We start from the raw sequence: 99,200 nt of genomic DNA on the forward strand, positions 1-99,200 counted from the left end.
AAGCCGGCTCCTACAGGGGTGAGAATTGCCTGCGCAAATTCAGAGCCCGGCCAATTCCCGCAGATCCGCCATCGTCTGTTCATCCAGCGCAATACCATTGGTTTGCGACTTGGCGCGCTGATGATGGCGACGATCACCCGGCAAGCGCTTGAGCCCCACGCCGTGCATCTGCCGGACCAGTTCCTGACTACGCTCGGCAAAACTCTGGCCAGCGGCTTTGCTCGGATCAATCACAATCAGTAGCTGACCGGTCCACGGTGTCTTCGCGCCGGGATGGTTTTTCCAGTCGAACTCGAACGAAAAATTCCCGCCAGTCAACGCCGCCGCCAGTAGCTCGACCATCATCGACAACGCCGAGCCCTTGTGACCGCCGAATGGCAACAACGCGCCACCTTCGAGAATCGCTTTCGGGTCCTGAGTCGGCTGACCGAGGCCATCCACCCCCATGCCCGGTGACAGACGTTCGCCCTTGCGCGCGGCGATCTGCACGTCGCCATGGGCGATGGCGCTGGTAGCCAGGTCGAAAACAATCGGCTCACCGTCGGCCCGAGGCGCGGCGAAAGCAATCGGATTAGTGCCGAACAGCGGTCGATCCGCACCATGGGGCACCACGCACGTCATGCTGTTGACCACGCTGAGCGCCACCAATCCTTCATAGGCGAAAGGCTCCACGTCCGGCCACAACGCCGCGAAATGGTGCGAGTTTCGAATCGCCAGTACCGCGATGCCCGCACTGCGGGCCTTTTCTACCAGCAACGACCGTGCAGCAGAGAGGGCCGGTTGCGCAAAACCGTTCTGGGCATCGACCCGGACAAACCCCGAAGCCACATCCTCGACCACCGGCACAGCCTGGCCATTGACCCAGCCGCTCTTGAGCGTCGACACATAACCGGGGATACGGAACACACCGTGGCTGTGGGCGCCGTCGCGCTCGGCGCCGGCGCAGTTTTCGGCCAGCACCCGAGCGACGTCGGCCGAGGTGCCGTGACGCAGGAATATCTTCTCAAGCAATGCCGTCAACTCAGCGAGGGACAGGTTTTGCGAGACAACAGTAGACACAGAATCGCGTGGCGCAGACATCTGAAGCTCCAGACTAATTATTGGAGGGGGCAACAGCGTATGTAGAGCGCCGATTAACAACGCGCGGCGAGCAGCCTGTCAACTTTTAGATGAGCCAAAACGCGGACCAATGCGCTGCAGCTTTCACAAACGCTCATCGAATGGGTAGTAACTATCTACCACCTTCACCCGTCCGGGGCTTTTTAGTCTTGAGGATCCATTCACCGGCGCAGTTATCGGCGCCCCCGATAGAGACTCGACGATGCCCACACCTCCCCTGTTTTTCCTCGAGGCCTTGCAGTCTCCCGGACTCTGGAACGACCTCGGCAAAACCCACGGGCTGACGCAAAAGGATTTCGAATGGCTCGCTCATGTGGAACTGGTCACCCAGACTTTGCGCGGCCAACAGACGCCACCGATGCTCGCTGAAAAAATCCTGCTCAATGCGCAGGGGCTGCAAGCGACTCCCCTCGCTGGCAGCTTTGTATTGAGCCCCACCCCGGAAACCGACGGGATCATCGTCTACACCCCGTACGGTGGCATTCAGAAGTACCACAGTCGCGCAGCCTTGACTGAACAGCTGGGGCAGAGGCTGAACGAGGCGGACGAAGACAACGCTCTACTGGCGCTCATGTCGCTGGCCGAGCGCAAAGCCCTGGCAGCCAGCCACAACATCCGGGTGACCTATCAGGACATCGAGGGCGACGTATTCGAGGACCAGAGCGCTGCGATCGCACACAACCAGCAACTGAATGATCAAGCCATGCTGGTGGAGTTGCTGAAACTGCCCACCCTCGCCTCGTTGCTCAACGCCCTGCTGGACGAGTTGCTGCAGTCGTCCTTTCCAGGACTGGATCAAAGCAAGACTCAAGTCAATTTCTACACCGTGGCAGTCGCGAAGAATGCCAGCCAGGAAGGTGCTTCGATACGGCATTGGCACAGTTCCCTGACACTGAGCGAAGCGGTGCTGCGTTACTACCGTCATCAACGCTGGCTAACCGGGCAGACTCATGAGTTCTCCCATCCTAAAAGAAAGCCCGACAACAGCGACCAGCAAAAGTGGGAAAGCGCGGTCCAGACGGCTTCCCGCACACTGATCAGCCTGCTTTTCAAAGCACTGGAGAACTACTGGGACACAGCCGCCGTAGATGGCGCATCGCGCCGTGCGTTTTTCAGCCGGGCGATCCGTGAAAAGGCACGCGCCGATCTCCTGCTCAAACGCGAGGCTGGCATCATCAGCCCCGATCAAAGCATGGCCTTGCACGCAATGATTCAGCCGATCACCACGGGTACCAGACGCCCGACGCTGGAAACCGTGCGCCTGTGGCAACGCGAGGCTGATTATGTCGAGCTGGCGGGTTCACTGATGATCAGCCACACCAATGCTTACCTTTACACCCCAAGCCAAGGGCTTCAGGTGCTGAAGGACTATCAAGACCTTAAAGCCACGTTGCTGAGCAAGTTCAGCGCGGCCGGCCACGAGGATGAACTGTACGGTTTGCTGACACTGGAAGAACGTAACCGCTTTCTTGGCTTCCAACAGCCGCATGTCTCAGGGGAAGCCATTTCCGGCTCCATTTTCGAATCCCTGTTCGAGGCGATCATTAACAAACAACGACAAAACATCGAATATGCCCTGCAGGTTTTTCGACACAGCGATGGCAACGTGAACATCCACGCTCTGTTCGACAAGGCACTGGACATACGCAGCATGATCAGCGAGCGCCTACTGACGTTCGATACCCTTGGGCGCTGGACGACGCGGCCGGTACTGGAGGGAAACCAACAACCCTCAATTGTGCGGGCTGACATCGCCGCCGCCTACGCAAAGACCTTCAGCGATATCGAAACCCTGCTCGGCGAAGAATTCTCGGCCCAACCCTTCTCCTCGCTGGCGTTGCAACAAAACTACCTGGAGCAGATAAAGCCCAAACTGGCCCACTCCCTTTCCGTCGGGATCCGTGGGGAAGCCAGCCTGCGGGTGCTCGATGGTACTTTGGGAGAATCCGACCAGGCGATAATCGATACGGTATTGGATCCCGACCACCAGGATCGCAACAACCGCCGCGCCTATAAAGGGTTTAGGCCTGATGCCTATTCACTGGTCCTTGAAAGTGCCGGGCAGCGAGAGTTGCTGCCCTTGGCCAACTGCGTACTGCTAACCGAACGTGGCGGGCTCGATCCCCAGCATTCGGGACGGGCCATCTTGTGGACCGGCGCAGCAGGGTTTGAGGTCTTTGGTTCGGTCAGCAGCGTAACCAAGGCACTGAATCACCGTTTGCTCGATTCTCGCCGGCGCCTGGAGATGCTGGAAAATCTCAGCCCCGCCCGGCGGAACCTCCACACGCGTTATTCCCTTGGGCCCCTTCGATTGATAGAAGGCAATATCCTGCAGCGACTTGCGCAGTTGTCAATTGAGCACTTTCTGGCCGCCTGCGAACTCATTCGTTCTGGCAAGCTTGAGGAAGCCAAACAAAAAAAAGCGCTCAGCGACCTGGTGAAGATGGGTATCGACACCAACTTGCGCAGAGCCAGGCAAATATCCAAGGCAATATCCCGCCAACAGTCCCTGCCCGCCTGGCTCGGCATGGCCCCGATTAAAGAACAGCAAATGCACATCGAACTGCTGGAGCAATACCGCAACAGCGTGACCGATGACAAAGACTACCTGCACGGCATACAAACGCTATCGGAGTATACCCACGACCGATTGAAGTCATTGCTCGCCAGCCGATTCCCCGACGAGTCACTCGCCCCCGACGAGATCGAAATCACCCCCGACCTGGCGTTGGCCGGGCCATCTCGGACCCTGACTGAATTTGCACTGAATCACTTCAACATTGGTCAAGGTACTGGCTTCAAGATTACCTCGACCACCGCGAAAACCCTGCCTGAGCGGCTGAACGAGGAGAGCGTCCGACAACTTTTGCAGTCTCTGAACATCCATGACGATTATGCAAAGTCAGTGGCAAGTAAATTGACGGGTGCAGGAACAGACGTCGACAGCCGAAAACTGCGTTTTTTTCGACAGCTACCCTGGCAATTGTTACAACATGCCCACACGCTGAAATTGCAGCAACAACTTTCCCCCAGCGCCTTCGACCTGATCTGCCAAGTGCTGGATATGCCTGATGCCTTCGCCCGTGCGGCGGTAAAAGGCGCCCACGCCATCGTCAGGCCGCTTGAGTTGCTCAAGACTGCGGGTGCCGCAGCCATTAAAGCCCTCGGGCTTTATTTGATAAGCCCCGGCGCCGGACATTCCGGGTCCCACGTCCTGTATTCGCCTTACCACAGCGGTTCGATTTTCAGCGAGTTCGAGAACGAGGCCGGTGTTGTTGCCGCGATAAATACGCCTGGGCCACTCCAGGATCTGGTTATTCGGCGCCTCCCCGAAAATCAACAATCGGTATTCACAAACCTGTTCAAGACGACTGTCGGAGAAGTGAGCGAACTCACCCTCGCGTCTTCGCCCATTGGCGGTAATCTGCTGAGCCAGTTGTACACTGACAATGCCAGCGTTCTGGAGCAGTTACTCGGCAGTCGCACCAAAACGGCCGGACAGTCTGACTGGGAAGCGGCCAAACATCTGTTCAGCTCCGGCATCAAGCTGTTTTCCCATCTGCTCCCGGGCAAACTCGCTTATGTGCAGTTTTTGTGGCAAAGCTTCAAAGACTACGAAGACTCCGCCGAAGCATTGCAGGATCACCATTGGACACGGGCCTTGGAAAGTTTTATTACCGGGACGGTGCAGATGGTTTCGCTGGGGCGCTTGTCGCTGGAGGAAGAGCTCGTTCCATCTGCGGAAACGACCGACACAGCGCCGGTCGCAACCAAGGTAACAGAACCACAATGGTCTCAACTCAAGCCAACTTCACCGGTGCGCACGTCATTACAGTCTTTTGAAACACCGACCATCGCCTTGAAAGACCTGAGTAAGGACAAGGACGATGAAACTTACCTCGATCCGGTCAGCAAACAGCGCTATGCCCCAATCGCAGGAAAGGTTTATCCCGTGGATAAACCCGGTGCGGTGTGGCAAATCCGCAACGCCAAACTGAACGGCCCCTCTCTCGTGACCACGCCCACCCGAAAACTGGTGATCGACCCCGACGTGCATACCGTGCATTACGGAAAAGCCCTGTCAAAAATGCAGAACCGCTATGTGACCAGCCACGAGGTCAATCAGGTTCTGAACATCGAAGCGCGGGGCATGCAGGAAATTCGCGCCAACCACCCGGAAAAGGCGCGCATGATCGTGCAGGCCATCGACATGGCACGCTATTACGCGTTCAACAGCCTGCACAATCTGGCGCAACAAAGTCGCCTGACCCCCGGTACGCGCCTGGACACCTTCCTCAAGCGTTTTTTTGATGTCGGTAGCGTTGACGCTGGTTTGATCGAAAAAATCAAACAAGCCATCCTGCCTGTCTGTAACGCGCTGGTGGACCCCGACGAAGACTTGATGAACACCGAGCGGTTTGTCGTCGGTTCAAACAAATATGCAACCTCCCCTATGATCGCTTTCGTCGTGGAGCGGGACTTAGGGAAGAATGTGCATTTCACCGAAAAATTCTTCGATCAACAGCTCGATTGGTACAAATCGTGTTTAACCGAACCGTTCAACGTCGACGGCCACAGCCAGGCCTCCACGCTTATTCATGAGTTTTCCCACCTTTTTTCAAAGACCGTGGACATTGCCACACTGGAGGCTCGTCGGCCATTCAGCGATCTCATCACGCCAATCACCGGATTCGGCCAAGCGATGAAGCGAACTCAGGTGGAATTCCAGCGAGAGGCACTGTCCCTGGCGACACCACGGGAAGAACTGTTCGCTCGCTGGAATGACTCATTGCAAAAATGGGTCAGCCTGGATTCGATTCCAGGTTCGTACCACGTGGGCGAGGAAATTCTCAATGTCACTGGCGCCATGACAATGGCAGCGGCACGCGACGCCTTTTTGAGTTCGGAAAACCCTGACAAGCGAATCGACATCATTCTGCGCAATGCCGACTCTATTGCGTTTCTGATCTGCGAAATGGGCCGGCAACTGGACCCGGTGCCTGCCTCTTCCACTTGAACTTCATAATAAGTGCGCAGATCCGGGGATCTGCGCATGACTCTCAATTCACGCACGTCATGAACTCTGCCCGGGTCTGTGTTTTCACCGTTTAAAATTAAAAAAATACACTTTGATGGGTAATTGCCATGACCGATGTTCTCCCCGCCTTCTCCCAAAGGTTAGAATGCGCAAAACCAGGATGAGTCAATGACCGACAATTCTCTCTCGCAAGCCGAATATGACGCTATCACCGATGCCGCCGCGCACTGGTGCATGCGTCTGCACGCCGAAGATTGCACCGAGCAGGAGCGCCTGGCGTTCGAACAGTGGCTGGATGCTCACCCGCTTCATGCGTTCGAATACAAGGCCATGCTGGAAATCTGGGAGGTCGCGGGGGATTTGCCACGCCCGGAAACAACGGGCGTGCCGATGGTCCGCGCCAAACCCCAGACGCCTTGGCGCACCTTCGGCATGGCCGCCGCGGTGTGTGCATTGGCGTTGCCCTTGGCAGCCTACAGCGGCTGGAACCTGGGTTGGTTACCCGACTCGTACCAGCACTTCGAAGCGACCAACAATGTCCGTCAGGTCACCCTCAAGGACGGCACTCAAGTCGAACTGAACCTGGGCAGCGAGCTGACGTACAGCAACTACAAGGATCGGCGTCAGGTCAGCCTGAAAAAGGGTGAGGCGTTTTTCAGCGTCACTCACGACACCAGCCATCCATTCGTCGTCAAGGCGGCCGAAGGCAAAATCCGCGTTACCGGGACCCAATTCAACGTCTGGATGTATGAAGACCAGGTGAAAGTGAACCTGATTGAAGGCTCGGTGCTGGTCAGCAGCAATGATGATTTGCCGGGAGACGGCTTGCGACTCGGTCCTGCGATGCAGGCAAGTTATCGTCATGGCGATTACATTCCGCGCATCAGCCAGACCTACGACAACGACAATTCGCTGGCCTGGCTCAACGGCAAACTGGTGCTCGATGATCTGGCGTTGCACGACGCGCTGCCATTGATCAACCGCTATCTGGAAACCCCGTTGCTGGTTGCCGACAACAGCACCGGCGCGATCCGTATCGGCGGGATCTACAACATCAAGGAACTCAACACCCTGGTAGCGACCCTGCCCAAGGTGCTGCCGGTCTATTTGACCCGCAACAAAGAGGGCAACCCGGTCCTTAACTCCATTCCGGTGCAACCCCCGAAAAGCTGAAGGCCGCGACCCTGACGGGGGCGGCCTTCATTCTTTGTTCAAACACAATCGCTCTTACTGTGCGGCCACGGTCCCGGCCTTCTCATCCTGCTCGCGTATTGTTTGCGCCTGATACTGCGGATCGGACGTGATCTGCTGTTCAGTGAAAGGCAACACACTCAGCTGCTTCTTCGAAAATGCCAGCGTCTGATCCCGGGAATACTTCGAGGACGGGTCACTGGACAGCGAGAACGCCAGCAACCCTTTAGCCTGCGGGCCTTTCTCATCGAACGTCACCACTTGCAAATAGCTTGTTCCGCTGACGACTTCGCGCTTGCCGTCGGATCGAGGCACGCTCTGAATCGCGTTGTAGACGCCCAGCGCACCCGGACCACCATGAATCGGGGTTTGCTGACCACCACTGCTGACCACCTGAATATCACCCCAGCGGCTGCTCTTCTTCAGCCCTGATGCATTGACCCGCTCTACCGAGGCCAGCATCGCCTGACGAAGCGCGGTCGCCACTTCCGGACGATCTACCGCGAGGCCACGCGGGGTATGCTGCGGGTCTTGCGGATCAAACGGGACGCGCCAGACGTCGGGCGCCTGTTCCAATGGTTCCATCACATTCTGGAAGTGCACAAAGCCCAGACCGCTGTCCAGATTCGCCTTGCGATCCCAGGCCTTGAGGCTGGCACACAACGGCGCCAGGGTTTTTCCATCGCCCCCCAGGCCATCCGCGCAGAATTGCAGCAGATCCGGCATGACTTGCGCCGCCTGATACACCTGATCGTCCATCACCATGTGTTGCAGATCCACCGCCGCGATCGCGCCAGCCTTGGTCAGCGAGCTCAAACGATCCAGGGCAAAACGCGAGCGCAGGCCCAACGGCTGGCTGTCCTGACTGATCAGCGGCGAGAAACCGGTGAGTGGCTGCGCCGGGTTGGCCATCCACGCCGAATCGTTGGAGTGCTGCACAAAATCCTTGCGCAACAGCTGTGGCAACTTGTCCGCTGCATAAATGCCTTTCTGCGCGGCTTGAGGGTCGATGTCCCAGGCGCAGGCGCTGTTCGAGCCGTCGAGGACGATCAACTGCAAGCCAATTCGCGGATCGCTGCACTGCGCGAGCTTCTCGGCACTGACGTTCGGCACCACCGAAAGGTTCATGTACAGCGTTTGCCCCTGATCGTCCGCCGCCAGGGTGTTCACCCACGGGATACCCTGGATTTTGTGCACCGAATCCTGGAATGCCTTGAGGCTGCCGGCTCGATTCATGGCGTACCACTGCTGCAAGACCCGGTCATTGTCCAGATTGGCGTCGCGCAAGCTGTAGGCAAACTGGTTATCCCAATCCAGTTTTCCGGGCCACTGCACGATCGGGCCGAATTGAGAGCTGTAGACCACATGGGAAACGGCTTTGACCGAACCATCGGGCTGCTTCATATCAACCGTCAGGGTTTGCTTCTGCAGGGGCAAAGACTTGCCATCGAGCACGTAACGGGTCGGATCCTTGGGGTCCAGTTGCAGGCGATAGAGGGTGAAATGCTTGGACGAATCCACGGTGTGGGTCCAGGCCAGGTGCTGGTTGAAGCCAATATTGATCACCGGCAGGCCAGGCAATGCGGCGCCCATCACGTCCAGTTTGCCGGGAATGGTCAGGTGCATCTGATAGAAGCGCATCCCGCCCAGCCACGGAAAATGCGGGTTGGCCAGCAACATGCCACGTCCGTTGAAAGAACGGTCGCTGCCCACCGCCACCGCGTTGCTGCCGCGATCAAGGGCGAAACGTTGCATGCGCGAAGCGGCTACCTGGAACGTTGATGGCTCGCCAGTGATGCGAGCAACCGCAGCCGGCGGTGTGGCACCCGCCAAGGCTTCGGCGAACTGCCCAACCCCGCCTTCGACCAACAGACGACGAGTCAGCTTGACCAGATCCGTCGCAGTGATTTCACGCACCCAGTCGCCCTGGCACTGCTGCGGCAAACCCTCGGCCCGACGCTCTGTCAGCAAGCGGTTATAGCCAGCCACGTAGCCTTCAACCAGCTCACGCACTTCGGGGGTTTGCGCTTGCCAGAATGCGTCAACGGCCTGCGGGGTGTTCAACCAATTGAAAAACAGATCGCTGACGCGGTTTTCGCGCTCCTCGACAGTGAACTGGTCCGGGCCGAAAAACCGTGAGCGCTGACCGTTCACCGTAACAATCTCGTTAGCCAACAAACACAGGTTATCCTGAGCGTAGGCATAGCCGATTCCGTAACCGAGCCCGCGTTCGTTTTCGGCACGAATATGCGGCACGCCGAAACTGGTCCGGCGGATATCGGCACTCGCCTGCTCCGGCTGATTGCGCGCATTCGCCGCAAGACTCAGCCCCAGAAACAGACCCGCCAGGCTCATCCTGGTCAATTGGCTGGAAATAATCACACTCGCTCCTGATCGAAAAACGATGGTCACAGTTCTGCGTACTGACACGCACTGCGCATCCTTTTAGGGACGAAGCACACGGAAAAAATTTAGGAGACAGGAGCGCCATTCTGCGGCGTCTGACAGGTTGGTCACGCAATGATGACGAAATTTCTACATTTAAATCTTCATGATTTGCGTGGCTCATACGTCTTGTTACGTAAGAGCGCCCAATTTTTTCTGATCAGGCTCGGAAAAGGAGTTTTGCCATGTACAACTCGCAACTGCCAACGGACGGTAGCAACGCGCCAAAGAGCCCTTCCATTGGGGTCGGTGTTTTTGACCAGCGTACCGAGCGCCACGGTAACGAGCGGATCCGCTTCCTGCTCAAAAGCTTTGGCCTGCGAACCAGCCTGATTCGTCTTAAAGTCATCGACGCCTTGCTGACGGCCGCTGAAAGCGACCGCAGCCTGGGCGTGCGCGGCGTGCACACTCAGTTGCTGGAGCTGGATATTCCCCTGTCCTTCCTGAGTGTGCGCGAAGTGTTGAAACGCCTGTGCAGCGAAGGCGTGATTGTCCTCAATCCGGACAAAAGCTACAGCCTCGACCCACGGGCCGCTGCCATGCTGCAACATCACTGATCAAGCCCTGGCTATTGCTCAGGGCTTGACCTTGCGGCGCATCACGCCATTGACGACGACCACGACCACCGCCACGCCAATGGCGATGTACTGGAACAGTTTTTCGCTGATGACGCCGGCGTTCTGCAAATACGACAGGCCAAACATGATCCCCAGCACCACGAGGGAGATCAGAATCGAGTATTTCAAACGTTGCGACTGGGTCATTAGCATTTCCTGAATGTAAGCCTGAACCTGAATAAATGTACCCGATTGAATGCCAAACACTGTGGCGAGGGAGCACGCTCCCTCGCCACAGGTTGATCAGCGATGCAATCGGAGGCTCATGTTACAGCCGATGAAGCTTTTTGGCTTCACTACGGCAATAGCCCCGCCAAGCTGACAATCTTGTCATGTCCCCCTCATCTGCCTGACAGCTTTGATCTACGATGATAGAGCTGCACGGTTCTGTATCACTTCGAAACACTCCTTGAATGTCTGGCTGGCAAAACCGGTCAGAATGCTTTTTTTCGCCCGCAATCCGAGACCCATTCCGACATGCGAACCTCTCTGCGTCTAACCGTCCTGAGCGCCCTGTTCATTTCATCCCTGGCCCAGGCCGCCGACCTGATCCCCATCGAAGTCCACCGCGACGCCAATTGCGGTTGCTGCAAAAAGTGGATCAGCCACCTGGAAGCCAATGGTTTCAAGGTCGAAGACCACGTCGAAACCAACATGAGCGAATTCAAGCAACAACACGGCGTGCCACCGCGCCTGGCGTCCTGCCATACCGGTTTGATCAACGGTAAATTCGTCGAAGGCCATGTTCCGGCCGATCAGGTATTGGCGCTGAGCAAGCGCAATGACCTGTTGGGCGTCGCCGCTCCAGGCATGCCAATGGGTTCGCCCGGCATGGAAATGGACGGCATGAGCGACGCCTATCAAGTGATCGGCCTGAAAAAGGACGGCACGGATGTCGTGGTGGCGGACTACCCCGCCCATTGATTTTTGGCGCTTACCTCGGCTTGTTTCTGGCGGCTTTCGGGGCCGCGACCTTGCTGCCTCTGCAATCCGAAGCGGTGCTGGTGGGGTTGTTGCTCAGCGGCAAGTATTGGCTGTGGTCGCTGCTGGCGGTGGCGACGCTGGGCAATGTGCTCGGCTCGCTGGTGAACTGGTGGCTGGGGCGCGCCATCGAGCGCTTTCAGGACCGACGCTGGTTCCCGGTGAGCCCCAAGCATCTTGAAAAAGCCCGGGGTCACTATCAACGCTATGGGCACTGGTCTTTGCTGCTGAGTTGGCTGCCGGTGATCGGCGATCCGCTGACCCTGGTGGCCGGTGTCATGCGTGAGCCGCTGGGTCGTTTCCTGCTGATCGTGACCCTTGCCAAAGGCGCCCGCTATGGCGTGCTCGCAGCGGCTACATTGGGCTGGATGGGTTGAACCAACCGTCATTGCGCTTGCCTGTTTAATGTCGCCCTAATCATGCCGATCCAGCATCGACGGATTTTCAACGGAGTTCACCTATGCACCCTACCCTTTCCCGCTGGCTGCCTGGATTGCTGCTGACCGCTGCGCTGCCAGCCATCGCCGCCGAAGGCCCGGCCTATGGTCCGGAGCTGCAAGGCTTCGAATATCCCTACACGGTCAAGCATTTCGCCTTTGAGTCCCAGGGCAAATCCCTGCAAATGGGTTACATGGACGTTGCCGCCCATGGCAAGGCGAACGGGCGCAGCGTGGTGCTGATGCACGGCAAGAACTTCTGCGGTGCTACCTGGGAAACCTCGATCAAAGCCTTGAGCGACGCCGGTTACCGGGTCATTGCTCCGGACCAGATCGGTTTCTGCACCTCCAGCAAACCGGACCACTATCAGTACACCTTCCAGCAACTGGCGAGTAACACCCAGCAACTGCTCAAAGCCCTGGGCATCCAGAAGGCCAGCCTTCTCGGGCACTCAACCGGCGGCATGCTCGCCACCCGTTATGCGCTGCAATACCCCGATCAGGTCGAGCAACTGGCCTTGGTCAACCCCATCGGCCTGGAAGACTGGAAAGCCCTCGGCGTGCCCTACCGCAGCGTCGATCAATGGTACGAACGTGAACTCAAGCTCAGCGCCGACGGCATTCGTACCTATGAACGCAACACTTATTACGGCGGCCGCTGGAAGCCCGAGTTCGATCGCTGGGTAGACATGCTCGCGGGTCTGAACAAAGGCCCGGGGCATACCCAAGTCGCGTGGAACTCGGCACTGATCTACGACATGATTTTCACCCAACCGGTTTTTTACGAATTCCAGAACCTGAAAATGCCAACGCTGTTGCTGATCGGCACGTCCGACACTACCGCTATCGGCAGTGATATCGCATCGCCCGAGGTCAAGGCGAAAATCGGTCATTACGACGTGCTCGGCAAACAAGTGGCGAAACTCATTCCCCAGTCGACACTGGTCGAATTCCCCGGCATGGGCCACGCGCCGCAGATGGAAGAGCCGGCAGAGTTTCACAAGGCGTTGCTTGACTGGCTGAACAAAACCAATCCCGTGCATTAATGAGGTAAGGCTGATGGCGGTGCAGATCGCAGTAATTGACGATTGGCAGGATGTGGCGCGTAACGTGGTCGACTGGTCGTTGCTGGACGACATCGGCCAGGTGAGTTTCGTCCATGACTACCCCGCCGACAACGAAACCCTGGCCCAGCGCCTCGGGGCCTTCGAAGTGATCTGCGTAATGCGCGAGCGCACCCGGTTCGATGCGGACCTGCTGGGGCGACTGCCGAACCTCAAGCTGCTGGTGACCGGCGGCATGCGCAACGCTGCACTGGACTTCAAAGCCGCCGCCGCGCTGGGCATTCAAGTGTGTGGCACCGACAGCTATAAACACGCCGCCCCGGAACTGACCTGGGCGCTGATCATGGCCGCCACCCGCAATCTTGTGGCGGAGGCCAACGCCTTGCGGTCAGGTGTCTGGCAACAAGGGCTGGGGGGCGACTTGCATGGCAAGACCCTGGCGATCCTCGGCCTGGGCAGCATCGGCCAGCGTGTTGCACAGTTCGGCCAGGTGTTCGGCATGCGCGTGATCGCCTGGAGCGAAAACCTCACGGCTGAACGGGCGGCCGAGTTCGGTGTGACCTATGTCAGCAAGCAGGAACTGTTCGAACAGGCCGATGTGTTGTCGGTGCACCTGGTGCTCAGCGACCGCTCCCGCGGGCTGGTTGATGCCGAGGCACTGGGCTGGATGAAGCCCACGGCGCTGCTGGTCAACACCGCGCGCGGGCCGATTGTCGATGAAGCGGCATTGATCAAGGCATTGCAGAAACGACGCTTGGCGGGCGCGGCGCTGGATGTGTTCGATGTCGAGCCGTTACCGCCCCAACATCCATTCCGCACGCTGGAGAACGTGCTGGCCACGCCGCACGTCGGGTATGTCAGCCAGCAGAACTATCACTTGTTCTTCTCTCAAATGATTGAGGACATTCAGGCCTGGGCCGCCGGGCAGCCGATCCGTCTGCTGACCTGACGACCCCTTCCCTTGTAGGAGCTGTCGAGTGAAACGAGGCTGCGATCTTTTGATCTTGCTCTTAAACATCAAAGTCAAAAGATCGCAGCCTCGTTTCACTCGACAGATCCTACAGGTTCCACAGGCTCCCACATTTGCACCAGCCCGATTAATGCACCGCAACGGTGCATTACAACTGTTCACCCACGCACACTGATGTGACAGTTCCGCCTCTTTTTCAGCCATTTTCATAAAAAAAACTGCACTTCGTCGGTGCGATTGCCCTCCAATCCGGCACGCCCGTACCTCGTTAAACCGATTGTCGAACAATTTTGCCATCCGAGCTTTACCGCTCTAACTTCTGGCCTAGACTCAGTTTCGCGGGGTAAAACCGGCTGGTCACAAAGTGGAAAAATAATCGAAACTTTTGCTCCGCGTGATCGGTCGACTGAAAGGCAGGTGTGTTGCGACTGGTGCAATCTTTGCAATGGCTCATCCACCCAATCTGCTTCAGCGCATTTGGGCAGCGCTTTGCTCACCGATGCGTAGCGCTTTTGCGCCCGGCCACAGGAATTGGCCACGAAACACCGTTTGCCAGACCTAAAGAATTAGATCAACAACACGGGAGATTCATATGACCAGTGCGGCTTTAGATATTCAGGGAGAGCGTGCTCATCAACATGTCGGCGAATCGAGCGTCGTCAGTGCTCCCACTGCCCAATCGGTCAGCGTTCCCGTCACCAAGACGCTGACACCGGTTGCCAGTCAGAATCCCAACAAGAAAAAAGTGTTGTTTGTGACCTCGGAGATTGCCGATCTGGTGAAAACCGGCGGCCTGGGCGACGTCTCCGCCGCGCTGCCACGGGCCATGGCCCAACTGCATGATGTGCGGGTGCTGATCCCCGGTTATCCGCAAGTGATGCATAGCGAAAACCCGATTCATATCATCGGCGAACTCGGCGGCCACGCCGCGCTGCCACCGTGCAAGATCGGGCGCATGGACATGCCTGACGGTCTGGTTATTTACGTGTTGATCTGCCCTGAACTCTACGAGCGTGAAGGTTCGCCCTACGGCGCCAACAACGGTCGCGACTGGCCGGACAACCATATTCGTTTCGCCCGCCTGGGCCTGGCGGCCGCCGACATCGCCGCCAACCTCGCACAAATTCACTGGTGCCCGGATCTGGTGCACGCCCATGACTGGCCGGCCGGTCTGGCGCCCGCCTACATGCACTGGCGTGGTCAGCGCACTCCGACGCTGTTCACCATTCATAACCTGGCGTATCAGGGCGTAACCAGCCTGGGCTCGTGCCCGGAACTGGGCATCCCCCATCACGCGTTGCAACAGGAAGGCATGGAGTTCTACGGCAAGATGTCGTTCCTCAAGGCCGGCATGGCCTATTCGAGCCACATCACCACCGTCAGCGCGACCTACGCCCAGGAAATTACCACCCCGGATTTCGGCTGCGGTCTCGACGGTTTCCTCGCCGCCAAGACCCAGCAAGGCCTGCTCAGCGGCATTCCCAACGGTATTGATGAAAGCTGGGACGCTGCCACCGATCCGCACCTTTTCTGCCCATTCAAAATTGGCGATTGGGACGGCAAAGCCGTCAACGCCGCCCATGTGCGGGAGCTGTTCGGCCTGGAAGACTCCGAAGGCCCACTGTTTGCCGTGGTCTCCCGACTGGTCTATCAGAAAGGCCTCGACCTGACCGAAGCGGTGTCCGAGTACATCGTCAACAACGGTGGCCAGATCGCCATCATTGGCCGTGGCGAACCGGAAGAAGAACAAGCCATGCGCGAACTGGCCCTGCGTTTCCCCGGGCAGATCGGAGTGCGCATCGGCTTCAATGAAACCGACGCCCGGCGCATGTTTGCCGGCAGCGATTTCCTGCTGATGCCTTCGCGTTACGAGCCCTGTGGCCTGAGCCAGATGTACGCCCAGCGTTTCGGTTCGTTGCCAGTGGCACGCAACACCGGCGGTCTGGCCGACACCATTGAAAACGGCGTGACCGGTTTCCTGTTCGATGAATCCACGGTGGAGAGTTATCAGGAAGCCCTGAGCCGCGCATTCAAAGTCTTCGCCTTCCCTGGCCTGCTGCATGCCATGCGCTGCCGGGCGATGGCGGCGCCGTTCAACTGGTGCCAGGCGGTCGAACCCTACGCCGAACTCTATGAACAACTGGTGGCCAAGGCCTTGGGGAAATCGCACAAACAATAAGAGGTTTTTGAAATGCCGTTACGGACCCTTGAGACCTGGCCCCACGGCGCAACCAAACTGGACGCAGAACAAACGCAATTTGCGTTGTGGGCGCCCGATGCGTTTTACGTCAGTGTCGAACTGGAAAATGGACAATCCTTGCCATTGCTGCCTCAGGCCGATGGCTGGTTCGTGATCAACACCCGCTGCCCGGCGGGTACGCGATACCGCTACAACATCGACGGCGAACTGGAGGTGCCCGACCCGGCCTCTCGCGCCCAGGACGGCGACATCGGCCAACACAGCGTGGTGGTCGATCCACTGGCCTATCAATGGCAACACAGTACGTGGCTGGGACGTCCCTGGAACGAAGCGGTGATTTACGAATTGCACGTTGGTGCGCTCGGTGGTTTTGAAGCCGTCGAGCAGCAATTGGCGCGTCTCGTCAAGTTGGGTGTCACCGCGATCGAACTGATGCCCATCGCGCAATTTCCCGGTAACCGCAATTGGGGCTATGACGGCGTTCTGCCCTATGCACCCCAGGCGTCCTATGGTTCGCCCGAACAACTCAAGCATCTGATCGACACCGCCCACGGCCATGGCCTGGCGGTAATTCTCGACGTGGTCTACAATCACTTCGGCCCGGACGGCAATTACCTGCATCGCTACGCCAAAGGCTTTTTCCGCGAGGACAAGCACACGCCGTGGGGCGCCGCCATCGACTTCCGCCGGCGCGAGGTGCGGGACTTCTTTATCGACAGCGCCTTGATGTGGGTGCTGGAGTACCGGTTTGACGGCTTGCGCCTCGACGCGGTGCACGCCATCGAAGACCCGGACTTTCTCCAGGAGTTGGCAAAACGGGTACGGCAGCAAATCGACCCGTCGCGACACGTCTGGCTGATGCTGGAAAACGAAAAGAACCAGGCCAGCCTGCTGGAACAAGGTTACGACGCCCAGTGGAACGACGACGGCCACAACGCCTTGCACGTGCTGTTGACCGGCGAAACCGACGCCTACTACGCCGACTACGCGCAAAACCCCACCGAACAACTGGCACGCTGCCTGAGCCAGGGCTTCGTGTTCCAGGGCCACATCAATCGTCACGGCGAATCCCGCGGCGAGCCCAGCGGACATTTGCCACCCAGCGCGTTCGTGCTGTTTTTGCAGAACCACGACCAGATCGGCAATCGCGCCTTTGGCGAGCGCCTGCATCAACTGGCCCATCCGGATGCGTTAACCGCCGCCACCGCGTTGCTGCTGCTGTCGCCGATGATTCCGTTGATGTTCATGGGTGACGAGTTTGCCGCCGAGCAACCGTTTCTGTTTTTCACCAGTCACCACGGTGAACTGGCGGAACTGGTACGCGAAGGACGGCGCAACGAGTTTGCTGCGTTCAGCGCGTTTGCCGATCCGCATAAACGCGAACAGATCCCTGACCCCAACGCGCAACAGACCTTCGAAGCGTCTCGACCCGAGCTCAAGCCAACCCACCCATCGAGCCCGCATGATCTGTATCGCCGTCTGCTGCAACTTCGCCGCGAGCACATCGTTGCACATCTGCCCGGAGCCTATGCATTGGGGGCCGAAGTGTTGGCCAAAGGCGCAGTCAGCGCACGCTGGCGACTGGGCGATGGCAGTCAGCTGCGCATTGACCTGAACCTCAGCGACACGCCCGTGGTCCACACCCCACAGGCCGACGCTAAGCTGTTGTTTGAACACCCGGTGCAGTCAGCCGGCCTGTTGGAACAGGGCACGCTTGCCCCGTATTGCGCGCTAGTCAGCCTCACGGCCGCAGCCCCTTTGCTACCCCCGGATGGAGAGCGCCAATGAGTGATGCGCAACTGGAAATACTGGCCAGCCGAGCTGGTTTGGCGGTGGACTGGATCGACGCCAACGGCCGGCCGCAGAAAGTCGCTCCATCAGTGTTACGCGCGGTCCTGACCGGACTCGGCCACCCGGCCGGCAGCGCCCAGGAAATCGACGCCAGCCTGCTCGAATTGCAAGCGGTGCAACAGACGCGACACCTGCCGCCATTGATCACCGCTGATTTCGGCGTCGGTCTGAATCTGGCGCACTTCTTCGAGCCGCTGACACCGTGCGAGATCCACCTCGAAGATGGTTCGCGACTCAGCCTCAAACTGGATGCCGAGGCCGTTTTGCCGGGGCTGATTCCGGTCGGCTATCAACACGTCAACATTGACGGACAAAGCTTCACCCTGGCCGTGGCGCCCGCGCGCTGCTACAGCGTTGGCGATGCGGTGGACAGCCCGATCCCGCGCACCTGGGGCTTGAGCGTGCAGTTGTACTCCCTGCGCCGTCCCGGTGATGGCGGTTTCGGCGATACTCAAGCCCTGGAAGACCTGGCTCGAGTGGCGGGCGAACGCGGCGCCGAAGCGCTGGCGATCAGCCCGCTGCACGCCATGTTTGCCAACGATACCCATCGCTACAGCCCTTATTCGCCGTCCAGCCGTTTGTTTCTCAACAGCCTGTATTGCGCGCCGGGGGCGATACTCGGTGAGCGCGCGATGCGTACCGCCATCGACGCCACGGGTCTGGCCGCTGAACTCAAGCATCTTGAAGAACTGCCCCTGATCGATTGGCCTACCGCCGCCGAAGCCAAGCACCGACTGCTGCAAGCGCTGTACGAAGGTTTCGTTCAGGGCGAACACCCGCTGCACGCCGACTTCAGCAGTTTTCGCCATGCGGGTGGTGAAGCGCTGGAAAACCACTGCCGCTTCGAGGCCATTCAGGAAACCCGCGCCGCCCAAGGGCAAAGCCTTGACTGGCGCGAATGGCCCGAACAGTGGCGAAACCCGCGCAGCGCCGCCCTCGCCGAGTTCGCCGAAGAGAACGCCGGACGCATCGGCTTCTTCGCCTTCTGCCAATGGCTGATCACCCGATGCCTGGAGCGTGCGCAAGCCGCCGCCCGCAGCAGCGGCATGGGCATAGGCCTGATCGCTGACCTGGCCGTCGGTGCCGATGGCGGTGGCAGCCAGGCCTGGAGTCGTCAGGACGAATTGCTCGCTGCCCTCACCGTCGGTGCGCCACCGGATATTCTCAACCGCACCGGGCAGGGTTGGGGGATTTCCGCGTTCTCCCCCGAAGGTCTGGTGCGCAACGGTTTCCGCGCGTTCATCGAAATGCTCCGCGCCAACTTCGCCCACGCCGGTGGCCTGCGGATCGACCATGTCATGGGCCTGCAGCGCCTGTGGGTGATCCCCAACGGTGCACCGCCCGCCGATGGCGCCTATCTGTATTACCCGCTGGATGACCTGCTGCGATTACTGACCCTGGAGTCCCATCGCCATCAGGCCATCGTCCTCGGCGAAGACCTCGGTACGGTGCCGGACGGACTGCGGGAAAAACTCATTGCCCGTTCGATACTCGGCATGCGGGTGTTGCTGTTTGAACAGGACAACACCCATTTCAAACCGATCCTCGATTGGCCGGACAACGCACTCGCCACCACCAGCACCCACGACTTGCCCACCCTCAATGGCTGGTGGCATGGCCGTGATATCGACTGGAATGCGCGCCTCAGCCTGATTGATGCCAACGGTGAAATCGAATGGCGCCAGCACCGCGAACGCGAGCGCGAAGGACTGCGCCGGACGTTGAGTGAGGACCCGCAAAACTTTCGCGAAGAGTCCCATGAGACTGACCAAATCCTCGACGCCAGCGTGCGTTTCCTCGGCCATACCCGCGCGCCGCTGGTGCTGCTGCCGCTGGAGGATGCATTGGGCGTAGAACAACAGGCCAACCTGCCGGGGACCATCGATACTCACCCCAATTGGTCCCGACGTTTGCCCGGCAACAGCGAAGCCCTGCTCGATGACCCGGACGCCGCCCGGCGCCTGGAACTGCTCGCCTGTGCGCGGCTTCAGGCGGCCGAGCGTGACCAATGAATCCGGTCATGACACAACCGCTGCGGGCCACCCTGCGCCTGCAATTTCATAAAGACTTCACCCTCGACGATGCTGTGCCGCTGGTGCCCTACTTCGCTCGTCTGGGCATCAGTCACGTCTACGCTTCGCCACTGCTGAGCGCTCGCGCCGGCTCCATGCACGGCTATGACGTGGTGGACCCGACCACGGTCAACCCGGAACTCGGCGGCGAGGCAGCGTTGCGCCGTTTGGTCAGTGCGCTGCGCGAGCAGAACATGGGGCTGATCCTCGACATCGTCTCCAACCACATGGCGGTCGGCGGTAACGACAATCCGTGGTGGCTGGACTTGTTGGAATGGGGGCGCCTGAGCCCGTACAGCGAGTTCTTCGATATTCAGTGGCACTCACCCGACCCGTTGATGGAAGGACAGTTGCTGTTGCCGTTCCTTGGCAGTGACTACGGCATCGCGCTGCAGGACGGCACCCTGAAGCTGCGCTTCGATGAGCGCGGCGCGTTTTACGTCGAGCATTACGATCATCACTTTCCCATTTGCCCCAGCGATTACGGCGAGCTGCTCAAGGCCGAAGCCGAGCCGCTCAAATTGCTCGCGGACCGCTTCAGTACGCTGAGTTACCAGACCGACGCCCACAACCTGGCGCTTGCGTTAAAAGATGAATTACGCGAACTGGCCAGCCACCCCGCGATCCTGCAAGGCATTGAGCACAACCTGGAAGCCTACGACTCGCTGACCAGCGAAGGCTTCCAACGGCTGCACAACCTGCTGGAGCGACAAAGTTATCGCCTCGCCAGTTGGCGCACTGCCGCGGATGACATCAACTGGCGGCGGTTTTTCGATGTCAACGAACTGGGCGGTTTGCGCGTAGAACGCCCCGCCGTGTTCGAGGCGACCCACGCGAAGATTTTCCAATTGGTGGCTGAAGGGTTGATCGACGGCTTGCGCATCGACCACATCGACGGCCTCGCCGACCCGCGAGGCTACTGCCGCAAATTGCGGCGTCGGGTCGACAGCCTGGCACCGGGTCGGCACCTGCCGATCTACGTCGAAAAAATCCTCGGGGAAGGCGAAACCCTGCACCGCGACTGGTCGGTGGACGGCACCACCGGCTACGAATTCATGAATCAGTTGTCGCTGCTGCAACACGATCCTGAGGGCCAGCAAAACCTGAGTGAAGTCTGGCAGCGCTACAGCGAACGCCCGGCCGACTTCCGCCAGGAAGCGCAACTGGCGCGGCAGCAGATCCTCAATGGCTCGCTCGCCGGGGATTTCGAAAGCGTCGCCCAAGCCTTGTTGCAAGTAGCGCGGGATGACCTGATGACCCGTGACCTGACGCTCGGCGCGATCCGTCGAGCGTTGCAGGAACTGATCGTGCATTTCTCGGTGTATCGCACCTACATCAGCGCCCTTGGGCGTTCAGAACAGGACGAAGTGTTTTTCCAGCAAGCCATGGACGGCGCCCGGCAAACCCTCGGCGAAGCTGACTGGCCGGTGCTCGATTGCCTGGCCAATTGGTTGGGTGGCGAGCCTTGGCGCAAACGTCCTGCCGGTCGCCTGCGCAAGCGGCTCAAACATGCCTGCGTGCGCTTTCAACAACTGACTTCACCGGCCGCCGCGAAGGCTGTGGAAGACACCGCGTTCTATCGCTCGGCGGTGTTGCTGTCACGCAATGATGTCGGTTTCAGCACCGAGCAATTCAGTGCGCCAGTATCTGATTTCCATGAGGCCAACCTCCAGCGCCTGGAACTGTTCCCGGACAACCTGCTCGCCACCGCGACCCACGATCACAAGCGCGGCGAGGACACCCGCGCGCGCCTGGCGGTGTTGAGTGAGCGCAGCAAATGGTACGTCGAACAGATCGGCCTCTGGCACGCTCTCGCCCGTCCGTTACGCGACGATGACCAGATGCCGTCAGCCGGCGACGAGTTGATTCTCTATCAAGCGTTGCTCGGCAGTTGGCCGCTGGACCTGCGTCCCGATGATCAGCCGGCGCTTGAGGCCTATGCCCAACGCATCAGCCAATGGCAACGCAAAGCCCTGCGTGAAGCCAAGTTGCAGAGCAGCTGGAGCGCACCGAACGATGCTTACGAACAAGCGACCGAACGCTTCACCCAGCGCCTGCTGCTGAGCCCTGAAGGTGATCTGTTGCGCACTGCCCTGGCCAAGGTAGCCCGGACGATTGCCGTACCCGGCGCCCTCAATGGATTGGCGCAAACCTTGCTGCGCATGACCGTGCCGGGGGTGCCGGACCTCTATCAGGGCAACGACTTCTGGGACTTCACCCTGGTCGATCCGGACAACCGCCGCCCGGTGGATTACGTCAGCCGCCAACAGGCCTTGCAGCAAACGCTGGACCTGCCTGATTTGTTGGAGCACTGGCGCGACGGGCGCATCAAGCAAGCCTTGATTGCGCAGACGTTAAACACACGTGCCGAGCACGCCGAGTTGTTTCAACGTGGGTCTTACCAGGCCCTCGACGTCATCGGCAGCCAGGCACATCGGGTACTGGGCTTTGTGCGCGAATGGGAGGGAAAGCGCGCCATCGTCATCGTGCCGATCCGCTGCGCGGCGCTGCTGGAAAACAGTGCCGTGCCACACGTGGACGCGCCGCAGTGGGGCGATACCCGGGTCAATTTGCCGTTCATGAGCGCAGACGAAAATCTGAAGGGACTTTTTTCCAGCGTCACAGTCACAGAACACAGGGAGCTGATGATCAGCGCCGCGCTGGGGGATTTCCCGGTCAATCTCTTTATCCAAAACTAGCGACACTTGAGTTCAGTTCAGGAGCATTGCGATGAGTACCGACGATAAACGCATCCGCGAGTTTGCCTATCAGATCTGGGAGTCAGAAGGAAAACCCGAAGGTCAGGAAGCCCGCCACTGGGAGATGGCGCGCAAACTGGCTGAGGCTGAAGCGCTAGCGCCGAAAAAACCGGCGAAAGCCCCGGCCGGCAAACCAGCCGTCAGCAAGACCGCCAACGGCAAGGCAGGCGAGATCAAAGTGGCTGCGCCAAAGGCCAAATCCAAACCGGCTGCGGCTTCGTCCGTCATTCCTCCCGGGGAAAAAGCCGTCGAGAAAAAGCCCCGCGCCGCGCGAAAACCGCCTGCGGTCTGACTTTTTCCAGCTGTTGTTTTTACTCATTCCGTGGCGAGTCCGCTCGCCATTGTGAAAGCACTCGTCCTGAAAAAAATAACCTGTGGGAGCGAGCCTGCTCGCGATGACGGAACCAGATTCAACACATGTATTGCCTGACACGCCGCCATCGCGAGCAAGCTCGCTCCCACAGATTGCGGCGTATCTGTACCTCACTTTGCAGGAGCACCTATGACCAGTCCAAAGAAAGCCGCGCCAGCACCTCAAGCCGAGGCCTCGCGAATCCGGGAAGGCCTGCCCTTCCCGCTGGGTGCGACCTGGGATGGTCTGGGCGTCAACTTCGCCTTGTTTTCCGCCCATGCCACCCGGGTCGAATTGTGCATTTTCGACGACGCCGGCGAAGTGGAATTGGAACGTATCGAACTGCCGGAATACACCGACGAGATCTTTCACGGTTACCTGCCCGACGCCCATCCGGGCCTGATCTACGGCTACCGCGTGTACGGCCCGTATGACCCGGTCAACGGCCATCGCTTCAACCACAACAAACTGCTGATCGACCCCTACGCCAAACAACTGGTCGGCCAGTTGAAATGGTCCGAAGCTTTGTTTGGCTACACCATCGGCCACCCCGATGCCGACCTCAGTTTCGATGAACGCGACAGTGCGCCTTTTGTGCCCAAGTGCAAGGTGATCGATCCGGCGCATACCTGGGGCCACGATCACCGGGTCAGTGTGCCGTGGGACAAAACCATCATTTACGAGACCCACGTGCGCGGCATCAGCATGAGTCACCCTACGGTCCCCGAGAACGTGCGTGGCACCTTTGCCGGGTTGATGGTCGATGACGTGCTGGAACACATTCGCAAGCTAGGCGTTTCTTCCGTGGAATTGCTGCCGATCCACGCCTTCGTCAATGACCAGCACCTGCTGCACAAAGGCATGACCAATTACTGGGGCTACAACAGCATCGCGTTCTTCGCCCCTGACCCGCGCTACCTGGCCAGCGGCAAGATCGCCGAGTTCAAGGAAATGGTCGCGCACCTGCACGATGCCAATCTGGAAGTAATTCTCGACGTGGTCTACAACCACACCGCCGAGGGCAACGAGCAAGGCCCGACCCTGTCCATGCGCGGTATCGACAACGCCTCCTACTACCGCTTGATGCCCGACGACAAGCGCTTCTACATCAACGATTCCGGCACCGGCAACACCCTGGATTTGAGCCACCCGTGCGTACTGCAAATGGTCACCGACTCCCTGCGTTACTGGGCCTCGGAAATGCACGTGGACGGTTTCCGCTTCGACCTGGCGACCATTCTCGGGCGCTATCACGATGGTTTCGATGAGCGTCACAGTTTCCTCGTCGCTTGCCGCCAGGACCCGGTGCTGCGTCAGGTGAAAATGATCGCAGAGCCTTGGGATTGCGGCCCGGGCGGTTATCAGGTCGGCAAATTCCCGCCCGGCTGGGTGGAGTGGAACGACCGGTTCCGCGACACCGTGCGCGCCTTCTGGAAAGGCGACGACGGCCAACTGGCTGACTTCGCCGCGCGCATGACCGGCTCCGGGGAAATGTTCAATCATCGAGGCCGGCGCCCCTATGCCTCGCTGAACTTCATTACCGCCCATGACGGTTTTACCCTCAATGATCTGGTGTCGTACAACGACAAGCACAACGAAGCCAACGACGAGAACAACAAGGACGGCAGCAACAACAATCTGTCTTGGAACCACGGTGTCGAAGGCCCCACCGACGATCCGGAAATCAATGAACTGCGCCAGCGCCAGATGCGCAACTTCTTCGCCACGTTGCTGCTGTCGCAAGGCACACCAATGATGGTGGCCGGCGACGAATTCGCCCGTACGCAAAATGGCAACAACAATGCCTATTGCCAGGACAGCGAAATCGGCTGGGTCAATTGGTACGTGAGCGAAGAAGGCAAGGCACTGCTCAAATTCGTCAAACGCCTGATCAAGTTGCGCCTGGCCTACCCGATTCTGCGGCGCGGACGTTTTCTGGTGGGCAATTACAACGAGGACATCGGCGTCAAGGACGTCACTTGGCTGGCGGCGGACGGAAGCGAAATGACCACCGAGCATTGGCACGATGCGCACAACCGTTGTATGGGCATGCTGCTCGACGGCCGTGCGCAGGAAACCGGTATCCGCCGCAAAGGTGGCGATGCCACCCTGCTGCTGGTGGTCAACGCCCATCACGATGTCGTCAATTTCCTCCTGCCGGAAGTGCCCGATGGCGGTTTCTGGACCTGCATGATCGACACCAATCAACCGTCGATTCGCGGCCAGGAGCGCTTCGAATTCGGTCACGAATACTCGGTCACCGGACGGTCGTTGCTGCTGTTCGAATTGCAGCATGAAGAAGAGGAGTGACCGCTGCCGGATACACGGTCGATAAATATTGCAATTGAGCGCGCCCGGGACGCGACGAATACCCTGACATGAGCAATACTCGATGCGCGGCACTCCAGGGTTCGGAGTGCCGCGCTTCGTTATCAACCAGCCCGCGTGGCTCGCGTAACAAGGACGTAACCCCATGAAACCTGTTTCCATCAGTGAAAGCAGCGCCCCAGGGCAAATCTGGAACAGCGCCCCGCAACTCGAAAACATTCCGGTCATCAGCACTCAGTCTTTGGTCCCTGCGGGTGCGCGCGCGGTGGTGATTTCTGCGCATCCCGGCGATGAAGTGGTGATGTGTGGAGGTCTGCTGCAATTGCTCAGCGCCACCGGCCATCCCTTGCAATTGATATCGGTGACCGACGGCAGCGCCAGCCAACCGACTTCTGCGCACTGGTCGGAAAAACGCCTCAGCGTGTTTCGCTCCCAGGAAAGCGTCGAAGCCCTGCGTCGGCTCGGGTTGCCGATGCACAGCCTGAAATGGATTCGCGGCGGCTTCACCGACAACACCCTGGCCGAGCATGAGCAGGAATTGACGCAATTCATCAGCCGTTATCTACGCCCCGGTGACGTGGTGTTCAGCATTTGGTGCGAGGACGGCACGGGCGACCATGACGCTGTCGGTCGCGCCAGCGCCAATGCCGCGACCATCGCGGGAGCAACCATTAACGAAGTGCCGGTCTGGGCCTGGCACCTGGCGGCGCGGGATCACGCTTCAATCCCGTGGCATCGCGCGCGCAAAGTACGTTTGGACACCTGGACCGTCGCGCGCAAAAGCCACGCCACCCATGCTTATGCCAGTCAGCTCGATGGCGATCCGGCGATTGGACTTGCACCGCTGCTGCCGCCTGTGGTGCTGGAGCGGATGCGCTTGCCGTATGAGATTGTGTTTGTATGAAGATCAAAAGATCGCAGCCTGCGGCAGCTACATTGGAATGCGTTCTCCTGTAGGAGCTGCCGCAGGCTGCGATCTTTCGACGTCTCGACGAATCGCGCTGAACTGCCCGCCCCGCCATCAGTCGCATACATAAGCGACCCTGATTCAGAGGAGTAACAGTGACCAGTAATCCCAAGCGGCAGCCAGAAGCGTCAGTGCCGTTGAACACCCCGCCGGCCATTCACCGATTGCGCGTGCTGACGGTCAACACCCACAAGGGTTTCACCGCACTCAATCGACGCTTCATCCTCCCGGAACTGCGCGAAGCGGTGCGCAGCACATCAGCGGACCTGGTGTTCCTGCAAGAAGTGGTTGGCGAGCATGAGCGCCATTCCTCACGCTACAACGATTGGCCGCAAACCTCGCAATACGAATTCCTCGCCGACAGCATGTGGAGCGACTTCGCCTATGGCCGCAACGCGGTCTATCCCGACGGCCACCACGGCAACGCGCTGCTGTCGAAATACCCGATCCGCGAATACCGCAACCTCGATGTCTCCATCACCGGGCCTGAACGTAGAGGGTTGCTGCATTGCGTGCTGGACGTACCGGGCCACGCCGAAGTCCATGCCATCTGCGTGCACTTGAGTTTGCTCGAAAGCCATCGCCAACTTCAGCTGCAGTTGCTCTGCCAACTGCTCGAATCCTTGCCCGACGACGCACCTGTGATCATCGCCGGCGACTTCAACGACTGGCAGCTCCAGGGCAACGCCGCCCTCGCCCGTCGCGACTACCTGCACGAAGCCTTCGAGCGCCATCACGGCCGCCCCGCCAAAACCTACCCGGCGCGTTTTCCACTGCTGCGCCTGGACCGTATCTACCTGCGCAATGCCAGCAGTCATGAGCCAAGAATCCTTGGGCACAAGCCCTGGACGCACCTTTCGGATCATTTGCCGTTGGCGGTGGAAGTGCACCTCTGAAACCCTGCTGAATCCTCTCCCAAGAGAGTGATTTTTTCGCCCTACCTGTTATTTCTGACAGTAGCGACCGCAAAAAACTACTGCTACGGTTCTCACGTCCGTTACAACCAACCGTACGGACGTGCGACTCACAGTGGCCGTCGTTGCCGAAGGTGCTCCGCTACGGGAAGTGTTCCTTCCCGATGTTGTCTCGCAACCCGTGCTGCCATGGGCTCCTGATGCCTTGCTGCTTTTGACAAGCCGCAGCTCAGCCGCCGACTAATACGCGGGAGACAAGGATGAATTTTTCGAACGATCTGCCCAAATACCGTTACAGCGCCTGTGCCGTTTCGATCTGGCTAAGCCTCGGCTGGCCCCTCACCACTCAAGCGGCTTGCACCCTCACTCCAACGGCCGGCAATGACAACTTCACGTGTGACAGTGGCAGCAGCACAGCGCTGTCAGATCTTTCGGGCAATAACACCCTGACCTTTCCCGCCAATGGCACCGGCGCGATCAATGGCAACGTCACGTTCGGTGCGGGCAGCGACACGATCACCATGAATTCCGGCAGCATCACCGGCACGGTCAATCAAGGTGATGGCGCCGACAACTTCAGTATCAGTGCCGGCCAAATCTCCGGGGCTGTCAACCAAGGCAACGGCGTCGATAACTTCACCATGACGGGCGGGACCATTCAGTCCCTGGCCCAGGGCGATAGTCGCGATTTCTTTTTGATGACTGACGGCACGATCGTCGGCGCTTACGAGGACGGCGACACCGCCAGAATGACCGGAGGCACTATCGGCCGGGTCGACATGAAGCTCGATAACAACCTGTTCGATATGTCGGGTGGGCAAATCCTTGGCAACCTGGTGACCGGTTTCGGTACCGACACCATCATCGTCTCCGGTGGCAAGATTGGCGGCAACATCAGTGTCAGTGGCGGCAACGACAGCATCACCGTGACCGGTGGCGAGATCGTCGGCGAGATCCGCACTAGCGTGGGTGACGACAAATTCGTTTGGGACGGCGGCGGTGTGATCCGCTCGGCGATTTTGATGGAGGGTGGCAACGACAGCGCGATTTTACGCAACCTCGACGAAAGCACCCTTGCCCTGACTCCAAGCCTGAACGGTGGTCCCGGCAACGACGTACTGACCTTCGATCACACGACGACTGCCGGTGCCGCTCGCTACAGCAACTGGGAAACGGTCAACCTGAACAACGGCTCGGGCTTCGATCTGGACGGTAATCTTGTCCTGGGTGACAGCGTCAGCGGCACAGGTGTGTTCAACATCGACGCCAGCAGCACAATGACATCGACCCAAGGCCGCATCACCCCCTTCACCACCGGCCAACTCGCCACCTTGAACAACGCCGGGGTGATCGACCTGAGCAACGGCAATACCCGCACCAACGACACGCTGACGGTGCAAGGCAATTACGCCGGCAGCGGCGGTCAGCTGTTGTTGCAAAGTGTCCTCGGCGATGACAGTTCACCTAGCGACAAATTGGTGATCAACGATGGAACCATCACTGGCAGCACTACGATTGCCGTCACTAATCTTGGTGGCCTTGGCGCACTGACTCAGCAGAACGGCATCCAGGTGGTACAGGCCCAAGGCTCGGCAACCAGCGACAACGCTGCCTTCACCTTGAACAACACACCGCTGTCGGTCGGGGCCTTCGATTACAACCTGTTCAAGGGCGGTGTCACCGCTGACAGCGCAAACAGCTGGTACCTGCGCTCGTCCGTGGTGTCCGTGCCGCTGGTCGAGGTACCTAACCCGGATCCAGCCTTGCCACCGATTCTGGTACCACCGCTCGTGGTGCCCAACCCGGATCCGGCCTTGCCCCCCATTCTGGTCGCACCGATTGCAGTGGCCAACCCTGATCCCACCTTGCCACCGATTCTGGTCGCACCAGTCTCAGTGCCAAACCCGGACCCCACTCTGCCCCCCATTCTGGTCCCACCGGATGCAGCACCGCTCGCGACGCCGGTCGCCGCTGCCGGGTCGCCACCTCTGCCGGTTGCCGTACCCGGCGCCGCACCGATTCCCCTGTACCGTCAGGAAGTGCCGGTCTGGTCAGTATTGCCGTCTGCGAATGCGCAACTGGCACTGACCGCCCTCGGCACCTTCCACGATCGCCAGGGCGATCAACGCCTGCTGACCGAAACCGGTGCGTTCGGCGCGGGCTGGGGCCGGGTGTATGGCAAGGATCTCGACCAGACCTGGGCCGGCACCGTGACGCCACGGTTTGATGGTTCGCTCAACGGATTTCAGGTGGGCAACGACCTGTTCGGCTCGCAAACCGCTGGCGGGCAAACCCAGCGCACCGGGTTCTTCGTGGGGCACAGTCGCTTGCAAGGCGATGTCGACGGTTTCAACCAGGGCTTCGAAGGCAAACGTGCTGGCAAGGTGGAGCTTGAGGGCGACAGCGTCGGTCTCTACTGGACCCTGACCGACCCGGCAAACTGGTACATCGATACCGTGGCGATGTACACCTGGCTGGACGGTGACAGTCATTCCGACCGTGGCCTTAAGATCGACAACAAGGGCCATGCCGTGACCCTTTCAGCAGAAGCCGGCTACCCTTTTGCGCTCGCGAACAAATGGGTGCTCGAACCCCAGGCACAAATCATCCATCAACAGGTTTCACTCGACAGCCAGAACGACGGCGTTTCAACGGTGAAGTTCGACTCCGATCCCGCCTGGACCGGACGCCTCGGTGCGCGACTCAAAGGCAGCTACGACGTCGCCGGCCTGCCCTTGAAACCCTATCTGCGCGCCAACCTGTGGCACACGTTTTCCGCCACCGATACGGTCACCTTCGCCAGCACCACCGATATCGACACTGAACAAAAGTCGTCCTATGCCGATCTTGGCGTCGGTGCCGTGCTGAGTCTGGCCCCTTCCGTCAGCGTCTACGCCAGCGCGGATTACAGCAGCAATATCGACAGCAATCAGCAGCGCGGGATGTTCGGAAATTTCGGTGTGAGGATTAGCTGGTAATACGAAGCAAACGCTCTAGCTCGTGACTATTTTGACGATTTTGCCAATAAACAAGAACTTAGGCATGCGTCGAAAATCAGTCACTTATATGACCCAAAATACCCCTACCACTTATCGGCCATTTTCTTGACGCAGTGGCAGGGGTCTTCTTAGCTACACCGTACTACCCCCGGCATCAACATCAGGGACAAGCCCGCCAAGACACCCGCTAAACCGGGCGGTCCTCGGCTTGCTCCCATCCATCGGTCGCCCCTCATTCGGGGTAGGAGAGACGACAAAGCGAGAACGGCATGCGATTGCAAGGTAGACCCCCATGAAAACCTCATTCACCCAACAAGAGATCAAAGTTACTTTTTGCACTGTCTCGAGTTCACTCCTGCTGTGCTCTTCCATGGAAGTGCAGGCCTCCCCGGCCGAGGAAGAAGCAACGCCCTGGTATCGCCAGGACGTTCCGGTACTTACCTTGCCCGCCCTCGACACCACGTATCCCGGCCGTTTCAGCCCTCACCCCGATATGCGAAGCAGCCACTTCATCACCGAAGATGCAACGCCCTCTGCCTGGGACCAACTCTATGGAAAAGCTTCACGCCAGGCACAAAACGATGCCTTGGCTCAGGGCTTCTCCATCCCCGGTTCCGGCGAACTCAAAAGCCCGGCGATCCTGACCTTGCAGAGCGGCAGTGGTCATACTCAACGGGTCGGCCTGATCGGCGGCACCAGCCAGTTCCAGGCCAACAGCAATGGCTTGGTGACCAATCGCGCCATGTCTGATCCGAACACCAACACCCTCAACCTGCAAGGCGAAAGCCTCGGCGCTTATTACAGCTTGACCGGCCCGCAAGGCTGGCACGTCGACTTGTCCGCCAGTGGTGGCCGGGTCAACGGTTTCAGCCGTAACGAACAAGGCGCCCGGCAAGCCGCCGAAGGCAGCGCGGTAACGTTGTCGGTCGAAGGTGGCTTTCCGATTGGCATCAGCGAAAACTGGGTGGTTGAACCTCAGGCGCAGTTGATCAATCAGCGCATCACCCTGGACACCCCTTATGCGGGCTCGGGCAATGCGTCCTCCAGCGACGTGACGTCATGGAGTGGTCGCGTCGGTGCCAAATTGAAAGGCAGTTACGACATCAACGGCCTGCCCGTCGAACCCTATGTGCGGACCAACTTGTGGCACACGGTGTATACCGGCAATACCGTGACCCTCGACGAGGTCGACAAGATCAGCAGCAGTCGCAAATCTTCGACGGTTGAACTGGGTCTGGGTCTGGTGGCCAGAGTGACACCCGCCGTGAGCCTGTATGTCAGCGCGGACTACAGCAGTGATGTGGATGACAACGACTTGAATGGTTTGATTGGTAGCTTGGGTGTGCGGATGCGGTGGTGAGGTTAAGTCCTCAAGATTCGCGTTGCTCAAGCTGACGCCATCGCGGGCTTGCCCGCGATGGCAGCGACGCGGTTTCGAATCAGCCCTCCGGGCTCAATATCAACACCGCCAACGGCGGCAAATTCAGCACCAGCGACAACGCCTGCCCATGACTCGGCGCTTCCTCGGTAAACGCCCCGCCACCGTTCCCATAGTTTGAACCGGCATAGGTCGCCGAATCACTGTTGAGCAACTCGGTCCAGCGCCCGGCAAACGGCACGCCTACGCGATAAGCCTCACGCGGCACCGGCGTAAAGTTGGCCACCACCAACACCGGTTTGCCCTCCTTGCTCCAGCGCAGCCAGGCGTAAACGCTGTTGATTGCATCGTCGCCGATCAACCACTGGAAGCCCTGCGGCACATCGTCTTGTTCGTGCAGCGACGGTATTTCGCGGTATAGGCGATTGAGGTCGCCCACCAGTTTCTGCACGCCTTTGTGTTCGGAGTATTGCAGCAGGTACCAATCCAGTTGCTGGTCGTGATTCCATTCGCGCCACTGGCCGAACTCGCAGCCCATGAACAGCAGCTTCTTGCCCGGATGGGTCCACATGAAACTCAGGTAGGCCCGCAGGTTGGCGAATTTCTGCCAGCGATCGCCGGGCATTTTGTCGATCAGCGAGTGCTTGCCGTGTACCACTTCATCGTGGGAGATCGGCAGGATGAAGCGTTCGGACCAGGCGTACACCAGGCCGAAACTCAGTTCGTTGTGGTGATGGGCGCGGTACATCGGATCTTGCTGGATGTAATGCAGCGAATCGTGCATCCAGCCCATGTTCCATTTGTAGGCGAAGCCCAGTCCGCCCTGTTGCGTGCTCTGGCTGACGCCCGGCCACGCGGTGGACTCCTCGGCAATCACCAGCGCGCCGGGCGCCTCCAGTGCCACCACGTCGTTGAGGTGACGGAGGAAATCGATGGCTTCGAGGTTTTCCCGTCCGCCATGGCGGTTTGGCACCCACTCGCCGGCCTTGCGCGAATAGTCGCGGTACAGCATCGACGCCACGGCATCCACGCGCAGGCCGTCGACGTGGAAATGCTTGAGCCAGTGCAACGCCGACGCCAGCATGTAGCCGTGCACTTCGGTGCGGCCGAGGTTGTAGATCAGCGTGTCCCAATCCTGATGGAAACCTTCCTGCGGGTTGCCGTATTCGTACAGCGCGGTGCCGTCGAATTGCGCCAGACCGTGGGTGTCGGTAGGGAAATGCGCCGGCACCCAGTCAAGGATCACGCCGATATCGGCCTGGTGACAGGCGTTGACGAAGGCTGCAAATTCATCGCCGCTGCCATAGCGGGCGCTGGTGGCGAACTGCGAGAGCAATTGATAACCCCACGAACCTCCGAACGGGTGCTCCATGATCGGCATCAGTTCGATGTGGGTGAACCCGAGTTCTTTCACATACGGGATCAGCCGCTCGGCCAGTTCGGGCCACGTGTACTGACGGGCCACTTCACCCAAGTCGTCCAGTTCACATTGCCACGAACCGGCGTGCAGTTCGTAGATCGACAGCGGCGCGGTCGGACGCTGCCGTTCGCCCCGGGCCTGCATCCACTCCTGGTCTTGCCAGTCGATATTCAGCGGCGGTGCAACCTTCGATGCGGTGTCCGGCGGCAACGAGGTGGCCAATGCCATCGGGTCGGCCTTGAGCGGCAGAATGCCGTGGGCGCCGAGGATTTCGTATTTATAGGCCTCCCCCGCCTGCATGCGCGGGATGAACAATTCCCAGACCCCGGTGGGATGACGCAGGCGCATCGGATGACGACGTCCGTCCCAGTTATTGAAATCACCGACCACCGACACCCGTTTGGCGTTTGGCGCCCATACGGCGAAACGCACGCCGTCGACACCGTCCACCGTCTTCAGCTGCGCGCCGAGGCACGCGCTGAGATCGCGGTGATTGCCTTCGGCGAACAGGTACAAGTCCATCTCGCCGAGCAACGGGCCGAAGCTGTAAGGGTCTTCGGAAAACTGCTCGCCACCGGCCCAGCGGGTTCGCAGTACATACGGCTGCGCCCGGTCAAAGTGGCCAACGAACAGCCCCGGGGTCTGCGTTGCTTCGAGATTGCCGAGTTCTTCTCCGGAATCCCTGGCCACCACTTGCACGCTCAACGCGTCCGGCAGATAAGCCCGAATGAACTGCCCGCCGGCGCCATCGCCATGGGGACCGAGTATTGCAAAGGGGTCGTGATGCTCGGCGCGTACAAGCGCATCAATGTCCCGCGCCCTGGGTAGCAGCGCTTCTTTGTGATGCTGACCCGTTTCCTTGTTCGAGAAACTCATGACTACTCTCCACCAAGATCGGAAAAGGGTTTGAGCCCATTCAATAACCCGTACAAACCGTGCAAGGGCACGGACAGCCAGGTGGGGCGATTCTCTGCCTCATAGGCCACTTCGTACGCTGCCTTCTCCAGGCCGAACAACGCCAGTGCGGCGTCTTCGCCTTCAGGATCTTGCCATGCATGACCAAGACTAGCTGCCGCCAGCCGATAAGCGTCGACAAATGCTTGTCGAGCTTCGCTCAGGTAGCGATCGGAAACCCGTTGCCGGGCCGCCCGTGCTTCTGCTGTGTTATCAACGTTGTGCACGTTAATGGCCATGGCCGCAGCGTAGTCGAAAGATCGCAAAACGCCGCTCACATCTTTATACGGACTGTGTTTGCCACGGCGCTCGTGCAGCGGTCGTGCCGGTTCACCTTCGAAGTCGATCAGGTAGGCATCGCCCTTGATCACCAATACCTGGCCCAGGTGCAAGTCGCCATGCACCCGGATGCGCAAGCCGCCGGCGGTTTGTTTGCCCAGGGTTTGCACATGCGTGAGGATGGCTTTTTTGTTGTCCAGCAAACGACTGACCAGGGTTTTGTCCCCCGGGTTCAGTTCGTTTTGATGCTGCTTGAGCAACTTCAGCGCATGCTCGATTTGCGCCGAAACGTCCTTGGCCGAGGCCAGCGCATCTTTTTGCGTGGTGACCTGCGGAGCGAAGTCCGGGTTGTCGCTCGGCGCCGCCAGCACTTGATGCATTTCCCCCAGACGCTGACCCAGCATGCCGGCGAAATCTTTCAACTCGCCGAGCGCGTTGTAGTGTTGCTCCTGCTCGGACATGGCATCCGCCAACTCGTCGCGCAGCGCCCGTTCCAGGTTGTTCTGGGTCCATTCCCAGGCATCGCCCTGATTGCTCAAGTAGCCTTGGGCGATCATCAGCAAGTTGTCTTCACCCTTGCTGTCCCGGCGTACGACCGAGCCCAGCAGCGGCGAGATGTTGCGGAAATCGGCGCCGGTCAGGTAGGCACTCATCTCCAGTTCCGGGTGGACGCCGGACGCGACTTTGCGAATCAGCTTCAGCACCAGGCTGCTGCCAATCACCACCGAGCTGTTGGATTGCTCGGCGGACAGATAGCGCACTTCCGACTCAGCCGTCAGGCCCAGTTTCTCCAGCTCGGCAGTGGGTTCGAAACGGATCTCGCCACCGTCCGAAGGCAACACCAGATTGTCCTGCATGCCCTGCAACACGGTGCGAATGAAGTTTTCCAGACTGAAGGCATCGGTGATCAAACCAACCTGCGGCCCGCGACGCACTCGAGACAACGCCAGTTGCTGCGGCAATGGCGTACCGACCTGATCCTCGGCAATGAAGCCGAACGGCAGTTGATAACGACTGGTCTGATCGCCGCTGGTGACTTCGATTTCACTCAACAACACCGGATGCAGCGCATCACCGAAACGCACGCCGTAGGCCAGGTTGACCTGGTCGATGGCCGCGTCCTTGCCGGCGAACCAGCGACGGTTCTGCAGCCAGCTCGGCAAAATCTCTTGTTCCAGGGTGTTGCGCGATGGCGCTTCCAGCAGTTCTTCCATGCGCTTTTTCAGCACCAGCGTGGTGAAGTCCGGCAGGCTGTGCGCCGGTTCCACGTGCCAGCTCGGCATCTGGTTTTCCGCCGCCAGCACGAACCAATAGAAACCGTAAGGCGCCAGGGTCAGGAGGAAATTCAGCTGGCCGATAGGCGGGAAAGCGTTACCGCCGAGCATCTCCACCGGCACCATGCCGACGTAGGCCGACAGGTCCAGTTCCGCCGCTTGCGCACTGCGCGACACGTTGGCCACGCACAGAATGATTTCGTGCTTGCCGTCGGCGCCGGTGAATTCGCGGGTGTAGGCCAGAATCCTGCGGTTCGTCGGCGAGAGCATTTTCAACGTGCCACGCCCAAACGCCTTGGATTGCTTGCGCACGGCGAGCATGCGCCGGGTCCAGTTCAACAGCGAATGCGGGTCACCCGCCTGGGTTTCGACGTTGACCGACAGGTAGCCGTATTGCGGGTCCATGATCGGCGGCAGCACCAGGCTGGCCGGGTCGGCGCGGGAGAAGCCGCCATTCCGGTCGATGGACCATTGCATCGGCGTGCGCACGCCGTCGCGGTCGCCGAGGTAGATGTTGTCGCCCATGCCGATTTCATCGCCGTAGTACAAGGTCGGCGTACCGGGCATCGACAGCAACAGGCTGTTGAGCAACTCCACGCGCCGACGGTCGCGCTCCATCAACGGCGCCAGACGGCGGCGAATCCCCAGGTTGATCCGCGCCCGACGGTCGGCCGCGTAGTAATTCCACAGGTAGTCGCGCTCCTTGTCGGTGACCATCTCCAGCGTCAGTTCATCGTGATTGCGCAGGAAAATCGCCCATTGGCAATTGGCCGGGATTTCCGGGGTCTGGCGCAGGATGTCGGTGATCGGAAAGCGGTCTTCCTGGGCCAGCGCCATGTACATGCGCGGCATCAGCGGGAAGTGGAACGCCATGTGGCATTCGTCGCCGTTCAGGCCCTTTTTGTCGGTGTCGCCGAAATACAGCTGGGTGTCTTCCGGCCATTGGTTGGCTTCGGCTAGGAGCATGCGGTCGGGATAATTGGCGTCGATTTCGGCGCGGATCTGCTTGAGGACGTCGTGGGTCTCGGGCAGATTTTCGTTGTTGGTGCCGTCGCGCTCGATCAGGTACGGAATCGCGTCGAGGCGCAAACCGTCGATGCCCATGTCCAGCCAGTAACGCATCACCGACAGCACGGCTTTCATGACCTGCGGGTTATCGAAGTTCAGGTCCGGCTGGTGCGAATAGAACCGGTGCCAGAAGTACTGGCCGGCGACCGGGTCCCAGGTCCAGTTGGACTTTTCGGTGTCGAGAAAAATGATGCGCGTGCCGTCGTATTTTTGATCGTCATCGGACCACACGTAGAAATCCCGCGCCGCCGAACCTTTTTTGGCCTTGCGTGCGCGCTGGAACCAGGCGTGCTGGTCGGAGGTGTGGTTGATGACCAGTTCGGTGATCACCCGCAATCCACGCTTGTGCGCCTCTGCGATGAAACGCTTGGCGTCGGCCATGGTGCCGTAGTCGCTATGCACGCCACGGTATTCGGCGATGTCATAACCGTCGTCGCGACGTGGCGAGGGGTAGAACGGCAAGAGCCAGATGGTGTTGACGCCGAGGTCGGCGATGTAATCGAGTTTGGCGATCAGGCCGGGAAAGTCGCCGATGCCGTCGTTGTTGGAGTCGAAATACGATTTGACGTGAACTTGATAGATCACCGCGTCCTTATACCAGAGCGGGTCTTTGATGAATGTGGCTGCCTTGGGTTTCTTCGCCATTTGAAACTCCTGATGAATTCGAATATCCGCTGAGCCGATCACCGATCTAAAAACGGGTTATTACCCGTGGCGAGGGAGCTTGCTCCCGCTCGGCTGCGAAGCAGTCGCAAAAACCGGTCAATCGCATGTTCCTGAAGAAAATGGGGCCGCTTCGCGACCCAGCGGGAGCAAGCTCCCTCGCCACAGGGTTGGTAGTGAATTCAAGATGAGGTAATCCGCCAAATCCCGAACGGCTGTTGGGCCGGGTCGATTCGCATGAATTGGTATTTGCCGTGCCAGGTCCAGCGATGGCCGTTCATCAAGTCTTCGCCCTGGGTACTGGCATCGTCGGGCAAGCCCATTTCCCACAGCGGCAATTCGAAATTCGCCTCCTGCGGGTGATGCGAATCAAGACTCACCGCCACCAGAATGAAGTTGCTGCCATCGGCGCTGCGCTTGCCGAAATACAGAATGTTGTCATTCCAGGCGTTGTAGACCTTCAGGCCCAGGTGCGTATGCAGCGCCGGGTTCTGCCGGCGGATGCGATTGAGCTGGGCGATTTCGGCAATGATGTTGCCCGGCGCAGTGAAGTCCCGTGGGCGGATCTCGTACTTCTCGGAATTGAGGTACTCCTCCTTGCCCGGCACCGGCGCTGATTCACACAGTTCAAAACCGGAATACATGCCCCACAGGCCCGAGCCCATGGTCGCCAGCGCCGCGCGGATGAGAAACCCGGCCCGTCCGGACTCATGCAGGAACGCCGGGTTGATGTCCGGCGTATTGACGAAGAAATTCGGCCGATAGCATTCGCGCCACGGCGATTCATTGAGCTCAGTGAAATAGGTCGCCAACTCTTGTTTGGTGTTGCGCCAGGTGAAGTAGGTGTAACTCTGGGAGTAACCGACCTTGCCCAATCGCGCCATCATCGCCGGGGTGGTGAACGCTTCAGCGAGGAAAATCACCTCGGGGTACAGCGCCCGCACATCGGCGATCAGCCATTGCCAGAACGGCAGCGGCTTGGTGTGCGGGTTGTCGACGCGAAAGATCTTCACGCCCTCCTCGACCCAGCCGACCACAATGTCGCGCAACTCAAGCCAGAGACTGGGAATCGCGTCCGCGGCATAGAAGTCGACGTTGACGATGTCCTGGTATTTTTTCGGTGGGTTCTCGGCGTATTTGATCGTGCCGTCCGGGCGCCAGTTGAACCAGCCGGGATGCTGCTGCAGCCACGGGTGATCCTGGGAACACTGGATGGCGAAGTCGAGGGCGATTTCCAGTCCGTAATCGGCTGCTGCCGCGACCAGTCGGCGGAAGTCTTCGCGGGTGCCCAGTTCGGAATGAATCGCCTCGTGGCCGCCCTCTTCGCTGCCGATGGCATAGGGGCTGCCGGGATCGTCGGGCCCGGCCGTGAGGGAATTGTTCGGGCCTTTGCGGTAGCTGCGGCCGATCGGGTGGATTGGCGGGAAGTACAGAACGTCGAAGCCCATGTCCTGAATCATCGGCAGCCGCGAGTGCACGTCATTGAATGTACCGTGGCGCGCCGGATCGTCGGTGATCGAGCGCGGAAACAATTCATACCAACTGGCGAACTGCGCCAGCTCGCGCTCGACATCCACCGGGTACTCGGGGCTCAGGCTCAGGTAAGCGCGATGATCCGCCTGGGCCATCAGTTCGGCGCTACGCTGGTGCAGAAACAGCGCGACCTGCTCGGTTTCGAGCAGCCCGGACAATTCGTGGTGCAGCGCGGCCAGTTGTTCGCTCAGTTGCCCTTCGGCACGTTCGGCCGCTTGCTGGACGTGTAGACGACCCTCTTGCAACTCAAGGCTGACAGGAACGCCGGCGGTGTGCTTTTTATCCAGTTCGTAGCGGAAACTGGCGAACTGATCGATCCAGGCTTCGATACAGAAGACATAGCGGCCCTGATCTTCCACACGGAACTGGCCTTGCCAGCCGTTATTGCCCAGATCGGTCAGGGTTTCGCTATGCCAGACCTCATCGCCCTCGATGCGCCAACGTACGCGAACGGCGAGCTTGTCGTGACCATCGGCAAACACCTTGCTGGTCACCACCACGTTCTGCCCCACCACAGCCTTGACCGCGAATTGCCCGCCTTCGAGCGTCGGCATGGTGTTTTCGATCGCGATTCGTGGCAACAGAAGCGCCTGCGACAGCGGCATGTGCGGGTTGTAGCTCAACTCAGTCGGTTTTTCAGCAGTCATCGAGCATCACTCCTTTACGCCCCATGGACGCTCTTGTGTCTGGTTGTCGTCGGCACCGGAAGCCCCGCGCCGAATGAACTCACTTAGGTTCCGAGCGGCTGGCACCGGCAAAAGTTCATAGGCAATTGGCTGGAATCAAAACCTTCACACGGTGGTCAACCAACTTAAGCACGACTCACGCCATGTGCCACTGGAGGTTAGACCGATGACCAATCCTTTCCCCGCCGCAACACCCGACCCGAACATCGACGACCCGGTGATCCCACCCACCGATCCGCAACCGGTGCCCGAAGAAGAGCCGCCAGGCACCAACCCACCGCCGAGGGAAGAACCACCGACGACGATGCCGCCGGTGATTGTTACACCTGAATAAAGGCAACCCCTGTAGGAGCTGCCGAAGGCTGCGATCTTTTGACTTTGATTTTTGCCGCATCGAAGAATGCCGAAGAAAAAGATCAAAAGATCGCAGCCTTCGGCAGCTCCTACATTGGGTCTTTGTCTTTATCGATGAGTTTTACGATTCTTGGCATCACGCCGAGGATTGCCAGCGCCAACAGTGTGCTGACCACTGCCGTGGCTTCGCGGCCTAACCCGGCCGAGACGCCGATGGCGGCGGTCATCCATAAACCGGCGGCGGTGGTCAGGCCTTTGACGTGGCCTTCGTCACCTTCCTGGTTTTTCAGGATGGTGCCGGCGCCGAGGAAGCCGATGCCGGCGATCACGCCCTGCACCACCCGGCTCATGGCGTCGGCCTGGGAACCGGACATCTGTGGCACCAGCACAAACAGCGCCGCGCCGAGGGCTACCAGCATGTGCGTACGCACGCCCGCAGCCTTGCCCTTGTGCTCGCGCTCGAAGCCGAGAATGCCGCCCAGCAGTGCCGCCATCAGCAGGCGCACGGTGATGCGGGTCAATTGTGCTGCGTCGCCGATGTCGGCGAATTCCGCTTGCAGGGTTACCCAGACTTCATGCCACCAGGCGTTCATGCAGTTGTCCTTGAGAAGAGCCATGGAGGATGGACCGCAGCGACCATTAATCGGTTGCACAGAACGATAGCGATTGCTGGCGACCTAACGCTTCAGTACCCGATGAAAAAAGGATCTCGTCATGACCGTGCGCATCGAAAACGAAACCTGCTTCTTCACCACCGAAAACGGCGAGGAAATTCGCCTGTGTCCCGATGTCACCATCGTCACCGACTCGGCCAAGGCCATGTCGGCGGTGGATCTCAACGGCCAGCGCATCTACATCACCGAAGCAGAAGCCGACGCATTAACCGTAGCAGGCGCGATTGACGGTCGCCGGCATTTGAAGGCGACAGACAGTGATTCGGTGATTTGACTGATCCGCATCAACAGCACCCGCAGGCGCCTGATATAGCTGCCCGCGTCCCACCGCGACAGGTGCTTCAACTTGTCGCAGGCCGGGGCTAGCACCCCATCTGATCCGGTTTTTATTGCAATACCTGAGTCTGTTATGCAAACAGATCGCCGCTCATAGTGCTCCTGCCTGATGGAGGCTGATGAGCGAAAGACCATGAGCGAAAGAATCCCCGTCCGAACCGTAGAAACATTCGAACCTTCACGCCCGAAGATGAAGGTCAAGACCAGCGACAACCTGATCCACACCCGCAGTTTCACCGGCCTGTTTCGCACCCTGCGCATCAGCGGCGCAGGCGTGCTGTTTTTGTTGTTCTTCGGCACGGTGTGGTTGAACTGGGGCGGCCGCCAGGCCGTGCTCTGGGATCTTTCCGAAAGTAAATTCCACATCTTCGGCGCGACCTTCTGGCCACAGGATTTCATCCTGCTCTCGGCGCTGCTGATCATCGCTGCGTTCGGCCTGTTTGCGATCACCGTGTTTGCGGGGCGGGTCTGGTGCGGCTACACCTGCCCGCAGAGCTCCTGGACCTGGATCTTCATGTGGTGCGAAAAAATCATAGAAGGCGAACGCAATCAGCGGATCAAACTGCAAGCCGCCCCCTGGGGCTTGAACAAGTTGATGCGCCGCTCGGCCAAGCACACCTTGTGGCTGGCCATCAGCCTGCTGACCGGCCTGACCTTCGTTGGCTACTTCACACCGATCCGCCCGTTGGCCGAAGAACTGCTGACCTTGCAAATGAGCGGCATCAGTCTGTTCTGGGTGCTGTTCTTTACCGGGGCCACTTACATCAACGCCGGTTGGCTGCGTGAAGCCGTGTGCATGCACATGTGCCCGTACGCGCGGTTCCAGAGCGTGATGTTCGACAAGGATACCCTGACCATTTCCTACGACGTCGCCCGTGGCGAGAACCGTGGCCCGCGCAAGCGTGAGGTCAAACCGGCGGAGGTGGGCCTCGGTGACTGCATCGACTGTCAGCTCTGCGTGCAGGTCTGCCCGACCGGCATCGACATCCGCGACGGTTTGCAGATGGAATGCATCGGTTGCGCCGCGTGCATCGACGCCTGTGATTCGATCATGGACAAGATGGGTTACGCTCCCGGGCTGATCAGCTATACCTCGGAGCACCAGTTGCAGGGTGGCAAAACTCACCTGTTACGCCCACGATTGATTGGTTACACCGCCGTGCTATTGGTGATGATCGCGGCCCTGGTGCTGGCGTTGGTCGAGCGGCCGATGGTGTCGCTGGACGTGAGCAAGGACCGTGGCCTGTTCCGCGAGAACAGTCAGGGGCAGATCGAAAACATCTACAGCCTGAAGGTCATCAACAAAACTCAGCAGCGTCAGGACTACCGTCTGACGTTGGTCGATGGCGATGGCTTCCAGTTGCAAGGCAAGACCGAATTGAGCCTGGCGCCCGGGGAGATTGTCGACGTGCCGGTGTCGGTGGCGATGACCACGGAGCGGCCGAGCAGTAGTTCGCAGAGCATCAGTTTCAGGATTGTCGACAGCGATGAACCCGGCATTTATAGCGAAGCGAAGAGCCGGTTTGTGGCGCCGATGAATCGTTGAGCCTTTAAGATGCAAACCGTTGTGGCGAGGGAGCTTGCTCCCGCTGGGGTGCGAAGCGCCCCTAAAAAATTGGCGACTGCTGCGCAGCCGAGCGGGAGCAAGCTCCCTCGCCACAGTATTCGATTCAATTGCGGGATCCCGATGAAACGCTACGAAAAATTCGCCGACGACATCGCTGAACTGATCCGCTCCGGCGTCCTCGGCCCCGGCCAGCGCGTGCCTTCGGTGCGCTACGCCAGCCAGACCTACGGCGTCAGCCCGTCTACCGTGTTCCAGGCTTATTACCTGCTTGAGCGCCGTGGCCTGATCCGCGCCCGCCCGCGTTCCGGCTATTTCGTCAACGCCCATGCACCGCGCCCGTTCTGCGAACCAGTGATCAGTAGCCAGGTCAACGAATCCACCGAAGTCGACGTCAGCGAATTGGTGTTCTCGGTCCTCGACTCGATCAAGGACCCGAACACCGTGCCATTCGGCTCGGCATTTCCCAGCCCTACCCTGTTTCCGCTGCAACGCCTGTCACGCTCTCTGGCCAGTGCCAGCCGCGAGATGGACCCGCGCATGGTCGTCACCGACATGTCGCCGGGCAACCCGCAACTGCGGCGGCAGATCGCCCTGCGCTACATGGTCGGCGGCCTGATGCTGCCGATGGAAGAACTGCTCATCACCAACGGCGCCCTCGAAGCCTTGAACCTTTGCCTGCAAGCGGTCACCGAACCCGGCGACCTGGTGGCCATCGAAGCCCCGGCGTTCTATGCCTGCCTGCAAATCCTCGAGCGGCTGAAACTCAAAGCCGTGGAAATCCCCGTGCACCCGCGCGATGGCATCGACCTCGGCGTGCTCGCGCAAACCCTGGAACGTCACCCGATCAAGGTGTGCTGGTGCATGACCAGTTTCCAGAACCCCATGGGCGCGACCATGCCCGAGGCGAAGAAACAGGAATTGGTCGAGCTGCTGCGTAGCCACCAAGTGCCGTTGATCGAAGACGACGTCTATGCCGAGTTGTATTACGGCCAACAGGCGCCCAAACCGGCCAAGGCGTTTGACACCGAAGGGTTGGTGATGCACTGCGGTTCGTTCGCCAAGAGCCTCGCGCCCGGGTATCGAATCGGCTGGGTCGCCGCCGGGCGCTATGCGCAGAAACTCGAACGGCTGAAACTCATGACCTCCCTGTGCGCATCGATGCCGGCCCAGGCTGCGATCGCCGACTACTTGCAACACGGTGGTTACGATCGGCATCTGCGCAAATTACGGTACGCGCTGGAGGAGCAGCAAAGCGCAATGTTGGCCGCCATTGCCCGGTACTTCCCCGCTGAAACCCGCGTCAGCCAGCCAGCCGGCGGGTACTTTTTGTGGCTGGAATTACCGGCGCAGATGGATTCGCTGAAGTTGTTTCAGATGGCGTTGGCGCAGGGCATCAGCGTTGCGCCGGGGCCGATATTTTCGCCAGCGCAGCGGTTCAGGAATTGTATTCGGTTGAACTATGGCAGCCCGTGGGATGAGGCTGCGGAAAAGGCGATGGAGACGCTGGGGCGAATTGTAAGATCCTTCTGAAAGCAAAGATCGCAGCCTGCGGCAGCTCCTACATGGGATTGAGTTTCCCTGTAGGAGCTGCCGCAGGCTGCGATCTTTTGATCTTGATACTTATCGCCCACCACCCAAATCGACAAACGTCCCCGTCGCATACGACGCCTTGTCCGACAGCAACCAGACAATAGCTTCCGCCACCTCATCCGGTCGCCCGCCCCGGGCCATCGGAATCGCCGACTCAAGCTTGCTGACCCGATCCGGATCTCCGCTCAGCGCATGGAAATCGGTGTAGATGTAGCCTGGACGCACAGCATTGACGCGGATACCCTCGCCGGCCACTTCCTTGGACAGACCGATGGTGAAGGTGTCGAGCGCGCCTTTGGAAGCGGCGTAGTCGACGTACTCATTGGGCGCGCCCAGCCGAGCAGCGACGGAAGAGACGTTAACGATGCTGCCGCCCTGCCCGCCATGCTTGGGCGACATGCGCAGGATCGCGTGTTTGGCGCACAGTACGGGCGCCAGCACGTTGGTCTTGAGGATCTTGAGAATGCGGAACTCGGACATTTCGTCGACCCGCGACTTTTGCCCCACGGTGCCGGCGTTATTCACCAATGCGGTGACCCGGCCCAGCTCGGTGTCGACCCGCTGGAACAGCGCGATCACTTCGTCTTCGATGCTGACGTCGGCACGCACGGCAATGGCCTGGGCACCGAGGGCGCGGACTTGCTCCAGCACGCTTTGTGCGGCCTGTTCATCGGCCAGGTAGTTGATGCAGATCCGATAGCCTTGTTTTGCGGCCAACAGGGCTGTGGCGGCGCCTATGCCGCGACTTCCGCCGGTGATGACAATGACTTTGTCCATGCAAGCTTTCCCCGTTTCAAGCGTAAGCAGTCGGGGGCAAGAATAACCGTCATTTCCAAATTTTGCATAAGGCAACTGTAGGAGCTGCCGCAGGCTGCGATCTTTTGATCTTGATCTTCAAAATCAACATCAAAACATCGCAGCCCGCGGCAGCTCCAGAGGCCATTGATCTCAGCTGGCGACGAGTGCTTCACCTCGGTGAATTTCCACCATGAAGCGTTCGGCCGGCAACGGGTGACCCAGCAGATAGCCCTGCAACGAGTCGCACCCGAGTTGGGTCAGGCAGTCTTGCTGCGAGCCCGTTTCAACGCCTTCGGCGACGATCCGCAGACCCAGTGCCTGGCCGAGCGCAACGATGGCCGAAACGATAGCCGCGTCATCGCTGTCACGCTCCAGATCGCGCACGAAGCCGCGGTCGATTTTCAGTTCGTTGGCCGGCAGGCGCTTGAGGTACATCAAACTCGAATAGCCAGTACCAAAGTCATCGATGGACAAATCGACGCCCATATCCGACAACTCTTGCAACACTGTCATGCTCGCGTCGGCATCGCTCATCGCCGTGGTTTCAGTGATTTCCAGGGTCAGGCTGTTGGCCGGCAAACGGTGCGTGGCCAGCGCCTTGGCGACGCTCTGCACAAGTCCTGCATGGCAGAACTGCAAGGCGGAAAGGTTTACCGCGATACGCCAATCGGTATAACCGAGAACGTACCACTCGCGCATTTGCCGACAGGCTTCGTTGAGCACCCACTCCCCGATTGGAATGATCAGCCCGGTCTTCTCCGCGATCTCGATAAACTTGTCCGGCAGCAGCATGCCCTGGGTCGGGTGCTCCCAGCGCAGCAACGCCTCGGCGCCGACGGGCCGGCCATTATTGGCGTCGAATTTAGGCTGGTAATACAGGCTGAACTCGTCATGTTCCAGGGCATGGCGCAGGTCCTGCAGCAGTTGCAGTTGCTTGCGCGCGTTGCTATTCATCGAGGCATCGAAAAAGCTGTAGCCGTTTTTGCCCGCACCCTTGGCGTGGTACATCGCCGCGTCGGCGTTCATCAGCAGTTCGTGGGCGGTCGCGCCGTTACCCGGATAGAGCGCAATGCCGACGCTGGCGGAGATCTGCAAATCATGGTCGGCAACCCGGAACGAGCGCGCGATCAACCCGACCTGTCTAGCGGCCAGCGCCATGGCGTCGTTCGGCTCACTCAGTTGCACCAGCAGCACGAATTCATCGCCACCGATGCGGGCCCGCGTGTCCTGGGTGCGCAAATCCTCGCGCAGTCGCAGGCTGACTTCGCGCAACAACTGATCGCCCATGTGATGACCGAATGCGTCATTGACGGGTTTGAAGCCATCCAGATCGATGAACATCAACGCAAAACATCCGCCCTCACCGTCGACCCGGGACATTGCCTGATCGATACGATCGGCCAGCAATATTCGGTTTGGCAGACCGGTCAGGGTGTCGTGCAAGGCCAGTTGGGTCAGTTCGCGGTTGGCTTCGGTCAACGACTGGGCAAGGCCGGCGGTGCGGGCCTCCAGACGCGCATCAAGGATCGAAGTCAGCAAGGCAATGCTCAACACCGCCAGGGTAGTGATCAGCACGAGGTTGTCCAGGCCACTTCCGTTCAGGCCGTTGACCGACGCGCCGCAGAAACTGCCGTCGGCAAAACGTGCAGCCGCCATGCCGGTGTAGTGCATGCCAACGATGGCAATGCCCATGATCACTGCCGCGCCAGCACGAATCAGCCGCACATAAGGTGCGTGCTGGCGCAGGCGGAAGGCGATCCATAGCGCTGCACCGGACGCGCCGACCGCAATCAACAAAGAAGTGCCGAACAGCGTCGGGTCGTAATCGATGCCCGGCTGCATGCGCATGGCCGCCATGCCGGTGTAGTGCATTCCACTGATGCCGGCGCCCATCACCAGCGCACCGAACCCCAGTTGCCAGGCCGGTAATTGTGGCTGACTGACCAACCACAGCGCGAAGCCGCAGGACAGGATGCCGATCAACAACGACAGCAGGGTAATGGAGACGTCGTAGCCGAGATCGATCGGCAATTTGAACGCAAGCATGCCGATGAAGTGCATAGACCAGACACCGATGCCCATGGCAAAAGCGCCACCCGCCGTCCAGAAATGCACGGCTCTGCCCTTGGCCGTGGCGATGCGCCCGGTCAGGTCGAGTGCGGTGTAGGAAGCCAGAATCGCCACACAGAGCGAGATGATAACCAGCGTGGGGGAATAACTACCGATGAGCATGTGACTTCTCGCGACGCCCCCGTAATGGAATTCATTCTCGGCTGGGCAAATGCGGCGATTGTACTGATTCCAAATGAGAACGCACTCACAAAATTAGCAAAGGGCCATCAGTCCGATGAAACGCTTGTTTTAAGGTTTCACGTTAACTGGACGAATGCCTTATATCGATCATTGTGGCGAGGGAGCTTGCTCCCGTTCGGCTGCGTAGCAGTCGCAAATTCTGGCAACTCGGTGGGACTGAATAATCGAAAGGGCCGCTACGCAACCCAGCGGGAGCAAGCTCCCTCGCCACAGCCAACCCCCAAATTTGCGTTACTGGTTTTCGCTTACTTGGAGCTGCCCGTCCCAGCCGCCACCCAGCGCCGCTATCAGCTGCACGCTGGCAATCAAGCGACTCTGCAACAGGTCCAGCGCACTGCGTTCATTGTTCAAGGCCGACGCCTGGACCACCACCACGTCGAGGTACGCGATCACCCCGGCCTTGTACTGGTTCTGGGTCAGGCGCAAGGATTCGCGGGCTGCGTCCAATGCTTGCTGGCGCACGACGGCTTCGTCCTGCAGCACTTTGAGCTGGACCAGGTAGTTTTCCACTTCGCGGAAACCGTCGAGCACGGTCTGGCGGTATTTGGCCACGGTTTCATCGTAGGCCGCTTCGCTGCGGTCGACTTCCGCCGAGCGCTGGCCGCCGTCGAACAAAGTCATGGCCAGTTGCGGCCCGACCGACCAGAAGCGGTTGGGCACGCTGAACAAGTCTTTCGATGTACTGCTGCTGTAGCCACCATTCAGGCTCAGGGTCAGGTCGGGATAATAGGCGGCCTTCGCCACGCCAATGTTGGCGTTGGCGGCCACCACCGAGCGCTCGGCGGAGGCAATGTCCGGACGCCGTTCCAGCAGCTGCGACGGCAGGCTCAAGGGCACCTCGGGCAATGCCGGGATGTTCGTGGTTTCAGCCAGTTTGAACTCCGCTGGCGGCAGTCCGATCAGTACGGCGATGGCGTTTTCAAGCTGCGCGCGTTGCCAGATCAAATCGATCATGTCCGCTTCGGTACTTTTGAGCTGAGTCTGCGCCTGCGCCACCGCGTCCTTGCCGGAAACACCGGCGCGGTATTGGTTCTCGGTCATTTTCAGCGAACGCTGATAAGCCTCGACGGTGGCTTCCAGCAGACGCTTCTGCTCATCCATGACCCGCAATTGCAGATAGTTCTGCACCAGTTCCGACTGCTGACTCAGGCGCATCGCCGCCAGATCAGCAAAACTCGCCTCGGCGTTGGCGGTATCGGCTTCGAGGCCACGGCGCAATTTGCCCCAGACATCCGCTTCCCAACTGACGCCGGCCTGGGCGGTGTAGGTGTCGCGAATACCGCTGGAAGAACTGGTCAAACTTGAACTACTGCTCCCGGTGCCCTGACTGGAGCGATTTTTCCCGAACGACAGATCCACGGTCGGAAAAAACGCTCCCCGGGCGCTGCGAACCAGTGCCTGCGCCTGGCGGAACTGGGCTTCGGACTGGGCAACGGTCTGATTGGAGCTGTTGAGTTTCTCGATCAAGTCATTGAGTTGCCGGTCGCCATACAGCTCCCACCAGGCGCCACGGGCCAGCGAATCGCTCGGATTGGCCTGACGCCAGCCCGCCGCCTCCTTGTATTGCGCCGGTTCCGCGGTTTGCGGACGCTGGTAATCCGGGCCGATGGCGCAGGCGCTGAGCATCGCCACGCACAGCGACAGGCTCAGCAGACGCGAGCCTCGGGCGGTGATCAGCGGTGTGGCCAGGTTGAACAGCGAACGGTCAGTCATAGCGGAGTTTCCAGAGCAGCATCGGTACGCACTCCACGCCATTTATTGAAACGATGGCGCAGCTTGTCGAGATAGAGGTAAACCACCGGGGTGGTGTAAAGGGTCAGCACCTGGCTGAAGATCAACCCGCCGATGATGGTCAGGCCCAGCGGCTGGCGCATTTCCGCGCCTTCGGCACGGCTGAGCAGCAACGGCAAGGCACCAAGGATCGCCGCCAGGGTGGTCATCAGGATCGGCCGCAAACGTTGCAAACAGGCGTTACGAATCGATTCCAGCGGCGCCATGCCTTGCTGGCGTTCGAGCTGCAACGCCAGGTCGATCATCAGAATGGCGTTTTTCTTCACCACGCCGATCAGCAGGAACAAGCCGAGCAACGAAATCAGGCTGAATTCACCGCCCAGCGCATAGATCGACAGCAACGCGCCGACTCCGGCCGAGGGTAAGGTCGACAGGATGGTCAGCGGATGGATGTAGCTTTCGTACAACACGCCAAGTACCAGATAAACCGCCACCAGCGCACCCAGGATCATCCACGGCTGACTCTTCTGGGTCGCAGCGAAGGCGTCGGCGGTGCCGGCCATTTTCGCGATGACATCTTCCGGCAGGCCCACCGAGGCAATCGCCCGTTCGATAGCGGCACTGCCCTGCTCCACCGTCACGCCTTCGGCCATGTCGAAGGCAATGCTTTCCGAAGCGAACTGGCCTTCATGGCTGACGCGGTCGTCTTCCAGGCTGTTTTCGTAATGAGCGATGGTCGACAGCGGAATCCGTGCGCCGTCGGCGGTAATCACCTGCACCTGCTTGAGGGTGATCGGATCCTGGGCGTATTTCGGGTTGACCTCCATCACCACCTGATACTGGTTGAGGCTGTCATAGATCGTCGAAATTTGCCGCTGACTGTAGGCGTTGTTCAGCACCGCTGTGACCATGTCCATGTCGACACCCAGGCGTTTGGCCTGGTCACGGTCGACGATCAGCGTCACTTGCTGCGCCCCACGGCCCTCGCGGGCGTCAATCGCGGTCAGCTCCGGCAGGGCCTTGAGCGCGGTGACCACTTTCGGATACCACTCGCGCAATGCGCCCAGGTCTCCGCTTTGCAGGATGTAGGAATACTGCGACGAGGTCTGTTCACGACCGCCGCCGAATTGCAGGTCCTGGTCGGCCATCAGCATCAGCTGCGCGCCGGCAACCTTGGGCATTTCCTTGCGCAGGCGCTCAATGACCTTTTGCGCGGAAATGCTGCGCTCCTTGATCGGTTTCAGGCGCACCAGCATGAAGGCGTTGTTAGTGCCGTTGGTGCCACCGATGAAACCGGCAACGCTTTCCACCGCATCGTCCTTGAGCACGGCGCGGCGGAAAATTTCCATTTTCGGCTGCATCACGCTGAACGAAAGACCATCGTCACCGCGCACGAAACCGATCAGTTGCCCGGTGTCCTGCTGCGGCAAAAACGTTTTAGGAACCACTACATACAGCGCAATGTTCACACCAATTGTTACGAATAGACTGAGCAAAGTCAGGCGCTTGTGTCGCAGTACCCAGTCCAGACTCGTTGCGTATTTGCCGACCATCCACTCGTTCGCCCGCTGGCTCCAGCGTTGCAGGCGGTTTTCCTGGCCCGGCGTGTGCGGCTTCAACCAGCGCGCGCAGAGCATGGGGGTCAAGGTCAGGGAAACGATCAGCGACACCACGATGGACGCCGCCAGCGTAATGGAGAACTCGCGGAACAAGCTCTCGATGATCCCGCCCATGAACAGGATCGACAGAAACACGGCCACCAGCGACACGTTCATCGACAACAGAGTGAAGCCAACTTCCTGGGCGCCGAGGTAGGCCGCCTTCATCGGCCGCACACCCGCGTCGATATGCCGGGAAATGTTCTCCAGCACCACGATCGCGTCGTCCACCACCAACCCCGTGGCGAGGATCAGCGCCATCAGCGACAGGTTGTTCAGCGAGAAGCCGTAGAGGTACATCACCGCAAAGGTGCCGACCAGCGACACCGGTACCGCAAGTGTCGGTATCAGCGAAGCACGGAAGTTACCGAGAAACAGGAACACCACCAGGATCACCAGCGCCACGGCGATCAGCAGGGTCATTTCCGCTTCGTGCAGCGTGGCCTTGATCACTGGCGAGCGGTCCATGGCCAGATTCAGTTTGACGCTGGCCGGCAGCACCGCCTGTAACGCCGGTAGCTGCGCCTTGATCTCGCTGACCGTCTCGATGATGTTGGCGCCGGCCTGGCGGTTGATCACCAGCAATACTGCCGCGTCGTCGTTGAAGAAGCCGCTGTTGTAGCGGTCCTCGACGCCGTCGCTGACTTTCGCCACATCCTTCAGGCGCAGGGCCGCGCCGTCCGCGTAGTGAATGATCAGCGACTCGTAATCCTTGGCTTTTTCCAGTTGATCGTTGGCCTGGACCTGCCACAGGCGCTGGCTGTCTTCCACCGAGCCCTTGGGCCGGCGCACGTTGGCATTGGCGATGGTGTTGCGCACGTCGTCCAGGGCCACGCCGTATTGGTTGAGCGCCTGGGGTTCAAGCTCGATACGTACCGCCGGCAAGGAACTGCCGCCGATTTGCACTTCGCCGACGCCCTGCACCTGGGACAAGCTCTGGGACAGAATGGTCGAGGCCAAATCGTAGAGCTGGCCTTTTTCCAGTACATCCGAGGTCAGCGACAGCACCATGATCGGCGCCTGGGACGGGTTGACCTTCTTGTAGGTCGGCATGCTGCGCATCCCGCTGGGCAGCAGGTTGCGCGAGGCGTTGATCGCTGCCTGCACTTCCCGCGCCGCACCGTTGATGTCGCGGTCGAGGTCGAATTGCAGGATCACCCGCGTCGACCCCTGGCTTGAGCGGCTGCTCATGGTGTTGACCCCGGCGATGGCGCCGAAGGAGCGCTCAAGCGGCGTGGCCACCGTGGAAGCCATGACCTCCGGGCTCGCGCCCGGCAGACTGGCCTGCACCACGATCACCGGGAAGTCCATTTGCGGCAGCGGTGACACCGGCAACAGACCGAAGCTCACACCGCCCAGCAGCATGATCGCCAGGCTCAGCAACATGGTCGCGACCGGGCGCTTGATGAAAGGTCCGGAGAGGTTCATGGCTGCTCTACCGCTTCCACAGGCTCAGGCTTGCGACCCCAACGCCGACCCAAGCGGTCGAAATACAGGTAGATCACCGGCGTGGTGAACAAGGTAAGCACCTGACTCAACAGCAAGCCGCCCACCATCACCAGCCCCAGTGGTTGACGCAATTCCGCACCGGAACCGGTCGCCAGCATCAAAGGTACCGCACCGAACAGGGCCGCCAGCGTGGTCATCAAGATCGGCCGGAAACGCAGCAGCGCCGCCTGATAAATCGCTGTTTCCGGGTCCATGCCTTGATTGCGTTCAGCATCGAGGGCGAAGTCGATCATCATGATCGCGTTCTTCTTCACGATACCGATCAACAGGATGATGCCGATGATCGCGATCATCCCCAGGTCGTTGCCGCTGAGGATCAACGCCAGCAAGGCGCCGACCGCCGCCGAAGGCAAGGTCGAAAGAATGGTGATCGGGTGGATGTAGCTCTCGTAGAGTACGCCCAGCACGATGTACATGGTCACCACCGCCGCCAGAATCAGCAGCAAGGTACTCGACAGCGAAGCCTGGAACGCCTCCGCCGCACCCTGGAATTGGGTCTGCACGCCAATCGGCATGCCGATGTCCTTCTGCACCTGTTCGATGATCTCGACCGCATTCCCCAACGCCGCGCCGGGCGCGAGGTTGAACGACATCATCACCGCCGGAAACTGACCGATGTGAGTGATCGCCAGTTGCGCCTGACGCTCTTCGATATGGGCCAGGCTGGACAGCCGAACCTGACCGCCATCAGTGGTCTTGACGTGGATCTGGTCCAGCGCCTGCGGGCCGATCTTCTCGCCGGACTGCGATTGCAACACCACGCGGTATTGGCTGGCCTGGGTGTAAATCGTGGAAATCTGCCGCTGGCCGAAGGCGTCGTACAGCGCATCGGTGATGTTCGACACCGACACGCCGACCCGCGACGCCGCATCACGGTCGATCACCAGATAGACCTGCAAGCCCTTGTCCTGCAAATCGCTGGCAACGTCAGTCAGCTCAGGGCGATCCGCCAGGGCTTCCACCAGACGCCCGCTCCACAGGCTTAACAGTTCCGAATCAGGCGACGACATGCTGAATTGGTACTGCGTGCGGCTGACCCGATCCTCGATGGTCAAGTCCTGCACCGGCTGCATGAACAGTCGGATGCCCACCAGTTTGTCCAGTTCCGGTTGCAGGCGCGCAATCACTTCGGTCGCGCTCAGGTCGCGGTCGCTGTGGGATTTGAGGTTGATCAGCAAACGACCGCTGTTGAGCGTCGAGTTGTCGCCGTCGACGCCGATGTAAGACGACAGGCTCTCAACCGCCGGATCGGCCAGAATCACCTTGGCCAGTTCCTGCTGACGCTCGCTCATCGCCGCGAAAGAGATGGATTGCGGCGCTTCGGAAATGCCCTGGATCACCCCGGTGTCCTGCACCGGGAAAAAGCCCTTGGGCACGACCATGTACAGGAACACCGTCAGCGCCAGGGTGCCAATGGCCACCATCAGGGTCAGCGGCTGGTGCTTTAGCACCCACTGCAACTTGCGCCCGTATGCGGCGATCATCCAGTCGATGAACGCGCCACTGGCCCGATAGAAACGGCCCTGTTCTTCTTCCTTGGGCTCACGCTTGAGCAGACGCGCACACATCATCGGCGTCAGGGTCAGGGAGACCACAAGGGAAATCAGGATTGCCACCGCCAGCGTGATGGCAAATTCGCGGAACAGCCGCCCTACTACGTCTGCCATGAACAGCAACGGGATCAACACCGCAATCAGCGACAGGGTCAGGGAAATCAAGGTGAAGCCGATCTGTTTGGCGCCCTTGAGCGCCGCATTCAGCGGGCTGTCGCCCTCTTCAATGAATCGGGAAATGTTCTCCAGCATGACGATCGCATCGTCCACCACAAAACCGGTGGCGATGGTCAGGGCCATCAGGGTCAGGTTGTTGACCGAGAACCCCGCGAGATACATCACGCCGAAGGTGCCGATCAACGACAGAGGCACGGCCACCGACGGAATGATCGTGGCACTGGCCCGGCGCAGGAACAGGAACGTGACCATTACCACCAGGGCGATAGCGATCAGCAATTCATGTTGCACGTCCTTGACCGAGGCGCGGATGGTCTGGGTGCGGTCGGTCAGTACGGTGACATCAAGACCGGCCGGCAGGTTGTCGGTGATGCTCGGCAACAGAGCCTTGATCCGGTCCACCACCTCAATGACGTTGGCGCCAGGCTGACGCTGGATGTTCAGCAATACGGCCTGGTTTTCGTTGGCCCACGCTGCCAGGCGTTCGTTTTCCGCACCGTCGACGATTTCCGCCACATCCTTGAGCCGCAACGGCGCGCCGTTGGCGTAAGCCAGGATCAGGTTGGCGTAGTCCTTGGGCGAAGTCAGTTGATCGTTTGCATCGAGCATCGAAACCCGGGTCGGCCCGTCGAAGTTGCCCTTGGGCTGGTTGACGTTGGAGGCGCCGATCAGCGTGCGCACGTCTGACAGGTTCAGGCCGTTGGCCGCCAAGGCTTCGGGGTTGACTTTGATCCGCACCGCCTGACGCTGACCGCCGGCAATGCTGACCATGCCGACACCACTGATCTGGGCGATTTTCTGCGCCATGCGGGTGTCGACCAAATCATTGAGTTTGGGTAGCAACATGGTCTTGGAGGTAATGGCCAAGGTCAGCACCGGGGTATCGGCCGGGTTGACCTTGTTGTACACCGGGGGAGCCGGCAAATCCTTGGGCAACAGGTTGGTCGCGGCGTTGATCGCCGCCTGCACCTGTTGCTCGGCGACGTCCATATTGATGTCGAGACTGAAACGCAGGGTCAGCACCGACGCGCCGCCAGAACTGGTCGACGCCATTTGCGTCAGGCCGGGCATTTGCCCGAACTGTCGCTCAAGCGGCGCGGTCACGGCACTGGTCATCACGTCCGGGCTGGCGCCGGGATACAGCGTCATGACGCGAATGGTCGGGTAATCGACTTGAGGCAAGGCCGACACCGGTAGCAAGCGATAGGCAATCATGCCGGCCAGCACGATGGCCAGCATGCTCAGGGTGGTCGCTACCGGGCGAAGGATGAACAGCCGCGAGAGATTCATGCGCCGCCCTTTTTCGCCTTGTCGACAGGCGCCGGTTTAGTCGAGTTGACCGCCGACTTGCCTTGCAGGTGCCCGGCCGGGTTGGTCGGCACTTGCTGCGGGTCGTTGACCACTTCCACGTCACTGCCGTCCTTCAGGCGATCGGTGCCCTCCAGCACCACGCGATCACCAGCGGAAAGGCCTTCGGTAACCACGGTGTGTTCACCGTCACTGGCGCCGATCTTCAACTGACGGATCTTGACCTTCTTGTCGCCGTCCAGGGCATAGACGAACGTGCCGTTGGTGCCGAACTGGATCGCTGCGGAAGGCGCGAGCACCACACCTTTTAGGGTGTCCGCCAGCAGGCGCACATTGACGAACTGATTGGGGAACAGCGACTGGTCGCGGTTCTCGTAGCGTGCCTTGAATTTAAGGGTGCCGGTGGTGACATCGATCTGGTTGTCCAGGCTTTGCAGCACGCCGGTGGCTTGCAGTTTGGTATCGCCACGATCCCAGGCTTCGGCGGGCAGCTTGGCACCGCTGCGATAGCGCGCCAGCACTACGTCGAGGCTGTTTTCCGGCAGGGTGAAGGCCACGCTGATGGGCTGGGTCTGAGTGATGATTGCCAGCGCAGTGGTGTCGTTGGCTGCCACCAGATTACCTACGTCCAACTGCCGTAGACCGACGCGTCCGGCGATGGGTGCGCGAATGCGGGTGAATTCCAGATTGAGCTTGGCGTCGTTGACCGCCGCCTGATTGGTCTTGACCGTGCCCTGGTATTGACCGACCAGCGCTTCGGCAGTGTCCAGGGTCTGCTTGGCAATGCTGTCTTCACGGAACAGGCCGCGATAACGCTCGACATCGACCTGGGCGTTTTTCAGTTGCGCCTGATTCTGCAGCAACGTGCCTTCGGCCTGGAGCAAGGCGTTCTGGTACGGACGCGGATCAATCTCGGCCAATAGATCACCAGCCTTGACCATCTGTCCTTCCTCGAAATAGATCTTCACCAGCTCACCGCCAACGCGGCTGCGCACGTTGATGGTGTTCAGCGCTGTCACAGTTCCCAGTGCCTTGTAATACAGCGGAAAGTCACCAGTGACCGCCGGCGCAACACGCACCGGAACCGGCCCGGAAGCGCCACCGAAACCCGGACGCATACCGCCCGACCGGCCCGTCTGCCCGGCCACGCCTTTCTGCCCCACACCCTCTTTCGGCGCAGCACTGCCGGGCCAGAACTTCCAGCACAGGACGGCGATGACCAACAGGACAAGCAGGCCAAACAGCCAGCGACGGGGACTACGGGAAGCGGAGGATTGCATTGAGTGATCAACCATTGGGCGCGTGGGCTTCTTTTACATGAGGCTGAACGATAAGCACTGGCGGGTCTTAAGCAAAGCGCCTTTACCGGCAATTTACCTTCGGCTTACGTAACAGGAGATTTGTCCAAGACACTGAAACACAAATGAAAACGGCCTGGGGAGGACCAGGCCGTTAACAATTGTAAAACTAGACTTACTTCAGTACAGCAAGGGCCGCTTCATAGTTCGGCTCTTGACCGATTTCGCTGACCAGCTCGCTGTGCAGCACGTTGTCGTTCTCGTCCAGAACCACGACGGCACGGGCAGTCAGGCCTTTGAGCGGGCCGTCAGCGATAGCCACGCCGTAGTTTTCGATGAACTCGGCACCGCGCAGGGTCGACAGGTTTTGTACGTTTTCCAGGCCTTCGGCGCCGCAGAAACGGGCTTGGGCGAACGGCAGGTCAGCGGAGATGCACAGCACCACGGTGTTGGCGACATCGTTGGCCTGGGCGTTGAACTTGCGCACGGAAGTGGCGCAGGTCGGGGTGTCGACGCTTGGGAAGATGTTCAGCACTTTGCGCTTGCCGGCGAAGTTTGCCAGGGTCACGTCGGACAGATTGCCGGCAACCAGGGAAAAGGCTGGCGCCTTGGAACCGGCTTGAGGCAGCTGGCCGTTGACTTGAACCGGGTTGCCTTTAAGAGTGACTTGAGCCATGAACGGAGTCCTTCTGAACGTTGGTGGTGGAGAATTTTGACGAGGCCGAAGTTAACCACGAAATTGTCCGACGACCTACTCTGGATACAAATTGTGATAACCCGCCAGACAACGACTTCCCCGTAGGATCTGGCGATTGGTTTTTTTGTGAACAGCTGTCGATTCGGGCGTCCGCCATTCGACCAGGAAGCGAATCCTTCAAATCCAGTGGAGACAAAACCATGCGATTCATGATCATCATCAAAGCCAGCCAGGACTCCGAAGCCGGCATTATGCCCAGCACCGAACTGCTGACCGCCATGGGCAACTACAACGAAGAACTGGCCAAGGCCGGCATTCTCCTCGCGGGCGAAGGCCTGCACCCCAGCAGCAAAGGCGCCCGCGTGCGTTTCTCCGGCGACAAACGCACGGTGATCGACGGCCCTTTCGCCGAAACCAAGGAACTGATCGCCGGTTATTGGCTGTGGCAAGTGAAGTCCAGAGAAGAAGCCGTCGAGTGGGTCAAGCGTTGCCCCAACCCGATGCCGGGCACTGAGGCCGAGATCGAGATTCGCCAGGTGTTCGAACTGGAGGACTTCGGCGCAGAGCTGACGCCAGAACTGCGCGAGCAAGAAGAACGTGCATTCGGCCAAGGGAAGAAGTGCTGACTGACAACTCAAAACATCTGTGGCGAGGGAGCTTGCTCCCGCTCGACTGCGCAGCAGTCGCCAATCAAGTAATCGCGGTGTCCCTGATACTCAGCGGTGACAGGTATTGGGGGCCGCTTCGCAGCCCAGCGGGAGCAAGCTCCCTCGCCACAAAAAACAACGAAACAGGGACGTCCGCGAGATACTCACTATCAGTTCTGCTAGTAGACAGCCCAATCGCTGAGGATGAATCTAGAGCCCTGCCCTTGTGGATATGGGAGTGTTTTCAATGCGCGAAGTCATGCTCTGTCGCTATTCATATGATCCGCTTGACCGGCTCGTCGGGACATTACCGCTCAGTGACGCCGAATCCCAACGCTTTTACTGCAAGAACCTGCTCGCGACTGAGATTCAGGACTTTTTGACGTACTCGATTTTTCAACACGAAGTTCAGCCCCTTGCCCAGCTACAGGGTAATGAAAAAACGGTGAAAACCAGCTTGTTGGCCACCGATTTGCAGCGCTCGGTGATAAACGCCCTCAATTTGGATGACCACCACCCAATATCTTATTCCCCATACGGACATCGCCTTTCCGACAGCGGCCTGCTCAGCCTTTTTGGGTTTAACGGCGAACGACAAGATCCAGTGACTGGCGGGTATTGTTTAGGTAATGGCTATCGGATGTTCAACCCGACGTTAATGCGATTTAACAGCCCGGATAGTTGGAGTCCTTTTGGGAATGGAGGTATCAACTCCTATGCGTATTGTATAGGGGACCCAGTTAACCAAAGCGATCCGCTGGGACATAGTCCCGCCGCCATACTTAGATTTAAAATAGCTTCATTCAATAAATTACATAAAGATTTAAGTCGCGCTTTTTCAAGGGCATCACGCGCAACGAGCAATAAAGCAAATCTTAAACAACACCAGGCAATTCAAGGACTCAATGTTATCAACGACGGCCGCCAACCCTCCGTCACCTTGACCAGAATGTCCCCTGCGAGCATATCCGACGCACAGAGCAAGCTGAAATATAAAGCAGCAGGGCAATTCAAAGAAAATCATGAAGCGTATACGAAGGCGCAAACACAATATCAATTCAAAAATGGAATCCCCACTTCAAATCAGACAGCGCCATATGACCTGACGCCTTTTACAACTACCTTAAATCATTTAAGAGATCAGAGAACCTATCAACAATTTTTTGATTCAAAATTAACACCTGAACAAATTTCACAAAAAATACGAGATACAAAATTGGCACGCGATCAGTTTCTGACCAATCTTCGGGGAAGCAACACGCCGCAAAGTCACTTCGCGCCCAGTTCAAAACGTAATGCACAGAATAATCTCAGTGATCGTTAGTGATCGCTTTAGCCGCCCTCTTACCAACGCCCCAAAGAGTTCTTCAGAGCTACCGCGTCGTCATTATTAGCAGGCAAACCTATCCATGCCGCGGTTCTTGCAGAGGTGAAGTTTGAACGCGAAACGCTTCAAACAACGCCATTGCGTCGACCTTCGCCCACAACCCCCTGATTCGCATTAACTTTTTAGTACACAAAAATAATGAGAGTTTGCACACAAACCCAAAGAATTTCATTCCCTCGATTGGCTAAACGGTGGTTAACTGCTAGCGTCAACAAGACGTGTCCTACAGCCTTGATAGCAAAGAGACTACGTCGTAACGGCCATCAAGTGCCGGGTTGTCCATGTGAGCCACCAAGGAACCGGGGAATCATGTTGAACAAAATGGGGATGCACGCCTTTCTTCTGGCGACTTTGCTTGCGCCTCATTTTTGCGCCCAGGCGGAGAACGCCGAAACCGCGAACAAGAGCAACAACCCCCTGAACTTTGCGCCGGGAATGAGCGCTCAGGATTACTACACCCCGAAGTACTACGACTCCAATATCCATACCAATGACCTGATGATCCGCGGAACGCTGCCGGTTGCGCCCAATGACTTCATTGGTGTGCCGCAATTGCTTCGCGCCACGGCGCCGATCAGCACTCACCCCGATCCGAACAGCGGCTACAGCACCGGCGAAGGTGATCTGAACCTGTTCGATATTTTTCTGGTGAAGACCGAAGGCGTGCAGTTGGGCATTGGCCCGATGATCACCGCGCCCACGGCCGACCAGGACGAACTCGGCACCGGCAAATGGCAAGGCGGTCTGGCCGCCATTGCTATCGACTCTTCACCTCGCGGCCTGCTGGGTGCGCTGGTTCAGTATCAGAGTTCGTTCGCCGGCGACCACGACCGGCCCAACGTCGAAAGCGCAACCCTGCAGCCCTTCATCATCCATAACCTGGAAAAAGGCTGGTACCTGCGCTCCACCGGCATCTGGACATTCGACCTGAAGAACGACAGCCACTACATCCCACTCGGTTTGGGTGGCGGCAAAGTGTGGAAGGACGGGGCTAATATCCTCAACGCCTTCATCGAACCGCAGTGGACCGTCGAGAAAAAAGGCGACGGCATGCCGCAATTCACGCTGTTCGTCGGCCTCAACGCCACCTTCGGTAAATAAGGATTTTGTCTATGCACGGTGCCATTCGCGCGGCCGGGTTCAGCCTGATGACGATGTTCGTCAGTTGCGGGGTCGGTGCTCAGGAGCTGGACACCCGGATCGGCAAGATCGCCATGGAAAGTGAGCTGCCGGCCCATGAGTCCATCGCCAAGCCGTATGCCCCGACCGAACCGTTTCGACAAGCGCTGGAAACTCGACGACATCACAGTCCTGGAATGACGCCGAGTGTTCACTAAGGAAGTTTATGAGTAACCGCATTCTGTTGACCGGCCTGGTGCTCACCTTGAGCAGCAACGCATGGGCCGATTTCACCGCCACCCCGGAAGAAGCCCGGGGCATCGCAAAGGAAGCTTACCTGTACGGTTTTCCGGTCGTGGAGATGTACAAGACGCTCTACACCCAGGCCGTGGACAAGAAGAGCCCGAACTTCAAGGCGCCGTTCAACCAGATCGGCAACACCGCCAAAGCCTTTACTGCAAGGGACACCGCGTTTGTCACGCCGAATGCGGACACGCCCTACTCCTTCGTCTGGATGGATTTGCGCGCCGAACCGGTGGTGCTGACCTTGCCGCCGATCGAAGAGCATCGCTATTACTCGGTGCAGTTGATCGACGCCTACACGCAGAACTTCGCGTACCTCGGCACCCGTAGTACCGGCAACAACGGCGGCCATTTCATGATCGCCGGCCCCAATTGGCAAGGTCAGCAACCGCTGAACATCGACCGCTTGTTGCGTAGCGAAAGCAACATCGCCTATGCCCTTTATCGCACGCAATTGTTCGATGACAAGGACCTGGCCAAGGTCAAGCAGATACAGAAAGGCTACAAGGTCGAAATCCTCAGCCACTACGACAAACATAAGGCCCCGCCGGCCGCACCGAAGGTCGCATGGCCGAAACCCACGCCGACCATGAGCGAAACCCCGGACCTGTTTCGCTACCTGAATTTCATGCTGTCGTTCGCCCCGACCCAGGACGTGGAAAAGGACCTGCTGGGGCGTTTCGCCAAAATCGGCATCGAAGCCGGCCAACCGTTCGACGTCAGCAAACTCACCGCCGAACAACGCAAGGCCCTGGAAGACGGCATCAGCGATGCCAAGGCAGAATTTTCCGAGTTCAAAAAGACCAGGGTCGACGCCCACGAAGTCACCAGCGGTGATCTGTTCGGCACCCGCGATCACCTCAAGGGCAATTACCTGTATCGCTACGCCGGCGCCAACATGGGGATCTTCGGCAATTCCGCGGAAGAGGCGAATTACATCGGCTACTTCGTCGACAAGGATGGTCAGCCGGTCGATGCCTCGAAGCACGATTACACCCTGCATTTCGACAAGGGCGCCCTGCCCCCGGCCGACGCGTTCTGGTCCCTGACCTTGTACGACGGCAAAAACAAACTGCTGGTGGCCAACCCGCTCAATCGCTACCTGATCAACTCGCGGATGCTGCCCGACCTCAAGCTCGATAACGACGGCGGCTTGACCCTCTACGTGCAAAACAAAGCCCCGGCCAAAGAGCTGCAAAGTAACTGGCTACCCGCGCCGAACGGTCCGTTCTATGGCGTGCTGCGCCTGTACCTGCCAAAACCGGAAGTCACCAACGGCCAATGGAAAATGCCATTGCTGACGCCGGTAAACCAACAAAATCAGTAAGCGGAGCGAGTCATGATCAAGCCTTTTGTAGTGCGCCCGTTGTTGGCGCTGTGCCTGGTCGGCGGTAGCCCGCTCGTGCTGGCAGTCGAGGGCGGCGTTGGCCGGCCAATCACCGGGCAACAAGTGTTTTCCAATGCCGGGATCGTGCCGCCGGAACCGGGCTGGGTCATGTCCCTGACCAGCATCTGGTACGACGGTGATCTGAAGGGCAATTCCCAGATACCGATCGGCGGTGCAGTGAGTACCGACCTGGACATGAAGGTTTCCTACACCATGGCCGACTTCACCCATGTCTGGGACACCGGCAAGGGACGCTGGAACTATGCCTCGGCCATCGGCGTGCCGGTGCAGTACACCGACGTCACCGCGAGCATCACCGGCCCCCGTGGCCGCACCCTGGGCACCGAGGACAAGGCCACTCAGTTCGCCGACATGCTGGTGACGCCGATCGCCGCCGGTTATCACTTCGACGAGGTCAACCACATCTCGTTCTCGCTGCCGATCTACGTGCCCACCGGTGCCTACAACGTCAATCGACTCGCCAACGCCGGGCAGAACACTTACACCTTCATGCCCACCGTGGCCTTCACTCATCTCGACGGCAAGGGCGGTGAGTTCACGCTGGAGGGTGGGCTTGAGTTCTACACCGAGAACGATGAGACGGATTACCAGAACGGCGACCTCTTCACCCTTGATGCATTGTGGACCCACGGTTTCGGTAACGGCTGGGCGGCCGGTCTGGCAGCGGGTTACATCCAGCAGATCAATGACGATTCCGGGTCGGGCGCCTCGAGCGGCTTTCGCGGGCGTTCGGTCGGCGCCGGCCCGGTGATTGGCTGGAGCGGCAAATTCGCCGATGCCCAGGCCAACTTCAGTCTGCGTTGGGTGCCGGAATTCGACACCAAGAACCGGCCAGAAGGCAACGGTATCGCCGCCAACATGACTTTGGCGTTTTTCTGAGGAGGTAGCCAGGGATGGCCATCAGTACCCGTTTAATCTTTTGCAGCACGCTATTGAGCAGTCTGGCCTGCGCCAGCGGCGAATTGCCGGCGCTGGGCGGCACCCCGAATACACCCGTTGCCAAAGGCGACCCGGAAACCTGTCACCGCCTGCAACAGGATTTCGACATCAACCTCAAGGAAGTGGTCAAGGCCGGTTGCGATCCGTCCACCGAGCAAATCTCCAAACTGATGGATAACCCGGTGGGCAATCTGGTGATGCTGGTCAACCAGTTCGACTACACCGCGCTCAAAGGCCCGAACAGCAATGGCACGCGCATGCTGGGCAAATACAGCTTCATGCCGACCTTCCCGATTTCCCTCGGTGAAGACTGGAACCTGATCAACCGCCTGCCCATCAGCTACGTCAGCGCCCCGGTCAACCGCAAGGCCGGCAACCTGATCGGCATGGGCCCCAGTGACATCTTGAGCGACCGAAGTGACTTTGCCTCGGTGGTGCAAGACCCGTTCGACCGCACCAGCGGCTTCGGCGACCTGACTTACGTCGGCGTGTTCTCACCCAAGGAACCCATTCGCTTCGCCGGGGGCGGCAAGATGGTCTGGGGCTTCGGTCCGACCGCGATGTTCCCCACCGCTGAAGAAGACGTGCTCGGCACCGGCAAATATTCCCTCGGCCCGGCATTCGTCGCCGCGTACCTCGGCGAAGACTGGACCCTCGGCCTGTTTCCGCAGCACTGGTGGTCGGTGGGCGGCGACAGCGATCGCAAGGACGTGAGCCTGACCAACATTCAGTACTTCATCCAGCGCAGCATCCCCGGCCCCGAACAATGGCGGATCGGCATGACCCCCAACGTCACGGTCAACTGGAAGGCTGAAGGTGGAAACAAAGTCACCTTCCCAATCGGCCTTGGCGCCGGGCGGATCTTCAACTTCGGCAAGCTGCCGGTGCGGATTTCCGGGGAGATCCAGTACTCGGCGATTCACCCGGATGACCTGATCAGCAGCCGCTGGAATTTCCGTCTGTCATTCATTCCGGTCATTCCGACCTTCATGTTTTGAGCGAGGAACAGCCTATGACCGCACTCAACGACCTCAACGCCCTGCAAGCCAGCATCGCCGAAGCGGTGCTCGGCCAGGACCAGGTGATCCGGCAGATTATCGTCGGCCTGCTGGCCAACGGGCATTTACTGCTGGAAAGCCTGCCGGGGCTGGCCAAGACCCGCACGGTCAAGGCGCTGGCCAAGCACCTGGACGCGAAGATGAGTCGCATCCAGTTCACCCCGGATCTATTGCCGTCCGACATTACCGGCGCCGAAGTGCTGCACCAGGTCGAAGGCAAAAACGAGATTCGCTTCCAGCCGGGGCCGCTGTTCGGCAACCTGATCCTGGCCGACGAAATCAACCGCGCGCCGGCCAAGGTCCAGGCCGCTCTGCTCGAAGCCATGGAAGAACGGCAGATCACCGTGGCCGGCAACAGCCATGCGCTGCCGGAGCTGTTCATCGTCGTTGCAACCCAGAACCCGATCGAGCAGGAAGGCACCTACCCGCTGCCGGAAGCGCAGATGGACCGGTTCCTGATGAAAGTGCTGCTGGATTACCCGAGCGCGGAAAACGAGAGCCAGGTGCTGCGCCTGTTGCGCGAGGAAGAACAGGCCCTCAGTGCCAAAACCGCTGCGGTGCAAGGCTTCGAGCTGTCTCAGGACGTGATCTTCGCCGCGCGCCGGGAAGTCAGTGCGGTGCACGTATCCCCCGCCATTGACCGCTACCTGATCGACATCATCAATGCCACCCGTCACCCGGCCGATTACGACGCCGACCTCGGACGCTGGATCAACATCGGCGCCAGCCCGCGCGGCGGCATCGGCCTGGACCGCTGCGCCCGCGCCGATGCCTGGTTACAGGGCCAGGATTTTGTATCCCCGGACAACGTGCGCGCCGTGGTGCACCCGGTGCTGCGCCATCGCCTGCAACTGAGCTATGACGCAGTGGCCGACGGCGTGACGGCCGATCAGGTGCTTGACCGCTTGCTCGATAAGGTTGCGATCCCTGCATGAATGTCGACGGCCTGGTCTATGTCTCTCTGGCGCAATTAATGGCCCTGGAGTTCAAGGCCCGTGACCTGAGTTTTGCTGCCCGCCAACCGCAAGGCAGCATCCTCGCCGGCAACCATGCGTCGCGCTTGCGTGGCCGTGGTTTGAACTTCGATGAATTGCGCCGCTATCAACCGGGGGACGACTTGCGCCACCTCGATTGGCGTGCGTCGTTGCGCACTGGTAAGCCGGTGGTGCGTACCTTTACCGAAGAGCGTGACCGCCCGGCGTTGATCCTCGTAGACCAGCGCATGTCGATGTTTTTCGGCTCGCAACGCAGCTTCAAATCCGCCATCGCCGCCGAACTCGGTGCGCTGGCGGCTTGGATGGTGTTCAACGCGGGAGATCGGGTCGGCGGGCTGGTGTTCAACGACCAGCGCATCGACAGCATCGCCCCGCTGCGCAGCCGCAAACGGATCGAAGCGTTGTGCAGCCGCATCGCCCAGCAGAACCAGGAACTGAATGCCGCCAACCCGGACGCCGAGGGCGAAGACCAGCTCGACAAGGTCTTGCAGCATTGCCTGGCGGTGGCCGGGCACGATCATTTGATCTGCATCGTCAGCGACTTTGCCGGCGCCGGCGAACGCACCTTGCAGCTGATGCGGCAATTGGCGGCGCACAACGATGTGATCGCCATGCAGGTCTACGACCCGTTGGCGCTGAACCTGCCGAAGAACGGCCGCCTGCTGATCACTCAGGGCCAATTGCAGGTTGAACTGGCGGTGGAGCGGCGTCAGGTGCACCAGCCATTGGGCGATTTTCTCACCGGCCGGCTCAAGGACGTGGCCACGTTGCTGCGACGCAGTCAGGTGCCGTTGATGATGTTCAGCACCGCCATCGAAGCGCACGAACAACTGCGCGCCGAATTGGGCAAGCGAGCGGGAGCACGGCGATGAACCCGAATGTTCCGAGCATCGAGCAACTGAAGGAAATCGCCCTGCCCGCGCCAGTCAGTTACGCGCCGCAAACCTGGGGCTGGTGGGTCCTGCTAGTGGTGTTTGTCGCAACGGTTTTGCTGCTGAGCGCACGCCGCTATTTGCAATGGCGACGAGATCGTTATCGGCGTGAAGCGCTGGTGCGGTTGGCGCAGTTGCAAAAGCGCAGTGATGATTTGAATGCGTTGCGTGAACTGCCGGAGCTCCTCAAGCGCGTAGCCATCTCGATGCCCACCCGTCGGAATTCATCCCCTGTGGGAGCTGGCTTGCCAGCGATGGCATCCGCGAGGACAACGCACACTTCACAGACCCCATCGCTGGCAAGCCAGCTCCTACAGGGTCCCGCGGCGTTAGGGAATGAGGATTGGCAGGCCTTTTTGCAGCGGCACAGTCAACAGCCGCTACCAGCAGATTTCAGCCAGCAACTTGCACAACTCGCCTACGCACCCGATGCAGTGCTGCGCGACATGCCCAACGAGCAGCGTCAGCAACTGTTCAACACCTGCAAGACCTGGGTGGAGCGTCATCATGTGGCAGCTTGATTACCCCTGGCTGTTACTGCTGCTGCCCTTGCCGTGGTTCGGTTATCGCTACTTGCCCGATTACCGTGAAGCGCGCAGCGCGGTGCGTGTGCCGTTTTTCGGGGCCATGAGCCGCGCGGTCGGCCAGGCGCCGAGTCAGGCCGGTACCCGCACCAACCGCTGGCAATTGCTGCTCAACCTGTTGCTGTGGGCACTGTTGCTGCTGGCGGCGGCGCGGCCGGTGTACGTGGAGAAACCCATCGAACGCCAGCAACCGGTGCGCGACCTGATGCTCGCCGTCGACATTTCCCAGTCCATGGAAACCACCGATTTCACCGATGCCAACGGCGAGAAGATCAATCGTCTGGCGGCGGTCAAGGAAGTCGTGCACGGCTTTATCGACAAGCGTAAAGAAGATCGCCTCGGCCTGATCGTGTTCGGCAGCGGCGCGTATCCGCAAGCGCCGCTGACCCTCGATCACGCCAGTTTGTCGCTGTTGCTGGACGACACCGGTATCGGCATGGCCGGCCCCAATACCGCGATTGGCGATGCCATCGGCTTGAGCCTGAAGTTGCTCGACCAAGCCCACGAACAGGAAAAAGTCGTGATCCTGCTCACCGACGGCAACGACACCAGCAGCGCCATCACCCCGGACCACGCAGCAGAAATGGCCGCGGCCAAAGGCGTGGTGATCCACACCATCGGCATTGGTGACCCGGATGCTTCCGGCGAAGCCAAGGTCAACTTGCAGGGCTTGCAGCAGATCGCCACGGCGACGGGTGGCAAGTTCTTCCGTGCTGAAGACCGCAACGCGCTGGATCAGGTCTACAGCACCCTCGACCAACTCACCCCGCATCAAGTGAAAACCCTCAGCCATCAACCGAAACGCGATCTGTTCTGGTGGCCGCTCGGGGCGGCGATCACCCTGCTCGCGCTCTATCACCTGATCGCCATGCTGCGGCCACGTCTGTCCATCGCACGTCAGCGGCAGGAGGCCTGAAATGGACATCAACCTCAGCGATTTCCATTTCCTGCGGCCACTCTGGCTATTGCTGCTGCCCTTCGCCGCGCTGTTGCCGTTGCTGTGGCGCCGTAGCCGCGACTTACAACGGCGTTTGCGTGGCAACATCGCCGAGCACTTGTTGCCGCACTTGCTGATCACCCCGCAAGACCAGCAATGGTTGCGACCGGTGCACCTGGTTTGTGCGCTGCTGATGCTCGGCGCCATTGCCGCTGCGGGTCCGACCTGGGAACAGGATCGCCCGGACTTTCTGGAAAACCGTGCGCCGCTAATCATCGCCATTGACCTGTCGCCGTCGATGGACGCCAACGACGTGCAACCGACGCGTCTTGAAGCGGCGAAACACAAGCTGCATGACCTGATCCAGCGTCGCGCCGGTGCGCGCAATGCGCTGATCGCCTATGCCGGCAGCGCGCATCTGGTGTTGCCGCCGACTGATGACCCGGCCTTGCTCGACACCTTCATTCAGGCGCTGGGCACTGACCTTATCGGTAAACCGGGGAAAAACGTCGGGGCCGTCATCGATGAGGCCAAACGCCTGCTGGGGGCGGAAAAAACCCCAGGCACCTTGTTGCTGATCACTGACGGCGCCGACACTTCGGCACTGGCCGACCTGGACAAACAACTCGCCGATAGCGCGCTGCAAGTGCTGATTCTTGCAGTCGGCAGCGAGGACGGCGGGATCATCCACGACGCCAACGGCCAACCACGCACCGACAGCAATGGTCACCCGGCTCTGGGCAGTTTTGATCAGACCGCGCTCAAGCAACTCGCCTCCGCCACGGATGCACCGCTGGGCAGCCTGACGCTCAATGACGACGATCTCGACTGGATCGACCTGCACGCCCAGCAGCACTTCCAGAGCGCCAGCGACGAACAGCGCGAATTGCACTGGAAGGATGCCGGTTACTGGTTGTGCTGGCCGCTCTTGTTGCTCGCGTTCTTCAGCGTGCGCAAGGGCTGGAGCGTGAACTGGATGGCCGGATTGTTGTTGGCAGTGGGCATTGGACTGCAGCCGACTCCGGCACAGGCCAACGCGCTGACCGATGCGTTTTTCACCCCGGATCAGCAGGGCCGCTGGGCCTTCGAGCACGAGCATTTCCCGCAGGCCGCCGCGCATTTCGTCGACCCGTACTGGAAAGGCATCGCCGCCTACAACGCCGCCGATTTCGACCTGGCCCTGGCCAGCTTCGCGCGCCTGCAAACACCGCAGGCGTATTTCTACCTGGGTAACATTTACGTGCGCCGCTTCAAGTTTGACGAGGCCATCGCGGCCTACACCCAGGCGCTGAAATTACAACCGCAATTTCCTGAAGCCACGGCCAACCTGGCCTTGGCAATCGCCTTGCAGAAAGACACCGAAGACGCGGAGAAAAACACCCCTGAGGTCAAGCCCGACGAAATCAAAATGGACAAGGCGCCGGGCAAGGGCCAGAGCAAACCGATGCAAACCGAACAGGCGGCTTCGGACGCACAGTGGTTGCAGAACCTGACGACATCGCCGGCGAAGTTCTTGAAACAGAAGTTCAGTTTGCAGGATCAGGCGGGAGTGAAGCCATGATCAGTCAGAAAGACCGTGTCGCCTCGATCGCTGGCAAGCCAGCTCCCACAGTTGACCGGTGTGCAATGCAAATCACTTGTGGGAGCTGGCTTGCCAGCGATGGCGTCAGACCAATCACCACAATATTCAGTGCCTTGCTCCTGTGTTTCATCAATACCGGCGCCCTCGCCGCCGAACCCGAACTACGCGTCCAGGCCAGCCTGCAACCCGCCGACACCGCCATGGTCGGCAGCCTCGTCGAATTGCGCCTGGATGTGCTCACCGACACCTGGTTCACCAGCGCTCCCACCCTGCCCGACCTCAAACTTCCCGGCGCATTGGTGATGCCATCGGATGGCCACGCCGAGCACCTGAACCAGACGCTCGATGGCAAATCCTTCAATGGCATGCGCTACAGCTACTTGATCACCCCAAACGTGGCACAGGGTTTCGACATTCCTCCGCTGACGGTTCAGGTCACACCGGGCCAGGCCAGCGCTGGGCTCAGTGCACAAAGCCAACCGCTGCACTTCACGGCGACGCAACCACCGGGGTTCCAGGCCGGAGAACCGGTGCTGGTCGCTCAAGGGCTGCGGTTCAGTCAGAAAGTCCTTAATTCGTCCACGCCGCTGAAAGTCGGCGACAGCCTCACCCGGCAACTGACGCTACAAGCCGACGGTGCCCTCGCGATGTCACTGCCGACCCCGTCACTGGGCGATGTCGGTGGCCTCAGTCGATACCCGAAAGCCGCGCAAATCACCACGCTCGACGACGGGCGCGGCAACTTCACAGGCGGCCAGCGTATCGACAGCGTGACCTATCGCATCGACAGCGAAGGCCATCACACCCTGCCGGCCATCGAACTGAAATGGTGGGACGCCAGCAGCCAGCAGACCCGCACTGCCCAAGTCCCGGCGGTGAACTTCGACGCCGCCACCAACCGTGCTTACAAACCGGTGTTCTCGATCACCGAAGACTTGAAAAGCCTCGGCCAGACCCATCGCCTGCACCTCTCCGGTTTTGCCTTTGGTTGGTTGGCGCTGCTGTCGGGCGTTGCGTTGCTCGGCTGGTTTGCCCGTCCGTATGTCCATAGGGCATACCTCGCCTGGAAGGCCCGGCGCGAGGCTCGGCACAGCGCCTGGCTGGCGTCTGCCGATTACGCCTGGCAGCAAATCCCGTCGCAGCTTGACGGCAAACCGCCGCAATTGAGCACCCTGTACCTGTGGACGCGGCGCAGCCGCAAGGGCTTGAAGCTCACCGGTATCGGCCCGCGCCTGCAAGCATTTCTGCGGGCGTGCTATGGCCGTGAGCCGTCGAAAGATCAGGCGCTGCACCAACTCAAGGAATCCTTGACTACGCTGCACAGTCAGGCCGAACACAACAAAGAATCAGTCGCTCCCGCACTGCGACCACTCAACCCCGTTCACGAGAAGGAATTCCCATGACGAACCCGATAGCGCACCGCCAATTCAACGGATTGAAACTGCTGTTAGCTCTGGCCCTGAGCCTGCCGTTGTTGGCTCAGGCTGCCGAACCGCTGCCGTCCTGGAACGACGGCCCATCGAAAAAGAACATCATCGAATTCGTGCAAGCGGTGACCGATCAAAGCAGCAAGGACTTCGTCAAACCCGAGGACCGCATTGCCGTTTTCGACAACGACGGCACCTTGTGGAGCGAGCAGCCGATGTACTTCGAGTTGCTTTTTGCCCTCGAAGAAGTCAAACGCACCGCGCCACAACACCCGGAGTGGAAAACCACCCAGCCGTTCCAGGCGGTGCTGGAAAATGACCACAAGGCACTCGCCGCCAGCGGCCTCGACGGCCTGATGAAAATCTTCGGGGCGACCCATACCGGCATGACCACCGAGGCCTTCGACGACTACGCCAAGACCTGGCTGACCCAGGCCCGCCACCCGAAAACCGGCAAGCCGTACACCGAAATGATCTTCCAGCCGATGCTGGAAATGCTCGACTACCTGCGCAGCCAGAACTTCAAGACCTACATCGTTTCCGGTGGCGACACCGCGTTCATGCGCGCATTCGCCGAAAAGGTCTACGGCATTCCGCCCGAGCAAGTGATCGGCACCACATTTGTCACCACTTTTGACTACAAGGATGGCAAGGCGTCGATCCTGCGCACGCCGAAACTGGCGCACAACGACGATGGCCCAGGCAAACCGGTCAGCATCGACGCAGTGATCGGCCGTCGACCGATTCTCGCCTTCGGCAACTCCGACGGTGACCTGCAAATGCTGCAGTGGACCGCGGCCGGGCCGGGCAAACGATTCATGGGGCTGGTGCACCACACCGACGCCAAACGCGAATGGGCTTATGACCGCCAGTCGCAGATTGGCCGTCTGGACAAGGCGCTGGATGAAGCAAACAAACGTGGCTGGACCGTAGTAGACATGGCCGCCGAATGGCGCCGGATCTATCCATTTGACGCCGCCACAACCGGGCAACAGTAAAAGCAAAAGACGTCATGCAGGACCGCAATAAAAGTTTGTCGCACAGAGCGACGTAAGTGAAAAGGAGCCAGTCAGATGACTCGCATCAGTAAATGGTTACCGAAATTGGCCCTGGTGGCGACCTCGGTAATGGCGATTTCGGCAACTGCCGTAGCCGCTGAAAAACCCAACATTCTCGTCATTTTTGGCGATGACATCGGCCAGACCAACATCAGTGCCTATTCCATGGGCGTGGTGGGCTACAAGACTCCGAACATCGACCGGATTGCCAAGGAAGGCATGATGTTCACCGACTATTACGCGGAGAACAGCTGCACCGCCGGACGTTCGTCCTTCATTACAGGCCAGACGCCGCTGCGTACCGGTTTGTCGAAAGTGGGCATCCCGGGTGCACCGGTAGGACTGCAAAAACGTGACATCACCATCGCCCAGGCACTCAAGTCGCAGGGTTATGCAACCGGCCAATTCGGCAAAAACCACTTGGGCGACAAGGATGAATACCTGCCGACCAACCACGGTTTCGACGAGTTTTTCGGCAACCTGTATCACCTCAACGCCGAAGAAGAACCTGAACGCCCTTACTGGCCTAAGGATGATGCCGAGTTCGTCAAGGCCAATACTCCGCGTGGCGTGATCCACAGTTTCGCCGACGGCAAGATCGAAGACACCGGCGCGCTGACCACCAAGCGCATGGAAACCATCGACGACGAAACCACGGCTGCCGCCCAGGCGTTCATCGAGAAACAGGCCAAGGCGGACAAGCCGTTCTTCGTCTGGATGAACACCACGCGCATGCACGTATTCACCCACGTACGCGAATCGATGAAAGGCCAGAGCGGCATGCCCGGCAACGAGTATGCGGACGGCATGCTCGAGCATGACGGTGACGTCGGCAAACTGCTGAAAACCCTCGATGACCTGAAAATCACCGACAACACCATCGTCGTCTACACCACCGACAACGGCCCGAACCAGTTCTCCTGGCCGGACGCGGCGACCACACCGTTCCGTAACGAGAAGAACTCCAACTGGGAAGGCGCTTATCGCGTACCGGCCATTATTCGTTGGCCGGGCAAGATCAAGGCCGGTGAAGTGTCCAACGAGATGTTCTCGGGCATGGACTGGTTCCCGACGCTGCTCGCAGCGGCTGGCGACGCCGATGTGAAGGACAAGCTGCTCAAAGGCTGGGCACCGACCTCCGGTGGCACTAATTTCAAAGTGCATCTCGACGGCTTTAACCAGCTGCCTTACCTGACCGGCCAGCAACCAAAAGGCGAGCGCAAGGAGTTCTACTATTTCAATGACGACGGCGTACTGGTATCGATGCGCTTCGATAACTGGAAAGTAGTGTTTTGCGAACAACGCGAACCAGGTGGCTTTAAAGTCTGGAGTGAACCGTTTGTATGCCTGCGGGTGCCAAAAATCCTCAACCTGCGGATGGACCCGTATGAACGCGCCGACGTAGTTTCCGATCAGTATTACGATTGGCAAACCAAGAACGTTTATCTGGCAGCTCAAGCGGTACAAAAGTCTGCCGGGTTCCTGCAAACGTTCATCGAATATCCGCCGAGCCAAAAACCGGCCAGCTTCAGCATCGACCAGATCCGCGCTGCGGTAGATGCCAAAATCGCTGAAAAAATGAAAGCTGCACCGGCTGCACAGTAAGACCGCTCGACCACCGCTCGCCTTCAACGGCGAGCGGACTTATTTAAAGAATGTGAACACGATCCCTGTAGGAGCTGCCGCAGGCTGCGATCTTTTAAAAGCAAGATCAAAAGATCGCAGCCTGCGGCAGCTCCTACAGGGGATGTGTTCGATTCAAAATTTGTATAAGGCAATCCGCAATGTCCTCACGTGTCGCCAGCAAGTCGTCGGCCATACCTGCCCCGCAAGTCGCCTCCCCGGCGATATTGATCCCCGCCCTTTTGTTGTTCGTCTCCGGTGCCGCGGCGCTGGTGTACCAGGTGTTGTGGATCAAGCAGCTGTCGCTGGTGGTGGGTGTCGAGGTGTACGCCATCACCACCGGGATCAGCGCGTTTTTTGCCGGTTTGGCCTTGGGTGGCTTGCTGTTCGGGCGTTGGGCGGATCGCTTGCAGCAACCGGTTCTGCTGTATGCGGGGCTGGAAGTGTTGGTGGCCGTGCTGGGCGTCGGTGCGACGTTCGCCATGAGCCTCGCGGCCAGTCCGTTTGCCTGGCTGGAGCAGCACATCGGACTGCTGGCCTGGGTGTTGCCGTTTGCGTTGGTGGGCATTCCGGCGCTGTTGATGGGCGGCACCCTGCCGGTGTTGGTGCGGTCGCTTGCCACTGAGCCGCAGCAACTGGGCAAGGCTGGCGGACACCTGTACGCCGCCAACACCGCTGGCGCCATCGCCGGCACCCTGCTCGCCGCATTCGTGCTGATTGCCACCCTCGGCGTGCGCGGCAGTGCCCTGGCCGCGGCGATGCTGAATCTGCTGGCCGCTGCGGGAGCCTTGTGGTTCCAGCGCCATCGGTCGCTGCCCGTGGAAGCACCGGTCAAACACCACGCCGACAAAGCGCCGGATCGCCTGGCCCTATGGCTGTATTCGATTGCCGGTGGAGTCGCCCTCGGATACGAAGTGGTCTGGTCGCAGTCCATCGTGCAGTTCATGAGCACCCGTACTTACGCCTTTGCCGTGGTATTGGCGACCTACCTCACCGGGCTGTTTCTCGGCAGCGCCCTGCTCGCCCGCCGGGTAGATCGCCTGCGCGATCCCTGGGGCGTGTTTGGCCTGCTGATCGCCGGTGCCGGTTTGATCGCGCTGCTGGAAATCGCCTTGCTCGGACGATGGCTGGTGCTCGCCCAAAGCGTGGTCGAAGCCTGGGTGTTGTCATTGGGTGCCAGCGAATTGCTGGGCATGAGTGCACGCTTTGCGGTGGCGGCCTTGAGTATCGTGTTCGTGCCGACCGTGTTGCTCGGCGCGGCGTTTCCTGTGGCGCTGCGCTTGAGCGTCGGTCGCGACCATGTCGGGCGCAATGTCGGTGAGGTGGTGGCGTTCAATACCCTCGGCGGGATCGTCGGGGTGATGCTCTGCGGCTTTGTGCTGATTCCGTTGCTGGGCCTGGTTCGAACCCTTGGACTGCTGGCGATTATCGCCGCCGCGATTGGCTATTTCGCCGTTCGCAAGGGTCATGGGGTAAAGAAAGGTCGACGTCAGGGCGTGATCCCGGTCGGCCTGATCTCGGTAGTACTGGCGCTGCTGACCCCCGTGGACAAATTGGCCAGCCTACTGCCGGGCGCGCGTAACGGCACCTTGGCGTTTTACGAGGAAGGACGCGGCGGCACCGTCGCCGTGGTCACTCAGGGCAAGGGCCAGAAGGCTTTTCAGCGTTTGTATATCCAAGGCGTTTCCAACACCGGCGACGCCATGCCATCCCTGCGCTACATGCGCATTCAGGCGCTGTTGCCGCTGCTGATTCACAACGGTGAGCCGCGTTCGGCGCTGGTGATCGGTTTCGGCACCGGCATTACTGCCGGTGCGCTGACACAATTCCCCGGCCTCGAACATCGGGTTGTCGCCGAACTTTTGCCCTCAGTGGTCAAAGCCGCGCCGCTGTTCAAGGGCAACTTCAACGCGGCAGCCAATCCCGCCGTCGACGTGCGCCTGCGCGACGGTCGCCAGGAACTGCTGCGCAACCCGCAGCGCTACGACCTGATCACCCTCGAACCGCCACCGCCCTCCGCTGCCGGCGTGGTGAACCTGTATTCCCGCGACTTCTACCAACTGGCCGCCAGTCGTCTGCAGAAACAGGGCCTGGTCGCCCAGTGGTTGCCGCTGCCGACGCAGAACATCGACGACTCGCGCTCGCTGGTGCGCAGCTTCCTCGATGTCTTCCCCTACGCAACGCTGTGGACCAGCGAGTTCCACGAGATGCTACTGGTGGGCTCGCTGGAGCCAATTGAGCTGGATGCCGCGAAAATCAGCCAACGCTTCCAGCAGGACAGCGTACGCAGTACCTTGCAGGATGTTGGTATCGGCTCGGCCGCTGCGCTGCTGGCGACCTGGGTGACCGATCGCGAGGGACTGGAGCGCTTCGCTACTGACGCGCCACCGGTGACGGACGATCAGCCACGAATCGAATACGCGCCGTGGGTACGTTCCAAGGAAATCAGCCGCGTTTTGCCGGCGCTGCTGGACCTGCATCAACCACCGGTACTGGTGAATGCAGATCTAGGGTTTACCGAGCGGATGAGCATCCATCAACAACGCCTGATGCAGTTCTACCGGGCGAGCTTGCATGCCTATGACGGCGATCGCGATGCCTGGAGCCGGGATATTCGCGAGGTGATGCGCGGGGATGGCGGGAATCCGTATTACCGCTGGTTTGTCGGGGAATGATGGATCGCTATCGCTGGCAAGCCAGCTCCCACAGTTTTTGTGCGCACCCGAGAACCCTGTGGGAGCTGGCTTGCCAGCGATGGGGCCATCAGCCACGACACATCACAACCAGCATTTGACACACGCCGGCCTTCCGGCAAAGCTGCATCGAGCATGAACGCGCGCCTGACGGCAAACGCACCTGGACCACGGAAGTCGCAATGCCGAAAGATAAAAATAAAGCTGTAAACCCAAACCCTGATGCGCAACCGACCCTGATCAACCGTTACCTGTTTCCCGTCACCATCGGCCTTCTGCTTTTGGCTGTGGCGGGCATCGGCTGGTTCCTGTTCAGCAGCAAACCGGCGCCCGTGACCTATGCACCGGTCAGCACGCCGGTCGCGCAAGCGCCCAAGCCGCAAGCGCAACCCGTCGCCGTGGCGCCGGCGAAAATGGTCGACGAACAACAATGCCAGGGTTGCCACAGCGCGCAGGTCAAGGACTGGCAAGGCTCCCATCACCAATTGGCGATGCAGGAAGCCACTGCCGAGACCATGCTCGGTGACTTCAACAACGTCACCTTCAAAGCGGAGAACGAAACCACCCGGTTCTCGCGCAAGGACGACGGATTCTGGGTCAACACCCCCGGCATCAACGGCAAGAACGCTGACTTCAAGGTCGCCTACACCTTCGGCATCGCGCCGTTGCAGCAATACCTGATCGAGGTCGGCGAAGGTCGCTTGCAAGCCCTCGGCATCGCCTGGGATACCGAGAAGCACCGCTGGTTTCATCTCTATCCGGGCCAAGGCGTGACCTTCAAGGACCCGCTGCACTGGAGCAAACCGAGCCAGAACGCCAACTTCATGTGCGTCGAGTGCCACACCACCGGCTACAAGCGTAATTTCGATGCTGCGAAAAACACCTTCGACAGTCAATGGAACAGCCTCGGCGTCGGCTGTCAGGCCTGTCACGGCCCAGCCTCCAACCACCTGGAATGGACCGCGAAAAAAACCGATCTGATCCACGCCGGTTTTGCCGTCGATCTCAAGGACAAGAACGCCACCGTCGAAATCGAAACCTGTGCCCGTTGCCATTCCCGCCGCGCACCGCTGGGTGATGGCTTCACCGTCGGCAAACGCCTGATGGATGATTACTTGCCAAGCGTCCTGACCCGCGAACTGTACGCCCTGGACGGCAAGATCAAGGACGAAGTCTTCGAGCACGGCTCCTTCGCCCAAAGCAAAATGTTCGACAAGGGCGTGCGCTGCAGCAATTGCCACAACCCCCACAGCACCGAACTCAAGGCACCGGGCAACGGCGTCTGCCTGCAATGCCACAACACCGCCGGCAAGACTTCGATCGAAACCGTCGATGGCAAGGGCCTGCAAGCGAAGAACTACGATTCCATCGAGCACACCCGCCACACCATGGGCCAACCGGGCTCGCAGTGCGTCGATTGCCACATGCCCGGCAAGTTCTACATGGGCAATGACTTCAGGCATGACCACAGCTTCAGCATTCCCAACCCGGAGCGCGCGAAAAAACTCGGCACACCGGACGCCTGCCTGACCTGTCACCAGGGCAAGGCCGGGGACAAGGTCACCGAGCAGTTCAAACTCTGGAACACCGCCAACGCCAGCGCGACGCAAGCCCCGCGTTACGACGAAAGCCTGTGGCTGATCCGCAACGGCCAGCCCGGCGCGGCGCAAGCCTTGTACGAGCAACTGCAACGCAGCAACCTGCCAGCGGTTCAACGAGCAACCCTGCTCGCCGAGTTGCCGCTGTATCCCAGCGAACAGGCGCTGAAGCTGGCCACCAAGGACTTGAGCAACCCGGCACCGCAAGTGCGTGAAAGCGCCGTGCGTGCGATCAGCGCGTTCCTGCCGCCAGCGGAACGTGCACCGCTGTTGGCCCCCTTGCTGAGTGATCCGGTGAGGGCTGTACGCATCGCTGCTGCCCGGGACTTGCTCAGCGTGGCGCGTACGGGATTGGGCGGTGCTCAGGACAACTGGAACGCGGCGATCGCGGAGTACGAAGCCGTACAAAAGGGCCTGGCCGAACGCGCCGAAGCCAACCTCAACCTGGCCATGCTGTATCAGGCCAGCGGTCGCAGTGGCGAAGTGGAAGGTTTGCTGCGCACTGCGCTCAAGCGTGATCCGGACTTCTACCCGGTACTGGTGACGCTGGTGCAATGGCTGGAAGCCAATGGTCGCAGCCAGGAAGCGCAATCCTTGATGGCGCAAAGCCTCAAAGACCACCCCGACTCTGCACTGCTGCAACACACCCAGGGCTTGTCGCTGGTACGTGCCGGCAAAACTGAACAAGCCATGCCGTTCCTGCACAAAGCCGCGCAACTGGAACCGCAGAGCGCGCAGTACGGTTACGTATTGGCTGTCGCCCTGCATGACAGCGGCAAGGTCGATGCGGCGTGCGAGGAACTGGAAAGGCTGTTGAAGGTGCAGCCCGCCAACCGCAATGCTCGGTTGTCGTTGATCCAGTATTACCTGAATAACGGGCAGGAACCGAAGGCTCAGGTGCTGTTGCAGGGCTGGAAGAAAATGAACATGGGCGATCCGGCGTTGAAGTGATTGGATTGACCGCCGAGCTCCTGTGGCGAGGGAGCTTGCTCCCGCTGGGACGCGCAGCGCCCCCCCAACATTTGGTCAGTCCCACCGTGTCGACAGGACTTGCGACTACTGCGCACGACAGCTCCTACCAGGATCGCGTGAAAGGAATAAACCGCGCCGTAGGACAGTCCGAGTGTGCCGGGCTCATCCCGAGCAGGCTCGCTCTCACAAGGGTTTTGGATCAGGTCAGCGAATTCAGCTGCGTTCGCGGGGGATCAGGCTTTGTAGCTGTTGCGCCAGGAAATTCGCATCGAAGGCAAAGGTATCCGGGTCTTTCAGGCCATTGGTCTTGCGCCACTGCCAACTGGTGGACGGTGGCAGGCACACCAGCGAAACGCTGCCATACCGCGCCGCCGTGAACCCCATCACCGCCACGGAAATCTGCCCGCCGACGCCCATCACATCCGGCACGAATTCCACCGGTTTGCCGGCAATCACAATGGACAGCTTTTCGGTCTTGAAGGTCGACGCTTCCACCGCCACGCTCGGCCCCGACGCGACATACGCCTCGCGGCTCACCTCCAGCAGATTCGGTACCTTGACAGGTTCCAGCCACTGCTGAATCTGATCGAACAGCTCCCCTATGCGCTTGGCCCACTCGGCCGATTGCGACTCGAACAGTTGTTTTTTGTGCGCTTCGCTGTCTGCGTAATGACGAAGCATCTCGCCCAGTTGCTGTACATCGTCCATTGCGGTGTTCCTTTGGTTGAAGCAGTGCTGCGGACATTCAGCATGGCAGATGCCCGCTGTTGGCGTACGACTAAAAGCGCGAGCGGTATTGGCCGGGGGTTACGCCTGGCTGATCGTGCGGTTGCTGGTGGGCGAGCGGCGCAGACGCGCCATGCTCAAGACATCGACCCACACACCGTCACGCACGGCATAGTCGCGAAGCAGGCCCTCGGTTTCGAAGCCGAATTTGCGGTACAGGCAGATGGCGGATTCGTTGTCGGCGTAGACGGTGAGTTCGACGCGGTGCAGGTTCATCCAGTTGTCAGCGATGTCCAGCGCGGCCGCCAGCAGTTTCGAACCGACGCCTTTGCCTTGCCACGCCAGCGCCACGCCCAGGCCGAAGGTGCCGGCATGGCTGCGACGGATGCGCGAAAACTGCTCCAGGCCAAGGTTGCCGATGACTGTTCCTCGTGCAGTGCCACCAGTTGCACCAGTCGCTCGCTATCCGACGCCAGGCGTTTACGCCAGATTTCAACAGACGGAAACGGCAACTGCGTTGACTGCCGGGTGACCTCGGGGTCGCGGTAAATCGCGGCGACGCCGTCGATGTGGGAGTCGTTGAGCCGTTCGATAGTGATGACAGCGTCAGTGACGGGCATGGGTGATTCATCCTTGAGGCAGACATGGCCGGTTACTCTACAACGCATTCTCGGGGTCTGGCGAGAACACCTGTAGGAGCGAGCCTGCTCGCGAAGCGGTATTACAGTCGGCAACGATGTTGAATGTAATGGCCTCATCGCGAGCAGGCTCGCTCCTACAATAGGATCGGGGTCAAGCTTCGAACCACTCTCGCCGCTCGTCGAAAGCATGCTGGATCAACTGGGCAATCATCTGTACCTGCTCATCCCCAGACGATTGGGCATTGACCGCCATCCACACCTGACGCTGCATCGGCTGGCTGAACAGCCCCGGCAAACCGAGCAATCCCCGATCGAATCGATGCATGTAGCCGGGCAACAAGCCGATGCAGGCACTGCAACGCACCATCTCCAGCATCAGTCCATAGGAATGCAACTGCACAACCCCGGCCAGACGTTGCTCCACCAGGTTGTTCCACGGCCGAAAACTGTCGATCTGCCGATCATGCTGCCATTGCAACAGCAGGAAATCGGCCAGGTCGTCGAGGTTGTCCGGGCGCGCGGCGACCCGTGAGTAGCGTTTGGCGATGTGTGGCAGGTAGTCGAGCCGTGCCAGGGGCCGAGGTTCGCTGACGGCAAAGCTTGGGCCTGGTAGCGCCGAATCGGTGCCGGCCAGCCATACCACCACATCGGCGCTGATCGCCTGCAGCGACAATTCGCTGTCGAGGCTGATGATGTCCAGGCGCACGCTGGCGTTGCGTCGCAGCAAAGCCACCAGGTCGCGACCGAGGATGTCGTGCAGGATTGACTCGGCCACCGCGAGGCGAACCAAGGGTTGCTCGATCACCGGCAGGTCGCGTTCGTGGGCCAGCGCGATCAATTGCGACTGCAATTGCAAGCCATCCCGACTGAGGACAAGGCCATTGTCCGAGGGGCTGAACAGCGAGCAGCGCAACTGCTTTTCAAGCTGCGCCAACTGTTTGCGTAACTGAATCGCCTTGATGTTGAGACGGCGGGCCGCCTGCATGAAACAGCCGCAACGGGCGGTCACGCTGAAACAGTGCGCCAACAGCGGATCGACCCCCATCGCCCGCGAGCGCCAGGACGTGGTGTTATCGATGGGGGCACGGTACTCGGCAATGCGTCGCTGGTTGCTGGTTTCCATGAATGACATCGAATGACTCCCTGTCGACTATCGCTGGGAATTCCATCCTGCGCATTTAACATGAAACGGGTGTGACAGCCCGGTCAGGAACTGGGACTTTGGCGAAAACTCACCGCCAGGCGGTTCCAGCTGTTGATGGTGGTGACGGCGATGGTCAGGTCGACCAGTTCGCCTTCGTTGAATTGCACCCGCGCCTGCTCATACACGTCATCCGGCACATGGCTCTCGGCGAGCAACGTCACCGCTTCGGTCCAGGCCAGCGCCGCACGCTCGCGCGGGTTGAAGAAGTTGCTGTCGCGCCAGACCACGATGGAATACAGGCGTCGATCGGTCTCGCCGAGACGTCGTGCGTCCACCGAATGCATGTCGGTGCAGAACGCGCAGCCGTTGAGCTGCGAAGCGCGGATCTTGATCAGATGCAGAAGCGCCGGTTCGATGCTCAAACTGCTGGTCAAGGCCTCCATCGCGATCATCGCTTTCATCGCTTTGGGTGAAGCGCTGTAGTAATCCAGACGCAGGGTCATGGCGCGGCCTCTCGGATCGAACGTGTCTGCCTAAGGTAGGCGCTGAAACGCTGGCGTTACAGCTCCAATTTCACGAAAAAAGCCTGAGCCACTCGGCACCAGACCAATTAACGGTTTTCCCGCTACGCAACTTCTGCATGACAAGCGGATAAGGGTAATCTTGCGCGACGCACACGCGCCTCAATTGCCCGGAGCCTCGCCGGTATGGAACTACATGTCGTCATCAACGGACGCAAAGACTTGGCAGGCCAGTTGTACAACCAACTGCGCAGCGCCATCGAATCAGGTCGCCTGGCCGCTGGGACGCAGCTTCCGCCGAGCCGCTTGCTGGCCGAGCAATTGGGGATTTCGCGCAAGACCATTTCCGATACCTACGCCCAACTGACCTACGAAAACTTCCTCACCGGCGTGATTGGCAAAGGCACCTACGTCAACGCGCGGACCTCGAAAGTCCAGCGCAAACAAAGCCATTCGGAGCTCGCCGGTTTTGAGGTGATCGAATCCTGGCGCAATTTGCCGGTGTTTTTGCGTCATCCGACGCTGGAAGGCTCGCTGCGTTACGACTTTATCGGTGGCGCCACCAGCAAGGGCCAGTTTCCCCAGGACGACTGGCGGCGTTGCACCTCCCATGCCCTGCGCCAGATTGCCGGCTCCAAGGGCTTCTACAGCCTGCCCGAAGGTCTGCCGGCGCTGCGCAATGCCATCGCGCGGCACATCGCGTTTTCCCGTGGGGTCAATTGCCAGGACGAAGACGTGGTGGTTTGCAATGGCGCCCAACAGGCGCTGGATCTGATTTCCCGGGTGCTGACGCGTCCGGGCAGCATCGTGGCCATGGAAGATCCCGGGTATCCGCCAGCGCGCCTGCTGTTCGGCACCCACGGCGCCACAGTGATCGGCGTGCCAGTGGATGCGGAAGGCATTCAGGTGGACAAGATCCCCCTGGGCACCCGGCTGATTTACGTCACCCCGTCCCACCAGTTCCCGCTGGGCATGCCCATGAGTCAGGAACGCCGCGTGGCACTGCTGGCCAAGGCCCATGAATTGGGCGCGATCATCATCGAGGACGACTACGACAGCGAATTCCGCTACGAAGGTCGCCCCACTGACTCCCTGCAAAGCATGGACGAGCGCGGGATCGTCGCCTACGTCGGGACCTTCTCCAAAACCCTCCTGCCAGAGCTGCGGCTGGGTTACGCGATCCTGCCACCGGCGATCCTCGAAGCGGTGGTGCGCGCCAAACAGCTCACCGACCTGCATACCTCCACCCTGCCCCAATGGGCGCTGGCCAAGTTCATCGCCGAAGGCTGCCTGCTCAAGCACATCCGTCGCTGCCATACGATTTATGCGGGCCGGCGTGAGCGGATCCTCGCGCGCATGGCCGGTGACCTCTCGCCGTGGCTCGAAGCGGTCCCGAGCACAGCGGGTTTTCACATGGTGGTGTTGTGCAAAGTGCCAATTGATATCGCACTGGTCATCGAACTGGCGAAAAAAGTCGAAGTGGGGCTGTATTCCATCGAAGGCTTTTTCTACCAGCGAGCGCCTCAGGCTGGGCTTCTCATGGGCTTTGGCGCCATCGAAACCCTGGACATCGACACCGCCCTCGACCGTTTGCGCGACATTCTGCAACAAGTCGCCTGACGGATTGGTCTGGGCCTTTATCCGGCGATTGGCTATTGGTGGTCCGGGGGTGCAGGCCTATCCTGCATAGGCGTTATCCCTCAATGAGCAGGATTCGTCCGGCCTGATTCAGGAGTGTGAGCCTAATGTCCTACAACGTGATCAATACCGTAAAGGTGCAGGCTGTCAGCGGCCGCTCGGATGAACTGGGTAAGCAACTGCAAAAGATTGTCGATACCCTGCGTGAGCTACCGGGCTGTGAGTCCTATATGGTCGATCGTTGCCCCGAGGACAGCAACCGCTGGACCGTCAGCGCCCACTGGCAATCGGAATCGGCGATGCAATCGCATTTCAACAGCCCTCAGGTGCAAGGCTTTATCGACTTGATCGATTGCCAATTGGCCAATGCTGTCGACTTCAACAGTTTTCCGATTCGCTAAAGCAAGATCAAAAGATCGCAGCCTGCGGCAGCTCCTACATTGGAATACGTTCCCTGTAGGAGCTGCCGAAGGCTGCGATCTTTTGCTTTTTTACCCTTTCGATTGGTCCCCTGACCTTCCCGAGAATTGGCTGTTTGTTTGCGTCCACTGGCGGAATAGATTGGTCCCTGACAACCAACCACTTCAGGTGATCAACCATGAACGTTTTGCGCCTCTGTGCTGCCCCTTTCGCTGCCCTTGCCTTGACCATTGGCGTCCCGGCGTTTGCCCATGAAGCCAGTGACCCTTCGGAAAAAGTCACCGTACTGCAAGACCAAATGCTGAAAAACGCTCCAGGCAAAAAGGCTTTGATGATCGAAGTCGACTACAAGCCAGGCCAATCGTCCATCGCCCACAAACATGACGGCACGGCCATGGCCTATGTGCTTTCGGGCTCAATCACTTCTCAGGTGAAGGGCGAAAAAGCGGTCACCTACAAGGCCGGTGAGTATTGGTACGAACCCGCCGGTTCGGAACATCTGGTCTCGAAAAACGCCAGCGCGACTAAACCGGCGAAGCTGTTGGTGTTCATGGTGTTGTCGCCGGATGAGAAAGTGTTGATCCCCCTGAAAAACTGATCGCTGAATCCACAGCTATAAATAAAAGCGCCCAAACTCTCGATTGGGGCGTTTTTATTTCCTCAAGCAATTAACCGAACGCCTTTAAACCAAACAAAACTATTGGCTAGCTAATCACCACGCAGATTGGCTATTTCATTCGATGGCGCACGGTTTAGTCTGGAGTCACTGCCGAGCATATTCGGCAACTGTAACTTTCCGACCGAAGTTGTTTCACTGGAGAAACACCATGAAACTTGCGTTTGTCAGTTCATTGACCATGACCGTTTTAATCACCGGATGCTCGGTGCCCACGGCGCCTTCAGCGGTGACGCCGCTGGACGGTATCTTCACGCATCCCGTGGGTCGCAGCGGCGCCACAAGCATTCCCAACGGCAATAACGTTTCGCTGGGCATCGTCTATAGCCACAACACCCAGACCAACCGTGCCTACCTGCAGGATTACCGGTCCAACGCCGGCACCGGCTTCGGCCAGAGTCTGTTGGTGCAGTCGATTCATGACGCCTATGTCGCCACCTCAAAACCCGATCTGGCGGTGGAATGGGTCGAGGCGTCTCTAAAACGGCAGTTCGGCTCGGTCACGGTGTATCCGGACATGCAAAGCCTTCAGGCGGCAAAACCGGATGTGCTCGCAATTGTCGACAGTCGCAGCCAATTGATCACCTCGCGCAGTTCGGATGTCGAAGCGAATGTCAGCGCCGATTTCTATGACAAGAACTTGAATTACTTAGGCACTGCGCAGGGGCATGACGCCAAAGCACTGAGCCCGGTCTGGGCGGACTATAAACGCAGTGAAGACATCGTTGCGGATATACATGAGCAACAGAATGTTCAAGTCCGGGCGCTGCAGAAGTTTGACCAGTCGCTCAGTAATTTACTGACCAGCCCGACAGAAAAAGTGTCGATGATTGAAGATTTCAACCGAAAAGAACTGTATTGAACGACACGAAATTTGTGGGAGCGGGCTTGCCCGCGATAGCGTAATCACAGTTGCCATCAACGTTAAATGTGATGACTTCATCGCGGGCCAGCCCGCTCCCACAGAGATCTGCATCGAATTCAAATATTGTATTACCGCCCTATCATTGCGACACGATTAACCTAAGCCACACAATCAAAATTTCGTTACCTTGAATCTGGCGCGCAACGCTTTACACCTCATTAACTTGCATAAGCGCAAAGCCACTATTAAAGCCAAACAAAACAATCAAATATTCAAGGATGAACATATGAGTGAAAATCAGCAGCGTTCTTTTACAGCTAAAATAAAATGCAATGCACTCAGAATGACTTTTTTCGAGAAAATATATCATCGAGCTTACTTGAAAGAACATCCCGCACTCTTCGCAAATACGATTGCCACTCGTAATGACAGTTGGTCCCGCCCTTACTATGACACCAACAACTTGGGACCTGGCATGGGCATTGGTTATCGGAAACCCAGGCCGGGCGAAGTCGGCTGGAACGAACCCATCGATATGTTGCTACATTTCAGGTGTTATGACGATTACTACAACCTGCAAATTTTGACCCCACGTTACTTAAATAAATACATCAGTAAAAACAGTGACGGTTCTTTGGGGGCATTTCCAGCAGCTGGGGGTGACACCACGTCATTCAATTTGTTGGACGCTGAACTAAACATCATTACGCTGGACGATATGACCACCGACAATCCAACCGTTTACCTTCAAGCACGCAACGCAGGAATCATTAAAAAAGTCCTGCTGGATCCAACACGTGACCATTATTGCTTTCACGATACTGTGGGCGAAAACACAACATTCGACTTGCAAATAATCGACAGAAACGCGGCGCCTCGCGACTAGCCTGCTTATGTACTAAAAAACCAACGGCTGCATAAAGAACCGATCAAATAAGCCCAATAATAAAAAAGCCCCGCATCTCTCAATGCGGGGCTTTTTCATTCAACGCCTGATCAGGCCGCCGGTTCCAGCTCGGCGACGACAGTGGCTGGCACCACCGCTTGACCGCTCAACGCCAGGTCCAGCAGCTCGCGGTTGGCCACCGCGTACATGGCGTAGTCCGTACCGCTGGCGGCACGCAGTTCCACCAGCATGGCGCGCCAGCGTTCGATCATGCTCTCGTGCTGCGACATCCACAGCGCCAAGCGTGCTTCCACGTCCTGGGTGCCGTCGCCCTGTTGCAACACCGAGATGGTGATCGCACGTTGCTGCCAGTCGACGTCATCACGGAACGCTTCACGGGCCAGGGCTTGCCAGTTGTTTTCAACCGGCAGAGCACTGATCTGTGCCAGATACCAGGTAATGTCCAGCGCGCTGCCCACGGCGAAGTACGCCTTGGCCACGTCGGCAGGATCCTGGCCAGTCACGTCGGAAGCTTCGATGATCGGCAGCAGCGTGTACAGGTGCGTGGTGCCAGCCACCATGCGCGCCAGCAACTCTGGCACACCGGCTTCGACGTACGCCTGATAACGGGTCTGCCACGTTTCGCGGATCTCGCCACTGAGCAATTCGTCGAGTTTGAGGCCCAACGCCGCCAGATGTGGACCGAAGTGCGCGACGTCACGGGCAGCATTCTGCTCGTTGCGACGGGCACGCAGGAACCAGCGCGTGGCGCGACGACCCAGACGCATCAACTCATCCATCAGCTCCAGCTGCACGTCGGCGGAAACCTTGTAGTCCAGGTTTTCAATCTGACGGAACCAATGCGGGAGGTGGAAAATGTCACGCACGATCACATAAGCGCCGGCCACGTTCGCCGGGCTCATGCCGGTCGACTCTTTGAGTCGTTGAACGAAGGTAATGCCCATGTGGTTGACCAGATCGTTGGCGATCTGGGTGCTGACGATTTCGCGCTTCAGACGGTGACGGCGCATGGCTTCGGAGAACTTGCTCACCAGAGTCGGCGGGAAAGCGGTTTCCATATCGCGGGTCAGGTAGTCGTCGTCCGGCACCAGGGAGCCCAGCAGTTGCTCCTTGAGGTCGATCTTGCTGTAGGAAATCAGCACCGACAGCTCGGCACGGGTCAGGCCATGGCCTTCGGCGACACGCTCGTTGAGCGCTTCTTCCGACGGCAGGAACTCGATGGCGCGATCCAGCTTGCCGCGACCTTCCAGATCGTTCATCAAACGCTTGTATTCGGCAATTCGCGGCAACGCACGACGAGCAGCCAGGGACAATGCCTGAGTCTGCTTGTAGTTGTTGCCCAGCACCAGGCCACCGACTTCGTCGGTCATGCTCGCCAGCAATTGGTTACGTTGCTTGTCGGTCATGTCGCCGGCCTGAACCACTTCGTTCAGCAGGATCTTGATGTTCACTTCGTGGTCGGAACAGTCCACGCCACCGGCGTTGTCGATGAAGTCGGTGTTGGAGCCGCCGCCATTGATACCGAATTCCACACGACCCAATTGGGTCATGCCGAGGTTACCGCCCTCGCCCACCACTTTGCAGCGCAGTTCGTTGCCGTTCACGCGCAGTGCATCGTTGGCCTTGTCGCCAACATCGGCGTGGCTTTCGCTGCTGGCCTTGACGTAAGTACCGATACCGCCGTTCCACAACAGATCCACCGGTGCCTTGAGCAAGGCATTCAGCAGTTCAGTCGGGGTCAGCTTGTCAGCCTGGATGTCGAAGCGTTCCTGCATCTGCGGGGAAATCGCGATGCTCTTCGCGCTACGCGAGAAGATGCCGCCGCCTTCGGACATGATGCTGGTGTCGTAATCCGACCAGGCCGAACGCGGCAGGTCGAACAGGCGTTGACGCTCGACGAAGCTGGTCGCCGGGTTCGGGTTCGGGTCGATGAAGATGTGCAGGTGGTTGAACGCGGCAACCAGTTGCAGCTTGTCGGACATCAACAAGCCGTTACCGAACACGTCACCGGCCATGTCGCCGACGCCCACGACAGTGATGCTGTCTTCCTGGACATTGATGCCGCGCTCGCGGAAGTGGCGCTGTACGCCGACCCACGCGCCCTTGGCGGTGATGCCCATTTTCTTGTGGTCGTAACCGGCAGAACCACCGGACGCAAACGCGTCACCCAGCCAGAAGCCGTAGTCGATGGCGATGCCGTTGGCGATGTCGGAGAAGGTCGCTGTGCCTTTGTCCGCGGCCACTACCAGGTACGGGTCATCGTCGTCATGACGCACGACGTTGGCCGGTGGCACCAAGGCGCCATCCTTCAGGTTGTCGGTGATGTCCAACAGGCCCGAAATGAAGATGCGGTAGCAGGCGATGCCCTCGGCCGCGATCTCGTCACGGCTGCCGCCCAGTGGCAGGCGACGCGGCAGGAAGCCGCCCTTCGCACCCACCGGCACGATCACCGAGTTCTTCACTTGCTGGGCTTTTACCAGGCCCAGGACTTCAGTACGGAAGTCTTCTTCACGGTCAGACCAGCGCAGGCCACCACGGGCCACGTTGCCGAAGCGCAGGTGCACGCCTTCGACGCGCGGCGAGTAGACGAAGATTTCGAACTTCGGCACCGGCTTCGGCAGCTCAGGAATCAAGTGCGGGTTGAACTTGAAGCTGAAGTACGACTTGTTATGGCCGTTGGCGTCAGTCTGATAGAAGTTGGTACGCAGGGTCGCCTTGATCAGGTCCAGGTAGCGACGCAGGATGCGGTCTTCGTTCAGTACCTGAACGTCGTCCAGCGCAGTCAGGATCGCGTGTTCCAGACGCTGTTCGAGATCGTCGCTGCTGAGCTTGCGCGCCAGGTAGAAACGGGTCTTGAACAACCGGGTCAATTCGCGAGCGATGTCGGTGTGGTTGTTCAGGGTGCTGGCGATGTAACCGAGGTCGAAGCCCAGGCGGATCTGTTTCATGTAACGGGCGTAGGCACGCAGCAGCGCCACGTCGCGCCATGGCAGGCCGGCGGTCAGCACCAGACGGTTGAACGCATCGTTCTCGGCATCACCGCGCACGATGTGGACGAACGCGTCCTGCAAAGTGTCGTTGAGTTGCTGGATGTCCAGTTCCAGCCCTTCGGCTGCGGTGAACGCGAAGTCATGAATCCAGAACTCGCGGCCGTTGTTGTGACGCAGGCGGTACGGGAATTCACCCAGCACGCGCAGGCCGAGGTTTTCCAGGATCGGCAACACGTCGGACAGTGCCAGCGGGGTATCGGCGTGGTACAGCTTGCAATGCAGCTCACGTTGACCGGAGACCTGGCCCAGCGGCTGATAAAAGCTCATCACCAGCGGATTTTTTTCGCTGAGGTTCAGCAGGTGCTGCATGTCGACCACAGCCGAGTGGGCAGCAAAACGCTCGCGATAACCGGCCGGGAAGCCTTTCGGGAAGTCGGCCAGCACGTTGGTGCCGTGGGCTTCGCCGAAGGTCTCGACGGTCAGCGCGGAGTAATCGTCCTGCCAGCTGCGGCAGGCCTGGATCACTTCGTTTTCCAGCTGTTGCGGGTCGATGTCGATACGGTTTTTCGGGTCAACGCGCAGGATCAGTTGCACGCGGGCCAGCACGGACTCGGAGAAGAAAGTCCAGAACTCGCAATCCGAGGCTTTCAGGCGATCCATCAGCACTTGCTGGATCTTCTGGCGCACTTCGGTGGAGTAGATGTCACGCGGCACGTAGGCCAGGCAGTAGCAGAAACGGCCGTACGGGTCTTTGCGCAGGAACACGCGAATCTTGTTGCGTTCCTGGATCTGCACGATCGACATCACGGTGCTGAACAGCTCGTCCACCGGGGTCTGGAACAGATCGTCGCGCGGCAGCACTTCAACCACCTGAGCCAATTCTTTGCCCAAGTGAGCCTTGGCCTGGAAGCCGGAACGGCGCTCGATTTCCGCGACCTTGCGGCGGATGTACGGGATGACCCGCACGCTCTCGCCATACACCGACGAGGTGTACAGGCCCATGAAACGGCATTCCTTGATGACGTTGCCGTCGGCGTCGATTTCGCGGATCGACACGTAATCAGGGTAAGCCGGACGGTGTACTCGGCTTGGGTGCGCAGCCTTGGCGAACGACAACAGGGTCGGTTCGCGCAGGTAGTTCACGGCGTAGTCTTCGATGCGCAGGTCATCGTAGGTCAGGCCGGCGCGCAGCAATTTGGTCAGGCCGAGGAAGGAGTTCTGGTCGTAGACGATGTGGCCGCCATCGGCCTCATCGCGAACCACGAATTCTTCGTAACCCAGGAAGGTGAAGTGGTTGCCCACCAGCCATTCCAGGAAGCTTTTGATTTCAGCTTTCTCGTCGGCATCGACGACAAACTTGCTGCTGTCCAGGTTGGTCAGGATTTCCTGGACCTTGGCTTTCATCGGCTCGAAATCGGCCACCGCAACGCGCACTTCACCGAGCACTTGTTCCAGCTCTTTGGTCAGCACGTTCAATTCAGCGGTGTTGGCGCAACGGTCGATTTCCAGGTACATCAACGACTCTTGCAGCACGTCGTCGCCCTGGGTGCCTTTGGGCAGGATTTCCAGCAGCTCGCCCTTGCTGCCGCGACGTACGCTCAGCACAGTGGTTTGCAGGGTATGAATGCTGTAGCCGCGACGGTTCAGCTCGGTGCGCACCGAGTCCACCAGGAATGGCAGGTCGTGGTGCAGCACTTCGACCGCGGTGTGGGTCGACTGCCAGCCGTGACGTTCGTAATCGGGGTTGTAGACGCGCACTTGCGGTTGCGCGTGATCGAAGCGCTCAAGCAGGCGCCACGCAGAAAGGGTACAGCCAGCGAGGTCGGACAACCGACGTTGGGTCAGCTCGTCCAGGGAAATGATGCCGAAGAATTGTTCAGCGAACAGCGCCACTTGTGGCAGTGCCTGTTCACTGATGTGCTGCGCCAGTGCCGCTTGCAGTTGGTGCTGGAAGTCGGCTTTGCTGGCTGCGGTGAAGAACGCCATCTGTGGTACTCCGCTTGGGCTTGTTATTGATGGAAGCGTCGCGCGAAACCCCTTTCGGGGCTACGTTTCAAAGCTAGCCGTCACCCGGTTCCTGATTCTCGGGCAGAGGAAACAGGGTGACAGGTGGGTGAAGCTGGACGGGACACTCTGGTCACATTCACCTTCCGTGAATGGGCATCTGCAAAAACGACTGGGCTGTGTGCAGCGCAATGTCTTTACGGGTGCTCATCCGTTGCGCAGCTTAACGAGTGCGGCAAGGCCCGTGCTTGCGGTGCTGCGACATATTCGGTCAACGGTACGCTGCTCAGGGCGCACGCTTCGAACAACACTAGCAGCCGCACAGGAAAACGGCGGTTTTCCGTCCGGTTTTACGGTACATCCGTACCAGAAATGACCAGCAACACTTTGCTTGTTCACGACACGCTCTCTAACACTCAAACGAGCAGAAATTCCACGAGGCTGGCAGAATCGCGTTTTGTTCGTTTTCACAACGCTCGTCGAGCCAGGAACTACCCATGCAAATGACCACCGCCCTCTTGATCGTCAACCCGTGCGATGACGAAGAAGACAACATGGCCATGCTCTGCTGCCACAGCGAAAAGGGCGAAATGTTCCTGATGAGCCGATATCCGGACGAAGATGAGCTGGAAATAACTCTGGATGGCGAGCCGTCGACGCTGGACGGCGTGAAAGTCACTCTGAGCCCTACCCTGCTGAAGATCGAAATCGCTGCAGCGGATGCCGATGCGTTGAATGGGGATGATGTGCTGGAGATCACCTTCAACCCGGACATGGTGGATATGGCGGAAGTTGAGGAAACCCTGAAGAACATTCTTGACGGTACTGGCACCTTCATCAGCCAGATTTGAGGCGCTTGATCTGCCTTCATCGCGAGCAGGCTCACTCCTACAATAGATCGTCGTACACCTTCAATGTAGGAGTGAGCCTGCTCGCGATAGGGCCGGCACAGCCACCCAATCACTCCCCTGCTACAAAAATCCGCTATCTGCCCCAACCATTTCCCGCACTTTGCACAAAATGCCGTTAGTCGCCGCACCCCGCGATGGATTAAAGTAACGCCCCCAGCCCTGGCGTATTACGCACGACCTCGGCCTTCCATTTCCAGGAACAGTCATCGATGGAACATCGTGAAGCGCTGCTAGCGCTGCGAACCTTTCTTTCAACGCAGATTCTCGGCCAGGAAAAACTCATCGAGCGCTTGCTCATCGCCCTGCTTGCCGACGGCCACATGCTGGTCGAGGGCGCTCCTGGCCTGGCCAAGACCAAGGCCATCAAAGAACTGGCAGAAGGCATCGAAGCGCAGTTCCATCGCATCCAGTTCACCCCCGACCTGTTACCTGCCGACATCACCGGCACGGAAATCTATCGTCCGGAAACCGGCAGCTTCGTGTTCCAGCAAGGCCCGATCTTCCATAACCTGGTGCTGGCGGACGAAATCAACCGTGCGCCGGCCAAGGTTCAATCGGCGTTGCTCGAAGCCATGGCCGAGCGCCAGGTCAGCGTCGGGCGCAGCACTTATGAGTTGTCGCCGCTGTTCCTGGTGATGGCTACGCAGAACCCTATCGAGCAGGAAGGCACCTATCCGTTGCCCGAAGCGCAGCTCGACCGCTTCCTGATGCATGTGAAAATCGGCTTCCCGGACGCCGCCGTCGAACGCCGCATCCTGCAACAGGCCCGTGGCGAAGCGTTGAACGGTGAAACCAAACCCGAACGCCGAGTCAGCCAGCAGGCCATTTTTGCCGCACGCAAGGAAATCCTCGGCTTGTACATGGCCGATGCCGTGGAGGAATACCTGGTGCAACTGGTCATGGCCACGCGCACACCCGCCAAGTTCGACCCCGAGATGGCCGAGTGGATCGCCTACGGCGCCAGCCCTCGCGGCTCCATCGCCCTCGACCGCTGTGCCCGGGCCCACGCCTGGCTCGCCGGGCGCGATTTCGTCAGCCCGGAGGACATTCAAGCGGTGCTGTTCGACGTGTTGCGCCACCGCATTATCCTGTCCTTTGAAGCCGAAGCCGCTGGCATCGACCAGGACCGGGTGGTCCAGCGGATTCTCGACGTCGTAGCCGTCGCTTGACCCCGATGAACGCCCTCCTGCCGCCCCAACCGGGTATCCGCATCACGCTCGCCGAGTTGATCGAGATGCGTCATCGCGTGCGCGAAGTGCAGCTGTTTTCCACGCCGAGCCAGCGCAGCCCGCTGATTGGCCTGCACCATTCCAAGTTGCGCGGCCGTGGCGTGGATTTCGATCAGGTGCGGGTCTATCAGGCCGGCGACGACGTGCGCACCATCGACTGGCGCGTCACCGCGCGAACCCAGGAACCGCACACCAAGTTGTTCCACGAAGAACGCGAACGACCGATTTTCATCATGGTCGAGCAGAGCCGTCGTTTGTTTTTCGGCTCGGGACTGATGTTCAAATCCGTGCTGGCCGCCCAGGCCGCCAGCCTGATTGGCTGGGCCGCGCTCGGGCACAACGATCGCGTCGGCGGGCTGGTGTTCGGTGACAACGAGCACTACGAAATCAAACCCCGGCGCAGCAAGCAGAGCCTGCTGCAATTGCTCAACCGGCTGGTGCGGGTCAACCAATCGCTGCACACCGAAAGCGAGCCGGACCGCGATGCCTTTGGCATTGCCTTGCGTCGTGCCCGCGAAGTGTTGCGTCCCGGCAGCCTGGTCATTGTGATTTGCGACGAGCGCGCCTTGTCCGAGAGTGCCGAACAGCAACTAAGCCTGTTGTCGCGCCATTGCGACCTGTTGCTGCTGCCGGTGTCCGATCCACTGGACCACGCCCTGCCCGCTGCCGGCCTGCTGCGCTTTGCCGAACGCGGCGCACAACTGGAACTCGACACACTCAATTTCGAATTGCGCCAGACCTATCGTGCCCAGGCCGAAACACGCATCGCTCGCTGGGAATTGCTGGCGCAAAAGCTTCGGGTATTGCTGATGCCATTGAGCACCCAGAGCGAAATGGTCGAGCAACTGCGCGAATACCTCAACCCAGAGAAACCGGGGAAAGGTCGATGAGCAGCCTTGATCAACTGCAACCGCTGATTTCCCCGCCGGCAATCGGCTTCTGGCCGCCGGCGCCGGGTTGGTGGTTGCTGCTGTTGTTACTGCCTGCCATTGGATTCGGCCTGTGGAAGCTGCGGCGCTTCATTCCTGCCCGCAAACCCATCGTTCGCGCCGAGCAACCCCTGGACCCGGTGCGCGTTGCCGCGCTGGCAGAACTGGCGCTGATGCCCAAGCCCTACGATGGCGCGCCCGCCGGTGCCTGGCTGCAACAACTCAACGGCCTGCTCAAACGCCTGTGCCGCAACCATTATCCGTACAGCCAGAGCCATACCCTCAACGGTCGCAAATGGCTGGCATTCCTCGACAACCGCTGCCCGGCGGCCGGTCTGACCCGCTGGATGGTGTTGGTGGAAGGTGCCTACAAGCCCGAATGCAAACTCGACGATAAAGCCATCGCTGGCCTGACTCAGGCGGTCGATACCTGGATTCGCAAACATGTTTGAGTTCGCCTGGCCGTGGATCTTCGCGCTGCTGCCGCTGCCGTGGCTGATGCGCATCCTGCTGCCGGTCGCCGACAGTGGCGAACCGGCGCTCAAGGTCAGCTTCCTCGGCGACCTCGAAGGCCTCGCCCGACGCCGTGCCCGCGCGAACCTGCCGGCTTGGCGCCAACAAGCGCCGTTCCTGCTGTTGTGGTTGATGCTGCTCACCGCCGCCGCGCGCCCGCAATGGCTCGGCGAACCGCTGCCGATTGCCGCCAGCGGTCGCGACCTGTTGGTGGCGGTGGACGTGTCCGGTTCCATGGATTTCCCTGACATGCAGTGGCAGGACGAAGACGTCAGCCGCCTGACCTTGGTCCAGCACTTGCTCGGTGATTTCCTCGAAAGTCGCGAAGGCGATCGCGTCGGCCTGATCCTCTTCGGCAGCCAGGCCTACGTGCAAGCGCCACTGACTTTCGACCGGCACACCGTGCGCGTCTGGCTCGATGAAGCGCGCATCGGCATTGCCGGCAAAAACACCGCTATCGGCGATGCCATCGGCCTGGCCCTCAAGCGCCTGCGACAACGTCCGGCGCAAAGCCGCGTACTGATTCTAGTAACGGACGGCGCCAACAACGGCGGCGAGATTGCCCCGATCACCGCCGCACGCCTGGCGGCCAAAGAAGGGGTGAAAATCTACCCGATCGGCATCGGCGCCGACCCGGAGCAAAGCGGCACGCTGGGCTTTCTGGGAATTAATCCGAGCCTGGACCTTGATGAGCCATCGCTGAATGCAATCGCCGAAGCCACGGGTGGGCGCTATTTCCGCGCCCGCGACGGCAAGGAGTTGCAAGCGATCAAGGAAACCCTCGACCAACTGGAACCCGTGACCCAGCAACCGACTCAGGCCCGCCCGGCCCAAACGTTGTATCAGTGGCCATTGGCAATGGCGCTGCTAATGAGCATTCTGCTGGTGATCCGCGAGCTCTGGCCGGATAACCCGCTGCAACGCCTGTTTACCAAGGATCTGTTTTTGCAATCGCAACTGCCTGACTGGCGTCAGCGCCTCAATCGCCTGCGTCTGCGGAGGCGCCGATGAGCGCGCTCTGGCCTTACTGGTTCCGTCCCTGGTGGCTGTTGTTGCTGCCGCTGTTGGGCTGGTTGCTCTGGCAACTCTGGCATCGGCAGAAGCGCGCCGGACGCTGGCAGATGATTCTGCCGCCCGCTTTTCATGCGGTGTTGCTCAGTGGTGGCAATGGCCGCGACAGCAAGCTGCCGTGGATCGCCTTGGGCGTGGCCTGGCTGCTGACGATATTTGCGCTGCTCGGGCCAAGCTGGGAGCGTGTCGAGCAACTGAGCCAAAAACCCGCCGACCCGTTGGTGGTGATCCTCGAACTGACCCCGGAAATGCTCGCCACCGACGTTCAGCCAAATCGCCTGGAACAGGCTCGGCGCAAGCTCTTCGACCTGCTGCAATACCGCAGCGACGCGCAGACGGCGATCGTTGTTTATGCCGGCAGTGCGCACACCCTCGTGCCACTGTCGGATGATCTGTCCACCAGCCGCAATCTGCTGGACGCCCTCAAACCGTCGCTGATGCCCGAAACCGGCCATCGCGCGGATCTGGCGGTGGGCAAAGCCCTGACGCTGCTAGATCAAGCCGCCCTCGGTGATGGCCGCATCCTGCTGATCGGCTCGTCCCTGACAGAACAAGAACGCCTGGGAATTCGCCGCGAGCTGAGCGGCAAGTCCACGCAGTTTCTGATGCTCGGCATCGGCACCGCCGAAGGCGCACCGATTACCCAGGAGGACGGCAGTTTCCTCAAGGACGAACAGGGCGCGATTCTGGTGCCGCACCTGGACGAGCCCGGCCTCAAAGCTTTTGCCAACGACCTGGATGGACGTTATCGCCACGCGCGCTTGAGCGACGCAGACCTGCGTGCCCTTGGTCTGCTCGATGGTCCCCGACATTTGCGCAATGACGGTCAGACCCTGCGTCTCGACACCTGGGCCGATCAAGGATACTGGTTGCTGTTGCCGCTGCTGTTGCTGGCGGCCTGTGCTGGCCGCCGCGGCTGGTTGCTGTGCCTGCCGTTGTTATGGCTGGTGCCGCAGTCGAGCTATGCCTTCGAGTTCCAGGATCTGTGGTTGCGTCCCGACCAGCAGGGCCAGCATCTGCTCAAGCAGAAACGCCCGGCCGAAGCCGCGCAGCGTTTCGAAGATCACCAGTGGCAAGGCGTTGCCCTGTATGAAGCCGGCGACTACAGCGGCGCCGCCCAGCGGTTCGCCGAAGGCAACGACGCCCACGCCCACTACAATCGAGGCAATGCCCTGGCCAGAAGTGGCGAGCTCGAAGCGGCGCTGGATGCTTACGATCAGGCACTGGAACGCCAACCCGACCTGCGTCCGGCGCTGACCAACAAGGCCTTGGTGGAAAGCCTGCTCAAGCAGAAAAACACCCCGCCCGCCGCCGAGCCGGACAACGCCACCAGCGAACAGCCGCAGACTCCACCAGAATCACCCCCCTCTGATACGGCTCAAGCGTCGAGCACGGGTGAGCCGAAGTCTGAAGAGCAACAGGCCAAACCCGGCACCGAGCAAGCGTCCACGAAACCACCTCGCCCCGGCACCAACGAAGTTCCGGGCAGCGAACTGGGGGATGAGCAACACACCACGCCGCCCATGCGCCCGGCCAGCGACAGTATCGATGACGAACAGCAGCAGGCGCTGGAGCAATGGCTGCGACAGATCCCGGATGATCCGGGAGAATTGCTCCGACGCAAATTCTGGTACGAACAGCAACAACATCAGGATCAGGGAAAAACTCGATGACCCGCTTCACCGCCTTCATGCTCGCCTCACTGCTATGGACCGCTCAGGCCCAGGCTGCGGGGCTGGTCGCCAGCGTTGATCGCACCCGCCTGAACTCTGGCGAGACGATCGAACTGACACTGGAATCCAGTGACGTGACGCAGTTCGGCAAACCCGACCTGGCGCCCCTGGAGTCACTGTTCGAAGTGCGCGGCACCCGTCAGGTCAACCAATTGACCACGCTGAACGGCGACAATCGGGCGACCACCCGCTGGATCGTCACCCTTCTGCCGCTACAGAACGGCAGCGTGGTGATCCCGTCGCTGAAGCTGGGCGACGTCGAGAGTCAGCCGATCACCGTGCAAGTGGTCGAAAGCGAAAGCCAAAACACCGCGAGCAAACTGGCGCCGGTGTTCATCGATGCCAGCCTCGATCAAACCAGCGTCTACGTGCAGGCACAGGCGATACTGACCTTGCGTATCTACCATTCGGTGTCGCTCTACGATGACAGCAGCCTGCCACCGCTGCAGATTCCCGATGCGCGAATCGAACAATTGGGCGAGTCCCGCACCTACGAAAAAGACATCAACGGCGTGCGCCACGGCGTGATTGAAATGCGCTACGCGATCTACCCGCAACACAGCGGTGAGCTGATCATTCCGGGGCAGATCTTCAATGCCGCACTGGTGGATGCACAGCCCGCCCAGGACGCGACAGCCCAGTCACCGAAATCCGGCAAGCTGATGCGCATCAGCTCCGGCGAGCTTCTGCTGACGGTCAAGGCCAAACCGACCACCTACCCTGCTGACTTGCCATGGCTGCCGGCGCGTAGCCTGACCTTGAGCGAGAGCTGGAGCCCGGAACCCGAGCACGTCCAGGTCGGCGACTCCATGACCCGCAGCCTTACCGTGAAGGCCGAAGGCCTGGCGAGTTCGCAACTGCCGCCGCTGCCCGGAACCGAAGTGAGCGGTTTGCGTCGCTATCCGGATCAACCGGTGCTGGGCAACCAGAACACCGATCGTGGCCTGGTCGGCAGTCGTGAAGATCGCGAGGCGCTGGTGCCGGCCCGCAGTGGGTCCATCGAGCTGCCCTCGGTGGACGTAGTCTGGTGGAACACCTTTGAAGACCATCTGGAACACAGCAGCCTTCCCGCCCGCACCCTGCAGGTGGCGGCCAATCCGAGCCTGATGGTCGACACCCCGGCCGGCAACTCCCCGGTCAATGCCAGTGCCGACAGCGAAAGCCTCTGGCGCTGGAAGCTCAGCAGCCTGATCCTCGCCTGCACCACCCTCCTCGGCTTCGGCCTCTGGTGGCGCGCCCGCTGGCAACCGGCAGTCGCGCGCACCGCACAAACCGGCCCGAGCCCGCGCACCGTGCTCGACGAGCTCAAGCGCGCCTGCCAGGCGAATGACCCCCAAGCCACCCGTCAGGCGCTCGACGCCTGGGCCCGGCAACAACCGGAAACCCTGGCCGACATGGCCGCGCGCTTCGTACCACTTTCCGACGCCCTCGACGGCTTAAACGGCGCGCTGTACAGCGAAACCGGCCAGCATTGGCAAGGTGAGGATTTGTGGCGCGCGATTCGGACGATCCCGATCGCCGAGCGGGTGCAGGACCTCACGGGCGACAGTGGCTTGCCGCCGCTGTACCCCAAATAACCTAAGCAACGCGAGTTTGTGGCGAGGGAGCTTGCTCCCGCTCGGTTGCGAAGCAGCCGTAGACAAGTGATCCGGCGCCCTTGAAAAACGGGTATCCGAATGAGGGGCCGCTTCGCAGCCCAGCGGGAGCGAGCTCCCTCGCCACAGGTTAAGTGGTGTGATCGTATCTATCGGCGATTCGGAAGACGCCAATGGCTTGCCGCCGCTGTACCCCAAATAACCCGCGATATTCCGGGCAGCGCTATTTGTGGCGAGGGAGCTTGCTCCCGCTCGGTTGCGAAGCAGCCGTAGACAAGTGAACCGGCGCCCTTGAAAAACGGG

At 59.7% G+C, this 99,200-nt stretch carries 68 protein-coding genes and 1 pseudogene; 50 read left to right on the forward strand and 19 right to left on the reverse strand.

Annotation, left to right across the window (positions count from 1 at the left end; translation table 11 throughout):
* Positions 1-39 precede the first annotated feature (39 nt).
* Entirely contained in the window at positions 40-1,080 is a 1,041-nt protein-coding gene (locus NL64_RS02755; protein ID WP_034146623.1) for an Ldh family oxidoreductase, read from the reverse strand.
* A gap of 241 nt (positions 1,081-1,321) precedes the next feature.
* On the opposite strand from NL64_RS02755, the gene NL64_RS02760 reads away from it, so the two are divergent.
* Entirely contained in the window at positions 1,322-6,136 is a 4,815-nt protein-coding gene (locus NL64_RS02760) for a dermonecrotic toxin domain-containing protein (protein WP_034146624.1), read from the forward strand.
* Positions 6,137-6,325: 189 nt separating this feature from the next.
* On the forward strand, positions 6,326-7,330 hold the full coding sequence (locus NL64_RS02765) for a FecR family protein (protein WP_034146625.1): 1,005 nt from the start codon (positions 6,326-6,328) through the stop codon (positions 7,328-7,330).
* Between the two features lie 54 nt (positions 7,331-7,384).
* Here NL64_RS02765 and pvdQ read toward each other — a convergent pair whose 3' ends face one another.
* A complete protein-coding gene (pvdQ, locus tag NL64_RS02770) occupies positions 7,385-9,730 on the reverse strand; it encodes a bifunctional acylase PvdQ (RefSeq protein WP_034146626.1) in 2,346 nt (781 codons plus the stop codon).
* A gap of 248 nt (positions 9,731-9,978) precedes the next feature.
* Between pvdQ and NL64_RS02775 the strand changes: the two genes are divergently transcribed.
* Positions 9,979-10,350, forward strand: coding sequence for a fe2+ zn2+ uptake regulation protein (locus tag NL64_RS02775; RefSeq protein WP_034146627.1), 372 nt, complete (start codon positions 9,979-9,981; stop codon positions 10,348-10,350).
* An 18-nt stretch (positions 10,351-10,368) separates the two neighbouring features.
* Here the strand turns inward: NL64_RS02775 and NL64_RS02780 are convergent, their stop codons facing one another.
* Entirely contained in the window at positions 10,369-10,557 is a 189-nt protein-coding gene (locus NL64_RS02780) for a hypothetical protein (protein WP_034146628.1), read from the reverse strand.
* Between the two features lie 330 nt (positions 10,558-10,887).
* Here NL64_RS02780 and NL64_RS02785 point away from each other — a divergent pair, with 330 nt between their 5' ends.
* From NL64_RS02785 to NL64_RS02850, 14 genes are all read left to right on the forward strand, one after another.
* Positions 10,888-11,334, forward strand: a complete 447-nt coding sequence (locus NL64_RS02785; protein WP_034146629.1) for a DUF411 domain-containing protein — start codon at positions 10,888-10,890, stop codon at positions 11,332-11,334.
* Complete coding sequence (locus NL64_RS02790; RefSeq protein ID WP_034146713.1) at positions 11,334-11,768, forward strand: YqaA family protein; 435 nt, start codon at positions 11,334-11,336, stop codon at positions 11,766-11,768. The genes NL64_RS02785 and NL64_RS02790 overlap by 1 nt, the downstream gene beginning before the upstream one ends.
* Positions 11,769-11,851: 83 nt before the next feature.
* The gene (locus tag NL64_RS02795) at positions 11,852-12,874 is read left to right on the forward strand and encodes an alpha/beta fold hydrolase (RefSeq protein ID WP_034146630.1); all 1,023 of its coding nucleotides are present in this window, start codon (positions 11,852-11,854) and stop codon (positions 12,872-12,874) included.
* A 13-nt stretch (positions 12,875-12,887) separates the two neighbouring features.
* Positions 12,888-13,841, forward strand: a complete 954-nt coding sequence (locus tag NL64_RS02800; protein ID WP_034146631.1) for a D-2-hydroxyacid dehydrogenase family protein — start codon at positions 12,888-12,890, stop codon at positions 13,839-13,841.
* A gap of 613 nt (positions 13,842-14,454) precedes the next feature.
* On the forward strand, positions 14,455-16,041 hold the full coding sequence (gene glgA, locus NL64_RS02805) for a glycogen synthase GlgA (RefSeq protein ID WP_034146632.1): 1,587 nt from the start codon (positions 14,455-14,457) through the stop codon (positions 16,039-16,041).
* A gap of 12 nt (positions 16,042-16,053) precedes the next feature.
* Positions 16,054-17,850 carry a malto-oligosyltrehalose trehalohydrolase gene (gene treZ / locus NL64_RS02810; protein WP_034146633.1) on the forward strand — a complete coding sequence of 599 codons (1,797 nt, stop codon included), beginning with the start codon at positions 16,054-16,056 and terminating at the stop codon, positions 17,848-17,850.
* The gene (gene malQ / locus NL64_RS02815; RefSeq protein ID WP_034146634.1) at positions 17,847-19,925 is read left to right on the forward strand and encodes a 4-alpha-glucanotransferase; all 2,079 of its coding nucleotides are present in this window, start codon (positions 17,847-17,849) and stop codon (positions 19,923-19,925) included. Before treZ ends, malQ begins: the two co-directional genes overlap by 4 nt.
* The gene (locus NL64_RS02820; RefSeq protein ID WP_034146635.1) at positions 19,922-22,684 is read left to right on the forward strand and encodes a malto-oligosyltrehalose synthase; all 2,763 of its coding nucleotides are present in this window, start codon (positions 19,922-19,924) and stop codon (positions 22,682-22,684) included. Before malQ ends, NL64_RS02820 begins: the two co-directional genes overlap by 4 nt.
* 31 nt (positions 22,685-22,715) lie before the next feature.
* Positions 22,716-23,036: a DUF2934 domain-containing protein gene (locus NL64_RS02825; RefSeq protein WP_034146636.1), complete on the forward strand. Its 321-nt coding sequence runs from the start codon at positions 22,716-22,718 to the stop codon at positions 23,034-23,036.
* Between the two features lie 210 nt (positions 23,037-23,246).
* Entirely contained in the window at positions 23,247-25,406 is a 2,160-nt protein-coding gene (glgX, locus tag NL64_RS02830) for a glycogen debranching protein GlgX (protein ID WP_034146637.1), read from the forward strand.
* Positions 25,407-25,569: 163 nt separating this feature from the next.
* Positions 25,570-26,328, forward strand: a complete 759-nt coding sequence (locus tag NL64_RS02835) for a PIG-L deacetylase family protein (RefSeq protein ID WP_034146638.1) — start codon at positions 25,570-25,572, stop codon at positions 26,326-26,328.
* 158 nt (positions 26,329-26,486) lie between these two features.
* Complete coding sequence (locus tag NL64_RS02840; RefSeq protein ID WP_034146639.1) at positions 26,487-27,287, forward strand: endonuclease/exonuclease/phosphatase family protein; 801 nt, start codon at positions 26,487-26,489, stop codon at positions 27,285-27,287.
* A 278-nt stretch (positions 27,288-27,565) separates the two neighbouring features.
* Positions 27,566-30,283, forward strand: a complete 2,718-nt coding sequence (locus tag NL64_RS02845; protein ID WP_034146640.1) for an autotransporter outer membrane beta-barrel domain-containing protein — start codon at positions 27,566-27,568, stop codon at positions 30,281-30,283.
* A 313-nt stretch (positions 30,284-30,596) separates the two neighbouring features.
* The gene (locus tag NL64_RS02850) at positions 30,597-31,664 is read left to right on the forward strand and encodes an autotransporter domain-containing protein (protein WP_034146641.1); all 1,068 of its coding nucleotides are present in this window, start codon (positions 30,597-30,599) and stop codon (positions 31,662-31,664) included.
* 79 nt (positions 31,665-31,743) lie between these two features.
* Here NL64_RS02850 and glgB read toward each other — a convergent pair whose 3' ends face one another.
* The 3 genes from glgB to NL64_RS02865 form a co-directional block, all read right to left on the reverse strand.
* Positions 31,744-33,978 (reverse strand): 1,4-alpha-glucan branching protein GlgB, encoded by a 2,235-nt coding sequence (glgB, locus tag NL64_RS02855; protein WP_034146642.1) that lies wholly within the window; start codon positions 33,976-33,978, stop codon positions 31,744-31,746.
* 2 nt (positions 33,979-33,980) lie between these two features.
* Positions 33,981-37,322: a maltose alpha-D-glucosyltransferase gene (gene treS, locus NL64_RS02860; protein WP_034146643.1), complete on the reverse strand. Its 3,342-nt coding sequence runs from the start codon at positions 37,320-37,322 to the stop codon at positions 33,981-33,983.
* A gap of 200 nt (positions 37,323-37,522) precedes the next feature.
* Positions 37,523-39,520: an alpha-1,4-glucan--maltose-1-phosphate maltosyltransferase gene (locus NL64_RS02865; protein WP_034146644.1), complete on the reverse strand. Its 1,998-nt coding sequence runs from the start codon at positions 39,518-39,520 to the stop codon at positions 37,523-37,525.
* Between the two features lie 205 nt (positions 39,521-39,725).
* Between NL64_RS02865 and NL64_RS30320 the strand changes: the two genes are divergently transcribed.
* On the forward strand, positions 39,726-39,893 hold the full coding sequence (locus NL64_RS30320) for a hypothetical protein (protein ID WP_172668635.1): 168 nt from the start codon (positions 39,726-39,728) through the stop codon (positions 39,891-39,893).
* Positions 39,894-40,002: 109 nt separating this feature from the next.
* Here the strand turns inward: NL64_RS30320 and NL64_RS02870 are convergent, their stop codons facing one another.
* Entirely contained in the window at positions 40,003-40,506 is a 504-nt protein-coding gene (locus NL64_RS02870; RefSeq protein ID WP_034146645.1) for an MgtC/SapB family protein, read from the reverse strand.
* Positions 40,507-40,627: 121 nt separating this feature from the next.
* On the opposite strand from NL64_RS02870, the gene NL64_RS02875 reads away from it, so the two are divergent.
* The 3 genes from NL64_RS02875 (at position 40,628) to mapR (ending at position 44,020) form a co-directional block, all read left to right on the forward strand.
* Positions 40,628-40,861, forward strand: a complete 234-nt coding sequence (locus NL64_RS02875; RefSeq protein WP_034146646.1) for a DUF3203 family protein — start codon at positions 40,628-40,630, stop codon at positions 40,859-40,861.
* Positions 40,862-41,056: 195 nt separating this feature from the next.
* Positions 41,057-42,469: a cytochrome c oxidase accessory protein CcoG gene (gene ccoG / locus NL64_RS02880; protein WP_034146647.1), complete on the forward strand. Its 1,413-nt coding sequence runs from the start codon at positions 41,057-41,059 to the stop codon at positions 42,467-42,469.
* Between the two features lie 141 nt (positions 42,470-42,610).
* The gene (gene mapR, locus NL64_RS02885) at positions 42,611-44,020 is read left to right on the forward strand and encodes a GntR family transcriptional regulator MpaR (RefSeq protein WP_034146648.1); all 1,410 of its coding nucleotides are present in this window, start codon (positions 42,611-42,613) and stop codon (positions 44,018-44,020) included.
* Positions 44,021-44,110: 90 nt separating this feature from the next.
* Here mapR and NL64_RS02890 read toward each other — a convergent pair whose 3' ends face one another.
* The 7 genes from NL64_RS02890 to tpx all read right to left on the reverse strand — a co-directional run bounded on the left by NL64_RS02890 (position 44,111) and on the right by tpx (position 57,101).
* A complete protein-coding gene (locus NL64_RS02890) occupies positions 44,111-44,857 on the reverse strand; it encodes an SDR family oxidoreductase (RefSeq protein ID WP_034146649.1) in 747 nt (248 codons plus the stop codon).
* Positions 44,858-45,028: 171 nt separating this feature from the next.
* Positions 45,029-47,110 (reverse strand): bifunctional diguanylate cyclase/phosphodiesterase, encoded by a 2,082-nt coding sequence (locus tag NL64_RS02895; protein ID WP_034146650.1) that lies wholly within the window; start codon positions 47,108-47,110, stop codon positions 45,029-45,031.
* Positions 47,111-47,422: 312 nt separating this feature from the next.
* Entirely contained in the window at positions 47,423-48,904 is a 1,482-nt protein-coding gene (locus tag NL64_RS02900) for an efflux transporter outer membrane subunit (RefSeq protein ID WP_034146651.1), read from the reverse strand.
* The gene (locus NL64_RS02905) at positions 48,901-52,008 is read right to left on the reverse strand and encodes an efflux RND transporter permease subunit (RefSeq protein WP_034146652.1); all 3,108 of its coding nucleotides are present in this window, start codon (positions 52,006-52,008) and stop codon (positions 48,901-48,903) included. Before NL64_RS02905 ends, NL64_RS02900 begins: the two co-directional genes overlap by 4 nt.
* Positions 52,005-55,109: an MdtB/MuxB family multidrug efflux RND transporter permease subunit gene (locus NL64_RS02910; protein WP_034146653.1), complete on the reverse strand. Its 3,105-nt coding sequence runs from the start codon at positions 55,107-55,109 to the stop codon at positions 52,005-52,007. The genes NL64_RS02905 and NL64_RS02910 overlap by 4 nt, the downstream gene beginning before the upstream one ends.
* Positions 55,106-56,422, reverse strand: a complete 1,317-nt coding sequence (locus tag NL64_RS02915) for an MdtA/MuxA family multidrug efflux RND transporter periplasmic adaptor subunit (RefSeq protein ID WP_034146654.1) — start codon at positions 56,420-56,422, stop codon at positions 55,106-55,108. Before NL64_RS02915 ends, NL64_RS02910 begins: the two co-directional genes overlap by 4 nt.
* Before the next feature lie 178 nt (positions 56,423-56,600).
* Entirely contained in the window at positions 56,601-57,101 is a 501-nt protein-coding gene (tpx, locus tag NL64_RS02920) for a thiol peroxidase (protein WP_034146655.1), read from the reverse strand.
* Between the two features lie 221 nt (positions 57,102-57,322).
* Between tpx and NL64_RS02925 the strand changes: the two genes are divergently transcribed.
* The 17 genes from NL64_RS02925 to NL64_RS03000 all read left to right on the forward strand — a co-directional run bounded on the left by NL64_RS02925 (position 57,323) and on the right by NL64_RS03000 (position 78,363).
* The gene (locus NL64_RS02925; protein ID WP_034146656.1) at positions 57,323-57,748 is read left to right on the forward strand and encodes a YciI family protein; all 426 of its coding nucleotides are present in this window, start codon (positions 57,323-57,325) and stop codon (positions 57,746-57,748) included.
* A 268-nt stretch (positions 57,749-58,016) separates the two neighbouring features.
* Positions 58,017-59,093 carry an RHS repeat-associated core domain-containing protein gene (locus NL64_RS29305; protein WP_253277051.1) on the forward strand — a complete coding sequence of 359 codons (1,077 nt, stop codon included), beginning with the start codon at positions 58,017-58,019 and terminating at the stop codon, positions 59,091-59,093.
* A 372-nt stretch (positions 59,094-59,465) separates the two neighbouring features.
* Positions 59,466-60,257 (forward strand): hypothetical protein, encoded by a 792-nt coding sequence (locus tag NL64_RS02930; protein WP_034146657.1) that lies wholly within the window; start codon positions 59,466-59,468, stop codon positions 60,255-60,257.
* A gap of 11 nt (positions 60,258-60,268) precedes the next feature.
* Entirely contained in the window at positions 60,269-60,493 is a 225-nt protein-coding gene (locus NL64_RS02935) for a hypothetical protein (RefSeq protein WP_034146658.1), read from the forward strand.
* An 8-nt stretch (positions 60,494-60,501) separates the two neighbouring features.
* Positions 60,502-61,905: a DUF1254 domain-containing protein gene (locus NL64_RS02940; protein ID WP_034146659.1), complete on the forward strand. Its 1,404-nt coding sequence runs from the start codon at positions 60,502-60,504 to the stop codon at positions 61,903-61,905.
* A gap of 12 nt (positions 61,906-61,917) precedes the next feature.
* Entirely contained in the window at positions 61,918-62,865 is a 948-nt protein-coding gene (locus NL64_RS02945; protein ID WP_034146660.1) for a SphA family protein, read from the forward strand.
* A 14-nt stretch (positions 62,866-62,879) separates the two neighbouring features.
* Positions 62,880-63,923, forward strand: a complete 1,044-nt coding sequence (locus NL64_RS02950; RefSeq protein WP_034146661.1) for a hypothetical protein — start codon at positions 62,880-62,882, stop codon at positions 63,921-63,923.
* A 14-nt stretch (positions 63,924-63,937) separates the two neighbouring features.
* On the forward strand, positions 63,938-64,918 hold the full coding sequence (locus NL64_RS02955; protein WP_034146662.1) for an AAA family ATPase: 981 nt from the start codon (positions 63,938-63,940) through the stop codon (positions 64,916-64,918).
* Entirely contained in the window at positions 64,915-65,850 is a 936-nt protein-coding gene (locus NL64_RS02960) for a DUF58 domain-containing protein (RefSeq protein WP_034146663.1), read from the forward strand. Before NL64_RS02955 ends, NL64_RS02960 begins: the two co-directional genes overlap by 4 nt.
* The gene (locus NL64_RS02965) at positions 65,847-66,431 is read left to right on the forward strand and encodes a DUF4381 domain-containing protein (protein WP_034146664.1); all 585 of its coding nucleotides are present in this window, start codon (positions 65,847-65,849) and stop codon (positions 66,429-66,431) included. Before NL64_RS02960 ends, NL64_RS02965 begins: the two co-directional genes overlap by 4 nt.
* A complete protein-coding gene (locus NL64_RS02970) occupies positions 66,418-67,410 on the forward strand; it encodes a vWA domain-containing protein (protein WP_034146665.1) in 993 nt (330 codons plus the stop codon). The genes NL64_RS02965 and NL64_RS02970 overlap by 14 nt, the downstream gene beginning before the upstream one ends.
* Before the next feature lies 1 nt (position 67,411).
* Entirely contained in the window at positions 67,412-68,992 is a 1,581-nt protein-coding gene (locus NL64_RS02975; protein ID WP_034146666.1) for a VWA domain-containing protein, read from the forward strand.
* Complete coding sequence (locus tag NL64_RS02980) at positions 68,989-70,416, forward strand: BatD family protein (protein WP_034146667.1); 1,428 nt, start codon at positions 68,989-68,991, stop codon at positions 70,414-70,416. Before NL64_RS02975 ends, NL64_RS02980 begins: the two co-directional genes overlap by 4 nt.
* Complete coding sequence (locus NL64_RS02985) at positions 70,413-71,438, forward strand: HAD family hydrolase (RefSeq protein ID WP_034146668.1); 1,026 nt, start codon at positions 70,413-70,415, stop codon at positions 71,436-71,438. The genes NL64_RS02980 and NL64_RS02985 overlap by 4 nt, the downstream gene beginning before the upstream one ends.
* A 75-nt stretch (positions 71,439-71,513) precedes the next feature.
* Positions 71,514-73,103 carry an arylsulfatase gene (locus NL64_RS02990; protein ID WP_034146669.1) on the forward strand — a complete coding sequence of 530 codons (1,590 nt, stop codon included), beginning with the start codon at positions 71,514-71,516 and terminating at the stop codon, positions 73,101-73,103.
* Between the two features lie 179 nt (positions 73,104-73,282).
* Positions 73,283-75,796, forward strand: a complete 2,514-nt coding sequence (locus tag NL64_RS02995) for a fused MFS/spermidine synthase (protein ID WP_034146670.1) — start codon at positions 73,283-73,285, stop codon at positions 75,794-75,796.
* A gap of 200 nt (positions 75,797-75,996) precedes the next feature.
* Complete coding sequence (locus NL64_RS03000; protein WP_034146671.1) at positions 75,997-78,363, forward strand: tetratricopeptide repeat protein; 2,367 nt, start codon at positions 75,997-75,999, stop codon at positions 78,361-78,363.
* A gap of 234 nt (positions 78,364-78,597) precedes the next feature.
* Here NL64_RS03000 and NL64_RS03005 read toward each other — a convergent pair whose 3' ends face one another.
* The 4 genes and pseudogenes from NL64_RS03005 to NL64_RS03020 form a co-directional block, all read right to left on the reverse strand.
* The gene (locus NL64_RS03005) at positions 78,598-79,092 is read right to left on the reverse strand and encodes a hypothetical protein (RefSeq protein WP_034146672.1); all 495 of its coding nucleotides are present in this window, start codon (positions 79,090-79,092) and stop codon (positions 78,598-78,600) included.
* Positions 79,093-79,191: 99 nt separating this feature from the next.
* A pseudogene (locus tag NL64_RS03010) lies at positions 79,192-79,730 on the reverse strand (GNAT family N-acetyltransferase).
* 172 nt (positions 79,731-79,902) lie between these two features.
* On the reverse strand, positions 79,903-80,883 hold the full coding sequence (locus NL64_RS03015) for a LysR family transcriptional regulator (RefSeq protein WP_034146673.1): 981 nt from the start codon (positions 80,881-80,883) through the stop codon (positions 79,903-79,905).
* 74 nt (positions 80,884-80,957) lie between these two features.
* Complete coding sequence (locus NL64_RS03020; RefSeq protein ID WP_034146674.1) at positions 80,958-81,398, reverse strand: carboxymuconolactone decarboxylase family protein; 441 nt, start codon at positions 81,396-81,398, stop codon at positions 80,958-80,960.
* Positions 81,399-81,602: 204 nt separating this feature from the next.
* Here NL64_RS03020 and NL64_RS03025 point away from each other — a divergent pair, with 204 nt between their 5' ends.
* From NL64_RS03025 to NL64_RS29995, 5 genes are all read left to right on the forward strand, one after another.
* Complete coding sequence (locus tag NL64_RS03025; protein WP_034146675.1) at positions 81,603-83,036, forward strand: PLP-dependent aminotransferase family protein; 1,434 nt, start codon at positions 81,603-81,605, stop codon at positions 83,034-83,036.
* Positions 83,037-83,161: 125 nt separating this feature from the next.
* Positions 83,162-83,455 carry an antibiotic biosynthesis monooxygenase family protein gene (locus NL64_RS03030; protein ID WP_034146676.1) on the forward strand — a complete coding sequence of 98 codons (294 nt, stop codon included), beginning with the start codon at positions 83,162-83,164 and terminating at the stop codon, positions 83,453-83,455.
* Positions 83,456-83,652: 197 nt separating this feature from the next.
* The gene (locus NL64_RS03035; protein WP_034146677.1) at positions 83,653-84,072 is read left to right on the forward strand and encodes a cupin domain-containing protein; all 420 of its coding nucleotides are present in this window, start codon (positions 83,653-83,655) and stop codon (positions 84,070-84,072) included.
* A gap of 229 nt (positions 84,073-84,301) precedes the next feature.
* On the forward strand, positions 84,302-85,012 hold the full coding sequence (locus tag NL64_RS03040; RefSeq protein WP_034146678.1) for a hypothetical protein: 711 nt from the start codon (positions 84,302-84,304) through the stop codon (positions 85,010-85,012).
* Positions 85,013-85,301: 289 nt separating this feature from the next.
* Positions 85,302-85,901 carry a hypothetical protein gene (locus tag NL64_RS29995; RefSeq protein WP_155292708.1) on the forward strand — a complete coding sequence of 200 codons (600 nt, stop codon included), beginning with the start codon at positions 85,302-85,304 and terminating at the stop codon, positions 85,899-85,901.
* A gap of 110 nt (positions 85,902-86,011) precedes the next feature.
* Here the strand turns inward: NL64_RS29995 and NL64_RS03055 are convergent, their stop codons facing one another.
* A complete protein-coding gene (locus tag NL64_RS03055; RefSeq protein WP_034146681.1) occupies positions 86,012-90,898 on the reverse strand; it encodes an NAD-glutamate dehydrogenase in 4,887 nt (1,628 codons plus the stop codon).
* A gap of 515 nt (positions 90,899-91,413) precedes the next feature.
* Here NL64_RS03055 and NL64_RS03060 point away from each other — a divergent pair.
* From NL64_RS03060 to NL64_RS03090, 7 genes are all read left to right on the forward strand, one after another.
* On the forward strand, positions 91,414-91,767 hold the full coding sequence (locus tag NL64_RS03060; protein ID WP_034146682.1) for a hypothetical protein: 354 nt from the start codon (positions 91,414-91,416) through the stop codon (positions 91,765-91,767).
* Positions 91,768-92,036: 269 nt separating this feature from the next.
* Entirely contained in the window at positions 92,037-92,996 is a 960-nt protein-coding gene (locus tag NL64_RS03065) for an AAA family ATPase (RefSeq protein WP_003218556.1), read from the forward strand.
* A gap of 5 nt (positions 92,997-93,001) precedes the next feature.
* The gene (locus tag NL64_RS03070) at positions 93,002-93,946 is read left to right on the forward strand and encodes a DUF58 domain-containing protein (protein ID WP_034146683.1); all 945 of its coding nucleotides are present in this window, start codon (positions 93,002-93,004) and stop codon (positions 93,944-93,946) included.
* A complete protein-coding gene (locus NL64_RS03075) occupies positions 93,943-94,437 on the forward strand; it encodes a DUF4381 domain-containing protein (protein ID WP_034146684.1) in 495 nt (164 codons plus the stop codon). The genes NL64_RS03070 and NL64_RS03075 overlap by 4 nt, the downstream gene beginning before the upstream one ends.
* Positions 94,430-95,509, forward strand: a complete 1,080-nt coding sequence (locus NL64_RS03080; protein ID WP_034146685.1) for a vWA domain-containing protein — start codon at positions 94,430-94,432, stop codon at positions 95,507-95,509. Before NL64_RS03075 ends, NL64_RS03080 begins: the two co-directional genes overlap by 8 nt.
* Positions 95,506-97,242: a tetratricopeptide repeat protein gene (locus tag NL64_RS03085; protein WP_034146686.1), complete on the forward strand. Its 1,737-nt coding sequence runs from the start codon at positions 95,506-95,508 to the stop codon at positions 97,240-97,242. The genes NL64_RS03080 and NL64_RS03085 overlap by 4 nt, the downstream gene beginning before the upstream one ends.
* Positions 97,239-98,879: a BatD family protein gene (locus NL64_RS03090; RefSeq protein ID WP_034146687.1), complete on the forward strand. Its 1,641-nt coding sequence runs from the start codon at positions 97,239-97,241 to the stop codon at positions 98,877-98,879. Before NL64_RS03085 ends, NL64_RS03090 begins: the two co-directional genes overlap by 4 nt.
* Positions 98,880-99,200: the final 321 nt, after the last annotated feature.

This window comes from Pseudomonas fluorescens (assembly GCF_000802965.1).
GTDB lineage: Bacteria > Pseudomonadota > Gammaproteobacteria > Pseudomonadales > Pseudomonadaceae > Aquipseudomonas > Aquipseudomonas fluorescens_A.

Excerpts from the sequence above, each read along its gene's own strand:
- NL64_RS02960 (WP_034146663.1), top strand. The coding sequence starts at position 64,915 with ATGAATGTCGACGGCCTGGTCTATGTCTCTCTGGCGCAATTAATGGCC.
- NL64_RS03035 (WP_034146677.1), top strand. The coding sequence starts at position 83,653 with ATGAACGTTTTGCGCCTCTGTGCTGCCCCTTTCGCTGCCCTTGCCTTG.
- treZ (WP_034146633.1), top strand. The coding sequence starts at position 16,054 with ATGCCGTTACGGACCCTTGAGACCTGGCCCCACGGCGCAACCAAACTG.
- treS (WP_034146643.1), bottom strand. The coding sequence starts at position 37,322 with ATGGCGAAGAAACCCAAGGCAGCCACATTCATCAAAGACCCGCTCTGG.
- NL64_RS02890 (WP_034146649.1), bottom strand. The coding sequence starts at position 44,857 with ATGGACAAAGTCATTGTCATCACCGGCGGAAGTCGCGGCATAGGCGCC.
- glgA (WP_034146632.1), top strand. The coding sequence starts at position 14,455 with ATGACCAGTGCGGCTTTAGATATTCAGGGAGAGCGTGCTCATCAACAT.
- NL64_RS02795 (WP_034146630.1), top strand. The coding sequence starts at position 11,852 with ATGCACCCTACCCTTTCCCGCTGGCTGCCTGGATTGCTGCTGACCGCT.
- NL64_RS02850 (WP_034146641.1), top strand. The coding sequence starts at position 30,597 with ATGAAAACCTCATTCACCCAACAAGAGATCAAAGTTACTTTTTGCACT.
- NL64_RS03075 (WP_034146684.1), top strand. The coding sequence starts at position 93,943 with ATGAGCAGCCTTGATCAACTGCAACCGCTGATTTCCCCGCCGGCAATC.
- NL64_RS03040 (WP_034146678.1), top strand. The coding sequence starts at position 84,302 with ATGAAACTTGCGTTTGTCAGTTCATTGACCATGACCGTTTTAATCACC.
- NL64_RS02970 (WP_034146665.1), top strand. The coding sequence starts at position 66,418 with ATGTGGCAGCTTGATTACCCCTGGCTGTTACTGCTGCTGCCCTTGCCG.
- NL64_RS02825 (WP_034146636.1), top strand. The coding sequence starts at position 22,716 with ATGAGTACCGACGATAAACGCATCCGCGAGTTTGCCTATCAGATCTGG.
- NL64_RS02780 (WP_034146628.1), bottom strand. The coding sequence starts at position 10,557 with ATGACCCAGTCGCAACGTTTGAAATACTCGATTCTGATCTCCCTCGTG.
- NL64_RS02995 (WP_034146670.1), top strand. The coding sequence starts at position 73,283 with ATGTCCTCACGTGTCGCCAGCAAGTCGTCGGCCATACCTGCCCCGCAA.
- NL64_RS03020 (WP_034146674.1), bottom strand. The coding sequence starts at position 81,398 with ATGACCCTGCGTCTGGATTACTACAGCGCTTCACCCAAAGCGATGAAA.
- NL64_RS03065 (WP_003218556.1), top strand. The coding sequence starts at position 92,037 with ATGGAACATCGTGAAGCGCTGCTAGCGCTGCGAACCTTTCTTTCAACG.
- NL64_RS03060 (WP_034146682.1), top strand. The coding sequence starts at position 91,414 with ATGCAAATGACCACCGCCCTCTTGATCGTCAACCCGTGCGATGACGAA.
- mapR (WP_034146648.1), top strand. The coding sequence starts at position 42,611 with ATGAAACGCTACGAAAAATTCGCCGACGACATCGCTGAACTGATCCGC.
- NL64_RS02835 (WP_034146638.1), top strand. The coding sequence starts at position 25,570 with ATGAAACCTGTTTCCATCAGTGAAAGCAGCGCCCCAGGGCAAATCTGG.
- tpx (WP_034146655.1), bottom strand. The coding sequence starts at position 57,101 with ATGGCTCAAGTCACTCTTAAAGGCAACCCGGTTCAAGTCAACGGCCAG.
- NL64_RS02930 (WP_034146657.1), top strand. The coding sequence starts at position 59,466 with ATGTTGAACAAAATGGGGATGCACGCCTTTCTTCTGGCGACTTTGCTT.
- malQ (WP_034146634.1), top strand. The coding sequence starts at position 17,847 with ATGAGTGATGCGCAACTGGAAATACTGGCCAGCCGAGCTGGTTTGGCG.
- glgX (WP_034146637.1), top strand. The coding sequence starts at position 23,247 with ATGACCAGTCCAAAGAAAGCCGCGCCAGCACCTCAAGCCGAGGCCTCG.
- NL64_RS02775 (WP_034146627.1), top strand. The coding sequence starts at position 9,979 with ATGTACAACTCGCAACTGCCAACGGACGGTAGCAACGCGCCAAAGAGC.
- NL64_RS02760 (WP_034146624.1), top strand. The coding sequence starts at position 1,322 with ATGCCCACACCTCCCCTGTTTTTCCTCGAGGCCTTGCAGTCTCCCGGA.
- NL64_RS02965 (WP_034146664.1), top strand. The coding sequence starts at position 65,847 with ATGAACCCGAATGTTCCGAGCATCGAGCAACTGAAGGAAATCGCCCTG.
- NL64_RS02925 (WP_034146656.1), top strand. The coding sequence starts at position 57,323 with ATGCGATTCATGATCATCATCAAAGCCAGCCAGGACTCCGAAGCCGGC.
- NL64_RS02985 (WP_034146668.1), top strand. The coding sequence starts at position 70,413 with ATGACGAACCCGATAGCGCACCGCCAATTCAACGGATTGAAACTGCTG.
- NL64_RS02915 (WP_034146654.1), bottom strand. The coding sequence starts at position 56,422 with ATGGTTGATCACTCAATGCAATCCTCCGCTTCCCGTAGTCCCCGTCGC.
- NL64_RS29305 (WP_253277051.1), top strand. The coding sequence starts at position 58,017 with ATGCGCGAAGTCATGCTCTGTCGCTATTCATATGATCCGCTTGACCGG.
- NL64_RS02820 (WP_034146635.1), top strand. The coding sequence starts at position 19,922 with ATGAATCCGGTCATGACACAACCGCTGCGGGCCACCCTGCGCCTGCAA.
- NL64_RS02980 (WP_034146667.1), top strand. The coding sequence starts at position 68,989 with ATGATCAGTCAGAAAGACCGTGTCGCCTCGATCGCTGGCAAGCCAGCT.
- NL64_RS03055 (WP_034146681.1), bottom strand. The coding sequence starts at position 90,898 with ATGGCGTTCTTCACCGCAGCCAGCAAAGCCGACTTCCAGCACCAACTG.
- NL64_RS02785 (WP_034146629.1), top strand. The coding sequence starts at position 10,888 with ATGCGAACCTCTCTGCGTCTAACCGTCCTGAGCGCCCTGTTCATTTCA.
- NL64_RS03005 (WP_034146672.1), bottom strand. The coding sequence starts at position 79,092 with ATGGACGATGTACAGCAACTGGGCGAGATGCTTCGTCATTACGCAGAC.
- NL64_RS03080 (WP_034146685.1), top strand. The coding sequence starts at position 94,430 with ATGTTTGAGTTCGCCTGGCCGTGGATCTTCGCGCTGCTGCCGCTGCCG.
- NL64_RS02910 (WP_034146653.1), bottom strand. The coding sequence starts at position 55,109 with ATGAATCTCTCGCGGCTGTTCATCCTTCGCCCGGTAGCGACCACCCTG.
- NL64_RS02975 (WP_034146666.1), top strand. The coding sequence starts at position 67,412 with ATGGACATCAACCTCAGCGATTTCCATTTCCTGCGGCCACTCTGGCTA.
- NL64_RS02765 (WP_034146625.1), top strand. The coding sequence starts at position 6,326 with ATGACCGACAATTCTCTCTCGCAAGCCGAATATGACGCTATCACCGAT.
- NL64_RS03085 (WP_034146686.1), top strand. The coding sequence starts at position 95,506 with ATGAGCGCGCTCTGGCCTTACTGGTTCCGTCCCTGGTGGCTGTTGTTG.
- NL64_RS02875 (WP_034146646.1), top strand. The coding sequence starts at position 40,628 with ATGACCGTGCGCATCGAAAACGAAACCTGCTTCTTCACCACCGAAAAC.
- NL64_RS02940 (WP_034146659.1), top strand. The coding sequence starts at position 60,502 with ATGAGTAACCGCATTCTGTTGACCGGCCTGGTGCTCACCTTGAGCAGC.
- NL64_RS03070 (WP_034146683.1), top strand. The coding sequence starts at position 93,002 with ATGAACGCCCTCCTGCCGCCCCAACCGGGTATCCGCATCACGCTCGCC.
- ccoG (WP_034146647.1), top strand. The coding sequence starts at position 41,057 with ATGAGCGAAAGAATCCCCGTCCGAACCGTAGAAACATTCGAACCTTCA.
- NL64_RS02865 (WP_034146644.1), bottom strand. The coding sequence starts at position 39,520 with ATGACTGCTGAAAAACCGACTGAGTTGAGCTACAACCCGCACATGCCG.
- glgB (WP_034146642.1), bottom strand. The coding sequence starts at position 33,978 with ATGAGTTTCTCGAACAAGGAAACGGGTCAGCATCACAAAGAAGCGCTG.
- NL64_RS02955 (WP_034146662.1), top strand. The coding sequence starts at position 63,938 with ATGACCGCACTCAACGACCTCAACGCCCTGCAAGCCAGCATCGCCGAA.
- NL64_RS02905 (WP_034146652.1), bottom strand. The coding sequence starts at position 52,008 with ATGAACCTCTCCGGACCTTTCATCAAGCGCCCGGTCGCGACCATGTTG.
- NL64_RS02945 (WP_034146660.1), top strand. The coding sequence starts at position 61,918 with ATGATCAAGCCTTTTGTAGTGCGCCCGTTGTTGGCGCTGTGCCTGGTC.
- NL64_RS02935 (WP_034146658.1), top strand. The coding sequence starts at position 60,269 with ATGCACGGTGCCATTCGCGCGGCCGGGTTCAGCCTGATGACGATGTTC.
- NL64_RS02900 (WP_034146651.1), bottom strand. The coding sequence starts at position 48,904 with ATGACTGACCGTTCGCTGTTCAACCTGGCCACACCGCTGATCACCGCC.
- NL64_RS02800 (WP_034146631.1), top strand. The coding sequence starts at position 12,888 with ATGGCGGTGCAGATCGCAGTAATTGACGATTGGCAGGATGTGGCGCGT.
- NL64_RS02990 (WP_034146669.1), top strand. The coding sequence starts at position 71,514 with ATGACTCGCATCAGTAAATGGTTACCGAAATTGGCCCTGGTGGCGACC.
- NL64_RS03000 (WP_034146671.1), top strand. The coding sequence starts at position 75,997 with ATGCCGAAAGATAAAAATAAAGCTGTAAACCCAAACCCTGATGCGCAA.
- NL64_RS02755 (WP_034146623.1), bottom strand. The coding sequence starts at position 1,080 with ATGTCTGCGCCACGCGATTCTGTGTCTACTGTTGTCTCGCAAAACCTG.
- NL64_RS29995 (WP_155292708.1), top strand. The coding sequence starts at position 85,302 with ATGAGTGAAAATCAGCAGCGTTCTTTTACAGCTAAAATAAAATGCAAT.
- NL64_RS03015 (WP_034146673.1), bottom strand. The coding sequence starts at position 80,883 with ATGTCATTCATGGAAACCAGCAACCAGCGACGCATTGCCGAGTACCGT.
- NL64_RS03025 (WP_034146675.1), top strand. The coding sequence starts at position 81,603 with ATGGAACTACATGTCGTCATCAACGGACGCAAAGACTTGGCAGGCCAG.
- NL64_RS30320 (WP_172668635.1), top strand. The coding sequence starts at position 39,726 with ATGACCAATCCTTTCCCCGCCGCAACACCCGACCCGAACATCGACGAC.
- NL64_RS02895 (WP_034146650.1), bottom strand. The coding sequence starts at position 47,110 with ATGCTCATCGGTAGTTATTCCCCCACGCTGGTTATCATCTCGCTCTGT.
- NL64_RS03090 (WP_034146687.1), top strand. The coding sequence starts at position 97,239 with ATGACCCGCTTCACCGCCTTCATGCTCGCCTCACTGCTATGGACCGCT.
- NL64_RS02950 (WP_034146661.1), top strand. The coding sequence starts at position 62,880 with ATGGCCATCAGTACCCGTTTAATCTTTTGCAGCACGCTATTGAGCAGT.
- NL64_RS02845 (WP_034146640.1), top strand. The coding sequence starts at position 27,566 with ATGAATTTTTCGAACGATCTGCCCAAATACCGTTACAGCGCCTGTGCC.
- NL64_RS02870 (WP_034146645.1), bottom strand. The coding sequence starts at position 40,506 with ATGAACGCCTGGTGGCATGAAGTCTGGGTAACCCTGCAAGCGGAATTC.
- NL64_RS03030 (WP_034146676.1), top strand. The coding sequence starts at position 83,162 with ATGTCCTACAACGTGATCAATACCGTAAAGGTGCAGGCTGTCAGCGGC.